Here is a 97,160-nt window from a genome sequence, read left to right as displayed (position 1 = left end):
ACAGGGCTGGCACGCAAACATTTCCAGCCGTTGTTGAATCAGCTGGATAAGCAACTGAAAAAAGTACAGCTACAGATCCGTCAACTGATTCAGGAAGATGAAAAACTCAAACAACTGACCAAAATTGTCACCTCCGTACCTGGTGTGGGAGAAATTGTTTGTTGGAAACTACTGGTTGTGACCAATGAATTCAAGGATCTCCGAGATGGACGGAAGTTCGCCTGCTACAGTGGTGTAGCTCCATTTGCCTATACCTCAGGCATTAGTATCAAAGGAAGAGCAAAAGTATCCAATATGGCTAACAAAGACATGAAAAAGTTATTGCATATGGCTGCAGTAGCAAGTATTGGTAAGGGAAAAGGAGAACTCTATGATTACTTTCACAGAAAAGTAAAACAAGGCAAACACAAGATGTCAATCATTAACGCTGTTAGAAATAAGATTATACACCGAGTATTTGCCTGTGTGAGTGCAAATAGAGAATATGATTATTCTTATATTAATGCACTTGTTTAGATTATAGAAATCGTGATAATCTCTAATGTACTTTATCATTCTAAGTCGATACCACTATGAGCTGGACCATTTCACGCAGACGTTTTTTACTTTCTTCATCAGTCCTGACTGGAGCAATATTTCTCGCTCCTAAAAGCTTGTTTTCACAAAGTAAACAACCTAGTATCCGCTTTGGAGTACTGACGGACAGCCACTATGCCAATCGCCCTGAATCAGGGACAAGATTTTACCGTCAGTCAATAGAAAAGCTGGAAGCTTGTGTTGAAGTTTTGAATAAAGAGAAAGTGGATTTTGCGATTCATTTGGGTGATTTAAAAGATCAGGACGAACAAAAGCAAGAAGTGGATACATTGCGTTACTTGTCTGAAATAGAAGGTGCATTTGCCAAGTTTAACGGACCAAGATATCACTGTATTGGAAACCATGATGTTGATAGCATTTCAAAAAAGCAGTTTCTTGAAGGTGTCGAAAACACAGGTATCCCAAAAGATCAAGGACATTATTCTTTTGACCTGAATGGATTTCATTTTATAGTACTTGACCCTAATTATCATCCTGATGGAAGCCATCATAACCATGGTGATTTTAAATGGTCTGAAGCGATTATTCCGGAAGGTCAGTGGAAATGGTTTGAGCAAGACCTTGAGAAAACAACTTTGCCAACGGTCGTATTCTGCCATTTTACTTTATATAATTTTACTCGAGACAATGACCCATTTTATGTGACAGATTTTGAAAGGGCTCAAAAGCTGATGGAAAAATCAGGAAAGGTATTGGCTGTACTTCAGGGACATGTACACCAAGAAGATTTCCAGACCATCAATGGGATTCATTACATTACACAATTGGGGATGGTAGATCATGATGGGCTTGATAACAACAGTTTTGCCATTGTAGAAATTGATCAAAATGGGTTGGTTATAAATGGCTACAAGAGAAGTACTTCTCACAAGTTTTCGTTAGCCAAAAAGTAACCTGAAAATTATAGCTATAAGTGCTAAAAGCAAAGAGCGTCATCCCAAATCAGGTTGGAATGACGCTCTTTTATTATATCTATATCATATATAGCTTTTAGAATAAAATAGCCTATTGGGTCTTAGCCTCTTTTCTTTAATGACTCCATAATACCTCTAGATGTTTCCCTTACCCTGTCAAGGTTTTCACTCTTTGCAGAAATGGCTATGTGAATTTGTCTGCCATCCACAGCTGTAAAGAAAACCAAGTAGTACTCACCCTGATTGGATGTTTCAAGATAGGCTACAGGCAGTGAGTTGATATCTACTGTTTTGGTATCCAACCAAACTGCATTTGGGTACATTCCCTTAAAATGGTTTTCATAAAACTCCCTTAGGTTATCTACCTCCCCTTCTGAAAGTGGATTCAAGTTATCTGACAGTATCAGGGTTATAGAATCCTGCTCCTGATGCAGCTCCAATACCGGATGAAAAGGTTGGTCATGGTACTTTTCATCTAGTACTTCAGGATCAAGTTGGCTAAACGTTGATGGAACATCAATTGACAATTGCTCAAAGATGGCAACCTGTACATTTTGACTTGGCGAAAATGCCCATAATACTGGTAGTAAGCTGATTGCTAAAAAAATTCTTTTCATTAGATCCTAGTTAAAGCTGTTGCTCTTTGTAAAGTTTAGTTATGAACATCTGTTCTGCTCCCAACAAGGGCTTATGCTGATTACAGGAGTCACTTTTAAAATAGTTTCTTGCTGGTTTTATGCAATTTATGTTTCTCGTTCAATGTTACAGACTGTTCAGTTCCCGTAAATATACAAACTTTCCAAAGCTGAAAAACTATATTTTGAATCAGAAAAGGTAATTGACTGACTGTTCAATAGAAATGATTGAGCTGATATACTTATAAATACCTGTAAGTATGATGACTACGTAAAACAAAAAAAGACCCCTCAGGCAAATCACCTGAGAGGTCAACTTTATATAGGGTACTTGATTGAATTACAACTTCTTCAAACCTTTCTTCTGGCTCTTGTCTGTCACTTCAATCAAGCTGATTGCATAACCACCTGCTGCTACTGAACGCTGTGTCAGTTTAGACTTGCTGTTCACCAACACCTTACGGATATTGTATGCTTGAGGGTTTGTCTTGTAATCAGCATCTTTCGCATCGCTGTAGATAGTTGCTACATACGTTTTGCCTGGCTCCAGGAAGTCGAAAGAGATTTTGGATACATAAGCCTCGTCACCTGCAACGTTACCTACAAACCAGTTGTTAGAACCTTTCTCACGACGAGCGATTGTAATGTATTTGCCTGGTTCTGCTTCCAGGTACTTGCTCTCATCCCAATCTACTGCCACATCCTTGATAAACTGGAACGCATCCATAAAACGCTTGTAGTTTTCAGGAAGGTCAGCTGCCATTTGCAGTGGGCTGTACATTGTCACGTACAGTGCCAACTGGTTAGCGATTGTCGCATTTACATGAGAGTGGTTGTTAGGGTTCAGTTTTGAGATATCCATCTCGAAGATACCCGGCGTATAGTCCATTGGACCACCAATCAGACGCGTGAAAGGCAGGACACTTACGTGGAAAGGCTTGCTACCACCGAATGCCTGATACTCTGTACCTCTTGCTGACTCGTTACCGATCAGGTTAGGGTAAGTACGTGCAATACCTGTAGGACGAACTGCCTCGTGCGCATTGATCATAATCTGGTACTCTGCTGCTTTTTCCAAAGCATACTGGTAGTGGTTCACGATCCACTGGCTGTAGTGGTTTTCACCACGTGGCAGGATATCACCTACATAACCACTCTTCACTGCATCATAACCGTTGTCTTTCATAAACTGGTATGCTGCATCCATATGACGCTCGTAGTTACGAACTGAAGAAGAAGTCTCATGGTGCATGATCATCTTCACATTCTTGCCTTCAGCGTATTCCTGAATACCTTTTACATCAAAGTCAGGGTAAGGAGTCACGAAGTCAAACACATAGTCTTTTGACTTACCGAACCAATCTTCCCAACCTACATTCCAGCCTTCTACCAACACGCCATCAAAGCCGTGCTCAGCTGCAAAATCAATATATTCTTTTACATGTGCTGTATTTGCACCGTGTACACCATTAGGGTTTACTTCAGTAAAGTTAGTCTCACCCAACTGTACTCCACTCAGCTCATTTGTATAAGCCCAAGAGCTTTTACCTGTAATCATTTCCCACCATACACCAATGTATTTCACTGGCTTGATCCATGAAGTATCCTCAATCTTACAAGGCTCATTCAGGTTCAGTGTCATGCGAGAAGCCAAAATCTCACGCGCATCATCACTCACGATTACTGTACGCCAAGGCGTTGTACGAGGTGCTTGCATATAACCTTTGTCACCTACTGCATCTGGTGTCAACCATGACTCGAATACAAAGTTCTTGTCATCCAAGTTAAGGTGCATACATGGGTAGTCGATCAGCGCTGCTTCATGCAGGTTGATGTACAGTCCGTCATCCGATTTCAACATCAGGGAAGTCTGAACACCTGTTGGAGAGAATGAAGTCTGAGAAAGGTTACCACCGATAGCTCCAGCCATCAAGCCTCTGATTTCTGAAAGACGTGATACTGTATAGTCATACTCCTGCGTGTCATAGTCACCCGGAATCCAGTATGCCGTGTGGTCACCTGCCATCGCAAACTGCGTATGCTCCTCCTTGATCACGAAGTAAACAAGGTTTTTCTGCTCAGGGAACTCGTAACGGAAACCTAAACCATCATTGAAAAGACGGAAACGGATGACCATCTTTCTGTCATTAGTCTTCTGGTCCAGTGTTACTGCCAGTTCTTTGTAGTGGTTACGGATTTGGCTTTCCTCACCCCAAACTGGTTTCCATGTCTCATCAAAAGAAGTAGTATCTACTGCAGCCAAAGTGAATCCATCATAAAGAGATGCCTTTGGATCTGCTTTCTTGTTTTTCAGTTCGATCTCCGAACCGAATTGCTGACCTGATTTGTCTGACTTTAGCTCAAAGCCCAACTTACTTGTTTTAACAACCTCTTTCCCCTTATAGGTTAACGAGTAGGTTGGTACGCCGCCTTCAGCCAGATTAAATTCCATTGTCAGTTTACCATCCGGAGACTTCAGTTCCGTCTGGGCTGACACGATACTTGTGACAAGGCACAACAGAATTAAAATAAAGTTCTTTTTCATTTTTATACAATCAATACAACACTAAGCTTGTCCAATTAAATATTGGTCGTTACAGATTTTACAGTGACCATGAGGTAACTATATTTCCACAAAGATATAAGAGTTTATGAGCCAATTCTAATTTCGAATTTCCCGAAACCGGTTACGAAATCAGTAACTGAAAAAAAAAACACCAAATATTTAGAAATATTAACCCCCTATTCTCAGAATCTTATATGCATTAACATCTAATGAGTAATTATCTCCAAGCTCTACAGTTTCTCCTGAAATCATATCTGTCCAAGTCGTATTTTGAAGCGTTGAAGGGAGCGTCAAATTCACCCCATTATTTCTAGTATTGACCATAACCAATAAGGCATCTTGCCCACTATGTCTTTGATAAATCAAAACGTCTTTATGGGTATATGTAGTCAGCTCTTTATCCAAAAGATCTATCACTTCTGACCTGACTTCCATGACTTGTTTGTACTGTGAAAGAATGTCCGGATTTTCACTCCAGTCAATGACATCTTTGGTGAAAAATGAAATCAGTTCAGGTCTTGCTACTTCCTGTCCCGAATAGATCAATGGAATCCCATCCATAAATGCGGTTGCCACAAAAGCCCCTACACTCCCCTGCTTACCAAAAATATCAACAGGTGATTCGTCCCAAGCGTATACGTCATGGTTTGTGATATATCGCAGCTTGGTCTTCCCTGCCGGAACTGCTGACCACTCCTGTTCACTGGTTACAAACAGGCTAGATGCAGATGAATTCTCATGGTATACTTTCTTGATCTGGTTATAGAAGTCCCAAGAGTAATTGAACTCAAAGCCAGCATCAAAATTGTGAGTAGCACCACCCTCAGCGAGCCAAATCAGGTCTTTGCTTGAAGTATTGTTCACTGCCCCAATTGCTTGCGACCAAAAATCTTCAGGTACAAAGTCCACAGCATCACATCTGAAACCGTCGATCCCTGCACTGTCGACCCAATACTTCATCGAAGCTATCATCTCATCACGCATGTCCTGACTGTCATAGTTCAACTCTGCCACATCAGCCCAACCAGTATTTGGGGGTGAAATGATATTGCCACTGCCATCCTGTGCATACCAGCTTTTGTTACTGATCCAAGGGTTGTCCCAAGCGGTATGGTTCGCTACCCAATCCAATATCACAGCCATGTCCCGCTCATGTGCTTCATTCACTAGATCGATCAGGTCATTAAGCGAACCAAATTCTGAATTAACTTCCTTATAATTCCTTACAGCATAAGGCGAACCTACTCCTTTTTCAATACCGATAGGGTATATAGGCATCAGCCATATCACATTAGCACCAAGGCTCTCAATATGGTCAAGGTTGTTTTTTATACCATCCAGTGTACCTGCATTGCTGAACGATTTCAGGTTTACTTCATAAACTACCATCTCATTTAGTGAGGGCACATTATCAAACGGGTTGACCGTATGGTTTTGTTTTTCATCATCTTTACCACTTGGACTGGTCAGGTTGTCTTCAGAGGAACATGAAAACAACATAGCCCAACACAACAGGAGCCAATACATTTTTTTCATTGTCATACACTTCAAAAAGTTAGAAACATCTACAAACAAGTCTTTTTTGTCGGGATATCAATAAAGCCAGAAAGAGCTGGCACCGGGAACAGCCGCCCAAGACAGTGTTCATCACCTCAGACAACTGGTTCCCAGACCAACTCTAGTGTATAAGACGAACAGCCTTATACATCACTTCAACTGTTTATCCTATATTCTTTTATATCAGTTTTTGATAATCTCATAGTTGAACTGGTACGGAGCCTTTTGTGTATTAAAGCTCAAAATCACTGTGTAATTACCTTCTTCTTTTACATCATAAGATGCACCATCAAAGTAGAGTTGACCACGTTTAGAGGTAATATTTCCAACACCATAGTTAATACCCCAATCATTGTTAGCCCTAAATTTCAAGGCACCTACTATCAGGTCAGTTGTAACTCTCCAAGTATCCGTCTCCGCATCGTATGTCATTGGCGTAGAATTTTCCCAACCTCCTGAAGTGGCTGTACCAATCAGACCAAATGACTCCACCAATGCCGACTCATAAGTCATTTCTGCAAGTTTTGGCTGAATTCTATAGAATCCGGCAGCAAATGTAACCTGCTCAGCAGCATCGTCAGTAGACAAAGTACCGTCTGCTATAAAACCATAATTGGTATGGTTGTAATCAGGGTGGCTAGTCAGTTTAAGGTCAGTTTCAGCATTCAGGTAAACGTAACCGTCAAATATATTGTCACCTGTCTGGATCAGTGTAGCCGACTCTTCTGGCTTCCAACCTTGGTAACCTCCTGGAGTCCAAAGCATGGCAGGAGCTGCTATATCCAATGTCGTGATGACACCATTACCAGTCTCTGAAGCCAACTCGTTGGTAGCAGAAGTGGCAACTACTCTAAATGCTACATTTACGGCTGTATTTCCTTCTTGCATCAGGTTACCCATCAGGTAGAAATTCAATGCCTCATTTGTAACTGTCAAAGAAGTTTCTGTCACTTTACCCAATGTAATTGCATTCGCAAAATCGTTACCTTCTACATCCATTTCCACAGTATATACCACATCTGAAGTTGAACCAAAATCTGCGGCATCCCATTCGATTGTATACGCATCTCCAATATTCTCTGCCGTGATCGTTGTAGCCAGTTCTGAAGTAATTACTGGAGGCTCACCTGCTGAAGCATAAGTTCCAACAGAAAGCGTAACCAACTCAGAGTTTAGGTCATTGAACCCTTCTGATTGTGCTACAACTCTCAATTCCACTTTGGCTGTTTCATTAGGGTTTTGACCCAATGTACCGATCACCATATCATTCAGTTCTGAGTAAGAGACTGTAATAGAAGCTTCTTGTGTTGCCGCCAAGATCGCTGGAGTCGCAAACAAGTTATCTACAAAATCAAGCTGCACAATATAAGTAACAGCCAAATCCACCCCATAATCCGCTTCATTCCAAGTAACTGTCAGCTCAGAGCCCAAGTTGTTCTCATCAATGCTGATGGTTGTACCGCCTTCAGGGGTCACCATTGCAGGCGATACCAGTTCCTCATTTACGATGATATTTTCTCTTTCCACACAAGCCTGCAACAGGCAAAACAGGGAGACAATTAAAAGTTTATATGATTTCATGATTGTGTCGTTTAATTAGTTGTCAGATTAGTAGTTTGGATTTTGCTTCAGGTTAGGGTTCAGTCCTAAGTCAAATGCAGGAATCGGGAAAATATCCCTGAATGATGCAGTCGGAATTCCTTCTTGAATACCGCCTTTCCAGTCCCACACAAGCTTACCATCTGTAAACTCACCGAACCTTACCAAGTCTGTTCTTCTGTGACACTCCCAATACAATTCCCTGCCTCTTTCATCCAGAAGAAAGTCCAAAGTCAGCTCTGCATCCGAAATGTTTCCTGAAGCATCCTCATAAGCACGAGACCTGATTTCATTTACATACTGAAGGGCTCTGCCTCTATCTCCTGCACCACCTCTCAATGTTGCCTCTGCATACATCAGGTAAATATCTGCCAACCTGAACATAGGGAAGTCAGTATCCACAAATGTTCCGTTCTTGCCTTTGATCCCTTTTGATGATACATTCTTAAACTTGCCTGTCAGGTACCCTTGGTTAAACATAAATGGATCTGTGATTTCCAGGCTACTCTGTCCACTGGTATGGAAGATCGCTCTCTTATCCGTAGCACCTGTCACATCCTCAAACGACCTTTCTACAAAGCTGGTAGATGGTCTGTTACCTGACCAACCTCCTGACGGAATACCATAATCGTTATCCGCATCCATGGTACCTCCTACTTGCGCATGAATAATGAAGGTCATTCCCCCATAGTTTCTGGTATTGTTACCATCCTCCGCAATCGGGAAGATGATCTCACTTCTGTATTGGTGGTTGTCCGCCAGAAATAGGTTTCTGTAGTTGTCAATCAGGTTATATTGTCCTGAATTGATGATTTCATCGCAATACTTGATACAGTCATTGTACCTGTTCTCTCCTCTATATACTTCCGCATTCAAGTACATTTTTGCCAGTAGTGTCCAAGCAACTGCCTTGTCTGCCCTCGCATACACGTTCTGTCTTGGATCTTTCAGGTTAGGCAACGCTTCCAGAATCTCTGCTTCGATATGATCAAAAAGGGCTTCTCTCTGAATCATCTCTGGTTGAAATGCACCAACTCCGTCTTCAGGTAAAACAAATGGTACGTTCCCCCAAAGATCCATGGCAAAGTAATAGAACATCGCTCTTAGCAACTGAGCCTCTGCTCTGTATACTGTCACCTCCGCCTTGAAGTCTTCATCCATCTCACCAATATTGTTGTCCACTGCTCTCAAAAACTCATTGCAGTAAGCGATATTGATAAAGATTCTCTGATAAAGCAGTTGCAAGTAACCGTTGTTATCTGACCAAGTATGTTCCTGATAGTCTGAAAGCCCTGGATCATTCCATCCTGTTACAGCCTCATCTGTTGACACTTCCTGCGCACTCCAATACATTCGCAGGAAAGAAGTAGTCCCTTCATCTTCAGCAGGAATCTCAGGCTTACCATATTCTCCTTGCTGTCCAGTCAGGGTTAAGCTTCCGTAGAGCTTTGCCAAAAACTGACTGTATCCTTCTTCAGTATCAAATGCATTGGCTGCATTGATGTCCTGTTCATTTAAGGGTTCTGTATTTAAGTCATCTACACATGACGTTGTGACCAGCATAATGCCTAGTCCTAGCGCCAATGTTTTCAATATATTTTTCATGATCATGCTCTATTTACTGATTAAAATGAAGCTCTCAATCCCAATAAGTAAGACCTTGTACGAGGATAGAAGCTATTGTCCAATCCACCACTGATTTCAGGGTCCAGACCGCTGTAGTTGGTGATCACCAATACATTGTTGATACCTCCCGAAACTTGCAGTTTCGCTAGTCCCTGGAATACTTCTCCCAAATTGTAAGCAAGATTGATATTATCAATTCTGAAGAATGAAGCGTCTTCAATAAAGTGATCTGAGAACCTGCTGTTCAGTTCGAAGTCCGTCTTTGGCATGTTTCTCAAAAACTCTTTTGAATCATAAAGAGATGTCAGGTTATTAAGCGCCTGAATGTTGTTATAGACGTAGTTGTTCAAGCTCGCTCTTGTATTCACTGACAATTCAAAATTCTTGTATGTAAGCCATGTGTTGAAACCAAGCGTAACGTCTGGCACAGGCTTTTGGAATACATACTTGTCGTTGTCATTGATGATGCCATCATTGTTTCTGTCTACATAAGCACCTTGAACCGGTGAACCATCTGCATTGTACACTTGCTGATAAGCCAGGAATGAGTATGCCGGATAACCTACCTTGTGCACCTGAATAGTACCATCTGTTGTACTGCCAATGTTACCCACATATACTGAGTAGTCATCGTCATCAGTTAGGTTCAGTTTAGTAATCTCATTCTTGTTGTAGGTCATGTTTGCATTCAGCTTCCAGTTCCAGTCCTCATTGGTAATGGCAATCCAGTTAAGGTTTACTTCTACCCCCTTGTTGTTCATGCTGCTGACATTGGTCAGTAGCTTTGAAGTGAAGTTTGTACCTGCAGGTGGATCTACCTGTCCCAACAGGTTATAGGTTTCCTTGTAATACACATCCACACTACCTGTCAGACGGTTTTCGAACAAGCCAAAATCAACCCCTGCATTGTATGTAGTGGAACTCTCCCATTTGATATTGGCATCGTAACCATTCGGTCTCAATGTATTGATATAGTTAGGTCCAAACGGATACCTTGAAGCATTGTCACTTCGAGTATAGGTTGCCAAATGCGGATAATCATTACCGATGTCCTGCTGCCCTGTTTCACCATATCCCAACCTTAGTTTCAGGTCAGAAACCACATCGCTATTCGTCAGGAATTGTTCGTTTGCAATGTGCCATGCAAATGCTGCTGCTGGGAATGTACCCCATTTGTTGTCCTCACTAAACCTTGAAGTTCCATCCTTTCTGAGGGAGAAAGTCAGCAAATAACGGTCATACAAATTGGCATTTACCCTTCCGAAGAATGAAACCAGATAGTTTTCTGATGCATTAACAACAGGCTGATTCTCTACTTCCTGCTTGTAATCCAATACCTGGCTTGAGCTACCTCTATAGAAATGAGCCCAAGAGTATCCCAACATCGCATCCAGCTTCAGGTTGTTAAACTCCTTGTTATAGTTCAGGTAAAAATCCAGCAACTTGTTCTCTCTCTCCACCTTGTATGGGTTGTATCTACCACCATTTACAACAGGTGTAGAAATCCACTGTGTGCTATCCAACACATTGTTTTGTCCTTCAGACAAGGTATAATCATGCCCCACGTTGATACTGGCATTCAGGTTTTCAAGGATTTTATAATCTGCCTTGAAGTTGGAAATCATGCGTTTTACCTCTGAAGTATTGTTAGTCAATGCCAATTGCGCTACAGGGTTAGCAGTTGCCAAGTTGATCGCTTCCCCATCAATTCCACCTTTCGTCCATGTTGTATAACCTCTCCATCTCGTATTGCCATTTACAACAGGTTGTGTCGGGTCATAGCTGACTGCATTTCCGATGGCACCTTGGTCTGCGAAGTTATTGTTGTTCAACATCCCTTTGGCATTTACCTGAAGCACCAACCTGTCATTGAACAGCTTCTGGTCCAATCCTACTGAAAGGGTCATTCTCTCAAAGTTGTAGGTCTTCAGTACACCATCTGTATTGTTGTAGCCCAAAGAGGCTCTATAATTCGTTTTATTCTTACCGCCAGAAACAGTGATATTGTGATCCTGACCAAAGGCTACCTGATAGATTTCATCCTGCCAGTCAGTATTTGCATCGCCCAGAAGACCTGTTACTTCTGGTGACTCTGGATACCTTTCCTGCACTAAAGCACGGTACTCATCTCCACTGTAAACATCCAACCTGTTAGGAGTTGTATATACAGATCCTGTAAAGCTATAATCCACCTTAAAGCCTTTTGCTCCTCGCTTGGTAGTAATCAGGATTACACCATTGGAAGCTCTTGAACCATAAATCGCTGTAGCTGAAGCATCTTTCAGTACAGTAAATGTTTCAATATCATTCGGGTTAAGCGTAGACAAGATATTTGGCGCTCCTCCTACTGCTGTATTATCCAAAGGAACGTTGTCAATCACTATCAAAGGGTCATTGCTCGCACTCAAGGAAGCACCTCCCCTGATACGAATCGTTGACGAATTACCGGGAGCTCCACTATTGGACGTAACGGCAACACCCGCCACCTTACCAGTGATCAACTGAGCAGGAGAATTAATAGCTCCTTTATTGAACTGCTTGGAGTCGATCACTTCCAACGCACCGGTTGCATCATCCTTTTGGACAGTACCGTAACCAATGACCACCACTTCCTCCAGTTGCTCTGTATCTACTTCCAAGGAAATGTCAAAGTGTGTCGCTGTTCCAATCTGAATTTGCTGTGTCTTGTAGCCGATATAGCTAACAGTCAGCACCTCATCGCTATTTGATATACTAAGCTTAAACTCGCCATTGATATCTGTCGCACTGCCTTTGGTCGTTCCTAGTACCATTACAGTTACTCCGGGAACCGGATAGCCATTTTCGTCTGATACTTTTCCTGATATAATATGGTCTGCCTGTTGTCCGTACAGGTTATTCACCCCACACAATACCAGAAAAAGATAAAGAATAAAGTATATTCTCTTTTTCATGTGTTCTTGGTTTTAGCAAGCTCTCAGTTACCCCACTGGTATCGTGTTTCAACCGAGGCTGAAACATTGAACCTATAGGGTAACAGGTCACTCACTATCATTAAACATTCATTTATACATACTTACTTTTTAGTTGAGCAGCTTGAAACGGATGGCCTGTCCGCCCCCTGCTGCCAGAGATATATTCAATTTTTGATCAGAGGTCACTTCAGTCTCACTGATCTCAATTGCTGTTGGGTTATTCATTAGGTCGGTATCTTCCTGATCGGCATAGACATATGCCTTGTATTTCTTCTCTGGCATCAAAAAGTCCAAAGAAATTTCAAATTCTCTCTCGTGTTCATCTGTCACACTTCCCAAGTACCAGTCATCACTGTCTCGGTCCTTTCTCACCACAGTGATATAGTCCCCAATTTTGGCATTCAGCACTTTTGTATCCTCCCAATTGGTTGGAACATCCCTGATAAACTGAAAGGCTGGTTGTCCTGTATAGTTCTCAGGTAAGTCAGCTGCCATCTGCCAAGGGCTGTAAATGGTTACATACAAAGCCAATTGTTTAGCCAATGTCGTATGGACTTTGTTATCAGATCTGGTTTTGATATTGATATCAAAAATGCCCGGTGTATAATCCAAAGGTCCAGCTAGACATCTGGTAAAAGGCAAAATAACCGTATGCTCAGGAGGATTCCCTTCGCTCCACGCCTCATACTCTGTTCCTCTCGCTCCTTCTCTTGTCATCAGGTTCGGGTAAGTTCGTCTCAAACCTGTTGCTTTCACTGGCTCGTGAATGTCCAGCATAATCTTGTTTTCGGCCGCAAACGCTGTTACATAGTTGTAATGGTTTACTGCAAACTGACTCTGATGAAATTCCTTCTGATTGATCAGGTTGGCTACGTAGCCCGTTTTCACAGCTGGTATCTTGTATTTCTTCAGGAACTCAAAAGCTTCCTTCAGTTGTGTCTCGTAATTGAGGATATTTCCACCTGTTTCATGATGTCCGATAAGGCTTACACCTTTTTCGCTTGCATACTTGCTCAAGAACTCGATATCGAAATCATCATATGGCTCTGCGAACCTGAACCTTCCCAAAGACCAGTCTTTTTCCCAGCCTTTGTTCCAGCCTTCTACCAATACACCTTTCAGGTTATTTTCGGCAGCAAAATCAATTAATTCCTTTACATTCTCCGTCTTGGCTCCGTGGATAGGTCCTTGATTCCAAGTTTGGGTTTTTACGTGCATCCCCCACCAGATACCTGCATACTTACCTGTCGATATCCAAGAAGTATCCTCAATCTTGCTAGGCTCATTCAGGTTTAAGATCAGGTAAGAAGTGATCAAATCACCAGCAGAATTGCCTACCTGAATTGTTCTCCAAGGAGATACAGAAGGCGCTTCTGTCATTACTTTTTCACCTGTCGAGAGAGGTACAAGGTCACACTCCAAACTAAGGGCCCCTTCAACGGGCTTCAAGGTCATGGCAGCATAATCCACCAAAGCTGCTTCGTGAATACTAACAAAAAGACTATCTCCAGACTCCATTGTCACAGGAGTGTGCATTGTCTTTTCCAAAGCAGACAGCTTCGTTTCAGTATATAACTCTTCGTAATCAATTTGATCGCTGTAGGCAGGAATCCACCAAGTATTGAAATCATGTGTAAAATTGAACTGTGTCAACTCATCTGTAATCACAAATTTCTTTAGGTTTTCCTGCTCAGGGAATTCGTATCTGAAGCCTAACCCATCATCAAAAAGTTTGAAGGTAATGTTCAACTGACGCTCCTTCTCATTTGATTTCTGCAATAATGATACAGTCAGTCCATTGTAATACTCTTCAATGTTTTTTACTTCTCCCCACGGTTGAGACCACGTATTTCTGAAAGTAAACTCATCCGTATTCTGAATGATAAAGTTTTCACTAAGGTCTCCCTGATCTTTCAATAAAAGTCCAAGTCTGCTTTCTGAAAGGATCAGTTTTCCTTCTTTTCTCAATTCATAGAAAACTTTACCGTCCCTATTCAATACAGTTAATTCCAATTTACCATTGGGTGATAATACTGTATGCTTTTCCGTACAGGAAGACATTATAAATGATAGGCATATCACTGCCACTATTCCCAATATTCTTCGCATATCCAACCGTTAATTTATACACTACACTATCTGATTGATCTTTTCCTGATCGTGTGGTACAAAACAGTCTGAATTCAAATGCTTTAACAAAAAACATATTCTGAGTATAGAAAATATAGGGCAAAATAAATCACAACACACTGATTACATGCCTATTACATTTACACCTATATAGAGAGTATATAATTGATATAAGGGTATTTTTTACGCTATTTAAGCGCAAAAAAAGCACCTTAAGCGTTACGCTCAAGGTGCTTATGGAAGAATTCCATGTCAAAAGTACACTAGATTTTCATCTAGGTATTTTAGGTCATTAGCTACCTCAGTTTTTTACTACTTGGTAGACCTTTACCCCTTCTGATGTTTCCAACTGAATGAAGTATACTCCTACAGGGTAGTTTGAAAGATCAATTTGAATGCTTGGCATTCCATCCTCCAATTGCTGATGATTCAATTCAATTCCAGTTGATGAGAGTAGCCTAATGCTTCTTACTTCATTGGTATTAAACTGAACAGTCGTTACCCCATTGGTTGGGTTAGGATATATTTGAATTTTATTTTCTTTCTTCCATTCATTTTCAAAGTTGGAAGCCATTCTTGCAGATGAAGAAACAGGTTCAAGAATCCAATGGCTCGAATAAGAACCACTCCAAATATTACTGTACTCAACAGTTCCATTGGTGTTTTCCACATGCAAATAATCACTTGCCTGCCATCTGTTTCGAATTCTTTTATAATCAATGTCAATATCCTCCAGCGACCAATGTGCACTGTAGAATCCACTTTCAACGTTTGTAGATTCTACTTTACCTTGCAGGTTTTCGATATTCATATAATCACCTGTTCCAACATTTTGAATCAATTGATAACCATCCATTTCTATCAGTTTCCATTGGTAAGTAGCATTACTGCTGAAGGTGCCATAATTCACATCATTACCTCCATCATAAAGGTAAGTCTCCTGCCATCTGTTTTTGATATAATAAGTATCTGCTACTGAAGCACTTTCTACTGACAATGTAAAAGTTAAGCTATTGGTACAGCCTGTATCATCTGAAAAAGTGACTGTATAATTGCCCGCATCAGATATTGTGACATCTGCCAAAGTAACTTGGGCTGTACTGGCAGTAAACCCATTTGGTCCTGTCCAGTTCCACGTTCCTGTAGTACTTGCCTGTACATTCAGAACCAAGTCATCTCCTTGGTCAGCAGATACAGCAGTACCAGCAATCCAGTTGCCACCATTCACCTGATGCTGTGCATTGAGTGTTGGAGTGGTACAATCAGGCACCCATACAAACTCAACCTTGTCAAGGTTCAAATCTATGGACTCCATAGCAATCCTAACAATATGCGCTCCTGCACTTAGGTTAAAGTCTGTACTCTGTACTGTACTGAAATTACTCCATCCGCCCGTATTGGATACGGCAATTGTTCCAGTCACATTCGTACCGTCAATCTCCACATGGAAAGCACTGGATGTCGCAGTCGCCACTGTCGAGATGATATGATATTGACCTGTAGTGGTAACATTTACAGAGTATTCTAGCCACTCGCCTGCTTGCGTCCAACCCACGTTATACACACCACTTGTAGGTGACTCTATGTCTACATCCTCATTCGTTCTGAATGCCCCACCATTATTACCGGTGTCATTATCCTGATAGGCGATCCCTTGCCCGCCTTCATCATATGCTTCGGCTTCAATTATCCCAGGGATTGTCGCTGCAATACCTCCATATGGCGACTGAGTTGCTGGAGCAGTATCCACCACAATGGTCACATCATCTGAAGACTGAAGGGTACCATCACTCACCGTAAGACGGAATGTATAGGTGTTTCCTGCCACCATTCCACTGATTGTAGGAGTAGGTGACTGTAAATCAGAAATAGATACCACAGCCCCTGACAACTGACTCCACAGGTAACTGACAGTATCCCCATCAGGGTCTGAACCTGTACCTTCAAGCTGAGTGCTGGTCTGTGTATATCCCAATGTTTGGTTATTTCCTGCAAATACGACTGGAGCATTGTTTGTTGTTCCACCATCCGTTACCGGCACACCATATGCCTCTAATTCATAGATTGAATAGCCATATTCATGTGCTTTTTGGCTACAGTAAATGGCGATATAGCGCCCTGTAAGATTAGAGGTCACTTCATCCGTTCTTCCTTCATTAGGCATTCCTTCCATATAGATTTTCTGCCACGAACTATTATCAGGATCAGGTACAATATTGCTGTTGGAAGCCATGATATAATAGTTTTCAGCATTGGCATTTTCCCAACTAACCACAACCTTGTCCAACTCATATACTGCTCCCAAATCTACCTTAATCCACTCTTCCTGATTAAAGTCTGTACTCCCTGCCGAAGACCACCTGTTCCAGAAATCACCATTGATCCCATCTACTGCCAAAGAAGCAAGGAAATCTGTACCTGAATAAGTTTCTTCGTCCGAAGCCGTTGCAGTTTTATTCAATGCCACATTCGAGGACTCAATCGTATATGCCACTTGCATATCTGCACTTGTTCCTTGTCCGTTTACTGCCTCCACCCAGAAGTGGTAGTCGACAAACCTGCTTAGGTTCTCTACCGCAAAAGTGGTGGTATTGGCCGCTAAGGTCACAACCGGGTTCGTTGGTTTGTTGCCATCTGTAGATTGGTAAATCGCATACCCTGTTTCAATCGCTGAGTTGTCTGTCCAATGAAGGTTAAGAGATGTTTTAGACAATTCGGTTACCTGCAAATCAGTTGGCGCAGCAGGATATCCAATTACATTTACAGTAAAACTCATTGATGTTTGGTCAACACCTCCATCAGCTGTTCCGCCATCATCCTGTAGCGTGACGGTCACAGTGGTAGTTCCTGCTGACACTGGCGTAATTGTCAAGTTTCCAGTACTTCCACAAGTGATACCATTAACAGCCACCTGTGCCACTGACGTGTTTTGAATTGTTGCTGATGCTGAAAGACTTTGTGTACAGAAATTACCATCGCTGATACCTGTCAGTTGAACCTGTGTTGCTCCACTTTCCAGATTGATCGTCTGCGATGCTAACTGATCTACCGATGGTGCATTGTTTGTTAAAGAGCCTGTATTCAGTTTCAGAATGTAAAAGCTGTTTCCTGCAATGGAAGAGAAAGGAACCCAGCCATTGATATCTCCTCCACTTACATTGACATTCACATTCCCTTGCCCCAACAGGTCGGTCATCACATAGTTTTCATCAGGAATTTGAGTTCCTGAAATACTGAAAGACACATTGTCCTGCTGATTGGCTGAAAGGTTGAGCATTACAATGATTACCTCATCATTATACTTTCTCATAAAAGAATAAATACTGTTGCTTGAAGTGTTCACTGTTTGATAGTCTCCACGCTTCAATGCCATCTCTGACTTACGAACCTGAATCAGGTTTCGATATAAGCTTAAGAATGAGTTAGGGTCGTTGGTCTCGTTTGCGACATTGTACTGCTGATAATCACTGCCAATAGAAGTCCATGATCCACAATCAGAAAAGCCTGCATTGTTGCCATTACTCCACTGCATTGGCAAACGGGCATTGCCTCCTGCTGCACCAATTTCCTCTCCATAATAAACAAAAGGAACACCCGGAGCTGTCAATGTCAGTACGCCCGCTACTTTTGCTTTTGCATCCTTATTGTTTGACAATCGGTCCTTGATCCTTTGAGCTGTGTAGCCATTTCCTCTTGGAAACAGGTCATGGTTTGAATTGAAAACCCCAAACTGCAGAAACGGATAATAAGCCATTACATCTTCCATTGGTTGTTGGATATCCGCCTTGTTTTCTGAGTTCAAGGCATCCTCTATTCCCAAGGCAATATCAAACTGAAAGCCAACATCAAACCCTTCATATACATACTTCGCTGCATGCTTCAAGTCCTCCAATGCATAAGGATTATCCCAATAACGTACCCATGTTTCGCCTACCGTAAAATTGTCAGGATTGTCATTTTTCACCAGTTTTCTCCATTCCCTCCAAAAGGCATAGGTTTCCGGCAAGTTGTGCCACTCCTCATCCAATGTGGCATCACCTGTCTGATATAGCATGTAAGGAACATCCAGCCTGAATCCATCAATATGCTGATCCAACCAATATTGTGTAATGTCCATTACCGCATTTCTGACCTCAGGATTATCATAATTCAGGTCAGGTGTAGCCCCATTGGCAAATCTTGACCAGTAAAATGCCATATCTGAGGGATAACCTGAACCGGGGTTACTCCACCAAGACCACCCTGCATCATCTGCACGCCAATGGTAAAAATCATCTCTTGGGTTATTACCTTGTTGCGATTGCAAAAACCAAGGGTGTTCCTTACTTGTATGGTTAAAAACCATATCCAGGATCACTTTCATTCCTCTGTTATGTGCCTCATTCAACAGTTGGGAGAGGTCACTGTAACTGCCATACTCGCTCCAGATACTTTTGTAGTCGGTCACTTCATAACCTCCATAATTTGTATTGGTTACCTCATGAATTGGCATTAGGTATAAAGCATCCACCCCAAGGTCAGAAGTTGTATTGGGGTTGCCGTCATTCAGGTAATCAAGCTTCTCGATAAGTCCTTGAAAATCTCCATTTCCATCACAATCACTGTCCTTGAAAGAAAGTGGGTAAACCTGATAGAAAACCGCATCGTTCCACCAGCCCAATACCTGATCTGTCGCCTTTACCTCAATGTGAGATGATTTGGTTACGGTTGTCTGGCCTGCACTGTTGGTGGCTGTCAGCGTCACACTATAAGTACCTGCTGTGGCATAACTGACAATCGGCTCCTTTTCAGTAGAAGTAGCAGGATATCCGCCTTCAAAAGTCCAGTTCCATGAGGTAGCAGCTCCCCCATCCGAATACTCAAAAAACCGTACAGCCTCTCCAGGGATCGGTGTAGTGGTTGAACAGTAGAAGTCTGCAAAAGGGTATGGTGACTCCACATTGTTAAACCAATCGTACAAGTTGTTTTGCGAAGTCTGAATAAGGTAGGTTCGGGAAGTGTTTTCCGTGTTACTTGCATTCACACGAAAAGCATATGTGATTTCCGTATCAGCAGCTAACGAAGATACAACAGCAGAATAAATATGGTCGCCATCTGTATCGGTCATCGCTAGTGCACCACTCCAGCCACTGCCGGTCACTTCCACTTGGTCTGCAGCAGGGTCAAAAAAGCCTTGCTTAATTTGATAGTCCATATTGACGTTAAACTTAACGTCAGTACATAGTCCTTGGATTACAGGTATGCATAAAAAGAATGCTATACCGAGTAGTATTTTCTTTCTCATAATAGATGATTTGTGAATTATGAGAGGAAAATTCTATCAAGCTATCTTGATCTATTTATTGTATAACAGCAGCATTACAGATTGTTACAATCAACAGAATATTTGAAAGAAGTTTTCCTCCCTTGAAACATTCTGTAAAGCAAACTTTAATGCGTACTAATCACAAAAAACAAAATTCAGATATAGAATAATATAAGTCAAAAAACACACAATCGACTCAATTTCAATTAATTGAAATTGAGTCGATACAGATTAAATATAGAAACCATTTTAGTGTATTAAGAACACTAAAGTAACATTGAAGTATAAAAACAGCCTTTCCTCACCCTGTGCATACATTTCGGTTTCCAATGATTTCCATCACAGTGTATTGAATAAGCCAAAATACTCCAGCCATTATTTTATAGTTTCCAATAAAGTTACAAGTCCCAGCTTTAGATGTTCCGTATTTTGAAAAACCCGACTCATCAACAGGTTCCCCTCAATCAGGTTGAGGGCAAACTGAGCCTGTTTTTGTGCTGTTTCCTCAGGTATACCTTTTTGTAACAAGAATGCCTTAATAAGTTGATTCCAAGCCGTATAAACCTGTTTGCAGGCTACTCGTACTTCCTCGTCAAGTGCCGCACTTTCAGAAGCGACGGTTGCCACCGGACAGGATTTTTTAAAGTTGGAAGCTTCCAGCTGTTGCACAAAAAAATGAAATACCTGTTCAAAGGCTGTTTTTAAATCATTTTCAGGAATAAACGTTTGCCTAAGAACTTCCGATACTTGTTCTCCTGCCAAGGTAATGGCTTCCACCATAAGCTGATTTTTGCCATTTGGAAAATAATAATACAAAGAGCCTTTGGGGGCATTGCTTAAACTTAAAACTTCATTTAAACCTGTTCCAAAATATCCCTTTTCACTTATCAAATCTACAGTAGCCTGCAATAAAGCCTGCTTGGATTGCTTTTTTACCATCACGCATTTATGTTAATCACGATTTTGTAATGTGAATTTTTCGAATCCTTTTCACTTACAATGCTTTTCGTGATATGGTTTATCCTTTACAAAACCTCTAATGGCAGCATTAGGAAATGCTGTCTACCAATTTGTATAATTTGTCCATGTCGGTGAGAGGCGCACCATGCCCAAAAGTAATGAGTTTGGGTTTGAGCTCAGCAATTTTCAAAATAGATTTTCGGTTTTGCTCCGGATCAGGCGTAAATACCTTAGGAGGCTCTGCAAGCTTTGATAAGGTAGTCGCATAGTTCATATTTCGAAGCACATCTCCCAAAATCAAAACGCCATCCTTTTCCCGCCAATACGCCACATGACCTGGGGAATGTCCCGGTACATCAAGCACGGTAAAACCTGCTACCTCATCGCCTTCTTGCAATTGCTTATCTACCGGATGTGCCGGGCCTCTAAATTGCTTGTCCACAAAACTGCTGATATTGTTCTTCGGTATCATGTCGGTATAATCCCCTGTTTCCATTGCCTCTGCATCCTTACCTCCACACCAAAGTGGCACATTGTAAACCTCACATACCTCTTTGCTCGACCCCTGATGATCAGGATGGGCATGTGTCAGTGCATGTGCGGATAGCTTCTTGTTTTTCAGTGCTTTTACAATTTTAGGAAACGATTGCCTTGATCCAGAATCAATCAATACATCTCCTATTAGGTAGGCGTTTATGCCATGTCTGGGGAACAAACTGATTTGGTATACGTCACGAGCTATTTCTCTCATTGTTTTAGGGTTTTATGTAGACCGATTGTTATAATTTTCCATAAATATATAGACCGATCTATATAATTTACAAATAAAAATGCGTAAATATATTTTGGAAGAACAGAAAGGAGTGGAATATTAAAAGTCATATTTCACTCACTATCTGATGATTACCAGCATAAAAAAATCCGTTTCAGCAAGGACACTAAAACGGATTTTTAGGCAAAAAACTTCTTTTGATTACTGCATCAATTGGCATTTATCTCCATTACATGTGCCTCAAATTCATTGTTGGGAATATAGGATTGGTTCTTGATTCTATTCTTGTAGGCATATATCGTGTTTACCGAGTAACCCAATATATTGGCTAACCTGTCACTGTCCTTTATCCCGATTCGGATCAAAGCAAAGAGTCTGATTTCAGTACAAAGTATTTCATCCTTATGAGGTACAAACTGGTGGTCTTCATCAAACAGTTGGTTAAATTGCTCAATGAAATTCGGGAAGATTTTAATAAATGACTTATCGAAGTTCTGCAACAGTTTCTGCTTTTCTTTCACCTGATCAACCTTGCTGAGAATATAGCGAATCTCCTTATACTGTGGACCTGTCAGTTTGGTTTCGATTGAATCCTTGATGTGGTCAAGCTTACCCAAATACTGAAATGGCAACTCCAGATAAAAGCCCAAGTACTCATCCTTGATGGTATTTGCCTCAAAAAGCTGCTCATTGGTTTTTCTCAGCATGCTATTGTTTTCCTTGATCGTTACTTCTCTTTGGCTGATCCTTCTCTTTTGAAAAACCGTAATGATCGCAAAGCACAAAATAATCAAAGTCAGTACACCTACAATGATTGAAAAATGCAGCAAATCCCTACTACGTGCCTCTTCACTGTTCAATTTTGAGGAAGAAATAACAGGAAATATCTTACCCACCTCACTCATACGTTGCTTTGCCCCGTAGTATTTGGCATCCTCCATTGACTCATTGATATACTCGTATGCTTTCTCTATATCACCTGTCTTGTAAAGCAGCTGAGCCAAACTCGTCATCGCAGATGTTTCCTTAATTGCATGCTTGATATCTGAAACGGATGCCTGTTCCAAAAGTGCTATCGCCTTTGCTGTATCATCCATTTTTAGGTAAAGGAAACTCAAGGTAGCAGCCGTAATTGCAAATTTCTGTCCACCCAAATTTGGATTCGATTCCAATAACCTGTTCAGTATCCGAATAGCATCATCGGTACGCCCCTCTCTCAGGTCTCTAAGTCCAGTAAGGTATAGATAATGATAAGAGTCAGGGTCAGCCAGATTGGTCGCAAAATCAACATATACATCTGCCTTTTTGATATACTCAGGTGAGTAATGCTGGTCCTGATTGTAATCAGAAATATCGTAGAGCATACGAGCCATCAAGGCATAATAATCGATCTTGGTCGTATCGGGAAGTGCATTTACCTGCACAGAGTTTAAGGTATCAAAGGCTTCCTTAAACATCCCTGAAGAAAGTAGGGTAAAACCGAGGTTTATTTTTGCGTAACCAATAAGTGACTCATCATTTAATTGGTAACTGATATCAATCAGCCTATTGCTGTACTGGAAAGCTGAATCAAAAACAAAGCTTTTATACTCCTGATACAGCTTGTTGTTCAGGTCAAATTTTGCTCTTAATGACGCTCCTTGATTGACAGAAAGTTGTCTCTTAAGTTTTTTAATTCTTTCCAGTTTTTGCTGCTCGTAAAATTCTTTTTTAGACAAAATTTCATCGAGCTGCTCAATTCCCGATTCAGCTTGTGCAAAACTAAAAAGACACAAAAAGCCGAATATATGCACCAAACCTAATCGCCAAGACATATCCCTCATATCAAAATGCCCTTATACATGGAGTGTATAAGATTAAAAATAAACATGATTAGTTGAAAGTATTTCAGCGTGCTGCCCCATCAGTACCATTTGATATGGAACTTCAATCTTTCCCCACCCTGAAAAAAGAAGTTAAGCAAGTAAATGACCAACCAAAATATTACCGGTAGCCAACAACTTGATAGGTATAATTATTCCGGCGTTAAATTAAATTATTTTAACACAAAATAAAACCAAATAGCCTACTGATAGTATTATTATTTTGGTTTTTAGAGGGAATACATCAAAAAGAGAGTCTTATGTTCCCTTTTGTGTTATGTGCGTGTGTTTTTTAGCTTATGTCTTGAATTTTCACAATCAATCCATCCTTAAAGGTAAATACAGACTGACCTATCATTGTGATCGCATCCCCCTTTTTTGCACCGCTAGGCAGGTCCATTGCCAATATTCCGTGATAATCTATTTGAACTGTCACCTTATCCTCTTCAAACTTCCATGATGTAACAGATTGATGTCTCTCAACAAAATATTGCTTTGAAGCCTCTGCCAATTCCTTAAAAGCTGCTATTCCTTTTGTTGCTGTATCGGTTTCCCCTCCCGATATATTTTCAAACTCAATATCGGTATGCAAGAACTGTATCATTCCATTTATATCAAACTTATTATAAGCTTGTATATACCTTTCAATTATGTTCTTTTGATCTTCCATCTTACTGAGAGATTAAGATTTTATAAAAATAATGTAGCTAATCACAAGCTATTTAATTTTCAAATAAAAAAAGCAGTTTCTAGTTAAGAAACTGCTTTTAATTATTTAAGATCAACATATTTTTAGATATCCGTCAAATCGTTATCCCAATCAAGTTCCATATATCTGATCAACCAATTAAGGCTATAATGTCTTTCATAAACCACATTGGCATTCAGATTGGCTGGCACTGGTTGATTTTTCACTCCAGCATCCACACATGCCCAATGAACTCGGTAATAAAGATCAGCCTGATCCAGAATTTCTTCTTTTGTTCTCAACTTTGCTTGTTGAATAAGCTCCTCTCTCGTCTTTTCAAAAACAATCTTTACGTTAGCAGATACATCGCTCTTTTCTTCAGGGAAAGAAAGTGTATCGATATAACCTAATGTCCAGAGTAATAAATGTAGGCTCTCATATCGCCAGTTGGCATTCTCGACCTGCTGCACGCTTGGGCTTTCACTCTCCACAAACGTCGTCTCCACAGGTGTCAGATACGGCAAGAGGTTATATTTACTTTCGAATGTGGTCAAATAAGAGTCTTCTATACCTTCACTCTTAAGTCCAATATAACATAAAGCCAAAGCTCTATTCACTATTTCCTCTTTCGTTCTAAGTACTACTTGATCTTCTTCTTTTATCTTCTTTAGATGATCAGCTGTAGGAATACCATGCTGTTTGCAATAGTCCAAAGACTTTTGTTTCCTATCTACCTGATTAGCAGTTTCATCTGAAAATTCTTTTTCTTCAATCACACGCTCTTTTTCTGTAGACGTATCTTCATTTTGTGAAAACACTGAAGTACAGGCGATTACCCAAAAAAAGTTAGCAAATAAAAACTTTCTCATACTTGGCTTGCTGTTAAACTAAAAATACCATCACTTCCCATACTTCACTAATCATGCCATCTAGCTTCACAACTCAAAAGTGCATTCCTAAAATTTGTCTACACAATTCTCAAACGCCTGATTATATTCACAAAAAATTATCACTACCTATCTGGTCAGGTTTCAGTTGATTTTATCACCCAATACCCATTTTGATAATATAAGGTTAGATCTAAATCACTAAATTGCCAGACTTATTATTTATATCGACTTTTTAAAAATTTACTTTTTCAATGCCTGTCTCAGGCTAAAAATAAATCGTGACTGACTAAAAAATGAACTTCAAAAAAATCTTTTACTCTCTGATTGGATTATTTGTCCTTATCAATATTCTGGCAATCGCACAATCGTATAAGTTTACCCACTATGCTAGCAGTGATGCCAAACAGGTTACCTCATTTAAAGGATTGACCTTTGCTGAAAAACTTAAAACCATCTTTATTGGTTTTGACAACCCAAGACCTGTAAGTGATGTATTACCCACCCAACCTTTTGAAGAAGTGATCATTTCCAGCAACAAGGATTTGGAATGCTGGCTAATCAAGGCTGAAAACCCTAAAGGTACAGTGGCCATTTTTCATGGGTTTGGAGGAAGCAAATCACAGATGCTTGATAAAGCTACCATCTTCCTGAACCAAGGGTACAGTGTCTTCCTTGTAGATTTTATGGGTTCGGGAGGCTCTGAGGGCAACCAAACTACCATCGGTTACAAGGAAGCCTTTCAGGTGAAATCATGTATGGACTATCTTCAGCTGCAAGGTGAAGAGGACATCTATCTTTTTGGGACTTCCATGGGCGCAGTTGCTATTATGAAAGCGATCCATGACTACGATATTGCTCCTAAAGGTATTATGATAGAATGCCCATTCGGAACAATGTATGAGACAGTGTGTGCAAGGTTCAGAACTGTAAAAATCCCTGAAGTACCTCTTGCAAGCTTTTTGATGTTTTGGGGTGGCGTTCAGAATGGCTTTTGGGCATTTGGACATAACCCTGTAGAATACGCCAACAGTATCAACTGTCCGACTCTGCTGATGTATGGTGAAAAGGATGTAAAGGTGAGCAGACCGGAGATCGATGCTATCTATTCAAACCTCAAGGGCAATAAAGAATTGGTTACATTCCCACTTGCCGGACATGAGAATTACCTCATTCAATACCAAGATGCATGGAGTAATGCAGTGAAAGCATTTTTGAAAGGGTAGTCTGCAAAATAAAAAACATGAGTCATTCTGAATCGTATTTCGGTTGTGACTCATGTTTTTAATTTCAATTTTCTCCTGCCCTCTCTATAAAAGTACTCTTAGGACTACCACATACACTACAGGAATAGTCATCAGGCAACATCATAAATAGCGTTCCTTTCTTGACTTGCTGCTCTGGATCACCAAACTGCTCATCATATACCGTCAGGCAGTTAGGACATTGGTAAATGAGTTTTACCTTTTTCTCATCAGCATTGTCCTTATTAAAAATGGCACCACTGGTATCCATCTGCTCATAGTACATACGGCTTACCTCAATCATCAAGGCGGGAAGTATCTCTTTCCTTACATCCTTGGCGTAGTACAAGTACTCTGCATTATTAGGGTTAAAGTCCTTTGCATACAGGATATTGTAAGTATCATTCATCCAGTTTTCATCCTGCTCGTTTCGCTCGATCACCACTGTTGTAAAGAGAATTTGAGGACCTGACTTCACAGTAAAAGTCAACCCATATGTACTGATATCTTGCTTGTCCAATGCCCTAACAAGGAAGTTTTTCAGCGACAAGGCATCCTCATTCAAGACGGGCAAATGCCAGTTCAGCTCCAGAGATGAGTGACGAACATTCAACCCAAATTTACCAAGCAGTTTTTCCCATGTGATACGTTCACTTCGGTCAATACCTTTGATCAGGAATGACTTCCAAGGTGTAAGGCTAATTTTCCCAATTTTGGTTTCCTGACATAGCAGGCACATGACTTTCAGAAATGAGATATCGTAGCGATTGTTACGCCAGTAAAGCCCCAACCAATATTTTCCATCATTCATCCTGTTCATCCCTTCATAATAAGGAAAAGGATCAGAAGGCATTTTCAAATCATGTGTAATACGAATCGTATTTAACTGAACTGTTGCCTCAATTTTTTCCCAAAGAATGTCCCAGTTGTCAGCGCAATCCAATAATTGCTGTTGCTCAATATAATGCGCCAACTTGACCAAGTCATAACTGTAAATCAGCTTTGGGCATTTCCACAATCCATTGTCCTGATCTGACCTCCTGATATAGCAATACCAGTAATTTTCATTTTCAGATGCCACAAAGTTTACCTGCCCTGTAAAAAGGGGTACCATTGACTGAGCAGGGTCAACAATATTGATTTTGATAGAGGGTTGGTATTCAAAAGTATCCAGAATATAATGGTACATATGGGGTGCCAGCCACGAGGTAGATGCCATCACATCCAGTGCCGTATAGGAGCTAACGACATTCTGAAAGCCTTCTTCCTCACTGTCATATTGGGTTTGAATGGAACGGAATGTGGTTTCCAGTGTATCCCTTTTCTTCTCTGCAACCGGAAATAGGATATCCTGACGGGAGCCGAAATGTACATGACTTGCTCCCAACTCTTCTGCTGTCAGTACGATCTTAAGCAAGTCACCTGGAGAGATGATTCCTCCTTTTACAAATACCCTAATCAGGTCTCTTTTTTGAATTTGATTGCCCATATTTAGCTGTCATTTTTGCTTTTTCATCAAAAAATTATGGTTGTATTGCCACCATAAAGGCATCCAATATATCCTTCACTTCGGGCTTACAACTTCCACAACCCAGTCCTGCACCCGTTTGCTCACACAACTTCTTATAGTCGGTACACCCTCCTTGGATGGCTTCTTCAATATTGCCTTTCCCTACATTTCCACAGCTACACACCAATTCCCCTTTTACAGGTTGCTGCTCTCCAAATGCCCGCAGCAGTTGTTCCCTTTTCTCTGCCAGCTCTGTTCTACCACCAATCAGTTTCTTAAACTCAGCAAATTCCGCCTTGTCTCCCATCAAAACGGCCCCTACCAACCTGTCTTTATAGATAATACATTTCTTGTAATATCGCTTGGACTTATCCAGTAAGATGACCTCATCATAGCCTATAGCCTTGGCTGGTATTTCAGTTATCCCTAATGAACACAAGTCAAATGTAGAGAATTTAAGGATGTTCATCGGAACAGTTCCACTGTACAGGCTCAGACGATCTCCTGCAATAAAACGTGCCATAATATCTGCCATCTCTTCGGCAGCAGCCGTCGTTCCATTCAGCTTCTGTTCAAACTCCGCTACTTCACCTACAGCAAATATATTCGGATCAGAGGTTTGCAAGTAAGGATTTACCACCAGTCCTCTGCCTGTCGTCAACCCTGCCTCTTTTCCTATTTCTACATTGGGTCTTGTACCAATGGCATAAACCACGGCATCACAAGTCAATGACTTACCACTTTTCAGGTGCGCTGTCGCTGTTTTGGAAATATTGTCATAGGCTACTTCCTGTACCTGATCATTGGTATAAACCTGTATGCCCAAGTCTTCCACATGTTCCCTTAGCAGGTTACTTGCCATGGTATCCAGTTGCCGTTCCATCAGTCTGGAAGCCAACTGGATGATAGAAACCTCTACTTCCATTTCCCTCAATGCTGAAGCCAACTCCAATCCCAACAGACCTCCTCCAACAATCACGACATGTCCTTTTCCATTGATATATTTCTTCAGTGCATCCGCATGTGCCTTACTTCGCATGGTGAATACACATGGTAAATGAATAGGTGTATCAGGAGGTAAAAACGCCCGACTTCCTGTAGCAATCACCAGTTTGTCGTAGGCATAGGTCTGTCCCCTGTCATCAGTAACCAATTTCATGCTTCTTTCTATGCGCTCAATAGTCGTACTCACATAAATGGAGGCATTAAGCGCTTCAAACTCCCCTTTCCTAAACTTGAGCAATTCCTCAAATGTCAAAGTTTCATTGACATACTCCGGTAACAATACCCTGTCATAAAAAGGAATTTCTTCTTTAGAGAAAACAAGGATTTCATCCTCCTGATTAAGTGACCGGTACGTCATCAGGAAACGGTGAGCTGCTGCGCCAGCCCCTATCACAATTACACGCTGAGGTTGCTTCTTGTAGCGAACAACCTCAACAGCTGAATACTTGAAATCAGGCTCTTTCGATATGGGATCCAGAAGTCTGTCTGTAAGGTTATTGGTTCTTGCCAGATCATGTTGCAGTATTTTACCCCAATGCATCGGTAAAAAAACCACTCCTTCCTTGATCTTGTCTGTCAACTGGGCATGTACCCTTACCGTTCCTCTTTTGCTACTGATCTCTACCACATCCCCATCCTTGATGTTCCTGACTTCAGCATCTGAAGGATGAATCTCAAGGAAAGGTTTATCAATATGGGTATTGAGTCTGTTGACTTTCCCTGTCCGAGTCATGGTATGCCATTGGTCTCGTATACGTCCGGTCGTTAGTACCAATGGAAAATCAGGTGTCAACTTTTCCAGTTCATTGGTTGCAGCGGCAGGAAAAATATTGGCTTTCCCGTCAGGTGTATAGAAACGCTTATCTGTAAATAACCTTTCCTGCTGCTTACCATTTGTATATGGCCACTGTACCGAACGCTTTTCTTTTAAAGTCTGATAATCCAGTCCTGAGATCTCAATATTGGTTCCTTCTGTAAGCTTAACATGCTCTAAGAAAACCGCCTCTGTATCTTTAAAATCAAAGCCATGATAGCCCATTTTTTGGGCAAACCGAAGGAAAATATCCAAGTCTGGCAATGCTTCTCCGGGAGCATTCAACACTTTAGGTAGGTAACTGATACGACGTTCAGAGTTGGTCATCGTTCCCTCTTTCTCAAGCCATCCGGCTGCTGGCAACACCAAATCCGCTAGAGCTACCGTATCTGACTTGTAAGAAATGTCCTGTACAATCACAAATCGAGCTTTTTTAAGCGCCCTTTCTACCAGATTGGAATCTGGTAAACTGACCATCGGATTGGTACAGACAATCCATACAGCCTTCATATCTCCTCTATCCAATGCCTCAAACATCTCTGTTGCGGTATAACCCGGCTTGGGTGAAATCTGATCTACTCCCCAAAAGTCTGCTACCTCCTGTCGGTGTTCTGGGTTGAGCAAGTCACGGTGTGCAGCCAACAGGTTTGCCATACCACCCACTTCTCTACCGCCCATTGCATTGGGTTGACCTGTCAGGGAAAATGGTCCAGCGCCAGGCTTTCCGATATGTCCTGTAATCAGGTTCAGAGCGATCAAGGAAAGGTTCTTGTCTGTTCCTTTGGCACTTTGATTCAGTCCCATTGTCCACATACTCAAGAAACCCTTGGCATCACCAATCATGCTTGCGGCAGAAAGTATATCCTCCACTGATAGTCCACATGCCTGAGCATAGCTTTCCATCGTTAGGCTAAGCACTTTCTCCTTGTAAGCCTCAAAGCCGTTCAGGTGGTTTTCAATAAATGCAAGGTCAATATTGCCACTCTCAATCAAAGCCCTACCAATGGCGTGATGCAGCATCGTATCTGTTCCAGGATTGATCTGCAGATGAAGGTCAGCAGAAGAACAAGTTTGTGTTTTTCGGGGGTCAACCACAATGATCTTCACATCAGGATTGAGTTCCTTATGTTTTTCAATTCTTCTGAATAGGATTGGGTGGCACCACGCAGGGTTAGCACCTGTAATGAGGAAACAGTCTGCCAATTCAATATCATCATAGCAGATAGGTACGGTATCATCACCAATGGTTTTCTTGTATCCCACAACAGCTGAACTCATGCACAAACGGGAGTTGGTATCGATATTATTGGTACCGAAAAAGCCTTTGGTCAGCTTGTTGGCAATGTAATATTCCTCTGTCAGACACTGACCTGAAACGTACATCCCTACCGAATCAGGTCCGTATTGCTGAATAAGGGAACGAAACACGGCCGAAGCCCTCGTCAAGGCAGTGTCCCAGTCAACCCTCTCCAAAGGGTGACTCTTACTCCACCTCATTTGGGGATAAAGAATCCTGTCATCTGTATTCTGAACTACGTAGTTGAGGTTCATCCCCTTAGAGCAGAGCATACCCTTATTGACAGGATACTGTTCATCTCCCTTGACAGCAATAGCTCCTTTGGCATCTTTTGTTACTTCAATGCCGCAACCTACTCCACAATAGGAACAGGTAGACAGGTGTTTCGAAATAGTTTTATTCATGGTATACAATCGGTTTCCTCCTGATTTATACGCATGAATATATAAAATAAAAACCAAATACGTAAGTAATATTACTTACGTATTTGGTTTTTTTAATCTAAGTACCCAATAAAATGGAAATTTCACTTTATTCAGCCGCCAGTGCATTTGTCAAAGAAGTGTTCTCATTCACTTTTTTCACCAGTTCTACAGCCGATTTCACTTCCAGTTTCTTCATGATATTGAAGCGGTGTGTCTCAACAGTCCGAACCGACTTTCCAATCTTTTCTGCAATCTCCTTACTGCTCAACCCTTCCATGACAAAGCGTAGAATTTCCTTTTCCCGCTTGGTCAGGTCATATACTTTCTCATCCTTGGCTTTTGACACTGGAACACTTCCTGCTCCCATTGTCATCCCTTGTTGACTTAAATACTGATTGACCAGCACATTGGATACCGCTCCACTGAAATATTTCTCTCCTTTATCCACTGTATGGATTGCCCTCAGAAACTCATCATTGCCAGCATCTTTCAACACATACCCCATAGCTCCCTTATGGATTGCGTCCAAGATATACTCCTCATCATCGTGCATAGAAAGGATTAGGATTTTGACAGCAGGGTCTACTTTAAGCAGCTCAGCTGTTGCCTCAATACCATTCATTCTAGGCATACGGATATCCATCACGACTACATCGGGACTCAGTTGCTTGTATTTTTCAATAGATTCCTGCCCGTCAGAAGCTTCATCAACTACCTTGATATCCGTTTCCTGTCCAAGTAGCATCTTTATACCATTCCGAACAATGACATGGTCATCTACCAGTAAAACATTGATTTTTTCCATTGCGATTGATTATCTGATTCTATGTGTGTGTTTTGGTTCTTTGATCAAATTGCTAATTAAGAGCATTAGCCTAAAGGCACTTTCAACATCACGGTTGTTCCCTCTCCTATTTCTGAACTGATTTCGAAGTTGCCATTGATAAAATTGGTTCGCTCTTCCATATTCAGCAATCCCAATCCCTTCTTGTCTTCCTCCATTCCTCTCAGGTCAAACCCCTTTCCGTTATCAGTGACTGTTATCGTCAAGAATTTTGGATCATGCTTTAACTCAATCAGTATCTTCTCTCCCTCCGCATACTTCAATGCATTATTGACCGCTTCCTGTACAATGCGGTAAACATTGACTTCTACTTTTGGATCCAATCGGCTCAAGAAACCTGAAACATTGACAAACTGCACTTCATACTCGGAAAGCCTGTTGGTCTCTTTTGCGAATTTCCCCAATACCGATACAATGCCATAATCGCTTAGTGACGAAGGCGCCAAGTTGAATGAGATTCTTCTGGACTCCGAGATAATGCCCTGTACCAATTCCCGAATTTCCTTTAATTGATTGGATGCATGTTTCTCATGTTTGAGGTTGACAGATTCCAATTTGAATTTCAAACCTGTAAGAAGCTGCCCGACACCATCATGAATATCCTTGGAGATGCGTTTCCGCTCTTCTTCCTGACCTTCCATAATCAGTGCCGAACGAATCTGCTGATCCCTTATTTCCCGTTCAATCTTTTCCTGATTGATTTCCTTAGATACCTCTTCTGCTTCCTTTTGGTCTGTTAGGTCTGCGCCAAGTACCAGTATATAGTTTCTTCCATTGTGATTGACCTTTACCATATTCAAGTCAAGCCAAATAAAATCCCCATCGTAAGAAGTAACCCGCACTTCTCCTGACCAGACTCCTTTGTCCTGAATTATGCTCCACAGCTGATCCACGAAGTCTTGCTGGTATCCCTCACTGACTAACCATTCCTTGATATTTTTGACTGAATAACTTCCCGATGGGTTCTGCATCAACTCCGTGAAAAAGTCTGTCACCACAAAGGTGTTCCCCAGCGTATCAGCTTTGATCAGCAACTGGTGCGATGGTGGTTCTTTTTCTTCCTTGTCAGAAAGTGCCTGATAGGCCAATCCCAAAGACTGGTAAAGTCCTTCTGTTTCTTTGAGCAAGGCTTTTGTCTGTCGCCTTGAGCTTTCCAGCTCCTGCACCGTTTCTATTACCTGTCTTGCAGTAGGTCTGAAGATAAAAAACAGTTCAAAAGCAACTACACTCAAAGAGATCAGCAGGAGCAAAAACTCTGTCTCTTTCAGTAAGTCAACCTTATTGGCCGCTTCCCTGTTGTACTGAAAGACGATATCATCCATCAGTTCCAGATAATCTCCTTCATACTCCAATATGGTCTTGAGCCACTTTTCCTGCCGATCGGCTTTTCTATTGTTAATTACCTGATCTGTTGCAATCAGTAACTTGTTATAGTATGGTTCAAGTTTCTGATATAGCTGGTTGGTTGCATGGCTATTGACCGTTCCGTCTGAAAAATATGCTGAGCCTGAAAGTTCCTGATGTGAGACTACCCATAAGTCCCTTGCTTCTCTTAATTCTGTCAACAATTGACTTTCCTGCCTAAATGCTGTGGGATGATACAGCTGCAAAGTCACTTTCGTAATTTTCTGGCTCAGCATTCTTTGCCGTCCGGCAATATTGATAACGGTAGCATCCTGCTGCTGATCATTGATAAAGTTCTGAATAAGCGCCTGCGTAGCTAGCATAACAATCACAATGATGGATATCGCTACAATATACAATCGCCCCAGTCCTTTGAATTGCAACGCCTTGAGATTGGTATATAACCGTGTGATATAAGTCTGCTGTTCGTTCACGCTTTCAATTATTCCTTACCTTCAATTTTTATTAGTAAATATACGTATTCAGTAATACTCTGCATAAGAAAATTGCAAATCTACCCTCCCATTAGAGCAAAACCCAAGACTAAGAAGGTAATCCTACGTAGACTTTCCCTTCCTCAACTTTAACCGGATAAACCGCAATCGGCTTCTCATCACCATTCAGGTTTTGTCCCGTTTTGAGGGAAAATGTTTTCTTGTGAAAAGGACAGGCTACTTTTGGTTCTTCACCTGCTGAGCCTATCATGCCACGAGACAATGCAGCCTGAAGTTTGTGTGGACATACATTCTGACAAGCATACCACTCACCCCTAGAGGTAAAATTGAATACAGCAATCTGCAATTCCCCAAAACGGAAACATTCGCCCCCATCTTCTGGAAAGTCAGTTACCAATCCTGCCAGTTCCCATTTCTTTACAGCGTCTGGCATTACTGTTTTATACAAAGTATCGATCATGGTTTTCGGTATTTAGATTTGGAAAAAAGCATTAAATGTTACCAGTTAACCGGTTTCTTCTGCTCACGCATTGGTTCAAACTTGATTGTCGGGTCTTTTTCGTCACTGTTAGCAAAATGCCTGAAGCGTTTACGTAACTCCGGATTATTTACAACCTCTTTCCATTCACAGCTGTAGACATTTATCAGCTGTTGCATCTCTTGCTCCAGTTCTTCTCCTATCCCCAAACAATCGTTGACCACGACATCCTTTACATAATCCAAACCACCTTCCAGTTTACTGATCCAAGTGGACGTTCTGTTCAGTGGTTCAGCAGTCTTGATGTAAAACATCAGGAAACGGTCTAAGTACTTGATACAATCTTCGGAGCTGATATCTGCCGCCAGCAACTGTGCATGTTGTGGTTTGGAACCTCCATTACCTGCCACATACAGGTTCCACCCTTTTTCCGTCGCAATAATTCCGAAGTCTTTTCCTCTTGCTTCTGCGCACTCACGAATACAGCCAGACACCCCGCCTTTCAACTTATGTGGCGCTCTCAAACCTTTGTAACGGTTTTCCACCTCTATGGCAAAAGACACGGAATCGTGCAAACCATAACGACACCAAGTAGACCCCACGCAGCTTTTCACTGTTCTGAGTGACTTTCCATATGCATGTCCACTTTCAAAACCTGCATTAATCAACTCTTCCCAGATGTCTGGCAAGTCTCCCACATGTGCCCCAAACATGTCAATGCGCTGACCGCCTGTAATTTTCAGGTACAGGTCATATTTTTTAGCCACTTGTCCGAGTACAATCAGCTTGTCAGGTGTAATCTCACCACCCGGAATACGTGGAACTACTGAATAGCTTCCCCCTTTTTGAATATTGGCAAGAAAACGGTCATTGGTATCCTGTATGGTCGACTGCTTGGCGACCAACTCATTCCAGCAACTTGCTAAAATGGAGGCGACTGCCGGTTTACAGACTTCACAGCCATTCCCTTTTCCATAAGCAGCCAACAGCTCCCTGTAAGTCCGAATGCCCTTTACTTTCACCAGACTGAAAAGCTCCTGACGACTGTAAGCAAAATGCTCACAAATGACATTGCGAACTTCCTTACCCATCTTCTTGTGCAACTCCTTCATCAGGTCCGTTACCATCGGCACACAACCTCCACATCCAGTACCTGCCTTGGTACAGGACTTGATGGCATCCAATGTCAACAGTTCTTCCTTTTCAATGGTATGACATAAAGCTCCTTTGGTCACGTTCTCACAAGAACAAACCTGCGCACCATCAGGTAAATCAGCTACACCATTTCCAACTGGTGCCCCCTCCCTTGCCTCTGCAATAAGGTCTTCCGGATGTGGGGGAAGCGGCATTTCATTCAATACCATCTGGTGCAGGATATTGTACCTTGACGTATCTCCAACCAACACTCCTCCAAGCAATCTTTTACCATCCGCAGACAGGTTGATTCTTTTGTATATTCCCTTGAACTGATCCTCCATGACGATGGAAGTGCCTTCCCTGCTTTCCATCAGTGCATCACCAAAACTGCCCACCTCTGTACCGACCAGCTTGAGTTTGGTTGACATATCTGCTCCTTCAAAAGGGGTATAGTCCACCTCAGCTATTTGGGCTGCCACTATTTCAGCCATCTCATATCCAGGTGCTACCAACCCATAGATCATTCCTTCAAATAGAGCTACTTCACCGATTGCAAAAATATTTGGGTCAGCAGTTTTCAATTCCCCATCTACCACTACGCCGCCTCTTTCTCCAACAGGTAACCCACATTGTCTTGCCAACTCATCCCTTGGTTTGATTCCTGCAGATATGATGACCATATCCGTATGTAAAATCTCTCCATCTTGAAAGGCTAACCCTGTGACAGCATCTGCTCCCACAATACTTTCAGACCTTTTGGACAAGTGGAATTGCAGTCCCATCTTTTCAAGCGTGTTACTAAGCATCTTCGCTCCTCTGTCATCCAGTTGCCTTGGCATTAGTCTTGGAGCCATTTCAACTACATGAGCTGTAAGCCCCATATCTTTGACGGCTTTAGCAGCCTCTAGTCCGAGTAAACCTCCTCCTATCACAGTCGCATTCTGACAATCTTTTCCATAAGCCATAATCGCATCAAGGTCCTCCAAGGTGCGGTACACAAAAACGCCTTGTTTCTCTACTCCCGGAATAGGGGGCACAAAAGCAGAAGATCCCGTAGCAAGCACCAGCATATCATAGTGGAAATGTTTCCCATCGTAGGTACTCACAGCCTTTTCTTCCCTATTAATATGGTTGACCAGTGTTCCGGTAATCAGTTCAATATCATTTTCTGCATACCAGTCTCGGGGCGCCATCAACAGTTGCTCTTTTTCACCTGTTTCAAAATACTCACTGAGATGTACCCTATCATAGGCAGGAAGTACTTCTTCCCCAATGACTGTTACCTTAACCTTTGTACTGTCAGCTTTCGCTCTAAGCTTTTCACAGAACTTGTATCCCACCATGCCGTTCCCCACTACTATTACATGCTTCATACCGTCAAGATTTAGATTTGAACTCCTTTTACGTAGTAATTTTAATAAAATAATTTCATAATTACGTAATTATACTTAATATTACTTACGAATTAATTAGGAAAGCAAGTGGAAACTAAAAATATACGTAGATGAGTGTTCAACAAATCCAACCAAAACTGACGCTTGTAGGAGCAGGACCTGGGGACAAAGACCTTATAAGTATAAAAGGTATGAAGGCATTACAAGCTGCAGATGTCATCCTATATGATGCATTAGTAAATCCTGAATTGCTGGACCATGCTACAAATGCTAAAAAAGTGTTTGTTGGAAAAAGAGCAGGACACCATTACTTACCTCAGGAAGAAATCAACCAACTGATAATAGACTTTGCTTTCTCCCATGGTCATGTGGTTAGACTGAAAGGCGGTGATCCTTTGGTATTTGGTAGAGGTCAGGAGGAAATAAATGCTGCATCGGCTTTTGGTATTCAGGTCGAGATCATACCTGGCATCAGCAGTGTAACCAGTGCACCCGCCTCGATCGGAATTCCTGTAACTTGCCGTGGTGTCAGCGAAAGCTTCTGGGTGATTACAGGCACTACACAATCCAACTCGCTATCAAAAGACTTACCGCTTTCAGCCCAGTCTTCGGCTACCGTACTGATATTGATGGGACTTGGCAAACTTTCATTGATCACTCAATTGTTCAGCATGTACCGCAGCAAGGATGAACCTGTAGCCATCGTACAGAATGCCACATGGGATAATCAGCAATTTGTCACTGGTACACTTTCCGATATTGAGGCAAAGGTAAGAGAGCAGCAGATTGGTACACCGGGCATCATCATCATCGGGGAAGTGGTAAAACACAGAAGTCCTTTAGAAATACTGAAAGCCAACCAATTGAGTCAGCCTGAATAGTACAATATCCACCTCTGAATCTTATTCGCTATGGAATGTCTTAGCTGTTTGAACCATAATTGCCTGATCAAGAAAAGTCTTCCTCTCTCTTCTGAATTGGAAAATGATATCAGTATCAAAGGAATCAAATGCAGAAAAGGACAGACTTTTATCCTTGAAGGAAGCCCTGTATATGGACTGTATTTTATCCGAAGCGGCAAAGTAAAGGTGAGTGTCATGGGGTATCAAGGGAAAGAGCAAATACTCCGTTTTGCCGGAAATGGGGATGTAGTTGGGCACCGTGGTTATGGTGCTGGAGAAGTTTACAAGATCAATGCGACCACCATGGAAGATAGTACCATCTGCCATGTTCCCAATCAGGTTTTGAACCTGTTCTTTGAATCTAACAATACATTGGCCTATAACCTGATGCGCTTTTACTCAGAAGAGCTTGACCGTAGCGAAACCAAAGTGAGGAATTTGGCACAGATGAATGTCAAGGAAAAAGTGATTGACACATTACTTCACATCAATCGAAAGTTTGGTCAACGCCATGGCTTTATTGACTTGGAAATGTCACGCAAAGAGATCGCGGACTATGCCGGCACAACAGATGAACAGGTGATCAGAATTATCTCAGCCCTTAAAAAAGAGGCATTGCTAACTGCTAAAGGGAAAAAAATAGGCATACCCAACGTAGAATTACTTAAAAACGAAATCAATAAACATCACTTTTATTCAGAGCGATAACCAACCAAAACACTGTCTTACAGTACCTTGCTTAAAAAACCTGCTATAACGCAGGTTTTTTTATGTTTAAAAACTTATTGAACCCTGTAAACCCGCATAGTTTTCATTTCTGAGAGGTAATAAATTGTACGTATAAATACTTAATTAATGTATTCACACTAAATAATGAATGATATGCGTACATCCACTCCAAACCTTGAAAAAGCAACCCGCATTAATTTGCTGGATTTCAAATCAGTTCAGATGAGAACATTTCACCTGAGCTGGCTCGCATTCTTCCTATGTTTCTTTGGTTGGTTTGCCCATGCCCCATTGATGAACTCAACCATTGGGCCTGACCTTGACCTCACTAAAGCGCAGAAGATCACTGCCTTTATCGCCTCCGTTGGGGTCACCATCTTTGCCCGCCTTTTTATAGGCAGCATGTGTGACAAGTTTGGCCCTAGAAAAAGTTATGTCTACTTACTGATATTCGGTGCTTTCGCCGTAATATCCTCCTCCTTTGCCACAACTTGGGAAACCTACTTGCTCTCCAGGATGGCCATTGGTGTAATTGGTGCCTCTTTCGTGATTACCCAGTACCATACTTCTGTCATGTTTGCTCCTAATGTAGTGGGTATTGCCAATGCCACTACCGCAGGTTGGGGTAATCTTGGTGGTGGTGTTACACAAGCTTTAATGCCACTGATCGCTTCAGGAATGCTGGCATTGGGTTTTGCAGAGTCTGAACTTTCGAAATGGAGACCTGCCATGTTTGTACCTGCCCTGATCATGCTGGTAGTTGCTTTCCTGTACTGGAAATACACTACTGACACTCCAAAAGGAAATATGGAAGACCAAAAAGCGGATGAGTCAACAAACTCAGAAGAAAAGCCTACCAATACCTTTATCGAAGCCATGAAAGACCGTCGAGTATGGATCCTGTTTGCTATCTATGCGGGTTGTTTCGGGATGGAACTGTTTGTCAATGGCAGAGCCGCAACTTATTACCAAACCAAATTTCTGCTCAATGAAACTACGGCCGGAATGGTCGCGGCACTGTTCGGCCTGATGAACCTGTTCGCAAGATCTATGGGAGGCTGGCTAGGTGACCGATTCTCCAAAACTGGAGGTCTTGCCGGTAGAGTAAAGTGGCTGGTTATAGTGATGGTAATTGAAGGTATTGCCCTAACCATCTTCTCTCAAATGGACATATTGGGTGTTGCCATTGCCACTATGATTGTTTTCTCACTGTTTGTTCAAATGGCTGAAGGCGCTACCTACTCTGTAGTACCATTTATCAATAAAAAAGCACTGGGAGCTGTAGCAGGTATCGTAGGTGCAGGGGGCAATGTTGGTGCTGTCATGTATGCACAATTCCTTTTGAGAAGTGGCTCGCCATTGGAGGATTGCTTCCTCTACTTCGGGGTGGTTGTGGCAGCTATCGGGTTCCTTGGTTTAGGCGTGAAATTCTCAGATGAGGATGAAAAAGCTGCCGTAGCTGAACAGGAAAGACTGGAAGCTTTGGAAGCCGAACTCAAAGCAAAAGAAGCTTCACTTGTTGCATAACCCAATATTATAGATGTGGAGCTGTTGCTTGACCGCTCCACTTTCACTCTTCAAACCATTACAGTAAATAATTGCTATAAACTCATGAACCTATTGAAAAAATTTACCCTGACGATATGTTGCTTATGCTGTACTCTTTATGCCAATGCACAGTTTACATTGGAAGGACAATACCGTCCCAGAGCTGAGGTTAGAAACGGATTCAAAGCACCCATCCTGACTGACACAGAAGTAGCGGCCTTTGTAGAGCATAGAGCGCGTATTACTGCTGGTTATTCCCAAAGTAAATTAGGATTCAAACTGTCAGTACAGGATGTGAGAATCTGGGGAGAAACAGGACAGATCAACAAGGCAGACAACCTATTGAGCATACACGAGGCGTATGGTGAATATAAGCCTTCCAAAAACTCCACCTTCCGTATCGGTAGACAGGAAGTAGCTATCGACGGTCACCGATTCTTCGGAACGCTTGACTGGGCTGCTCAGGCAAGAGCCTTTGATGCAGTAAGGTACCTGTACAAGGATTCAATCGGAAACGAGTTCCAGCTGATGGGTACTTTCAACCAGAATGGCTTGACAGACTCCTCCAGTCCTGAGCCAGCCAAGAATACTGGAAACTTCTACAATTCTGGTGCATATGCTGGCGCCAACACCTACACTGGTTTTGGGTTGCCACTTCCAAAGGCACAAGTGATGGGTTATGTCAAGAAGATGTTCGGAACAGCCAATATCTCGTTTATGGGGTTGGTGGATTTTATGCAACCAACTGAAGGTCATCCTTACCCGTTATATCATTTTGGTATTTCACCAAATTACAAACTGGACAAACTCAACCTTAGTGGTCAGCTATACTATTCTACCGGTACACAAAAACTGTCAGCTACCAATCCTGAACTTGAAGACAACAAGTTGTCTGCCTATATGTTAAGCCTTAGCTTACAGCATACAGGTTTAAAAGGAAAACCGCTTTTGGGAGTGGATTATATCAGTGGTGATGATAAGGGCACAACTGATGTTACGGAAGGCTGGGCACCACTCTATGGTACCAACCACAAGTTTTATGGCTTTATGGATTACTTCTATGTAGGCTCCGGACACAACGGTGGAGGTAACAACAAAAGTGGTGGACTGGTGGATATTTACCTGAAAACCACTTTCAAGGTAGGCGAAAGCAGTAATTTGCTGGCACACCTACACGCCTTTAGCTCCCCAACAGATGTATATGACCTGTCATCTGCTGACCCTGAAGCGACACTTGGCAGTTATCTAGGTACGGAACTGGATTTGGTATTTGTCAAAAAGCTAGCAGAAAACATCACATTCAAAGCGGGTTACTCCCAGATGTTTGGTACAACTTCCATGCAACAGGTAAAAGGACAATTCAATACAGATACAGGAAAGTATGCAAACATCAAAGGCATGCAAAACTGGACTTGGGTCATGATCAATTTTACACCAAAGTTTTTATAAAGGAATCATTCAACCAACTCCTTGAGCTTCTGGAATTCGTTTTCCGGAAGCTTTTTTCAGTTGTGACCTATTAAGAAGAACTGAGTTTTGAGTCACACTTTTTTTGCTACTCTGATGAAAATCACCTTCCATAAAAAAGAATAAACCAAACTGAGTTCTATATTTGTGCCCGAATTGGTATCCGCAAGGATTTAATAGGGAATCCGGTGAAAGACCGGGACTGTCCCCGCAGCTGTAAGCTTCTACAGTGTTTGCGCTTTTTTGCCATTGTTTTCTTCGGAAGATGAGAAGGCCGCAAGCATGAAGTAAGTCAGAAGACCTGCCATTCGACATTCGACAAATGCTTGCCTTCGGGAGTTAAGGTAATGCTACCACAATACTTTTGCAGAATTACATGATAGCTCAGGTATGCATTACCTTACTTGCTATACGTGCATAATTCTCACTTTTTGTGGAGCCTTCAATATCCCCCTTTTGCCAAAGCTTTTGTCTCTTTTTTCACACAAAAATTTATTGTAAATGAAATTATTGAGACAGCACTCAATGCTATGGTTCTCCTGGCTACTTCTGCTAGGTATTACATTTTCAGGATGTGATGACAAGGACGATCCTATTCCTCCATCTTCAGTACAGATTCTATCACCCGAAACCAATGGGGCATTCTTTGTTGGCGAAGAGGTTACCTTTGTTGGCGATGCACAAGATGCACAATCATACACTTGGGAAATTAATGGTGAAGAATTGTCCACAGACATTTCTTTTACCTATTCGTTTACGGCAGAAGGTGAATACAATATCGCATTCAATGCCATCAATGAAAGTGGTTCCATCAGTGATGTTGTAACGCTGCAAGTCAACAGTGGTGTACAGATCAATGGTATGTCAGAAAATGAGTTCTACCTGGTAGGAGATACTATCTCACTATTCGCCAATATTGAGAATCCTGCCCTTACCAGCTTTAAATGGGTAGTCCACGATGAGGTTTTAAGTGACTCACTCACATTCAAGTACGTACTCAGAGATGTTGGATTACAGCAGATCACTTTTACAGCACAGGGTACTGACTACGCTTCCGTACTGACACAACAAGTTGAGGTCGCTCCTCTTCTAGGTGGAGCCCTGATTGTCAATGAAGGTAACATGAGTAATGAAATGGGAAGTGTGTCCTTCCTTCAAAGAGGTGGCAACACGCTTTTCACCAACGCTTATGCATCTCTGAACCCAGGCAAAACCCTTAGCAATGTCACCCAGTCGGCATCCTACTTTGGTGACTATGTGTATTTCATTTCCCAGAATGGTCCCAACTATATCATCGTAGCCGATAAAGAAACCTTGGTGGCTGTTGACTCCATCACCACCAGTGATGTTTCATTGAGCTGGCCAACCCATCTGGCAATGGTCAGTACCACAAAAGGTTATGTCCGCGACAACAACGGCATCTCCATCATTGACTTCAGTGCTAAGTCTGTCACCAATATCAGTGGCGTTGGTGCTGCCAAGGCACAACCGATCGTGATTGGCAACAAGCTTTTCACTTACTCAGGCAGCAACCTGTATGTAGTGGATATCACAACTGATCAACTGATCCATACCGAAACGTTCGGCAGCAGCATTGGCGGATTTGCTGAAGCTACAGACGGTAACCTTTGGGTTGCTCAAAGTGGAACTCCTTCCACCTTGCTAAAAGTTGCCTCCTCAGATTATACAACATTGAAGGAAATTGAGATGCCTGAAGGCGTAAACCTTAATGCCGGATGGACAGGATCATCCAACATTATGCCTAGTCACACGACAGAAAATGTATTCGTAAGACCTAGTGGAAAAAAGCAGATTTACCTAGTTGACCTTAGTACGACTACCCCTACCGTAAGCCTGTTCTCAGACCTTTCAACATGGAGTGATGAAGAAACAGGGATCATCTATGGAGAACCGAATGTAGACCCTGTATCCAATGATATCTATATCATGGGAATCAAAGGGTATGGAATGGACTACCTGATCAATGCACTTTTCATTATTGATGGAAGTACTGGTAATCAGAAGCAAAAACTGACAGGTGTAGGCAGCTTCCCTGCCATGGTACTATTCTCAGAATAATCAAATTCACTTCCAAAAACTGAAATCATGAAGAAATATATATGCTATATACTGGTATTGGTAAGTACAGTATTTATAGGCTGTTCATCAGACGAAGAAATACTGCTTCCCAAAATCATCTCTGAGATTCCTGAAGAAGGGTATTCCATTAAAATTAATGAGGAATTTACCCTCAGCGTTGAGGTGGAAAACGGGGAAAATGCAGATTACCTGTGGTTGGTAGATGGTGAAGAATATAGCCAATCAGCTACCTTTATTTTTACACCTAACCAACTGGTGACCTATCAGGTTACCCTACAGCTGACGACCACAACGGGAAAAGACCAACGTGCATTCAGTCTTACAGTATTACCTGCTGACGACAGACCAGTCACTGACAACAGTTCTGCCTTTATCACGCAGGTATTCGATTACCAATATGCACCAGGCCAACACGCCAATTCCTATGCTTTGGGAGCTGATGGCAGCAACTTTATTGGAGACACAGTAGCATATGCACTTCTAGGCGGATGGGGTGGTTATATCACAGCCGGATTTGACCATACCATCACTAATCAGGAAGGGTATGACTTCGGCGTTTACACACAGCCTGGTGCTGGTTCAGAGCCTGCTGTAGTTTATGTTATGAAAGACCTGAATGGTGATGGCTTACCAAATGACAGTGAGTGGATTGAACTCAAGGGTAGCGAATTTGACCATGAGGAAACGATCAGGGATTATGAAGTAACTTACTACAAGCCAGAGGAAGGTGCCAATGTAACCTGGACAGACAACCAAGGAAACAGTGGAGAGCTGGTGCCAGGTTGGCCAGGAGGTTCTTGGTGGTGGGATGACTCCAAGGAAGAAGTTACTTTCTCTGGTGTCAAATTGCCTGACTCACATTATAATTCAGCAGCACCTGAGGGTCAAATGTGGATTAACTACGAGGATCGTTTTGCTTGGGGATATGCTGAAAACTATGGTGGTACAGATCATGATGCTACTTTAAAGGCAAACCTTTTTGACATTGACAATGCTGTAGATCAGGACGGCAATGCTGTCACATTGGAAGGTATTGACTTTATAAAAGTACAAACAGGTGTCTTTCAGGTAGCCGGATGGCTAAACGAGATTTCAACCGAGGTTCGTGGTGCATTTGACTACCAGATGATACAACCATAATTTTTACATCTCAAACTTACCTTCCAGGTCTGGTGAAGCTCCCCCTGTACTTCACCAGCCGGAAGGTTTTCCTCAAATATGATCATACACAGGAACAGGCTGTTGCCTATCTTTTTCATCATCTTTTTTACTGTCACCATAGTATCTGCTAATGCTCAGGATAAAGATTCTGTACGAATACTTCAGGAGGTGACTGTGATTACAGAAAGGCTACCTGAAAGGGTGAGCTTCAAGAATACCTATCTCGAGAAAGCTATTTTACAAGAGAACCTAACTGCTACTTTAGGTGAATTGCTCACGCTGAAAACACCCATCTTTGTCAAGAATTATGGTGCAGGTGGTACAGCCACTCCTTCTTTCAGAGGGACTGGCGCCAGCCACACACAACTTTACTGGAACGACATCAACCTTAATTCCCCAATGCTGGGGCAAGTGGACTTATCCATGTTTCCGGTTGCTTTCACAGATGAAGTACAAGTAAATTACGGTGCCAGTAGCCTTTCACAAGGAACAGGCGGACTAGGTGGTGCCATTCAATTGAACAGCCGAGTAGCTTGGGAAGAGAAGTACTATGCCATGTTCTCCCAATCAGCCAATAGCCTTCATAACTATATTACCAACGGCAGTATTTCACTTGGTAATTCCAAAATACACAGTACCACCAAGGTCTTCCTGAAAGACGCTGCCAACCGTTTTGACTTTGTCAATCCGCTACAGCCCGACAACCCTGTCTGGAGCAATAAACATTCAAAACAGCGGCAATACGGTTTGCTGGAAGAACTTACAGCCAAGATTTCCTCATCACAGACAGTCGGTGTAAAAGTATGGTATCAGGAAGATGAAAGGGCATTACCCCCTTCCATGGACAAGGAAAATGAATATGCCTCATTGGGCAATAATGTCTTGCGGGTACTTGGGGAGTGGCAGATGAAAGCCCCCAGTAAGGAGCTGAGTTTTCGTACTGCCTATATCAACGACAGCAGAAATTATGAAAAGGAGATCAATAATGATGATCCTCCCAAACTGCTCACCTCAGATAGCGAAGCCCAAACCTTACAATCCGTGGGGAAAGCCAAGTTCAAGTTATCCGAAAAATGGTACTTACAAGGCAGCGGACGGTTCAATTTGGACAAGATCAACAGTGGCAATTATCTGGACTTTGCCACAGGAGAACGAATCATCAGAGCACAAGAAACAGTTGACCTGTCAACCAGTGTGGAGTGGCTTCCTTCCTCAAGGTTATCCATGAGTCTGCTTTTTCGTCAGCAGTGGATTGACGGAGAGACCAAACCATTTTTGCCCTCCTTGGGAGCAGATTACCTTATATGGGAAAAAGAAAACCGCTCACTTTCAGTAAAGGGAAATATATCCCGAAACTTCCATGCACCATCCCTTAACGACCGCTACTGGGGAGCTGCCGGAAACCCTGACTTGCTTCCGGAAGAAGGTTGGATGTCAGAAGCTGGTCTCAGTTATGACAACAACAACCATGAGCATTGGCAATACAAATATGAGATTACGGCATTTGCCTCACTGATTGACAACTGGATTGTTTGGCAACCCAGAGGCAGCTCAGGCAACCTGTGGCAACCCATCAATATGCGACAGGTTTATTCGAGAGGAATTGAGCAGGTACTTTCTGCTACTTACCAAAAGACCAACTGGAAACTAGATGCCTTTGCCTCCTATTCTTTTGTAAAGTCAGAAAACCAGTTACCCTATACCGATCTGGACGAATCCGTTGGCAGACAACTTATCTATACTCCTGTGGGTAGTTTTCAAGGATATTTGCGTTTCCGTTACCAGAAAACCACCATCAGGTTTGAACAATTGGGATATGGCAAGCGGCTTATCCAGACTGATGGCAGTTCATGGCTTCCTCCCTATTACCTATCCAACCTGATTGCCGGTTATACGTTTGACATCCGTCAGCACCGCCTGACAGCTGAAGCTCGGATTGATAACCTATTCGGCTATCATTACCAGTCCATTGCCCGAAAAGCAATGCCGACACGTACCTATCAGCTTACACTTACCTACCATTTAAATCCTTAAAAACATGACTAACAGACTCGTACTTATTTTTTTACTATCCCTTATTTTCCATCTTGGGTGCAATGAAGTAGAAGACTCTCTCCCACTTACAGATTTGGGTGAAGCCTCAGGGGATTACCCTAATGGGATTTATGTAGTCAATGAGGGAAACTTTGATTGGGGTTACGGCACCGTGACCCACTTCAACCCTGAAACAAAACAGGTTTCTGAAAGTGTTTTCAAACAGAAAAATGGCTTTGAGCTGGGCAATGTTGCACAGTCGATGCTACTACATAATGGTAAGGGGTATATCGTGATTAATAACTCAGCAAGAATAGAAGTGGTAAACCCTTATAACATGGAATGGCAAGGGCGCATCAACATTCCCAAAAGCAGTCCGCGTTACCTGTTGCCACTCTCCTCGAAAAAAGGGTATGTTACTGATCTTTATGCTGATCACTTTTATGTCTTGGATTTAGCAGCTGACTCACTGATCAAAACCGTTCCTACCTCAGGCTGGACAGAAAAAATGGTCAGGGTAAACAACCATGTGTATATGACCCAAACCCGTACCGTCTTTGACAGCCGCCGTGAAGGTGGACAACTGCTCTTGAAAATAGATGGCACAACCGATCAGGTAGTGGACAGTCTTGCACTACCTAATGGCCCTATTGATATACAGGTCGATGCCCTGAATCAGGTATGGGTACTTTGTTTTGGGGATTTGATCGGGGCTACACCTGCCCTTGTACAGGTAGATCCTGAAACAATGACCATCAGAAAGAACATGTCATTTTCTAATGAAGCTGCCTCCAACCCATCACGCTTGAGAATTGATGGTAGTGGCACTGTACTCTATTACTTAAATGGTGGGGTATTCAAGCACGAGATTGATACAGACAAACTGGAAGAAAATCCCATTATCCCTGAAAATGGAAGGTTGTTTTATGGATTGGGCTACAACCCACACGACCGCCGTATTTATGTAACGGATGCCATTGACTATGTGCAGAAAGGGTGGGTATTCCGTTATGAAGAAAACGGAGCCAAGGTTGATTCCTTTAAGGTAGGCGTTATTCCAAATGAGTTGTTGTTTTATTAAGGTTATTACGAATTTATGTTTCGTGATAACACTCACTTATCTGATTTTCAGGTTAGTATTAAAAACGGCCTTGAAGAATTGTCGTTAAAATTTTAATCTGTGATAGGTGTTAAGAAAATTCCTTTGTTTGAGCGTAGCGAGTTGTGGAATTTTCAGCTTATACAGATTAAAATTAGGCAAATTCTTCAAAGCCTTGATTTTTTTTGCTTCATTTTTTCATCAAGGAAAAAATGAAGAATTTAATTGTAGTATGAAAAGCAATTTTTTTGAAATAAATAGCTACCCTCTTTTTAAAGCGCTAGGCAAATAGCCAAAATGTTTCTTGAATGCCGCAGTAAAATGCTGAGGATTCTTGAAACCGATCATAAAAGAAGCCTCCGTGATTGAAATGTTTTCATCCACAATCATCTGTTTGGCTTTATGCAGTTTAATGTCAGACCAGTACCCGAAAACGGTATTGCCAAAATGCTCCTTAAACCCCTTTTTCAGCTTATAACTGTTAAGTCCGGATTCACGAACCAAGTCGTCCATTGATAGGTGCTGATCGAGGTGCTGGTTCAGGTAATCCTTTACAAAATGCAACTTATCAATATCCTCGCCTTTCCATATTTTCTTTTCGGCTTCAGGCACTTTGGACTGTTCAATCTGTAAGATCAACAACTCCATCAACTTGGCTTCAATAAATACTTTCTTGCTAACTCCCACCAACGGACAGTGAATAATATCCATAATGTTCTGCATCATGGCAGGTGAAATCGGGCGACTACACTCTCCCAACTTAACTGGCTGATCCTGCTCGACCTTTACCCCAAACTTTTCAATGAGCGACAAATCCTCTCCGAATATTTTCTTTAAGTAACAGACTGCCAATTTCACTTCCAGCGTATAACGATGACCCGAAGGATAGGATAAAGTACCCTTCACCTCCGGAAAGTACATCAGCTGGTGGGTACCAGCAGGTATTAGCGCATCCATACTTCCCTTATTATTCCTGACGAACGAGGACATTCCTTTCATCTCAAAATGCATCTTCAGGAATGGAAAATCATGGGCTACCTTCACCTGATGTGCCTCTTTAAGATTTAAGTCCCTATGCTCGATCTCGATGCCATCCATCTGAATGACACGGGTAAATCCTTCTGCTATATTATATGGTGAAGAGAGCTTTTTCTCACAAAAAAAATCTTTCTGCTTGAAATCCTGTTCATACGATTTCTGCACTATTCCCCCCTGATAAATACTGCTTTTGAATATGCTTTTCATAATCAATCCCTCTGGCGTCATTAAAAAATACCTCTCGCGTTAATGGTCATTTGCTTATATAGCTAATTTTGCGCTGTCAATTTATTTAGACTGATTATAAATAACAATTATCTAATAATATAATTAAGCAATGAGACTAAAACATTTACTGGGAGTACTCTTTATGCTATTTGCATTGCCTGCTTTTACGATTGCCCAAAAAGGAAACCTGAAAGGAAATATCCAAACCGCTGATGGAGTACCTGCTGTGTATATCAATGTAATCCTTGAAGATACACCAATGGGCACTGTCACAGACGCTGACGGACATTTCCAGATCAACAACATTCCGGTGGGTTCTTACTCATTAAAAGTTTCTTTTGTCGGTTTGGAGACACAATACAAGTCTGTACAAATCACAGAAGGAACCACCACTGAAGTTGAACGCATTACACTTCAGGAAAGCAGCCGTGAGCTGGATGAGATCACCATTACAGATCACAGAATCAACAAATTTGAGGATAAACAGTCTGATTATATTGCAAGACTACCTCTTTCTTATCTTGAAAATCCTCAAGCCTATTCTGTGGTCTCAAGCGCATTGATGGAAGAGCAACTAACTACTGATATTCACGGAGCAGTTCAGAATGCACCGGGCATCAACAGTGTAGTAGAAGGTGTCGGTTCAGGAGGTGTTGGACTAAGCGTAAACATGCGTGGTTTCAGTACCGGCATTGCGATGAGAAACGGTATGGCGACCAACTATGTAACCCTATCAGACCCTTCCAATCTTGAACGAATTGAGGTTATCAAAGGTCCATCTGCTACGCTGTTTGGTTCGACATATACTTCATATGGTGGCCTGATCAACAAAGTAACAAAACAGCCTCACCAAAGACTAAGTGGTTCCGTTGGCTACTCTACTGGCAGCTTCGGTCTGTCACGTTTTACCGCTGACTTGAATACACCAATCAATGAAAGCAAGACAGCTTTGCTGCGTGTCAATGTGGCAAAACACAATGAAAACAGCTTTCAGGATCACGGCCGTCAGAAGTCATGGTCTGTTGCCCCTAACTTGGTATACAAAGTCAATGACAAGCTAACCCTGAATATAGAAGCGGAGCTTTTCCATACTAACAGACCGAGTAACTATTTCGGCATCAGTGGTGGTGTAACAGCTACCAACTTCGATGAGCTGGACTACAGCTTTGAGCATTCTTACGGAAGTGACCAACTGCAAAGTGAGGCGAATGTATTCAACGTTTTTGCAAAAGCGACCTACAAAATTTCACCCAAGTGGACTTCTGTTACCAACCTATCAACGGCTAATACGGACAACAACGCCAACTACCTGTTCTTAACGTTCCTAGACAACAGTCAGGTGAGACGTATGCCGATGAACATTGTCAGTAACTTCAACTCTACTCAGGTTCAGCAGAACTTTATCGGGCAGTTCAAGATTGGCAATATGTCCAACAAGTTACTAGCAGGTTTGGACTACCACCAGCTAAATACTTCTGACCGCAGGGTAAGATTTGTATATGATACTGTAAGTCACGACGATCCTGATGTGGATATCAATCAGGAGAAATATGAAGCGACTATTGCAGAAACTGACCCATTCTTGAGATACAAGAGACAGAACAACACATACAGTGCTTATGTCTCAAACGTATTGAATATCACAGATGCACTTTCAGTGATGGCCAGCCTTCGTGTTGACCACTTTGAAAACCTGACGGATGAATTCAAACAGACAGCATTCTCACCAAAGTTGGGGGTTGTATATCAGGTCATTGAGAAAAAGGTATCACTGTTTGCCAACTATATGGATGGCTTCAAGAACGTAGCACCTGAAACGACAGCGGATAACAACACGATCGTATTCAAGCCAGAGCATGCGACTCAACTGGAAGCTGGTGTAAAATCTCAACTTTTCGGCAACAAGCTGAGCACTACGTTAAGCTACTATGATATCACGGTTAGGGACATTGTAAGAAGCATTCCTGACAATGACAATATTGGTGCTTTCAATGCAGTACAGGATGGTACACAAAACAGTAAAGGATTTGAGTTTGAGCTGATCGCCAATCCGGTTGAAGGCTGGAACATTGTGGCGGGATATGGCTACAACGACAGTGAATACACAAAGGCTGCGGAAGACATAGAGGGCAATCGTCCATACTCAACGCCTGAGCACTCGGCTAACTTCTGGACTAGCTACCAGATTCAGGAAGGCAAGGTAAAAGGTCTTGGACTGGGCTTTGGTGGTAACCACGTAAGCGATGCGTTCCTGAATGACGCCAACACTTTTACTATCCCTGCTTACACTGTACTAAACGCATCCTTGTTCTACAGCCAGCCACAATACCGCATCGGTGTTAAGCTGAACAACCTTACAGATGAGGAATATTGGGCTAGCAGCTACTGGGCACAGCCACAGAAGACTAGAAACTTTGTCATCAACTTCACATATAAATTCTGATACTTAAAAAACCCTAGTCTTGCGGTCTGGTGAGGAGCTTTCCTCTCAGACCGCTTATTCATTTTATTACAATGGGAAAGCAAAAATCAAAAGTCAGAAAAGTGATCGATTGGCTGCACTTATGGCCAAGTCTTATCAGTTCAGTTATTGTCATATTTGTATGCCTAACAGGAACTATCATTGTCTATGGTGATGAAATCATGGACTTTACAGCAGGTGATGCCAAATATGTTGAAACGGTAGGAGAAAAACGCATTACCTCTGAAGAAATAGATAAAAACATAAAAGCACTTTATCCGAAGTATATGATCTCGGAATATGTGTTTTTTAATGACCCTAAAAGAAGTATTCGCCTAAGGGCATTCAGCAGAGAAGAGAAAATGTTGTCCATGATCTATATGGATCCCTACACTGGCGAGATTCTGAAAAAGGACAATTCCATTTACTTCTTTTTCGTAACAGCCCATTTGCATGCTTCTTTCCTTGCAGGTGAAGCAGGACATTGGGTAGTAGCGATCTCAACCATCATCTTTGTCATAAGCAGTATCACAGGACTTGTTTTATGGTGGCCAAAGAAATGGACGAAATCAACAAGGCAAGCCAGTTTTGCCATCAAGTGGGACGCCAAGTTCAAACGACTTAATTACGACCTGCATAACGTACTGGGTTTCTACTCGCTTGTACTCTGTCTGGTTTTAAGCGTAACAGGTTTGATCATCTTCTTCCCAGGGTTAACCAACCTAACTGTAAAAGCAACAGGTGGTGATGTAGCGCATCTGGAAGAGGTACTTCCAAAAATGGATTCCACACAAGTATCATTAGATATGGTTCCTTTTGCCTATAAGATTTTGGAAGAAGAGCATCCCGATAAAGCTGAAATCAGCACTTGGAACCCTAGCTTTCAAAAGATTGGTGCCTATGTCTTTACTACAGGAAAAGTAGGACTTAAAAGTGTCGAAAATGCCGACATCAGTATTTTTGATAGGTATTCAGGAGAAAAGATAACGGTAGATGAGAAGTATCTGCATCATGAAAAAACCGAGAATGTCGTTTGGCAATTGCATATGGGACAATGGTGGGGACAATTTGGTAAACTGTCAACTTTCTTAACCGGTCTGATTGCGACTTCTTTACCAATCACAGGATTTATAATTTGGTGGGGACGCAGAAAGAAAAAGAAACCAACCAAAAAGAAAGCTTTAGCATCATAATACCAACTAATCCAGAAGCTCCGCAAACTGCTTGTTTGTGGGGCTTTTTTACTTTAAAAGCCCAACGCACTCAACTTCAAAGTCTTATACAGTAGATTCAATCAGCTGATAAGTTGATAAGTTTTCTTTATTATAAAGCCTGACTTGTATTTACCGTTCACAATATTATTTTTACAATACTATCTATGAACAAATCAACATCTTTGTGAGTGATTTAAACCATGAAATACTACTTTCTACTTACTACTTTTTTCATCAGCTACACTTTCAATTGTCTCGCTACAACACCTGAAAGAACCGCTAACAAACTTCCAGTTGATCAGGTAAACGCATTACCTAACGATGCTCTGCGTCTTCAAGTGTTGGATAGTATATTAAACTCGTTAGCTGTAAGTCAAATAGATAACCGCGAAACGTATTACGACAGTCTCAGAAAAAGTGACATCCATTTTTCAAATGAAGTAAACAAGGGAAACTTTTACATCAAACTGACTTCCTATTACTCCTATTTGGGTAAATACAAGATCGGAAATGAGTTGACCCTTAAAGCTGTTGAAATCTTTGAGAAGTCAAACTCACGTCCCCAACTGGCAAAGGCTTATTATGTCTTGGGACTTATTCATAATAAGCTTAATAACCTGGACCAGTCGCTGGATTACCTGATCGAATCCCTCAAGATACAGGAAGAACTTCCCCCTTCCATTTCACAAGCACATGGTTATAATGCCCTTGGTGGTGTATATGATTTGCTGGAAAGAAATGAAAAAGCCTACGAATATTACCAGAAGGCATTAAGTGGGTTCAAGCAGCACAAAGACCTTCATTCAGAAGGGTTGGTCTACAATAACCTTGGCCTACTGATGCAAAGGCAAAATGAGCATGAACAGGCTTTAAAGTTTATGCTTCAGGCTCAGGAGATCCTTGACAAGGAAGGCGTTATAAGGGTTCAGACCAGTGTAGCTTCCAATATAGCCAGCACCTACATTGACCTTGGGCAATACAAGAAAGCTGAAAAAGTGTATCTGGCAGCCAAAGAAAAGCTCATTCAACATAAGGATCAGAACACTTTGGCAATTGTCAATTCGGGTTTGGGCAGCCTTTATACCAAGACTGGAAAACTGGATAAAGCCGAAGCCTTATTAAGGGAGTCTATTCCACTATTGCAACCTGTCAATGCCATGCGTGTGTACAGTAACCTGGCAAGTATTGATACACTCCAAAAAGACTATGTTGCCTTTGCAAAAGACTATACCCAATATGTTGCCCTTAAAGACAGTATCTACAATGAGGAAAAGATGCTGAAAATCTCCGAACTGGAAAAGAAATACGAAACCCGACTGAAAGACAAGGAAATCGAGTTGCTACAAAAGGATAACGCCCTGAAGGAAAAGCAGCTTTATTTTATGGTTATTGCAGTCATTGCAGTTGTACTACTGTTGCTAGTGCTCTTTTTCAGGTTTAGGGTACTGATGCAGCAGAAAAAACTCAACCTGCTGAAGATAGAAAAGCATGAGATTGAGAAGTTAAGGCTGGAAGAAAGCTACTATGCCGAACAAAAAATACGGGAGCTTCAAAAAGCTAAATACAGAAATGATCTGGATGAGAAAAACAGGGAGTTAGCATCTGCTTCGCTATACCTCTTGAATAAGAATCAGGTTTTACAACAGGTGAAGGAAACCATTCAGGATGTAATCAGAGAAGAAAGACCCAGCTATGAGCTTAAGCCAGTCATAAAGCAAATCAGTGGTAACCTGACAATGGATGAAGATTGGGAACAGTTCAAGATTCAATTTGAGCAAGTTAACCCTGACTTCTTTACCAAACTAAATGAGCACTACGACCAACTTACAGACAACGATATCCGATTCCTGGCCTATATGCGTATTAACCTCTCTACCAAGGAAATTGCCCAAATGCTGAATATCAGTACCAAGTCAGCTAATATGACACGTTACCGAATACGCAAAAAAGTTGGACTAAATAAGGAAGAAGACCTAATGGACTTTGTCAGAAAAATTTAGTTCCTTTTTTCATCAAATTGGTCCCCTACCAAAATATCTAATTACCTACTTCTTGAATAAAGAGGTAGGTTTCTTTTTACAAAAAAATGAAAGGACACCGTCATAAAAACAATCCTTTCATCAAGCCACCTACTAAAAACACAAACCATACATTATTTCAAATAATGACACAAATCAAAACATTCAAACATATCAAAACCACAAAGTCAATCTTTCATTTTAGATATGCATCATAAAACCAACTTTTGCACCTTTATTAATCGCTGATTTTTTCCATGAAAAACATTTGTAGGGGTAATCAAAAACATAGGCATATCACTACATAATTATAACACCTTAAATATCAGCCAATTACAAACCACCTACTACTCCTGCTGTATATACCCTGTAGATATATAATAGGTATGGAAAAATGGCTACTGAAGTAGTTAAACCCCACATTTGTAATATACCAATAACCAAAACATGTGTGACTTCAGGAGATATGTTACTAGAGGAAAAAAAGGGTTGGAAAGTGGTCTTAAGAGGATCACTTCATAAGACAGGGTTCCTATTCTTATGCATGAAAGAAGCAGAAAAATTAGGAATCACTGGACAAGCAAAATTCTTATCTGATACAGTGGTACAACTAAAGCTTTATGGTACAAAAGACAAGATCGAAGCTTTTTTGAAATGGAGTGAAACCTGTCTGGTAACACTCAAGGTAAGTATTAGCTATATAGAACAAATTACTTATAAAGAATATCACTTTTTTGAGATACTCTGATTTTTAGATTTAATCAAACCAATTCAATGAAAAACAAACTTTACACATTAAACAGGAGTTTGTGGTTACTACTTCTCATTGCGATAGGGTTAGTAGCACAAGCACAGACCCCACCGGGTGCACAAACCGTTCCCGGTGTCATCCGGATCAAGCTGAAGGAAAACAGTAATGTCCTTCAGAGAATAGGAAGCGCTAAGATGACCGCATCCGGAACACAACCTTTAAGTATTGGTGTGGAAACTTTTGACGCACTCAACACTAAATACAGTGCTCAAAGTATGAAGAGGGTATTCCCTCATGGCGGTAAATTTGAAGACAAGCAACGTAAACACGGTCTGCACCTTTGGTATGAGGTTACTATTGACAAAAACTCGTCAGTAACTGCTGCTGCCCGTGAATATGGACAGGTAGCAGAGGTATCACTTTCAAAGCCTGTTTACAAAAAGGTATTTGAAGAAGGTGAGCCGAAAAGCATAACGCTTCCTCCAGATGTAGAAGGAATGCCATTCAATGATCCATTCCTGAAGATCCAGTGGCACTACAACAACAGAGGCCAGTCAAACGGTACATTGGGAGCAGATATGAAAGCTTTTGAGGCTTGGGAAATCACAGCTGGTACTCCAAATGTTATCGTAGCGGTAGTGGATGGTGGTATCGACACCGACCACGAAGACCTTGTTGACAACCTTTGGACAAACACAGCTGAGTTGATGGGAGAAGAAGGTGTCGATGATGACGGCAATGGCTTCGTGGATGATATCCACGGTTACAACTTTGTGAATGACCAAGGACGCATTGTGCCTCACTACCATGGTACACACGTGGCAGGTACAGTAGCTGCTACAAACAACAACGGCAGAGGTGTTGCTGGTGTTGCTGGTGGTACAGGTAACGGTGATGGTGCCCGCCTGATGTCTACACAGGTTTTCACAGACTATGACGGAGGTAACTTCGCAGCTGCAATTGCTTATGGTGCTAACAACGGTGCGGTTATCTCGCAAAACTCATGGGGATATACAGTTCCAGACCTATATGAGCCAGAAGTATTGGCTGCCATTAACTACTTTATCGAGGAAGCTGGTCAATATCCTGGTAGCCCGATGAAGGGTGGTGTTGTAATCTTTGCTGCTGGTAATGATGACTCTCCGGCCAACTACTATCCGGGTGCTTACCCAAGTGTGATTACAGTTGCTTCAACACAGCACGACAACGACAAAGCCTACTATTCAAACTACGGTCAGCATATTGATATCAGTGCACCGGGTGGAGACTATGCCAACGACTACTTCGGTGGTATCCTGAGTACTTTCCCTGGACACGGTTATGGTATGTTGCAAGGTACGTCAATGGCTTGTCCGCACGTGTCAGGTGTTGCAGCTCTGATTGTATCAAAATTCGGAGGCGAAGATTTCACCAATGAAATGCTGGAATACAGACTGCTTGGTTCAGCTATTCCTCATACTAATGCACTTCATCCGTACTATCAGGGACAGATGGGATTTGGTACACTGAATGCCATCAATGCACTGAAAGAAGATAAAGGCATTTTGCCTGCTAAAGCAGAAAACCTTACTGTAAAAGAGTTTGACTACCACAACCGTCAGGCTTATGCACTGGTAGAATGGAATGCTTCAGAAGACTTGGGCAACGGCAAACCTTTTGCCTATGAGGTTTACAGAAGCGGTACACCTTTTACAGCTGAGGATTATTTTGATTTGGCTCCTGATTATACATTCCCTAGCAGTGATACTGCAAGTACTGTCAATTATAAGTTGTTCGGTGCATTGGGTTACACAAGGTATATTGCTGTAGTTGCAATAGATATGTTTGGTAAGAAGAGTGAACTCTCTGAAGTTCTGGAAGTCACTTTCCCATCCAAGCCAGCTGCTAACATCCCAACTACTCCTATTACCATGAGCGTTGATGTAACAGCCAATACAACTGGCTCAACTTCATTTGAAATTGGCAATACAGTTGACAGTACTACACTAGTTTGGGATACATTCCTCACGCACCTTTCTGTTAGCAATGCAGCAGCAACAGCACTGAGTTACCCTCAAGCTGCTGATCCGGCAATTCACGGAGAAGGAACATTGGAATACCTGCCTAAAGAGGAATACGGTTTCAGTGAAAGCGAGATCGCTCCAATGGTCGCTTCCCAAAGTGATTTCATTGACGATATCGGTTATGACCTGAAAGGTGCATCCCCTGATGCCATTATGGGTATCAACAATCCTTTTTACTCTTTGGCTACTTCTGTAAGGTATGTGGTTCCTGAGGGTACTCCTTACTTTACTTTCTCTCACCTTGAATTCTACTTCTCAGATAATGGTTACGATGAACCTATTATTCTTGAAGTCAGAAAAGGGGGAAAAACACCTGAAGAAAGTACACTGCTGTTTGCTCAGGAAATCCATGACAACAGAGAGACAGGTACTATCAGAATGGTCTCACTGGAAGAGCACCTTACATTCCAGACAGGTGAAGTATTCTGGGCTACATTGATTTTCCCTAAAGGATTTGATGCGCCTATTGTAATCAACGAAACTTACGAGAACCAGTCAGGTCGTTTCTTCCTGAGCTTTGATGCAGGTCAGTCATTCTCTCCAATGGAAAACGTGATGGGTGTTAGCTACCTGGCACTGAAAACAAGAGCTTACAGTGCAGGTAAAGGTTGGGACATGCCATTTATGACTTTGGATCCTGATCACGGTGAAATTGATAATGCTAATACGCAACTGGTCAATATAGCGCTGGAAGCAAGCAAGCTTCGCAATGGTCTGCATACATCACAGATCAAAATCAAGACAAACGACAATGGCAGAACTTTCACAGTTCCTGTAGAGTTTACAGTAACTGGTCAGGAAGCTAGAGTGGAAGCCAACAAAACGGCACTTGAGTTTGGTAACTGCTTTATTGGAGAAACACCTAAGAAAAGATTCTCTGTACTGAACAGCGGACTGGCAGATGCAACAATTGACAGCATCAGCTTCAGTTCTGAAAAATTCACTACAAAAGAATACGCTGGAACAGTCATTCAGCCGGGTCACTTTACAACGATCAATGTACAGTATACACCTGACTCAGCAGGATTGGATACAGAGCATATGATCGTCTACACAAGTGCTGGAGAACTGGAATTCCCTCTGGCTGGTAGTGCGACTGAAGCACCTGCTTTGAATGTCACTTACGGTCCTGGTGATATTACACTTAACTACGGCGATACAGCCCATGTTGAGCTGACATTCCAGAATGACGGTAACTACCCACTTTCTTTCTCACTTCCACAAACTATCAAGGATGTAAAGGTTGGTATTGAAGGACAGAAAGACCTTGGTTTTGGCTACCACTTCCTGACGGCTAATGACGAGAGAGGACCAATTTCGGGTACTTGGGAAGAGATCGAAGCAACTGGTACTGATATTACAAGTTTGCTTATTTATAACAAGTCAACACCTATTACGCTTGGACATGAGTTTGCTTATTATGGCAATACATTCAGCCAATTGTATATCAATGAGAATGGTGTTGTAGCATTCAACAACCCTGGCTCAGCTGTAAGTGTAACCAGATTTGTTTCCAACTATTCTCCTGTAAATGGTATTGGTGCTTTCTGGCACAACTTAGATGTCAACAAGGGAGGTAAAATCTACTGGCAAACATTTGAGGATAGAACTATCATCGAATGGAAAGACGTACAATCAGGCTACTATGGACAAAACGGTACAGTTACATTCCAGATCGCACTGTTCAAGGATGGTGCTATCCAATTACGTTACAATGACGTATCAGGCGCTTCATTTATAGACTGGGTTTCATCTGTAGGTTTCAACAACGAAGCAAAAGACGACGGTATCCAAATTGCTTATCTGGATGGCACTCTGCTGAAAGATGATATGGTTATCGAGATCATCCCTCCTGTTTCTGAGATTGTAAAAGAAGCAAGTCTACAGGAAGGCGCACTGATGCCAGGTGAATCTCAAACAGTTTCGTTTGTAATTGATCCTACGATCAAGCCTTATTATGGTGGTTCGTATCAGGTAGGTCTGACAATTAACTCTAATGACCCGCTTCTAAATAAATACACACATACCTTCAACATGACGGTATTGGGTGAAGCGATGCCTAAAATCTTACAGGATAGCCTGAACTTCACAACCATGATGGCAGGTGACAACGCTTCAAAATCTATAGAGCTGGTAAATGAAGGTACACAAGCGATGGTACTGGAAGGTATTTCAACATCTAATTCGGTGTTCTCTTCTATCTTCCGTACAGCAATTACGATTGAGCCAAACGAAAGCCATACAGTCGATGTCACTTTCAGACCGACTGTAATGGGTGACTATAGCGACTCCCTGACCTTAACAGTAGATGGTGCAGATATGTCTGTTCCTATGACAGCTCATGTACTGGCATCACCAGCAGCAGCATTCTCTGAAACATTCACCACAATCAACCTCAACCACGGTGATAGTACTGAATGGAATTTCACTGTCAATAATGCCGCAACTGAAGGAGATACTGAACTTCGTTATTCTTTATCTGCTCCTTCTGTGGATGGTTTCTTACGCAACAAAGCACTCCCTGAGTATGCAGGTGAAGACACCAAATTCGGATATATCTATAGGGACAGCCGTACTTCTGCTGACAGTGCTGATGCTTACAACTGGATTGAAATCAAGGAGACTGGTAAACAGATCTACATTGAAGGTCAGTTTGCGTGGAGCATGGTATTGCCATTTGACTTCCCATTCTATGGAGAGAGTTTCAATAAGCTGTATATCGCTGCTGACGGTTTCTTGGGCGTAAAATTCCCTACAGGATACTACCCTACTTATGTAAATTCTCTTCCTAGAGCCAATGATGAAGTAGCAGGTATTATCGCACCATTCTGGGCTGACTTCGATCCAATGTACTCAGAGAATGGTGGTGTTTACTACAAGATGGAAGATGACAGGTTCATTGTTCAGTGGGAGAATGTACTTCAGTACTACAGGTTTGATGGATTGAAGCATTCAACTTTCCAGGTGATCATCCACAAGGACGGACGCATCAAGTTCCAGTACAAAGACATCGATGAGCATAAAGATGTGGCGGCTATTGGTCTTGAAAGCCCGAACGAAAAGATCGGTCTTTCCATCAAGGAAAGCTATTCGCCTGACTATGTAAAAGAGGATGAAACAGCTTATACGATTTATCCGCCATCATATTTTGCACTGCAAAATGGTGAGTCACAGACATCCAACTTTATCGTTGATGCTACTAACCTGAATGAAGGCATTTATACACAAAGAGTCTATGTGCAGAGTAACGATCCAAGACAAAATGAGAAAGTAATCACAGTCAACCTGAATGTTACAGGTACACATGCTGCTGATATCACAGACAGTCTGGCTTATGGCCATACTTTTATCGAAGAGGGTGTTGCCGTTAAGGAATATGTTCAGGACGTTTGGGTACACAATACTGGTACAAGACAGATTCAGGTAAAAGGCTTCCACTTTGTGGACGGTACTTACAAGAACTCTACAAACGGATTGGAAGTATTGAGAAACTCAGGAGCTTCTTTCTTTTACACACTGAATGCTAACAAGGAATTCCCTTATTCATACAAGTGGGTGAAGATCCAACCGGGCGACAGCTATAACTTCCAAGTTCGTTTTGTTCCGACAGAATTGGGAACCATCAGTGATACACTGTATCTGCGTATGGAAGGAACTGAAACCATCGTAAAGGCAATTCCAGTTTCGGCAACAGTTTCAGGACCTTCAACGATTTCAGCCAATATCGAAGGTGTTGAATTGAATGTATTGCCAACTGATACAAATGATGGTTCATTTGGATTCAGCAATACAGGCTCAGGTATGTTAGAATATATGCTGACTCCAGTATGGAGAAGACCAGTAGATGTAACAGCTATGACAGCTTCATCAATGGGTGCTGTTGACCAGACAGAATTTACAGCCGATGCAGCAGCATTTATCAAGGCAGCTCCTATTGCTCCTGCAAATGTGGCTTCATCTATGATGGCTACAACTATGGAAGCTGAGATGATCAACTTCACGGACTCTATCCATTATGATGACGACAGAGGTCCAAATGAAATCGAGTATCGTTCAGGCTTACATGGTACACAGGTATTTGATGCCAACCGATTCAAAGCTGGTGAAGGTGGCTTTGCCCTGACACACTTCAGAAACTTTGTTTACAATGAGAACATGCCTGAAGCAAGTGTCAAAGTAGAAATCCGAGTAGGTGGCTCAACTCCTAGTGAAGCGACACCAGTTTATACTCAGGAATTTGAAATTGGCGGTCAACCTTGGGGGGCATGGCAACAGTATGAATTTGACCAGACAACGTTCATCAATCCAGGTGAGTACTTCTTTATCCTACTGGAATTTGATGAGCAACTGGATTATCCGCAAGGTATTTACAGTTTAGGATACTATGCTCATAACGGTGAGTTCTTCTACTCTGACAATGGCGGTAGATCATACAAAGTAACTGGTTTCGGTATTGAAAGAAGAATCAGAGCTCTTTCTGATGCAACATTCGACTGGCTGACACTTACACCTTCAGAAGGTGAAGTAAGTACAGACAACGAAACCAACATCAGCTGGGCTACTGACGCTAGCAAGGCAAAGCCAGGGCAAAACTCGGCTAGGGTAATGGTTCTAAACAATGACCCAAATGCTGAAGCTGTATACTTTGATATCGATATGTATGTCAACAGAATGCCTTACTTCATGATGCCTGTTGCTGTAGACACTGTGTATGAAAACACGCCTGCGACAATCGAACTGACAGTTGGCGACTATGAAGGCGAAACACTTCAAGTCTCATTGGCAGAGGAAACAGGCTTCACTTCACTGAATTGGAATGCAGAGACTGGTTTGGCTACTGTAAACGTAACAGCAGGTTACGAAGCAGCAGGTGATTATACATTGACAGTAGAAGCTGAAGATGCTAACGGTCTGAAAAATTCACATGAAGTGATGCTTCACGTAGTGGATGTAAACAGATTGCCGGAAATCACGATGGAAAACATCAGCTTCCCATTCTGGAGTGAGTATGTGATCGACCAGTCGCTGTTTACAGATGCAGACGGTGATGCGCTAGACATTGATGCGACTATCAATACTGGTGATACTGTAGCACAGGTTGTCATGAGAGGAAATGAAATGGTGATCATGCCATTTGCACAAGGTACTACTACCCTGACACTGATGGCAACTGACAACCGTGGCGAAATGGTAAGCAAGACAGTAGAGGTAACTGTTTCAGGCAACAATGCTCCTGAAGTAGCAAACCTGATCGATGAGCAAAGCGTGTTCTTGGAAGACAAAACATTTGCTTTTGACTTCTCAGATGTATTCATGGATGCCGATGGTCATGCACTGGCTTACACTGTGAGCGTTTCTGACTCATCAGCGGTAGACTTTGTACAGACTGTGGACAACCGAATCATCTTTACACTGAATGAAGCTACTCAGGTAGAGGTTACAATCACTGCCAATGATGGTTATACTTCAACATCAACTCACTTTATGCTGACTGTCAATCTGCCACTGGCAATTGACGAAGAGCTGGCTGCCCAAATCGGACTGAGCAACTACCCTAACCCAGTAAGCACTTCAACTACCTTCAGCTATAGCCTTGTAAAAGGTGGCAATGTAGCAATTGAAGTAACGAACCTACAGGGAATGGTTGTAAAAACGATCGAAATTGGCGACCAAAGTGTTGGCGAATACAAATCAGAATTCCAAGCAGATGCATTGCCTGCAGGTATGTATATCTACAGCCTGAAACTGAATGGCAAAGTAGTAAGCACTGGAAAAATGATTAAAAGATAATTTTTAAGACTAACACGGACACTTACTTAATGCAAGAGGCTGCCCCGGAAACGGGTGCAGCCTCTTATTTTATAAGTACGGGCTTTACAAATCAATTGAAAATAGTGTCATAGAATAAAAAGTAATTTTCTTTTATTTCAGGGTCTACATTCGGGTCTTCCAACCATTGGCAACAAGCAAGACATAATATGATATCCGTCTGATAGGAGGATTAAACCCATACATATGGGCTCTGATAATATGATAAATTCGTTTTATATTTCATGGATTAACTGAAAGTAGCATTTGAAATAATAAACGGAATCACGCATTTTGGTTACACTTAATCTATTTCTTTATCCTCACGGGCATTCTCAGTATTTGTTTCCTAATGGATTTGTAATCAATTGACCTTATTTCCAAATCATATTTGAAGAGGTGACAATTGAACCATAGGTTTGCTTTTATAAGTATAAAAAAGGTTAATAATATTCAGCACAATACAATTGTTTAGACAATTCAACTATTTTGACTGCTATCAAAGCAATTTAAGTTGTTGATTTTTAAAAAGTTTCACACACTATTTTTTATTCAAATGAAAATTATTCTCCCAATCTTATTCATCCTAACTTTTACTTTTCAAGGCTTTTCCCAACAAGTCAGTAAAAATTTTATTGATGAAAATTACATTGAAGTTACAGGTAAAGCAGAAATGGAAATCACACCCAATCAAATTTATCTAAAGGTCATTATCAGTGAAAAAGATAACAAAGGAAAAGTATCAATTGACATACTTGAGAAGCAAATGATTGAAAAGCTAGAGGGCATCAATATTGATATAGATAAGCAATTAACTGTCAATGACATGGCTAGCAACTTCAAGTTTTATTGGACAGGTAAAACAGACATATTTACAGCCAAGGAATTTCAGGTTTTGGTTAGTGATGCTATGACTGCCGGAAAAGTATTTCAGGAGCTGGAAAGTATTGGAATTTCTAACATCTCTATATCCAAACTTGACCACACAGAGATTGAAAAGTACAGACAGCAAGTGAAGGTTGAAGCTATTAAAGCTGCAAAAGTTAAAGCACAAGCATTGGCTTCTGCCATCGATCAAGAAATTGGAAAAGCGCTTTATATCAAAGAAAGAGAAACTCCTAGCTATCCTAATACGACATCCAATATCATAATTAGGGGAAGCTCTTCGTTCAAAGCATCTGGAGTACAAATGCCTAAGGTAGAGTTTGGTAAAATTAACCTTAGCTATGAGGTATCAGCCTGTTTTAAGTTAAACTAACCTTACTTTATCCAATTCTTTTATAAAGGTCAACATAAACGTCCCATTAAGTATTTTGCTTATGTTTTGCTCCTGTACTATGGATTATTTCTTGTATTGGGGGAGAAAAAATTATACAGACAAATAATAAAAGATTCCAACTCTACTTATCATCAGTATCAGTGGACAAAAAATATAAATGTAATTGGGAATATAGATCTGGACTTGGTGAGTGAATTATTTAACCAGACTGGGGTCAGTATAAACAAGATTGAGACGGAATCTCCTAGTAAAGTGTTTTTAGGTAATCCAGACTACAATTATATTCTAATTATAGCGTCGAAAAAAACACCCTTTACTACTGTAATGGAAGCAGAAAAGATAGAAGAATATGTAGCATTCTAGCAAAAGCAATACGTTTGGTGCTTTTTCTTTTGGATAAAAGTTCAAGATGAAATGATAGGCATTTCTTAGTAATCCTATCAAAAATGTTAAGACAAAAAAAGGGACAAAATGATTACTCATAATGTCCCTCCAAAAGTTTAGATAGGAAAGTTATTCTTATTAGTTAGCAGCATCTACAGCTACAGCAGTAAATGTTCCTACGTTTGCTACTGCTCCCAACTCAACTGTTACAGCTTGTGCTTCAGTAGTCATTTCAAATCCTTCAGCTACCTCAACGCTTACAGTATACTCACCTGGAGCGATACCTTTCAGCAAGAACTGACCATTTTCGTCAGTAAAGGCACTAGCCACTTCTACTGGCATACCATCCTCACCTTCTTCGTAAATGTATGCTACCGCACCTGCGCCAACTGGCTCAACTGTACCCATTACAGCACCCGATGTAGCCTCAGCTACTGCACGGATAACTGGTTTCAGAGAGTATTTTTCGTTACCGCTTGCTACAATTGACTTTGCTACATCAAAGTCAAGCAATACATTGTAAGTAACACCTGCCAGCAGTTCAGTATGCAGGTTCAGTTTAAGACCTGATTGCTGAGCACTTGGAGTTGACAGCGCTACTTCTTCTTCACCCATTACCAAAGTGTTTTTCTCACCAAGGTGAAGTCTGATTTGAGAGATATAACCCGGAGCCAATTCCTGATCTGCAAGCAGTGTATCGATACCGCCAGTAAGTTCTAGCATGTCTACTACACCAATTGCCGAATTATTCATCAACGCCCAGCCATTCTCTCCTTCTGTATCATTTGAAACATTGTAACTAACCCCTTGTACATCGATCATCACTTTGTCATAATCTGCAGGAGCATCTGTAAGTCTTACTACCAGTCTAGCATTTCCTTCAGCATTGTCACCATCACAAGAAGCCAAACCAATAATCGCCATCACTGCGATGCCCAATTGTAAAAGAGTCTTTTTCATAATGTGTGTATTTAAATTTTGTTTAATGCGTATAGTCTTAAGTGTTGATTATTTACAACCTTTATACTGCTTAATTTTGCTCAGCAGCTCTTCCTGCTGCGTCACTTCCAGTATATTTCCATCTGCATCAATCAAGTTGAATGGGTAAACAAAGCTGACAATCCTTTCTTTACTTAAGGCAACAACTGTTTCATAAAGGTCTTGATCATTGCTAATAACGGTTACTGATGAACGTTGAGTCTCAATGTTATACTCCGAAACTTTGATAGGGTACTGGAAGTCGAGGCATGAAATGAAACGACCGCCGTTCTTACAATAGTTTTGGTGCGCAAACAGCTCCTGCTCAACTTTCACGGTATACCGATGAAAGTTTACCTTCCAAATATCCACAGGATATTGGATTTCAACTGATGCAGATGGATGCTCTTCCAGCAGTTTCTCCACTTCCTGATAATCTGCTTCATCTGTAAGCTCGAGATATGTATTCCCAACTTTGACAGTAGCAGGCAGGATAATCAAAGTACAACTGGATTGATCCACAATATCGTCTGCTGAGCCATCCATTGACGCAATACCAAGCAGTAGTTCAGTAAGCTCAGAGCCCGCCTGAACTGACTCATTTTCTGAAGGCTCTTCGATTACCTCGAACTCCTGCTGGCACGCTGTCATTGTGAATAACAGTAATACGATTAATGAAAGTTGTTTAACTAAACTTATCAAAACTCTACTCTTAAAAGATTTGTAAACATTAAACAGGTGAGTCAAAAAAACTCCTACCCCCAAAGCTCAATTTTTTTTATAAATAATGAAAAAATATACTAGCAGGCTCGACTTTTGAGTTAGCTTACTACACTATACTTATACTCGCTAGTGGATAAATATGCTAAAAAGTTCACCTTTGTATTAGCTTTATTGACACATAAATCAAAATCACATATTCAATGAATGATAATGAACATGTATGTGAGGAAAAGGTCTTCAACGAACTCTTTCGAAAATATGCGAAAGAGATTCATGATTTTCTTTATTACAAATACGGGGAATCCAATAACCCTTCTGACCTTGTACAAGAAGCATTTATCAAACTGTGGGACAATTGTCAGAAAGTGATTCCTTCAAAGGCTAGGGCTTTTCTCTATACAGTAGCAAACAATCAGATGCTCAATGAACTTTCTAAAAAAAAGACAGTACTCAAGTATCAGCAGCAAGACCAGAAGCAATACTCCAATGAATCTCCTGAATTCGTTATGCAGGAAAAAGAGTATACCGAAAGACTAAAAGCTGCCATTGAGGATCTAACAGAAGAACAACGAATTGTCTTTATGCTCAACCGCATTGACGGAAAAAAGCATCAAGAAATAGCGGACATGCTCAATATCTCCCGAAAAGCTGTTGAGAAACGCCTTTATAAGGCTATCGATTCTCTGAAAAAGAAAATGGAGATAGCAGAAAAAAACAGTCCTTTTTAGGTAGGAATTACTTTAGCTCAACTGTTATTTATACAACAGAAACAATTTAGCTAAAAGAAGACCAAATATTTACTGACTGACATGGAAGAAATGGATCAGGAAATTTTACATAAATGGCTTGAGGGCACGCTTTCTGAAGAAGAGCGTCAAGCTTTTGAACAGACTGATACTTTCGCTGAACTTACAAAACTTTCAGAGGCTGCGAAGGTGCTTAAAGCACCAGCCTTTGATACAGAAGCGGAATTACAACGTATTAATGCAAGGATCAGAGAAAGAAGGGCTACTTCCAAGACTGTTCCATTCAGAGGCTGGAAAAATATTGTAACAGGTGTAGCTGCTGCCATTGCAATACTGCTGTTAGGCTATGCTTTTATCTTTAACAATGCCTCTAGCACTTTTGAAACTGTTGCCCAACAGAAGCAGGAAATCCAGTTACCTGACAATTCAATAGTTACACTGAATACCCAAAGTAAACTGGCGTTCAACAAGGATACTTGGAATGAACACCGAACTGTTGAACTGGAAGGGGAAGCATTTTTCAAGGTAGAAAAAGGAGCTACTTTTGATGTGGTGACCCCACTAGGAAATGTAACAGTTGTTGGAACACAATTCAATGTAAACCAACGTGAAGGCTACTTCGAAGTCATCTGCTACGAAGGGAAAGTACAGGTAAAATCAGGACAAGAAACGATACTGCTGACTCCTTCACAAAGCTTCAGGTTATTGAATGGCAAAGTAATTTTATCCCAAAATACCACAGACAAATCGCCTGCATGGTTGGAAAATCAAAGTAATTTTCAGAGTATGCCTTTACGTTATGTGCTATCTGAATTAGAAAGGCAATATGACATAGAGGTGCAAGCCAAATCGTTGGATCCTGAGCTGCTATTTACGGGAGCTTTTACACACGATGATTTGAAACTGGCTGTAGCCTCCATAGCAACACCGTTGGGGTTGGATTATAAAGTGACGGACAATCAAGTGGTAATTTTTGCGGATGTATCTCAATAGGTTATTATTAATAACTATTTTTATTCTTATTTCATTTTCTAGAGGGACTTCTCAAACGACGAAAACAGAACAACCTCTTAAACAATATCTCAAGACTATTTCAGATAAATATGAAGTAGTCTTTACCTATTTAGACCAATATGTAAAAGATGTAAAAGTAGCACCAGTCAGTGTAGCGCTTCCATTGTCTGCCATTATCGATTCGCTTGAAAACCAGACAAATCTTGATTTTGAGCAATTGAGTCCACAGTATATCGCCATCAAGCAAAAAGCTGCTTTGACACACAAGGTATGTGGTTATATCAAAGATGCAGAAAACAAGCAATTTCTGGAGAATGCCCTGATTACACTCAACCACCAAAAAGTTTTGAGTGATGATAAGGGCTTTTTTCATTTTGATAAAGCGACATCAGGTGACACGCTACATATCTCATTTCTAGGTTATGCCGATGCATCCATCATTCTGAACCATTTTGACAAGGATTCATGTCATACCTTTACCTTACATCCTCAACCATTGATATTGAGTGAGGTGATGTTTTCCGAATACATAACAGAAGGTATTCAGAAGAAAAAGGATGGTTCACTGACGCTGAATATTGCTCAAACAGGACTGCTACCCGGCATGACCCAAACAGATGTTTTACACTCAATTCAAGCACTTCCAGGCATTCAAAGTATCAATGAATCTGTTTCCAATATCAATGTCAGAGGCGGTACCAACGATCAAAACCTTATTTTGTGGGATGGCGTTCGCATGTTTCAATCAGGACATTTTTTCGGACTGATTTCCGCATTCAATCCAAATGCAACCAAAGAGGTTACACTTATTAAAAACGGTACATCAACGGCATTTGGCGAAGCCGTTTCCAGTACGATTCAGATTACTTCCCACGATGAAAAAGTAGATCAGCCTACTTTGGGAGCAGGTATCAATATGCTTAGCGGAGATATTTATGTCCGTTTTCCCGTGACACCTAAAGCGAGCATTTCATTTGCTGCAAGAAAGTCATTTACGGATTTGTTTCATTCCCCTACCTATCAGCAATACTACAACAGGGCATTCAGAAATACTGACCTTCTGGAGCAGAATGAGGCAAACACGATTACAACCAATGACAGTTTTACCTTCCACGATATCAGTTTAGGAGCCGTATTCACCCCCTCCCAAAGGGATAAAATCAAATTCAGTTTTCTGAAAATCGGCAACAAACTGTCCTATGCTGAAAAGTGGAGCAATACCACCAATGCTGAAGAAAAAGCCAGTGGACTTTCTCAAAGGAGCTTGGCTGGTACCATTAACTTTCAAAGGCTATGGAATAAGAAATGGTCTACAGAAGTATTAGCCAGTTGGTCAACTTACCAGATGGATGCCATCAATCAGGACTTACAAAACAGCCGTTTCCTTAAGCAAGTCAATGAGGTCAACGAAAAGAGCCTTAAGATGCAGGGACGTTACCTTTTCAATAACCAACTAGACTTCCTGATTGGTTATCAAATTACAGAAACAGGTATTAGAAGCTTGGATGAACTGGATAAACCTCCTTACAGCCGAGAACTTAAGAAAGTAAATTATACGCATGCCTTATTTGCGGAAGGTGTTTATACTTCCCAAAATGAGCAGACACAAATACGTGCAGGATTGAGGGGAAATTACTACCCGTTTCTAAATCAGTTAAAACCTGAACCTAGGTTGGTGTTCACGCATCAGCTTCCCTCCCACCTCAGCATTGAGTTAATGGCTGAAACAAAAAGCCAATCTGTCTTACAGGTTATTGATTTCCAAAGTGACTTTTTGGGTATAGAACAAAGGAGGTGGCTACTTGCGGATGGTGAGGACATTCCATTGCTACAAAGCAAGCAGCTATCCGGAGGGGTGAATTACGAACACAATAATTGGCTTATTTCCATAGAAGGATACACCAAGCGGGTACAAGGTATTCTTACCAAAAGTCAGGGGTTCCGCAACCAATTTGAATTCATCAATGAGAAAGGAAATTACCAAGTAAGGGGTATTGATTTCCTATTAAGAAAGTCGATCGATGCTATTCACTTATGGTCAAGTTATTCCTTAAGTAAAAATGAGTATACTTTTGAAAACCTGTCCCCTTCCTCGTTTTCAAGTAACCTGGATATCAGACATGCTATTTCATTAGGAGGCAACTACAAACTGAAGCAACTAGAACTTTCTTCTGGTATCCATTGGCGTACAGGCAAACCTTACACGAAAGCAACTGGCGTTTCAGGTGATGAAATCACTTATATGGAACCAAATGGCAATACGCTAAAAAACTATTTACGTATTGACATCTCTGCTCGATACAGCTTTAAAATCGGTCAAAAACTGAATGCCCAAGCAGGAGCATCAATATGGAATATCTTGAACCGCAACAATACATTTGACCAATACTACCTTCTAACGACCGATCAGAATCTCCATGAGATATCACAGTCGGCTCTTGGGTTTACACCAAACCTTTCTTTCCGAATTAACTTTTGATCGTACTACTTCATCAAAACCTTGTAACACATGATGGAAATTATGTAAGGGAAAAAGGCAATTCCTGATTCAATTTGCGAACTTGAAACAAATTTGACTGGCTTGTACTTTTATAAGAATGATGAATACCGATAACGTAATACATATCAAGAACATGGTTTGTCCACGCTGTATCATGGCTGTGGAGCAGGTGCTTAACCAATTGAAAATTCCTTTCACCCATATCGAACTGGGCGCCATAACCCTTGCACATGCCCCAACGGATACAGACCGGAAACGATTGGGAGAAGCGTTGGAGCCTTTGGGATTTGCCTTGCTGGAATCCACCAAATCGGTTTTGATTTCCCGTATCAAGACACTGATCATTGACTATGTGCACCATGATGATACTGACCCAATGAAGGTTAACCTGTCCACCTATCTGGCGGATAACCTCCATCACGATTACAGTTACCTGAGCCGTCTTTTTTCATCTGTGGAAGGGATTACGATTGAGAAGTACATTACCTCCCAAAAGATTGAAAGGGTAAAGGAACTGCTTTTTTATGATGAGTTGACCCTTTCCGAAATTGCCTTCAAACTGCATTACAGCAGTGTGGCTCACCTTTCATCCCAATTCAAAAAGGAAACGGGTATGACGCCAACCGCTTTCAGGCAAATGAAAAAACCTGACCACAAGCCACTGGACAAGCTATAGTCAAAATGATGTAAACCTTGTCAAGGATTCTGTAACACGATTTTGAGGTGTATCAGCCAATTTTGTCATGTTGAAAGTGATCAAGACTTTAAAAACATGACATATATGGAAACACTGGAAATCAAAAAAACAGCTAGCCAAGACCATCAATTGGTCAAAGGCAACTTTCCTGTAACAGGCATGAGCTGCGCTTCCTGTGCTGGCAGTGTGGAAACCATTCTCCGCAGCACAGAGGGCGTACAACAGGCAGACGTGAATTTTGCCAATGCCACAGTTCAGGTAACTTACTCGTCTGCATTACAGCCAACTGACCTTCAGCAGGTCGTGCACGAAGCGGGTTATGACTTGATTATTGAACAGGAAAACCCTTCCGAAAAGCAGGAGGAACTGGCAGAGATACAGTACAAGGAACTGAAGCGTCGAACACTTTGGTCAGTAATCCTGACCCTACCCGTTTTTATCATTGGCATGTTCCTGATGCATTGGGAAGCTGGTAAATGGATTTCCCTGATCTTGGCAACTGCTGTATTGGGTTGGTTCGGTCGGTCTTTCTTTATCAATGCCTATAAGCAAGCAAGACATAGTGTCGCCAATATGGATACACTGGTGGCGCTCAGTACTGGTATAGCCTATCTCTACAGCCTTTTCAATACCCTTTATCCTGAATACTGGTTGAGCAAGGGCATCACGCCGCATGTCTATTACGAGGCTGCCACTGTGATTATCACTTTTATTACCATTGGCAAACTGATGGAAGAAAGGGCAAAAGCAGGTACTTCCACCGCTATCAAAAAGCTGATGGGGCTACAGCCTAAGACCGTTCTGGTTATTCAGGAAGGACAAGAAGTAAGCATTCCTATACAGGAGGTAGAAAAAGGGATGACCATCGTAGTACGCTCTGGTGAAAAGATACCTGTTGATGGAATCGTGCTTTCGGGTAACTCCTTTGTGGATGAAAGCATGATTACAGGCGAACCGATTCCAGTAGAGAAATCCAATGGAGAAAAAGTCTTTACTGGTACCATCAACCAGCATGGGAGTTTCCGGTTTAAAGCCGAAAAAGTGGGAAAAGCAACCTTGCTCTCACAGATTATCCAGACCGTTCAGCAGGCTCAAGGTAGCAAAGCTCCTGTCCAAAAGCTGGTGGACAAGGTGGCAGCAATTTTTGTTCCTACTGTAATTGGGATTGCCTTGCTGACATTTGCGATCTGGATGATAGCCGGTGGCGAGCATGCCTTTTCTCAGGCATTACTGGCAGCTGTAGCGGTACTGGTCATCGCCTGTCCGTGTGCCTTGGGACTGGCAACGCCTACAGCCCTGATGGTAGGTATCGGTAAAGGAGCCGAAAACCATCTGCTTATTCGGGATGCCATCAGCCTTGAAAAAGCACATCAGGTCAATGCGGTGGTATTGGACAAGACAGGTACAATTACAGAAGGAAAACCTGAAGTAACGGATATCTTTTGGCTTGATCATCCATCCAAACAATATGCAACAATCCTGTATGCCCTGGAAAGTCAGTCAGGTCATCCTTTGGCAGCAGCAGTTACCCATCACCTGAAAAATTCTGGTATGGTAACAGCTAAAATCAGAAATTTCAAGGAACTGGCTGGACAGGGTGTTTTAGCAGAAGCTGATAGCGGAAAACATTTCTATGCAGGAAATGAACAACTGATCAAGTCCCATTATATCGATATAAGTGCTCAATTGGCTGAAAAGGCAAGTCAGCTCAAGCAAAAGGCGCAAACCGTTGTCTTCTTTGCAGATGAACAGCAGGTACTAGCTGTCATCGCCATTGCAGACCAGATCAAGGAAACTTCCCGAGAAGCCATTACCACATTACAGCAGCAAGGCATTGAAGTCCATATGCTGACAGGTGACAATGCAGAAACTGCTGCTGCTGTCGCCAATGAAGTAGGTATCCGTCACTTCGAGGCTAACAGAATGCCTGCGGATAAGTCAACCTATATTCAGGCACTTCAGAAAGAAGGAAAAGTGGTGGCAATGGTTGGTGATGGCATCAATGATGCACAGGCGTTGGCTCAGGCAGATGTCAGTATTGCAATGGGCAAAGGTGCGGACATTGCCATGGATGTGGCAGCCATCACGCTGATTACTTCAGACCTGCAAGCAATTCCAAAAGCCCTGAAACTTTCCAGACAAACGGTCAATGGCATCAGGCAGAACCTGTTCTGGGCGTTCGCCTACAACGTGATCAGTATTCCAATAGCGGCTGGCATTCTATATCCTTTCACTGGATTTATGCTGGACCCGATGCTGGCGGGTGGCGCTATGGCGCTCAGCTCTGTATCTGTGGTAGCCAACAGTTTAAGATTGAAAAGCAGACAACTCTAAATAAATGATCAACCATCAACTTAAAATCAATATGAAATTCAAGACAAACATCAACTGCAACGGATGCCTTTCCAAGGTAACACCTCACCTTGACAAGAAAGTTGGAACAGGTAAATGGTCTGTTGATCTGGACAATTCCGACAAGATTCTGACCATTCAGCAAGCTGATATAAAAGCCGAAGAAATTACGGAAACCTTAAATGGAATTGGCTTTAAGGCAGCTTTGGCAGAGTAAAGTTATTCAGCCCTTATTTCAACTTGGATAAGGGCTGATTCAAAATCCTATAAGCTTTTCACAAAATTATATAAACCAAGCTCCAAGTTAATGACTACATTTGCTCCTGTATGAAACAACTGATTTCCATATTGCTTGTATTTACGGTGTTGCTAGGCAACATTGGCTTGACAATAGGCACTCACTATTGCGGTGGGCAAGCTGTTGAGCATGCCATAGCATTTGGAAATCATGAGCTGGGTTGTGGGATGCAGGACATTGATATCTGTGCTGAACCAACACCTGACGCTGATCATATTCAGGCAGCGGCTTGCTGTCAGGATGCTACCTTATTGGTACAGGCTGAAGATGGTTTTACACCTGCGTTTGCTGACTTTTCATTCCTGCCTGCTTTGGCAGCTGTTACCATACATTTCCTGTTTCAGTTATTCTTTTTCCCTGAAACAGATACACAATCACCTCAAACTTATTCCCCTCCTTTGCTGAAATGGGATATCCAATCCTTGTTTCAGACCTTCCTGTTATAGGTTGCTGATATAAATTGTTAGCTTAAGGTTGAAGACCTGAAGCGCTCTTTTTCATGTAAGTAAAGCGAATGTACCTATTGCTTGATGTTAAAATCTCAGGTCAGTAAGGCATATGCTTTCATCACATTTTTATATCAGCAATTGACATCATACTTCAAGTATTATGCTTAACAGAATTATAAGGTTCTTCCTTGAGAACAGGCTCGTGACGATCCTGTTGCTGATAGGAATGATCATGTGGGGGATTGTAACCGCTCCATTCGGCTGGAAAATGAACTTTCTGCCATCGGACCCAGTCCCAGTGGATGCCATACCGGATATCGGGGAAAACCAACAGATTGTTTTTACCCAATGGACTGGGCGTTCTCCTCAGGATATTGAGGACCAGATTTCCTATCCTTTGACTACTTACCTACTTGGGATACCGGGAGTGAAGTCAATCAGAAGTTCTTCCATCTTCGGGTTTTCCAGCATTTATATCATCTTCAATGAAGACGTAGAGTTTTATTGGTCACGCTCCAGAATCCTTGAGAAGCTGAATTCACTTCCTGCAGGACTGTTGCCTGACGGAGTACAACCTGCCTTGGGACCTGATGCAACAGCATTGGGACAGGTGTACTGGTACACGCTGGAAGGTCGTGACAAGAATGGCAATCCTACTGGTGGTTGGGATTTGCACGAAATCAGAACAGTACAGGATTTCTATGTCAAATACGCCCTGAATGCAGTAGAGGGTGTATCTGAAGTGGCCTCTATCGGTGGTTTTGTACAGGAATATCAGGTGGATGTCAACCCTGATGCCCTGAAGTCCTATAATATCCCGCTCACCAAGGTGATACAGGCTGTCAAGCAATCCAACAGGGATGTGGGAGCCAAGACCATTGAGATCAATCAAGCTGAATACCTTGTGCGTGGACTGGGCTATATCAAGAAGGTAGAGGATTTGGAAAGTGCTGTGGTAGCAGTCCAGAACAATGTCCCCATCAGAATCAAGGACATCGGGGTGGTAACTTTGGGGCCTGCTACACGCCGTGGACTGTTGGACAAGGATGGTGCTGAAGTAGTCGGAGGTGTAGCGGTAGCCCGTTATGGAGCCAATCCATTGCAGGTAATCAACAACTTGAAAGATAAAATCCATGAAATTGCGCCCGGACTTCCCAAGAAAACACTTTCGAATGGCGTGGAAAGCCAACTGACCATTGTTCCGTTCTATGACCGATCTACCCTGATTCATGAAACACTGGGGACACTGGAAGAGGCACTGTCTCTTGAAGTACTGATTTCTGTACTGGTAGTAATTGTGATGGTCTATAACCTGAGGGCATCCTTGCTGATTACCAGTTTGCTTCCGGTAGCGGTTCTGATGGTGTTTATAGCCATGCGTTATTTTGGGGTGGATGCCAATATCGTGGCGCTCTCCGGTATTGCCATTGCCATCGGTACCATGGTGGATTTGGGTATTGTCCTGTCAGAAAACATTATCAAGCACTTGGATGAAAAATCGGAACAGCCCTTACTGGAAACCATTTACAATGCTTCCGCAGAAGTCTCGTCCGCTATCCTGACGGCTGTATCCACCACCATTATCAGCTTTATTCCAGTCTTTACCATGCAGGCGGCTGAAGGCAAGCTTTTTGGTCCATTGGCATTTACCAAGTCTTTTGCCTTGGTGGCGGCACTAATTGTAGCCCTGCTCATCCTACCAACATTGGCATATTGGTTTTTTGGTATTCGATTCAAGAATCCGAAAAGAAGTAACCAAGCCAACCTGTTGCTGCTGATTGCAGGAGCTGTGCTGATGGTGCTCGGGCATATCTGGGCAGGCTGTATGCTACTGCTGTTTAGTGGAATAGCACTAATCAGATATAAGCTGAATACTTCTGAAATAACGCTACCAAAACCTGTTAACTGGCTTGTCCGACACGGAGAATTGATCGTAGCAGTTTTGGGCGTATTATGGTTATTGGCTGAGTATTGGATGCCGTTAGGTGCAGGAAGAAGCTTGATGGCCAATGGCATATTTGTATTGTTGACAGTTGGATCAATCTTATTGTTATTTACCATTCTGGAATATTATTACAAGCCTATTCTGAACTGGTGCCTGTCGCATAAGGTAGCATTCCTATCCATTCCTTTGTTTCTGATATTCTTTGGCGTAACAGGCTGGTTGGGATTCAATACCATGTTTGGTTTTGTTGCCAATGGGTTTGACCGTTTGGGTGTCAATATCAGGACGAATACTGTCTGGTCAGGACTATCCCATAATTTTCCGGGGATTGGAGAAGAATTTATGCCGTCGCTGGATGAAGGTAGTTTCCTATTGATGCCGACTTCCATGCCGCATTCAGGTGTTACCTATAACCGCAAAATAGTGGGACAGCTCGATATGTTGCTGACCAATATTCCGGAAGTGGAACTGACTGTCGGTAAAATGGGACGGGTAGAATCTGCATTGGACCCTGCTCCCATCTCCATGTACGAGAATGTGATCAATTATAAGTCTGAGTATGCGCTGAACAAGAAAGGACACAAGGCAAGATTTAAGGTGAATGAATCAGACCAGTTTATAACATTTAAGGGTGATACCCTTTCCAATGAAGAGGCATTGGCAAATGGAATCTCTTCTAACGACCTGGTTCCGGATGAAGATGGCTTGTACTTCCGTAACTGGCGACCTCAGATCAAATCTCCTGATGATATTTGGAATGAGATTGTCAAAGTCACCAAGCTGCCAGGTGTTACTTCTGCGCCAAAGTTGCAGCCAATCGAGACAAGGCTTGTAATGTTGCAAACGGGCATGCGGGCACCAATGGGTATCAAGGTGTATGGACCTGACCTAAACACCATTGAGGAGTTTGGCTTACAGTTGGAACAGATTCTCAAACAAGTGCCAAGCGTCAAGCAGGAAGCTGTATTCGCTGACCGTATAGTGGGCAAACCTTACCTCCAACTGGATATCAAGAGGGATGAGATTGCCCGATACGGCTTAAGCATCGAGGCAGTTCAGGAAGTGATCGAGACTGCAATTGGTGGAATGAAGATTACCTCAACAGTTGAGGGAAGAAAGCGCTTTCCTGTAAGGGTGCGTTACCCCCGTGAACTACGTGACGACCCTGAGACTTTGGGTAATATTTTGGTTCCAACTCCTACCGGAGCACAGATTCCATTGACGCAACTGGTGAATCTGGAATACGTGAGGGGACCTCAAGCCATCAAAAGTGAAGATACTTTTCTGGTGGGATATGTCCTTTTTGATAAACGTGAAGGGCATGCTGAAGTGGATGTGGTTCATGATGCGCAACAAGCCATACAAGCTCGTATTGCTGATGGAAGTATAAAAGTGCCTTCAGGGGTGAATTACAGGTTTTCGGGTAGCTATGAGAATCAGGTTCGGGCACAGAAAAGGCTTTCCATCATTGTACCGGTGGTGTTGCTGATTGTATTCCTGATCCTTTATTTTCAGTTCAAGTCCGTTACTACATCCCTGATGGTATTCACAGGTATTGCCATGGCTTTCAGTGGCGGATTTATTATGCTTTGGCTTTATGGTGAGCCTTGGTTTGCCAACTTTAGCTTCTTTGGTATCCATATGCGGGAGCTGTTTCAGATTCATACCGTCAACTTGAGTGTAGCAGTCTGGGTGGGCTTTATCGCATTGTTTGGTATTGCAACAGATGATGGTGTACTGATCGCTACTTATCTTGATCAGAGTTTTGCCAGAAACAAGACGGACAATGTTCAGGGAATCCGCCTTGCTGTGGTGGAAGCGGGGCAACGGAGAATCAAGCCAGCAGTAATGACCTCAGCCACAACTATCATTGCCTTGCTACCGATCCTGACTTCAACAGGACGGGGAGCTGACATTATGATTCCGATGGCGATCCCTTCATTTGGGGGAATGGTGGTGGCAGCCATCACCTACTTTATTGTGCCAACGCTTTACTGCTGGAGAGAAGAACTACGACTAAAAAGATCACAGCCATGAGAAGATTAACCATGCTGATAGGACTGCTGTTTCTGATTGGACAGCAGGTATATGCACAGACATTTGAGGATTATTTCAAAGAAGCTGCTGAACACAATCCGGGGCTTCAATCCAAATACAAGGAGTTTGAAGCAGCCATGCAACAGGTGACTCAAGCCAAGGCACTGCCTGATCCAACATTTTCATTCGGGTACTTTATTTCGCCAGTAGAAACAAGGGTAGGTCCACAGCAGGCAAAGTTTTCCCTCAGCCAGATGTTTCCTTGGTTCGGAACCTTGAAAGCAAAAGGAGAAGTAGCCACTGCTTTGGCTGAGTCAAAATATCAGGCTTTTCTCAACACCCGAAACCAGTTGTATGCCAAGGTGGCTACGGCTTATTATCCGCTATATGAACTCAATCAGTGGAGAAAGATTGAGCAGGAGAATATCGAGCTGCTGGAGTCTTTCAAGAATATAGCAACAGCCAAATTCCGAAATGGTAAAGGTGCTATGGTAGATGTGTTGCGGGTAGACCTGATGCTAAAGGAGGCAAACACCAATCTGGGTATTCTAGATAAGAAAGAAGGTTCACTGCAAAGTTGGATGAATAGTCTGTTGAACAGGTCTTATGATGCTCCTATCACAATTGCGGATACTTTGCAGGTCAAGCCATTGCCGATTGGTTATGGCCGTGACTCCTTGCTGACGGCCAATCCGGAAATAGGCATGGCGAACAGCAAGATTGAGGCAAGTACCAAAGCCATCACGCTGGCAGAAAAAGAAGGAATGCCTAAACTGGGAGTTGGGCTTGACTATGTGGCAGTCGGCACTCGGTCAGACATGGCAGTCAGTGACAACGGAAAAGACGTGCTGATGCCTATGGTTTCAGTCAGTATTCCACTTTTCAGGGGCAAGTACAAGGCAGCTGAGACACAGGCGCAATTGCAGCGGGAGCAATATATACTGGAGAAAGAGGAAACTGAAAACAGGCTGGTCGGAAGTTACTACAGAAATATTTTTGAGTTGGAACGTCAGGCTGATCTGATCACACTCTATGAGCAGCAGATCAGCGAGTCTAAACAGGCATTGAACTTACTTTTCACAGCCTATAGCAATTCGGGAGAAGCTTTTGAGGAAGTGCTACGGATGCAGCAGCAATTGTTGTTATATGAAAAAACAAAAGCAGCAGCTGTTGCCAGCTACCATACCTTACTTGCACAACTAGATGCACTGACCGGAAACCTGAACTAACCATTAAGCTTTGAAATTATGAGAACAGACATAAAAACTTCAATCACCATTGGTACCGTCACCTTGTTAATTGGGCTATTGCTTGGCTGGCTGATATTTGGAGGTTCCAATGAAACAAATCACGATCACAGTACGGCTAATAAAGAAAAAGGACAGGTATGGACTTGCTCCATGCATCCGCAGATCAGGCAATCAGAACCGGGCGACTGCCCCATCTGTGGCATGGAACTGATTCCGCTTTCAGAATCGGAAGGACATGAGGATCCGATGGCCATCAATATGTCTCCAACGGCGATGCAGCTGGCGAATGTACAGACTGCCATGGTAGGGAATACGGCACCTGACAAGACCGTACGTCTGAATGGTAAGGTACAGGCCGATGAACGAATGGTCTATTCACAGACCTCTCATATGCCGGGAAGAATCGAGCGACTAATGATCAACTTCACAGGGGAAAAGGTCAATAGAGGAAAACCTATTGCCTATATCTACTCGCCTGAACTGGTGACTGCGCAACAGGAGCTTTTTGAAGCACAGAAAATAAAGGACAGCCAGCCACAGCTTTTCAAGGCAGCCAAGGAAAAGCTGAAGAACTGGAAACTGACTGACCGTCAGATTGACCGAATACTGTCTTTGGGAAAACCGGAAACTTCTTTTCCTGTGTTATCTGATTACTCTGGCTACGTGATGGAGAAAAAAATCAATGCCGGAGATCATATCATGGAAGGGGCTGTACTTTACGAAATCGCTAACCTTTCCAGAGTATGGGTACTGCTGGATGTTTATGAGTCTGATCTTCCTTGGGTCAAGAAAGGGGACAAGGTATCTTTTGTGGTTGCTTCCCTTCCAGGTAAATCTTTTGAAGGAACCATAGATTATATAGATCCCATCATTGATGCCAAAACAAGGGTGGCACAGGCAAGAACCTCAATTCCTAACCCGAATCAGGAACTGAAACCTGAAATGTTTGTCACAGGTACTGTCAGTGCCAAGATCAGACAGGAAAATGAGGCCATTTCCATTCCAAAAACTGCCGTAATGTGGACAGGAAAACGCTCAGTTGTTTATGTCAAAACTACCTCAGACAAAGGGATTGCCTTCCAGATGAGAACGGTCACGCTAGGACCTTCTTTAGGTGAAAACTATCTAGTGAAGGAAGGTTTGAAAAACGGAGAGGAAATTGCCGTAAGCGGTACTTTCAGCATTGATGCGGCAGCCCAGTTGGCAGGTAAACCTAGCATGATGATGCCTGAAGGCGGACAGCCCATGACGGGACATGACCACGGAGGAAAAATGGACCTGAAACCCGAAGATGAGATTGTGCCATTGGCAATCAATGATGGTGCATTGAAAGAACTCGATCAGTTGGCTGTCCAATACTTCGAGATGAAAGATGCCTTGGTAAATGACGATTTCAAAAAGGCAAAAGATGTGGGAATGAAATTCTCTGCTGCTATTGGTAAGGTGGACATGAAACTCTTCAAAGGAGAAGCACATCACCGTTGGATGGCCTACTCAGAAAAGCTGTCCAAATCCTTAGAACATATTGGGCATACTCAGTCTATAGAGGAGGTCAGGAAAATATTCCTGCCTGTATCTGAACAGATGATAGGCTTGGCCCAGTCCCTGATGAGTGGTAGCGGTACGATGTATGTACAGCATTGCCCCATGGCTGACAATAACAAAGGAGCTGACTGGCTCAGTCTGGACAGTACGGTGAAGAATCCCTATTTCGGGGCTTCCATGCTGACTTGTGGTGAGGTAAAAATGACTTTGAATTAAGGTCCTCTCCTACTGTTTATCAATTAATAATCACACTAAATCTAAACTCACATGAAAACTTTATTTCAAACTGTATTGACAGCTGGTATTATGGTTGGAACGATTGCTTGCAACACGCAAACATCTGACAAACAAGATCATTCAGCACATAACCATTCTGAAAGTATGTTACACTCCACTTCAGAAAACACAATAGTATCCGATGATCCGTTAGCTGCCTATTTATCTATCAAGGATGCATTGGTGGAAAGTGATGGAGAGAAGGCAAACACAGCTGCCAAACAACTGGTGAATGCTATTCAGGAAATGGAAGGAGAACTTGCCCAAAAAATACTATTTGATGCTGAGCATATTGCCGAAACCAAGGATGTAAAACACCAGAGAGACCACTTCAATACACTTTCTAACCATATTTATGAAATAGCAAAAGGTGCTTCTTCTAAGGTGACATTATACCAACAGTACTGTCCTATGGCCATGAACAACAAAGGGGCTTATTGGCTCAGCACTTCGAAAGAAATCAAAAATCCTTACTTTGGGGCATCAATGCTAACTTGTGGCACAGTAAAAGAGACAATACAATGAAAAGTTGTTGCCAAAACGACCAACCTTCAGGATGGCAAAAATGGTCTACCCGCATCATTTGGGGAGGGATATTAGTGCTGATTCTAGGTGTAACACTATTCGAGTTACTCAGCTGAAACAGCTGATTTCATATTTACTGACTCCAATGTCCTTTATGGGCTTTGGAGTTTTTTTATTTGGGCTAACCAAAAAAAGCGACACAGTTTCCTGTGCCGCTTAATATCAAGTTATCCAAAAGGATTATTACTTCAAGATAATATCACGATAAACAACTTTTACGTTGCCATCACCGTCCCAGTCTTCCACTTGGGCATCATTATCCCATACTTTGATTTGAAGCTCATACTCACCCGGCTCCAAGTCACTGCCATCTTCCGTTTCAATTGTGAAAATATGGTCAATCGTATAGGTCAATTCACCTTTACATTCCACAATATCATTGGTCAGAACAGCTCCTTCGTGCGCCACACGTCCTGAAGCGTGGTTGTCATGCTTTTTCAGCAGGTCAATATGGATTTCCCAGATTCCTTCTGCATCAGCAGCTTCACCTTTAATCTCAAAGCTGTCCCCCATCTCCAATGCCAAAACCTGTCCTTCCTGAGGAGTACTTACTGTAAGTTCAGGTTGAGAGCTGGTATACACTTCCATCAGCAGTTCAATAAACTCAGCCTCATTGCCTTCCTGATCGATCAAATCCATCTTTACATGGTAAGGACCTGCTGCTGTGTTTGCAGGAATGGTAAAAGAGTAAGTGTTTTCATCTTCAGTACCATTCACTTTTACTACCTCATTCAAGGTAAAAGGAACTGGCGCATCTGCCGATATTCTTGAAGAAGGATGCACATGTCCATCAAATCCATTATGGATATAGAACTTTACTTCAGAAAGTGCCTGATCATCCGTAACGCGGTAGGTAAGGTTTACAGTTTCACCTGCTTCAACCCTTACGTTTTCACGGCTTCCGTTGATTGAAAACGACTTAATTTCAGGACGTACGACATCCACCTCCTCACTTTCACTGCATGCCGCAAAGGCAAACAGCAGTAAGGCAATACTGCTTAGCTTTAAAAATTTCATGTTAGCTGTGTAATTAAATTCTTTAAAAAATGTGTTCCGCATTATTTACACAGCATGAACTCAGGAGGGGGCGTAAATATAAGAGCAAACCCTTTTTTCCAGTTTCCTAGATACAAAGGCACTCGCTCTTTCTTGTTTTCGGTCAGTAGTTGGGTCAGTAACATGGTTTCAGCCTCTCGGCTGATTTCTTTATCTTTTTCTACCTCTTTCTTTTTCTCCTTGTCAGAAGTATCTTTCTGAGCATGTGAGGTATGTGGGTCTTCTTTAAGTTCCTGAATAACGTGGTCATGCCCATGTGAATGGTGGTGAGAATGGTAATGGGCTACCAGCCAGAAAGTATGCGCCAACCAGTCCTCAGCCAAAACAACCAAAGGTCGTATGGAGGAAATGAAGTAAAGACATACAAAACTTATGACTAGTATAATTCTCATCACGCTATGCCTGTTTGTTCAAGCCTATTTTTAAAGACACAGTATAGTTTCTTCCAGGTTCAGGTAAGTTCAAAATACGGTAACGGCTAAGGTGATTCATGTATTCCGTATCCAACATATTATTCACAGCAAACCTCAACTGCAAAGGTATTCCGCCCATCCGCATCGTAGCTTCCGTATTCAAGTCAAGCAAATGGTATCCCTCGGTTGTATACTCATTCCTGTCTACACGTTCTTGAGCAGCAGTCCAGCGATAACGCAAGTTTCCCTTAACTTTCTTCAACCAGTCTGAAGCAATTGACTTTATGTATTCCAACTCTAAAGTGGCTGAAAATGGAGGGGTAAAAGGTATAGGCGTTTTGGTCTGTAAATTCTGATGCCACACATATTCACCTGTTTGCAGCAATGCCCAATTTTGTGTCAGTTGCTGTCTTAAGCTCACCTCAAATCCTGTATGAAGTGTCTCGCTTTCTACATAAGTATATACCTGTCCTGCTCCTGGCAAAGGCTTCGTCACTCCCGGAGCCAAAAAGCTGCCTGAAGGTTTCAGGTATATAAAATTGGTAAAGTAATTAAGAAATGGAGAGGCTGAAAAGCTGAATCCTCTTTTGGTTAACTGCCAAGCCAAGTCCAACTGATACCCTGATTCTGGGCTTAAATTACGATTTCCCCATTCGTGTCGGAAAGTACCGTGATGGATACCATTGATGCCTACCTCGTTGATCTCAGGTGTTCGGAAGATTTTTCCTAAAGTTACTTCCGTGACCATATGATCCCATTTGCGCTGTGTCCCAACTACCCAAGACAAATTATGGAAATAGCTCCGATAGTCTTCTGCCCTACGCTGATAGCCTGTTATTGTACCCTCATCATCACGCTGAGGCATCTCAAATGCATCATACTTCAGGAATGCTACATCGTACCTTAACCCTGCATTTACCTTCCAACTCTCTGTAATATGGTAATCTCCATAGAGGTACAAACCTCCATCATTTTTTCTGTAATCAGGAATCAGAAATTCGTACCCATCACGCTGATGGTCCTTATGACTACCTGATAACCCTACTACCAGTTCCAGTTTTTCCCGCTCATGTACCAACCTTGTATTGAAGGCATAAGTATCCAACTGAAGCCCGTTTTCCAAAAACGGATCAGCTACACTCAGGTCAATATTGTTATGGTGAGGCAAACCTTTCTCCAACCGAATGTTACGCTGCCACCCTGCATCCAATTCCCAAGTAGTATTTTCAGAAACCGTCAGAATACCATGAGCACTCAGCTGCCTATGGGTATTTTCCTGCAATGGCATCTCTGTATTTCGGTAATCGCCATCATCTACAAGCTGTTCCTCTCTAGGGACACCATGTGCGCCAATAAAGATCCCTACTGTTTCCTGATAATTACCCAAGCTTACTTGCCACTGCATTTTATCAAGTCTCAACCCGACGCTTGCCTGCAAGTTATATCGATCTCCTGCCGTATTTTTTAATCGCTGTCCATAAATCGGCAATACATATTCATTGTACTGAAATGATGTTGACGGTACACGGTAATCAGCAAAACTCATCCCCGAAAGGCTCACCTGTCCAAAAACTCGCTGTTTTTTCCACTTAATGGAAGCCGCCGAGGACACCTCCTGATTCACACTTTTATACGAAGTCGAGACACTCCCTTCAAAGGGCTGCTCAGGCATCTGCAACGTTTTCAGGTCTATTACCCCTCCAATACCGTCTGCACCATACTTTAAGACATGAGCTCCTTTGATGATGGATAACTCATCCACAATCTGTGGGTCTACCATCAGGCCATGATCACTCCCCCACTGCTGCATCTCTTTTTTCAGCCCATTCTCCATCACCAAAACACGGTTATTGAACAGTCCTCGAATAACCGGTTTGCTCACTCCCGTACCCATACTGATGATATTTACACCTGGAATATGAGAGATGGTTTGTGCCAAAGTCGATTGCAGGTTACTTTCCAGCTCTTCCTTCAGCACCAGTTTTTCTTGAAGAACCAAGGCTTTAGGTGCAGCCACCTCCACATCCGCCAGCATTCTATCATTGGGAATCAGATAAAATTGATAAGCATGTTGATTCGCATATATGGTATCAGCCAATGGGGTAAATGCCAAATGCTTCAAGCTTAGAATAGCGCTATTTTCAGCTAAATGTAGCGTTGCATTTCCATACTCATCTGTGCTTGCCTGATACTTTCCATCCACCATTATAGCGACACCAGCAACTTCTTTCAAATCCTGTTTTGATAACACCGTAATGCTTACTTCCTGAGCGTACGCAACAGAACAGAGGCAAAGTAATGTCCCTATCAATAAAAGATCTTTCAAAAAATTATGGCAAAGCTGCATCAGCATACCAGATAGCGTAAAAAAAGCTGGCTGAATTTCCAAGTATATCCGATTTAGTATGAAGTGTTTTCCAAATAGCTGATAATGATAAAGGTGCAAAGATAAGGATTAATAAAAATTTTACCCTATAACACCTCCTCAAAGGTGATTATTTAACCTATTAAGTTCACCCTTTACAATTCTGATAATCAGTCAAATAATTATAAATCTAGATATATGAATATGTTTGAGACTTTAAAGAAGTTGAATATATTCGTTATCAAAGTGTCAATACTAATGCAATTCTTATTTTAATAATTCGCCTACTTAACACAGACTATCATGAATTCAACCCAATCAAAATTTCGCATTCACTACTTTGAACCAGATCTTCAAATTTTAACATCTCGGTACCATTTCGACAAAAAATTCATTTCAAAGGCTGATTACCTAAAGGAACTTGACACAATGTGTCACTGTATTGAGCGGTATTTGCCTTCTTATTGGGTTATAGACCTGACTTCATTATCATTAGAAATACCAATTATTGATATTGTCCGAAATGCCTCACTCCTTTTGAAGGTTCTTGATAAATCCAGTATCCGAAAGATTGTATACATTTCGAATAATAATGAGTTGGCTATTGACTATATCCAACACCTTTTTGATGAGTTAAAAGCGCTCAACATATCGTTACGCTTTCAAATCGAGTCTTTCATTACAGAAAATGAAGCAAGGGATTGGCTACTAAAAGATGAGAATACTGTACAAGAGGTCTAACCTTTGATGATTTTGGGAAGTTTTTTTCTATAAACTTCCCTCCTTAAATCGTATTTTTCAATTTGCTTTTACAAAACATTGTCCTACTCAGGTTGGTGTAAAATATGCACAAACCTGCTAAATTTTTGATACTGTGATATTCTCTCCTTTTCCAGAATTAGTTACCGAAAGACTTTTACTCAGACAATTACAAAGCTCAGACCGTGAAGTTGTTTTTTACCTAAGGTCGGACCCAACTGTCAATCAATTTGTTCAAAGGCCAACTCCTAAAAGCCTTGCAGATGCTGATGCATTTATTGAGAGAATTTCTAATGAGGTTTCAAAAGATAGGTCCATTTACTGGTGTATTTCATTAAAAGGCACTACCGAAATGATCGGCTCAATCTGTCTTTGGAATTTTTCAGAAGACAAAAAGACTGCTGAAGTAGGCTATGATCTACACCCTAAATACCAAAAACATGGCTACATGTCTGAAGCATTGAAAAGTATATTGGAGTATGGCTTTAATATATTAAAACTAGACTGTATCGAAGCATGTACAGATTACCGGAACGAGTCCTCCAAGCAGCTATTGGTAAAGCATCATTTTAGCTTAAACAGTAACAAGCATGATAATGAAAATGCTAATAACCTGATATTTGAAATCAGCTCAGAGAGGTATTTCATCTAGCTTCTTTTTAAACTTTCACAGCAAAAAAGTTAGTCATACATTACAAATCACCCCTAATATTGTAAATTGCATTTTACACTTTTACATATAAGTGAAAGATAGAGTTTACAATATGCAAAAACTTAGAAACCAGCTGGTGAATTTACTTCGCCATACAGATACCAGATTTGTCCGATACTTATATCAGGAAGTTGACTGGAGTAGCAGGATGATAGCCATTGTTGGAGCAAGAGGCGTCGGCAAAACAACCATGCTGCTGCAGCGTATCAAGATGGAACACAAGTTGGATGAAGCACTGTATGCCAAAGCAGACGATCTGTATTTTTCAGAGAATGGATTGCTTGAGTTGGCTACAGACTTTGAAGCTAAAGGAGGAAAGTATTTGTATCTGGATGAAATCCACAAGTATGAAAACTGGTCTCAGGAGCTGAAGGATATCTATGATTACCTACCTAACCTAAAAGTTGTATTTACGGGGTCATCCATTTTGGATATCTATAAAGGGTATGCTGACTTAAGTCGCAGGGTTATCCCCTATCATATGTTTGGCTTGTCATTTCGGGAATACCTGACATTGAAAGAGGTGGCTCAATTACCGGTCATTCCCTTACAGGAAGTATTGGAACATCAGTATACTGAAAAAGTCTTGCTGAACACTTCTCTCAAGCCATTGGCACATTTTGAAACCTATCTGAAAGAGGGGTATTATCCATTTTTTTCTGAAGGAAATTATGACATTCGACTAAGAGGTGTGGTAACAACCATGTTAGAGGTCGATATTCCTCAATTTGCCAATTTACCTGCTTCTACTGCTGCAAAACTAAAAAGATTACTGCATGTAATCTCCCGAAGTGTCCCTTTTAAACCAAACCAAACCAAATTGGCTGAAGCCATCGGAGCCAGCAGACCTGCTTTGGCTGATTATATGGCATTCCTTGAAAAAGCGGATTTGACGAAAGGGTTAAGCTATCCTCCGGAAGGTATTGGTGCACTCAGAAAACTGGAAAAGCTTTTTCTGCAAAACACCAACCTGATGTATGCTTTAGCAGATGGGCTACCTGATATTGGAAATATTCGGGAAACTTTCTTTTTCTCCCAACTGAATGTAAAACATCAGGTAGAAGCCTCCAAGGCTGCTGATTTTCTGGTTGACCATCAGCTGACATTTGAAATAGGTGGCAAAAGCAAAAAGACCAAACAGATCTCCGGAATAGACAATGCCTATGTTGTAAAGGATAATATTGAAGCTGGAGAAGGAAATATCTTGCCGCTATGGGCATTTGGTCTTTTATATTAAGACTAACGGTACCCAGTATACCTTACACTACTGGGTACTCTTCTTCAAACTTCTCTTCAGCTAACTCCACCTTTACTACTGCCCTTCTGGCATTTCCTACTGTCGACATGGAACACTGATGGATAGTAGCCAGCTCCCTATTTGTAATGACAAGCTGTCCTTTTGATTGTCTAATCAGGTCTTCACAAAGTTGGGGTCTTGTTTTCCAGTAAAAGTAAGCGGCACTTTCTGTATCCTCTGCTTTGACCTCCTTATATACAGGTTGTCGTTTTGCTGTCGGTAATTCCTGATTATGGTTTGAAAAAGTAAATCCAATGGCATTCCGATTTTCCCGTTCTGTCTCATTGGCAAATGGCTTTGCATCTTGTAGCCTGTATTGAGTCTGAAATGTATCTGGTTGGGTCGTTGCTATATGCTCGACTGGAGTTTCCTCTCCTTCCCTACTCAAACTGATCTTAGCCAAATTCGCATAATAGTAATAAGTGAAATGGTAGCAGTAAATACTCATTAGCTCCAAAATCAGTACCATCAAGGCCATCGCCAATCCTGTATAATAGCTATTATTTTCAGATGATTTTCTGATGGCTGAATACTGTTGGTCAATCTCTTCCTTCTGCTTTTGATATGCGTGGTAAGCAACTTGAAGGGTATTTTCTTTCTGCTCAATCAGTTTTTTTCCAAGTTCATTCAACTCTCCAAAAGCATAATCCTTTGCTTTTACACTCCAATAGCGCTTCCGGTAATCATTCCGGTTACGAATAGACTCAATTTCTGTTTTCAGTTGACTTTCCTTGTTTCGAAAATTACGCTCCAGTTTTGAGATAGATGTCTGGTGCTGTGCACTTATTTCCTCATTTTTATCAGATGACACCATACCAATAAAATACCCACCAAAAGCACTAACTGAAATACTGAAAATCGTCAGGAGCAAGAGTTTTGTCCACCAGCCCGAAACGACTTTACCTCCCCTATGCCACCTTCTAAACAAATCAGTTGAGACTTCTTTCTTGGTTATTTCGGCGTATAATACCACCATCACAGCCAACAAAGCACATCCCGAAGCGATTCCCACTTCATATGCAGAATTATCCAGGCCAATACCTGACTGATAAAATGAAATAAAGGCGATAAATGCGCAAGCTGTTAGAAAAGAAATAGAATGGTAGAAGTATGTAAAAGCCTTGGATAGTTGAAAGCGAAGTCGGTAACGTTCCAAGAAAGAAGGCTCCTTCATAGCCTGTTCCGCAGCTTCCAAAGCATCCTGTTCTCTGATGGCTGCCATTTGCTCCTCTTCGCTATTTGAGAACAACTGAGAGGTTCTGAATGGCTTCAGGCTTCTTTTGTCAAGGTATTTGTTTACATTTGTCATAGATTATAAAATTTTATAGTCTCTGTAAATACCTTTACCTCGTATGTTTGGCGACGGAGAGGTAAAGGTATTTTTTTGTTTTGCGATACAAGTATATACTTTAAGGAGAATTACCGCAAATTTTCTCGATGATTTATCGTGAATTTTATCGGTAAACATCAGGAGTAAACGGGAATTTAGATGGAGAAAAAATATATAAAGGTTAGTGAATTAGCGAAACTGGTGGGGAGAACGGATTCAGCTATTAGAAAGTGGATCAGTAAGTTAAAAGAGGAAGGGAACACCAATAATACCATCATAGAGGAACCATACGGTAAGGGAAAAGTTCGCTATATGGTTGATAAGGAATTTGCGCTAAAAGAATTCAGGATTGATGCCAGTAATAAGCAGGAAAGTACCGGTAATACTACTTCTGCAAAGGAAAAGGATGAACTCGTAAGTCAACTTAGGGAAGAGATTAAATACTTGAGACACTTACTTGACAAGAAAGATACAGAGCTGGAGCGTGAACGTAACAGACTTGATTACCTGGTTAAAGTCCTTGGTGAGATGGTCAATGAAGACCTGAAGACCAAGAAACTGAACTAGTCCCTATTAGCCGGTTACTCCCCCACTAATAGCCTGCTAATAGGGTATTAATACCCTGTTAACCACAATAACACCATATTTTCGCCTCAAAATAGTAGCAACACTTTTTCACTTTCCAGACCTTTCATTCTACTAAAAAGCGGAATTGTACGTCATCTCCATTTCAGTTAGTACAATTTCGCATTATTTCCATTGTCACTTCCAATATACGTAATAGTACGATCGCCATTCCTGCTTTATTTGTATTCCTTCCTTTTGATCATTCGTACATTTCCGCATTATCTGATAAATCCCCCCTATTAATACCTTATTAGTAGCTCTTATAGTTATCAACCAATCGCCAAAGCTGTATTATTCTCTTCAAAAATGCTGAATTGTACGAATGCCTATAACTGTCGATTCGTACAACTCCGAATTTTTTGTCAATATATTAATACCTAATATGAATTTGGACAGGAATAATACACGATTGTACGATCAACCCTGAACTTCAGCTACCAGTTCGTACATTTCCGCATTTTGGGAAATCCCATTTCTCTTATGTAGAAATGGGGATATGAAACAGAATTCTAGAAGGAATTAAGAAAAAATCTAGTCTTAATTAATAAGCCTTATTATATATTATAGCTATTTATATCTTTTATAGGGATGTAACCAATTGATTTACAAATGATTAAACCCTATAAAAATGCGGATATGTACGAAAATAATACGAGAATGTACTAAGATGATACGGATATGTACGAACATGATGCGGAATTGTACGAAGCTACTATACGGAATTGTACGAAGGGCATTTCTAATATTCGTACATCTTCGCATTTTAGTTCTCACATGATGTGCTTATTGAGCAATTAGGGTTATTGATCTGTTTACCTAAATGCAAAAAAGCAGACTTAAAGCCTGCTTTTCTGATTGAGTCGTACAATTCCGTTTTTTTCTAAAGCCTACTTTAGTACAATCCCGTATTCTTCTTTCAGGATTCGGCTTAGATATGCCTTTTTGCTCTTGATTTCTTCTTTTTCCAATACCTTTTCGACCACCTTTGTAAATTCCTCAATTTTTTGTCTGCTTTTTAAGTTGGCGACAATCTTGTCTGCAGTATCAAAAGCGTAATTGATACTGCCACCCCTTAAAATGCGGAATAGTACGTTGGCTTTATCCGGCTGTCGAGCTTTCTTGTTTTTAGGAGCGGATTTAGCTGTTTCCTCACCAGCAAACTTGATATTGTTGGATGGATATTTCCCTTTCAAGATTTCAAAAGCTTCTTTTTCACTGATGCCTTTTGCCGTCAGTTCATTGAAAGCTTTCAAAATGACACTGGCACTTACGGGAGGTGCCGGTAGTATATCGTCCCCACTGTCTTCAATCTCTACTACATTAGGTTGTGCTTGCTTGGGCATTACACTTTCTTCCTTGTATGGAAGCTGAAGTTGCTTGTCATACATTTCATAGTTGGCTTCAAGTGTCTTGTCAAACTCTTCCTTGTATGACATGATAAACCTGATTCGGGTTACCTTCTTTCCGATTTTCTTGATTTCCTGAAACTCCACCAACATGTCCAATGACTTGTCATTGATCTCACTGATGGCTTTCATGATCACATCCCTTTTCAAGGCACCATATGCACTGTAGCGCTTGATGTTCTCAACCCCCATCTTGACTCTGAATTGATCTACATCAAAGTCACGGTGTGGGTATTTGCCATGACCTCTTTTCAGCAATTCATATAAAGAAATGGAAAACTCACTTCTAAAATTCTGAATACTTTGATAGAGGTATGAGGTATAATTTCCTTTCAGGTAAATGATATAGGGTTTTATACTGTCCGTAAATACGAACTTTACCGTATTGGTTGCATCCTGTTCGATCTCATCTTTCTGGGCTTCCTTGAGTTGTACCGATATGTCAACACGCTCAAAGACGTTTATACCTTTTAGGTTCTTACGAGTACCCTTATCAAGGTCTTCTTCCATGATAATGTTGGTACCGAGCAAACGTTCATGCGCATTGCGGATATCACGGTAATTTGCTCCTGAAAGCTTGGAGGTACCAAAGAATTGCTGAAAAGAGAATCGTGCATAGCATTTGCCATTTTCGTCAATGTCAGCCTCAGAAATTCCAAATAGCAGTAGCTTTTTGTCCAGCGATGTGAGTTTATTTTTTTCCTGCCCCTCAATCCACGAATTGGCCCTTTTCACGATACGGTAATCTGCGAAGTCACTCATTTTTCAGGTTGATTAGGTATTCTCTAAAAAATAGTTTTTAGACTGGTTAAATAAATTCACTACTCAAGCTCTTTTAGTTTTTCCGAAAGTAACTGAGCCTGATGCTGGTAATATTCTTTCAGCGCTTTCATCCCATCAGTATCCTTTTTCTTGATTAGTGAAGCTACTTGTTTGTCTGAAGACTTAAAGTACTTTTCGAACCTTGGAACATCCGTATTATTGGGCGTCACTACCTTCTTGGGTTGTTCAGTTTTTTGCTCAACTTTAGAGGCTTCAGCAGCGATTTGGTCAAGGAATTCTTCTACACTGATATCTGAGTGTTGTCCGAGGTATTCCACTTGTTCACGGGCAAGTGGTTTGTTTCCTGCCAATACTTCCAGTTGCAACTCCTTTGGCAGCCTGTCTACACCTGCCGCAAAATTACCGTTACGTTTAATTGTACGGGTAGTCAGCTTAAATTTATCAGCAAGTTGTTCAGCAATGTTTTCACCTTTTTCCTGTTTGCCTCCACGTTGACCTTTTTTACGGTTATACTGTCTGCCTCTGTGGTAGTATACCTCTTCCATTGAGATATTTCGACGTCCCAGTTGCTCAGCATCCATCCAATCCTTTACCTCTTCCTTTGAGGTAAACTCCATTTCCTGAACTTCAAAATACAAGAATTCTTCAGGAGCTCTTCCTTCTGTACAGGCACGTAGTCTGTGGTGACCATCCACTAGTGTGTATGAGCCATCTTCCTGCAGCCAGACTGTCAACCTTTTGTGACAACCACCATCACGCTCAATATTGCTCTTTAACTGCTGGAACTCTTCCTCTCGTAACGGACGAATGTACTCTTGCAGTTCTGGATCTATTTTGATCTTGTTCGCCAATTGTTCCAATGGGTTTGCTGTCCATTTTTTTTCAGCAATCTCATAAGAAACATTGGTGCTTTTCTGTGTATGTTTTTTTGCGGTGAAACTCTTAGCCATTGATCAGTTCTTTTGAAAGGTTAGTATAATCTTTAGCACCTGCCGATGAGGAGTCATAGGCAAGCACATCCTTTTCCTCATAGCTAGCCTCAGAAATAGAGATGTTGTGACGAATTCTGGTTTGATAGACTTTGATGTTCGGGTAAATGTCCTGAAGTGAGTCCATCATGCCTTCGTGCAATTTTGTGTTGGTTTTTACCAAAGTGAAGAAGAACCCGTCAACCTTAAGTATAGGATTTACCATCGCGACCTTATTGATCATTTTCATGATATTGGCAATACCGTCTATAGAGTGCGGCTCTGGTTGAACTGGAACTAGTACACCATTGCTTGCAATCAGACTGTTGATTGTAAAAAGGTTCAGTGAAGGCGGGCAGTCAATAAAGATATAATCAAACTTTCCAGCGATAGGCATCAGTGCTTTTTTCAACCTCATATTACCTTCCACTTCGTCAGATTGCATCTCTGAAAGAAGTCCTTCTAGGTTCAGGTTGGATGGACAGATCCATAGGTTCTCCTTTACTTCTACCATGATCTGTTCAATAGGAAGAGGAGCATTTTCCCTTAAAGAATCTGAAAGTTGAACTTCAAGTTCGTATTGACCAAAGTGACGGCTGGCTGAACCCTGTGGGTCCATATCTATGATCAAGGTCTTTAATCCTTGTTTGGCGATTGCTGCTGCAATGTTTACTGTTGATGCCGTTTTGGCAACCCCTCCTTTGTTATTGGCAATGCTGATGATTTTGGCTCCTGAATCAAATTGGAATCCATAACGGGTAAGAACGGGCATTAGCTTTTCAGCATTATGCTGGCTCAGTTTCTGAAATCCACCTAGGGCTTTTTGCAAGGTTCCTTTTGGAACACCCGCTTGTATTTCAATACCACTGACATTCAGTACAGGGTTCTCTTCAATAAACTTAGCAATGGCTTTTATCAATGTTTCCATTTGGGAAGTTTGTTTGTGGTTATCGTAATTTTTGGCAAAGTGACATGCATGTCACTTCGTAAGTGATGCTAATATAGAATAAATATATTCTAAAAAATGAATAATTAGAATAAAGTTATTCTAAAAAATCAAAGTGACATGTATGTCACTTTGGAGAGGAGCTTATATTTTACTAATAATGAGGAGGATTGGAATGGATGTGTAAATATAGAAATAATGTTAAACGAAACTGATAAATAATAAATCTTTAATCGGTGAAATAGAAGTCAAATAAATACCTATGCCTACCTTTATATGACGTTAAGAAAAACCTGAGAAATTCGAAGTGACATGCATGTCACTTTGATAAATGAAACTTAAAAATGCTTCCTTGAAGCTTTTGACTACATAGTGATGTTTGAGAAGTTTATAAAGCTAGTGAGTTATTATCTGGATATAAATAATGACGAAACCCTGTTTTTGAAAAACCATGTTCCAATTGTTACATACAGAAAAAATGAGACATTTTTTTCGGAGGGAAATATTTCAAAAACGATCTATTTTGTTTTGAATGGATGTGTCAGACTCTATTACAATGTAGACGGGGTTGATAAAACAGCTTTTTTCTATACAGAAGGAAAGTTCATTTGTGCTGGAGAAAGTTATACGTTTAATGTGCCAGCCAAAGAGAACTTTGAAGCAGTAGAGGATACCGTACTGATGCATTTTGATAAAAGCATGCTTGAGACATTACTGTCGATATATCCAAGGTTTGAGGTATTGGCAAGGATTGCCGTTGAGGACGAACTATTAACTTGTCAGCAAATGATAGCCTCATTTGTGACTAAATCACCCGAAGAAAGGTATATGGAATTACTTTCGACGAATGGACAGCTTTTTCAGCGGGTACCTCAACAGTATATAGCCTCCTTTTTAGGGGTTTCACAGGAAACATTAAGCAGGATAAAGAAAAGAGTAAAGGAGAAGGAAGCGAAAATGCTTTCTTGACGATCGTCAAGACAATTGTTTGAACCAATACCCAATTTTATCACCTCATCAATTAGAAAACAATTATGAAAAAAGAGAAGATTCTATTGGCAGGTGCTACGGGATATTTGGGTGGCTATATCGCTAAAAGACTAAAGGAAGAAGGCTACTCAGTACGTCTGATAGTTCGAAATAAGAAAAAAGTGAATTTCAATGATCAGGAGTTTGAAGTTTATGAAGGGCAGGTAACCGAACCTGCGTCTATCAGTAAGGCTTTTGAAGGAGTTGATGTGGTGATCAGTACGGTAGGAATCACACGGCAAAAAGATGGACTTACCTATATGGATGTGGATTATCAGGCAAATGTAAACTTGGTTGATGCTGCAAAGGTAAATGGTGTCCGGAAATTCATCTATGTTTCAGTTTTTCGTGGAGATCAAATGAGGCATCTGCAAATTTGTGCAGCAAAAGAGCGGATGGTGGATTATCTAAAAGCTTCAGATTTGAAATATTGCATAATCCGTCCCAATGGCTTCTTCTCAGATATGGGTGATTTTCTGGATATGGCAAAAGGTGGTAGGGTGTACCTATTTGGAGATGGTAAATTGAAATTAAATCCTATTCATGGGGCAGACTTAGCAAAAGAATGTGTAAGAATGGTTGCAACAACTGACCAAGAATTGAACATTGGAGGTCCAGAAGTTTTATCTCAAAATGAGATTGCAAGGTTTGCTTTAAAAGCATTGGCAAAACAACCAAAGATAACGCATTTACCTGACTGGGTCCGAAAAATGGTTTTGTGGTTTGTAAGA

The 97,160-nt window shown here is 41.6% G+C and carries 63 protein-coding genes and 1 riboswitch (1 of these 64 cut by a window edge); of the genes, 34 read left to right on the top strand and 29 right to left on the bottom strand.

The features are described 5' to 3' along the window. A partial coding sequence (locus tag V6R21_RS05550) for a transposase (protein ID WP_334241614.1) occupies positions 1–516 on the top strand: 516 nt, incomplete at its 5' end. Between the two features lie 56 nt (positions 517–572). After that, positions 573–1,490 carry a metallophosphoesterase family protein gene (locus V6R21_RS05545; RefSeq protein ID WP_334241409.1) on the top strand — a complete coding sequence of 306 codons (918 nt, stop codon included), beginning with the start codon at positions 573–575 and terminating at the stop codon, positions 1,488–1,490. Positions 1,491–1,612: 122 nt separating this feature from the next. Here V6R21_RS05545 and V6R21_RS05540 read toward each other — a convergent pair whose 3' ends face one another. The 13 genes from V6R21_RS05540 to V6R21_RS05480 all read right to left on the bottom strand — a co-directional run bounded on the left by V6R21_RS05540 (position 1,613) and on the right by V6R21_RS05480 (position 25,034). Further along, the gene (locus tag V6R21_RS05540) at positions 1,613–2,128 is read right to left on the bottom strand and encodes a hypothetical protein (protein ID WP_334241407.1); all 516 of its coding nucleotides are present in this window, start codon (positions 2,126–2,128) and stop codon (positions 1,613–1,615) included. Between the two features lie 358 nt (positions 2,129–2,486). Next, positions 2,487–4,691 carry a glycoside hydrolase family 97 protein gene (locus V6R21_RS05535; RefSeq protein WP_334241405.1) on the bottom strand — a complete coding sequence of 735 codons (2,205 nt, stop codon included), beginning with the start codon at positions 4,689–4,691 and terminating at the stop codon, positions 2,487–2,489. A 189-nt stretch (positions 4,692–4,880) separates the two neighbouring features. Next, on the bottom strand, positions 4,881–6,254 hold the full coding sequence (locus V6R21_RS05530; protein ID WP_334241403.1) for an alpha-amylase family glycosyl hydrolase: 1,374 nt from the start codon (positions 6,252–6,254) through the stop codon (positions 4,881–4,883). 198 nt (positions 6,255–6,452) lie between these two features. Continuing rightward, a complete protein-coding gene (locus V6R21_RS05525; RefSeq protein WP_334241402.1) occupies positions 6,453–7,850 on the bottom strand; it encodes a SusE domain-containing protein in 1,398 nt (465 codons plus the stop codon). 27 nt (positions 7,851–7,877) lie between these two features. Next, positions 7,878–9,473 (bottom strand): RagB/SusD family nutrient uptake outer membrane protein, encoded by a 1,596-nt coding sequence (locus V6R21_RS05520; protein ID WP_334241400.1) that lies wholly within the window; start codon positions 9,471–9,473, stop codon positions 7,878–7,880. 20 nt (positions 9,474–9,493) lie between these two features. Continuing rightward, the gene (locus V6R21_RS05515) at positions 9,494–12,427 is read right to left on the bottom strand and encodes a SusC/RagA family TonB-linked outer membrane protein (RefSeq protein ID WP_334241397.1); all 2,934 of its coding nucleotides are present in this window, start codon (positions 12,425–12,427) and stop codon (positions 9,494–9,496) included. Between the two features lie 129 nt (positions 12,428–12,556). Then, complete coding sequence (locus V6R21_RS05510; RefSeq protein WP_334241395.1) at positions 12,557–14,557, bottom strand: glycoside hydrolase family 97 protein; 2,001 nt, start codon at positions 14,555–14,557, stop codon at positions 12,557–12,559. A 322-nt stretch (positions 14,558–14,879) separates the two neighbouring features. Further along, positions 14,880–19,862 carry an alpha-amylase family glycosyl hydrolase gene (locus tag V6R21_RS05505; protein WP_334241393.1) on the bottom strand — a complete coding sequence of 1,661 codons (4,983 nt, stop codon included), beginning with the start codon at positions 19,860–19,862 and terminating at the stop codon, positions 14,880–14,882. A gap of 396 nt (positions 19,863–20,258) precedes the next feature. Then, positions 20,259–20,822 (bottom strand): TetR/AcrR family transcriptional regulator, encoded by a 564-nt coding sequence (locus V6R21_RS05500; RefSeq protein WP_334241392.1) that lies wholly within the window; start codon positions 20,820–20,822, stop codon positions 20,259–20,261. Positions 20,823–20,931: 109 nt separating this feature from the next. After that, positions 20,932–21,594: an MBL fold metallo-hydrolase gene (locus tag V6R21_RS05495; protein WP_334241389.1), complete on the bottom strand. Its 663-nt coding sequence runs from the start codon at positions 21,592–21,594 to the stop codon at positions 20,932–20,934. Positions 21,595–21,824: 230 nt separating this feature from the next. Next, the gene (locus tag V6R21_RS05490; RefSeq protein ID WP_334241387.1) at positions 21,825–23,429 is read right to left on the bottom strand and encodes a DUF6377 domain-containing protein; all 1,605 of its coding nucleotides are present in this window, start codon (positions 23,427–23,429) and stop codon (positions 21,825–21,827) included. 340 nt (positions 23,430–23,769) lie between these two features. Next, a complete protein-coding gene (locus V6R21_RS05485) occupies positions 23,770–24,147 on the bottom strand; it encodes a nuclear transport factor 2 family protein (protein WP_334241386.1) in 378 nt (125 codons plus the stop codon). Positions 24,148–24,269: 122 nt separating this feature from the next. Beyond that, the gene (locus V6R21_RS05480; protein ID WP_334241384.1) at positions 24,270–25,034 is read right to left on the bottom strand and encodes a DUF4272 domain-containing protein; all 765 of its coding nucleotides are present in this window, start codon (positions 25,032–25,034) and stop codon (positions 24,270–24,272) included. 314 nt (positions 25,035–25,348) lie between these two features. Between V6R21_RS05480 and V6R21_RS05475 the strand changes: the two genes are divergently transcribed. Next, positions 25,349–26,278 (top strand): alpha/beta hydrolase, encoded by a 930-nt coding sequence (locus tag V6R21_RS05475; protein ID WP_334241381.1) that lies wholly within the window; start codon positions 25,349–25,351, stop codon positions 26,276–26,278. 64 nt (positions 26,279–26,342) lie between these two features. Here the strand turns inward: V6R21_RS05475 and V6R21_RS05470 are convergent, their stop codons facing one another. The 6 genes from V6R21_RS05470 to nirB all read right to left on the bottom strand — a co-directional run bounded on the left by V6R21_RS05470 (position 26,343) and on the right by nirB (position 37,038). Continuing rightward, a complete protein-coding gene (locus tag V6R21_RS05470) occupies positions 26,343–27,785 on the bottom strand; it encodes a rubredoxin domain-containing protein (RefSeq protein WP_334241379.1) in 1,443 nt (480 codons plus the stop codon). A gap of 34 nt (positions 27,786–27,819) precedes the next feature. Beyond that, complete coding sequence (locus V6R21_RS05465; protein WP_334241612.1) at positions 27,820–31,326, bottom strand: molybdopterin-dependent oxidoreductase; 3,507 nt, start codon at positions 31,324–31,326, stop codon at positions 27,820–27,822. A 127-nt stretch (positions 31,327–31,453) separates the two neighbouring features. After that, a complete protein-coding gene (locus V6R21_RS05460; RefSeq protein ID WP_334241609.1) occupies positions 31,454–32,152 on the bottom strand; it encodes a response regulator transcription factor in 699 nt (232 codons plus the stop codon). Positions 32,153–32,217: 65 nt separating this feature from the next. After that, a complete protein-coding gene (locus V6R21_RS05455) occupies positions 32,218–34,029 on the bottom strand; it encodes a sensor histidine kinase (protein ID WP_334241608.1) in 1,812 nt (603 codons plus the stop codon). A 109-nt stretch (positions 34,030–34,138) separates the two neighbouring features. Then, the gene (gene nirD, locus V6R21_RS05450) at positions 34,139–34,510 is read right to left on the bottom strand and encodes a nitrite reductase small subunit NirD (RefSeq protein WP_334241605.1); all 372 of its coding nucleotides are present in this window, start codon (positions 34,508–34,510) and stop codon (positions 34,139–34,141) included. A gap of 38 nt (positions 34,511–34,548) precedes the next feature. After that, complete coding sequence (gene nirB, locus V6R21_RS05445) at positions 34,549–37,038, bottom strand: nitrite reductase large subunit NirB (protein ID WP_334241604.1); 2,490 nt, start codon at positions 37,036–37,038, stop codon at positions 34,549–34,551. Between the two features lie 131 nt (positions 37,039–37,169). Here nirB and cobA point away from each other — a divergent pair, with 131 nt between their 5' ends. The 8 genes from cobA to V6R21_RS05405 all read left to right on the top strand — a co-directional run bounded on the left by cobA (position 37,170) and on the right by V6R21_RS05405 (position 48,081). Further along, positions 37,170–37,940, top strand: coding sequence for a uroporphyrinogen-III C-methyltransferase (gene cobA / locus V6R21_RS05440; protein WP_334241602.1), 771 nt, complete (start codon positions 37,170–37,172; stop codon positions 37,938–37,940). Positions 37,941–37,970: 30 nt separating this feature from the next. Further along, on the top strand, positions 37,971–38,669 hold the full coding sequence (locus V6R21_RS05435) for a Crp/Fnr family transcriptional regulator (protein WP_334241599.1): 699 nt from the start codon (positions 37,971–37,973) through the stop codon (positions 38,667–38,669). A gap of 174 nt (positions 38,670–38,843) precedes the next feature. Next, entirely contained in the window at positions 38,844–40,217 is a 1,374-nt protein-coding gene (locus tag V6R21_RS05430) for an MFS transporter (RefSeq protein ID WP_334241597.1), read from the top strand. A 93-nt stretch (positions 40,218–40,310) separates the two neighbouring features. Continuing rightward, positions 40,311–41,687 carry an alginate export family protein gene (locus V6R21_RS05425; RefSeq protein WP_334241595.1) on the top strand — a complete coding sequence of 459 codons (1,377 nt, stop codon included), beginning with the start codon at positions 40,311–40,313 and terminating at the stop codon, positions 41,685–41,687. Between the two features lie 157 nt (positions 41,688–41,844). Further along, positions 41,845–42,028, top strand: a riboswitch (cobalamin riboswitch). A gap of 178 nt (positions 42,029–42,206) precedes the next feature. Continuing rightward, positions 42,207–43,784, top strand: a complete 1,578-nt coding sequence (locus tag V6R21_RS05420; RefSeq protein WP_334241593.1) for a DUF5074 domain-containing protein — start codon at positions 42,207–42,209, stop codon at positions 43,782–43,784. 27 nt (positions 43,785–43,811) lie between these two features. Next, a complete protein-coding gene (locus tag V6R21_RS05415; protein WP_334241591.1) occupies positions 43,812–44,945 on the top strand; it encodes a PKD-like domain-containing protein in 1,134 nt (377 codons plus the stop codon). A 78-nt stretch (positions 44,946–45,023) separates the two neighbouring features. Continuing rightward, on the top strand, positions 45,024–47,000 hold the full coding sequence (locus V6R21_RS05410) for a TonB-dependent receptor (RefSeq protein ID WP_334241589.1): 1,977 nt from the start codon (positions 45,024–45,026) through the stop codon (positions 46,998–47,000). A gap of 4 nt (positions 47,001–47,004) precedes the next feature. Beyond that, entirely contained in the window at positions 47,005–48,081 is a 1,077-nt protein-coding gene (locus V6R21_RS05405) for a DUF5074 domain-containing protein (RefSeq protein WP_334241587.1), read from the top strand. A 279-nt stretch (positions 48,082–48,360) separates the two neighbouring features. Here V6R21_RS05405 and V6R21_RS05400 read toward each other — a convergent pair whose 3' ends face one another. After that, complete coding sequence (locus V6R21_RS05400) at positions 48,361–49,344, bottom strand: helix-turn-helix domain-containing protein (RefSeq protein ID WP_334241584.1); 984 nt, start codon at positions 49,342–49,344, stop codon at positions 48,361–48,363. Between the two features lie 130 nt (positions 49,345–49,474). Between V6R21_RS05400 and V6R21_RS05395 the strand changes: the two genes are divergently transcribed. From V6R21_RS05395 to V6R21_RS05370, 6 genes are all read left to right on the top strand, one after another. Continuing rightward, a complete protein-coding gene (locus V6R21_RS05395; RefSeq protein WP_334241582.1) occupies positions 49,475–51,808 on the top strand; it encodes a TonB-dependent receptor in 2,334 nt (777 codons plus the stop codon). Positions 51,809–51,879: 71 nt separating this feature from the next. Further along, positions 51,880–53,019, top strand: coding sequence for a PepSY-associated TM helix domain-containing protein (locus V6R21_RS05390; RefSeq protein ID WP_334241581.1), 1,140 nt, complete (start codon positions 51,880–51,882; stop codon positions 53,017–53,019). 221 nt (positions 53,020–53,240) lie between these two features. After that, positions 53,241–55,040, top strand: a complete 1,800-nt coding sequence (locus tag V6R21_RS05385; protein WP_334241578.1) for a tetratricopeptide repeat protein — start codon at positions 53,241–53,243, stop codon at positions 55,038–55,040. A gap of 412 nt (positions 55,041–55,452) precedes the next feature. Further along, positions 55,453–55,806 (top strand): acylphosphatase, encoded by a 354-nt coding sequence (locus V6R21_RS05380; protein WP_334241576.1) that lies wholly within the window; start codon positions 55,453–55,455, stop codon positions 55,804–55,806. Between the two features lie 26 nt (positions 55,807–55,832). Then, positions 55,833–63,662: a S8 family serine peptidase gene (locus V6R21_RS05375; protein ID WP_334241574.1), complete on the top strand. Its 7,830-nt coding sequence runs from the start codon at positions 55,833–55,835 to the stop codon at positions 63,660–63,662. 574 nt (positions 63,663–64,236) lie between these two features. Then, positions 64,237–64,938, top strand: a complete 702-nt coding sequence (locus tag V6R21_RS05370) for an SIMPL domain-containing protein (protein WP_334241572.1) — start codon at positions 64,237–64,239, stop codon at positions 64,936–64,938. Between the two features lie 543 nt (positions 64,939–65,481). Here the strand turns inward: V6R21_RS05370 and V6R21_RS05365 are convergent. Further along, on the bottom strand, positions 65,482–66,303 hold the full coding sequence (locus tag V6R21_RS05365; RefSeq protein ID WP_334241570.1) for a DUF4382 domain-containing protein: 822 nt from the start codon (positions 66,301–66,303) through the stop codon (positions 65,482–65,484). Positions 66,304–66,351: 48 nt separating this feature from the next. Continuing rightward, positions 66,352–66,972 carry a hypothetical protein gene (locus V6R21_RS05360; RefSeq protein WP_334241567.1) on the bottom strand — a complete coding sequence of 207 codons (621 nt, stop codon included), beginning with the start codon at positions 66,970–66,972 and terminating at the stop codon, positions 66,352–66,354. Positions 66,973–67,244: 272 nt separating this feature from the next. On the opposite strand from V6R21_RS05360, the gene V6R21_RS05355 reads away from it, so the two are divergent. The 11 genes from V6R21_RS05355 to V6R21_RS05305 all read left to right on the top strand — a co-directional run bounded on the left by V6R21_RS05355 (position 67,245) and on the right by V6R21_RS05305 (position 82,678). Then, a complete protein-coding gene (locus V6R21_RS05355; protein WP_334241566.1) occupies positions 67,245–67,772 on the top strand; it encodes an RNA polymerase sigma factor in 528 nt (175 codons plus the stop codon). 81 nt (positions 67,773–67,853) lie between these two features. Beyond that, positions 67,854–68,783 carry a FecR family protein gene (locus V6R21_RS05350; RefSeq protein ID WP_334241564.1) on the top strand — a complete coding sequence of 310 codons (930 nt, stop codon included), beginning with the start codon at positions 67,854–67,856 and terminating at the stop codon, positions 68,781–68,783. Further along, entirely contained in the window at positions 68,770–71,283 is a 2,514-nt protein-coding gene (locus tag V6R21_RS05345) for a TonB-dependent receptor (RefSeq protein WP_334241563.1), read from the top strand. The genes V6R21_RS05350 and V6R21_RS05345 overlap by 14 nt, the downstream gene beginning before the upstream one ends. Before the next feature lie 118 nt (positions 71,284–71,401). Further along, complete coding sequence (locus V6R21_RS05340; protein WP_334241561.1) at positions 71,402–71,980, top strand: AraC family transcriptional regulator; 579 nt, start codon at positions 71,402–71,404, stop codon at positions 71,978–71,980. Positions 71,981–72,085: 105 nt separating this feature from the next. Next, positions 72,086–74,335 carry a heavy metal translocating P-type ATPase gene (locus V6R21_RS05335; RefSeq protein ID WP_334241558.1) on the top strand — a complete coding sequence of 750 codons (2,250 nt, stop codon included), beginning with the start codon at positions 72,086–72,088 and terminating at the stop codon, positions 74,333–74,335. Between the two features lie 31 nt (positions 74,336–74,366). Continuing rightward, entirely contained in the window at positions 74,367–74,570 is a 204-nt protein-coding gene (locus tag V6R21_RS05330) for a heavy-metal-associated domain-containing protein (RefSeq protein ID WP_334241556.1), read from the top strand. A gap of 110 nt (positions 74,571–74,680) precedes the next feature. Continuing rightward, entirely contained in the window at positions 74,681–75,097 is a 417-nt protein-coding gene (locus V6R21_RS05325; RefSeq protein ID WP_334241554.1) for an HYC_CC_PP family protein, read from the top strand. Between the two features lie 163 nt (positions 75,098–75,260). Beyond that, positions 75,261–79,082 carry an efflux RND transporter permease subunit gene (locus V6R21_RS05320; RefSeq protein WP_334241552.1) on the top strand — a complete coding sequence of 1,274 codons (3,822 nt, stop codon included), beginning with the start codon at positions 75,261–75,263 and terminating at the stop codon, positions 79,080–79,082. Continuing rightward, on the top strand, positions 79,079–80,311 hold the full coding sequence (locus tag V6R21_RS05315; protein ID WP_334241550.1) for a TolC family protein: 1,233 nt from the start codon (positions 79,079–79,081) through the stop codon (positions 80,309–80,311). Before V6R21_RS05320 ends, V6R21_RS05315 begins: the two co-directional genes overlap by 4 nt. Positions 80,312–80,329: 18 nt before the next feature. Then, entirely contained in the window at positions 80,330–82,093 is a 1,764-nt protein-coding gene (locus V6R21_RS05310; protein ID WP_334241548.1) for an efflux RND transporter periplasmic adaptor subunit, read from the top strand. A gap of 51 nt (positions 82,094–82,144) precedes the next feature. After that, positions 82,145–82,678: a DUF3347 domain-containing protein gene (locus V6R21_RS05305; protein WP_334241546.1), complete on the top strand. Its 534-nt coding sequence runs from the start codon at positions 82,145–82,147 to the stop codon at positions 82,676–82,678. A 243-nt stretch (positions 82,679–82,921) separates the two neighbouring features. Here V6R21_RS05305 and V6R21_RS05300 read toward each other — a convergent pair whose 3' ends face one another. From V6R21_RS05300 to V6R21_RS05290, 3 genes are read right to left on the bottom strand one after another with little or no spacing between them, the layout of a single operon-like run. Then, a complete protein-coding gene (locus V6R21_RS05300) occupies positions 82,922–83,755 on the bottom strand; it encodes a DUF4625 domain-containing protein (protein ID WP_334241544.1) in 834 nt (277 codons plus the stop codon). A 41-nt stretch (positions 83,756–83,796) separates the two neighbouring features. Then, the gene (locus tag V6R21_RS05295; RefSeq protein ID WP_334241542.1) at positions 83,797–84,186 is read right to left on the bottom strand and encodes a hypothetical protein; all 390 of its coding nucleotides are present in this window, start codon (positions 84,184–84,186) and stop codon (positions 83,797–83,799) included. Positions 84,187–84,190: 4 nt separating this feature from the next. After that, positions 84,191–86,596, bottom strand: a complete 2,406-nt coding sequence (locus V6R21_RS05290; protein ID WP_334241540.1) for a TonB-dependent receptor — start codon at positions 86,594–86,596, stop codon at positions 84,191–84,193. Between the two features lie 405 nt (positions 86,597–87,001). Between V6R21_RS05290 and V6R21_RS05285 the strand changes: the two genes are divergently transcribed. The 3 genes from V6R21_RS05285 (at position 87,002) to V6R21_RS05275 (ending at position 89,280) form a co-directional block, all read left to right on the top strand. Continuing rightward, a complete protein-coding gene (locus V6R21_RS05285; protein ID WP_334241537.1) occupies positions 87,002–87,313 on the top strand; it encodes a hypothetical protein in 312 nt (103 codons plus the stop codon). A 133-nt stretch (positions 87,314–87,446) separates the two neighbouring features. Continuing rightward, complete coding sequence (locus tag V6R21_RS05280; protein WP_334241536.1) at positions 87,447–87,983, top strand: GNAT family N-acetyltransferase; 537 nt, start codon at positions 87,447–87,449, stop codon at positions 87,981–87,983. 112 nt (positions 87,984–88,095) lie between these two features. Further along, positions 88,096–89,280, top strand: coding sequence for an ATP-binding protein (locus tag V6R21_RS05275; protein WP_334241534.1), 1,185 nt, complete (start codon positions 88,096–88,098; stop codon positions 89,278–89,280). A 22-nt stretch (positions 89,281–89,302) separates the two neighbouring features. Here V6R21_RS05275 and V6R21_RS05270 read toward each other — a convergent pair whose 3' ends face one another. Beyond that, the gene (locus V6R21_RS05270) at positions 89,303–90,649 is read right to left on the bottom strand and encodes a hypothetical protein (RefSeq protein ID WP_334241533.1); all 1,347 of its coding nucleotides are present in this window, start codon (positions 90,647–90,649) and stop codon (positions 89,303–89,305) included. A 180-nt stretch (positions 90,650–90,829) separates the two neighbouring features. On the opposite strand from V6R21_RS05270, the gene V6R21_RS05265 reads away from it, so the two are divergent. Continuing rightward, positions 90,830–91,237 carry a hypothetical protein gene (locus V6R21_RS05265; RefSeq protein ID WP_334241531.1) on the top strand — a complete coding sequence of 136 codons (408 nt, stop codon included), beginning with the start codon at positions 90,830–90,832 and terminating at the stop codon, positions 91,235–91,237. A 947-nt stretch (positions 91,238–92,184) separates the two neighbouring features. Here the strand turns inward: V6R21_RS05265 and V6R21_RS05260 are convergent. The 3 genes from V6R21_RS05260 to V6R21_RS05250 are packed head-to-tail and all read right to left on the bottom strand — an operon-like array spanning position 92,185 to position 95,382. After that, positions 92,185–93,465 carry a replication initiation protein gene (locus V6R21_RS05260; protein WP_334241529.1) on the bottom strand — a complete coding sequence of 427 codons (1,281 nt, stop codon included), beginning with the start codon at positions 93,463–93,465 and terminating at the stop codon, positions 92,185–92,187. A gap of 59 nt (positions 93,466–93,524) precedes the next feature. Next, positions 93,525–94,436, bottom strand: coding sequence for a ParB/Srx family N-terminal domain-containing protein (locus tag V6R21_RS05255; protein WP_334241527.1), 912 nt, complete (start codon positions 94,434–94,436; stop codon positions 93,525–93,527). Then, positions 94,429–95,382: a ParA family protein gene (locus V6R21_RS05250; protein WP_334241525.1), complete on the bottom strand. Its 954-nt coding sequence runs from the start codon at positions 95,380–95,382 to the stop codon at positions 94,429–94,431. Before V6R21_RS05250 ends, V6R21_RS05255 begins: the two co-directional genes overlap by 8 nt. Before the next feature lie 393 nt (positions 95,383–95,775). On the opposite strand from V6R21_RS05250, the gene V6R21_RS05245 reads away from it, so the two are divergent. Together V6R21_RS05245 and V6R21_RS05240 are read left to right on the top strand one after the other, a co-directional pair. Then, a complete protein-coding gene (locus V6R21_RS05245) occupies positions 95,776–96,369 on the top strand; it encodes a Crp/Fnr family transcriptional regulator (protein WP_334241523.1) in 594 nt (197 codons plus the stop codon). A 65-nt stretch (positions 96,370–96,434) separates the two neighbouring features. Beyond that, on the top strand, positions 96,435–97,160 hold the 5' portion of the coding sequence (locus V6R21_RS05240) for an SDR family oxidoreductase (RefSeq protein ID WP_334241521.1). Its footprint extends 132 nt past the window's final position; 726 of the gene's 858 nt are visible here — the first part of the coding sequence; its start codon is at positions 96,435–96,437; the stop codon falls past the right edge of the window.

Origin of the sequence: Limibacter armeniacum (genome assembly GCF_036880985.1) — a bacterium.
GTDB lineage: Bacteria > Bacteroidota > Bacteroidia > Cytophagales > Flammeovirgaceae > Limibacter > Limibacter armeniacum.
Note: the sequence above shows the minus strand (reverse complement) of the source record. Positions and strands in the feature narration are given on the sequence as shown.

Coding starts and splice junctions, on each gene's coding strand:
- V6R21_RS05545 (WP_334241409.1), top strand. CDS start 573: ATGAGCTGGACCATTTCACGCAGACGTTTTTTACTTTCTTCATCAGTC.
- V6R21_RS05540 (WP_334241407.1), bottom strand. CDS start 2,128: ATGAAAAGAATTTTTTTAGCAATCAGCTTACTACCAGTATTATGGGCA.
- V6R21_RS05535 (WP_334241405.1), bottom strand. CDS start 4,691: ATGAAAAAGAACTTTATTTTAATTCTGTTGTGCCTTGTCACAAGTATC.
- V6R21_RS05530 (WP_334241403.1), bottom strand. CDS start 6,254: ATGACAATGAAAAAAATGTATTGGCTCCTGTTGTGTTGGGCTATGTTG.
- V6R21_RS05525 (WP_334241402.1), bottom strand. CDS start 7,850: ATGAAATCATATAAACTTTTAATTGTCTCCCTGTTTTGCCTGTTGCAG.
- V6R21_RS05520 (WP_334241400.1), bottom strand. CDS start 9,473: ATGAAAAATATATTGAAAACATTGGCGCTAGGACTAGGCATTATGCTG.
- V6R21_RS05515 (WP_334241397.1), bottom strand. CDS start 12,427: ATGAAAAAGAGAATATACTTTATTCTTTATCTTTTTCTGGTATTGTGT.
- V6R21_RS05510 (WP_334241395.1), bottom strand. CDS start 14,557: ATGCGAAGAATATTGGGAATAGTGGCAGTGATATGCCTATCATTTATA.
- V6R21_RS05505 (WP_334241393.1), bottom strand. CDS start 19,862: ATGAGAAAGAAAATACTACTCGGTATAGCATTCTTTTTATGCATACCT.
- V6R21_RS05500 (WP_334241392.1), bottom strand. CDS start 20,822: ATGGTAAAAAAGCAATCCAAGCAGGCTTTATTGCAGGCTACTGTAGAT.
- V6R21_RS05495 (WP_334241389.1), bottom strand. CDS start 21,594: ATGAGAGAAATAGCTCGTGACGTATACCAAATCAGTTTGTTCCCCAGA.
- V6R21_RS05490 (WP_334241387.1), bottom strand. CDS start 23,429: ATGTCTTGGCGATTAGGTTTGGTGCATATATTCGGCTTTTTGTGTCTT.
- V6R21_RS05485 (WP_334241386.1), bottom strand. CDS start 24,147: ATGGAAGATCAAAAGAACATAATTGAAAGGTATATACAAGCTTATAAT.
- V6R21_RS05480 (WP_334241384.1), bottom strand. CDS start 25,034: ATGAGAAAGTTTTTATTTGCTAACTTTTTTTGGGTAATCGCCTGTACT.
- V6R21_RS05475 (WP_334241381.1), top strand. CDS start 25,349: ATGAACTTCAAAAAAATCTTTTACTCTCTGATTGGATTATTTGTCCTT.
- V6R21_RS05470 (WP_334241379.1), bottom strand. CDS start 27,785: ATGGGCAATCAAATTCAAAAAAGAGACCTGATTAGGGTATTTGTAAAA.
- V6R21_RS05465 (WP_334241612.1), bottom strand. CDS start 31,326: ATGAATAAAACTATTTCGAAACACCTGTCTACCTGTTCCTATTGTGGA.
- V6R21_RS05460 (WP_334241609.1), bottom strand. CDS start 32,152: ATGGAAAAAATCAATGTTTTACTGGTAGATGACCATGTCATTGTTCGG.
- nirD (WP_334241605.1), bottom strand. CDS start 34,510: ATGATCGATACTTTGTATAAAACAGTAATGCCAGACGCTGTAAAGAAA.
- nirB (WP_334241604.1), bottom strand. CDS start 37,038: ATGAAGCATGTAATAGTAGTGGGGAACGGCATGGTGGGATACAAGTTC.
- cobA (WP_334241602.1), top strand. CDS start 37,170: ATGAGTGTTCAACAAATCCAACCAAAACTGACGCTTGTAGGAGCAGGA.
- V6R21_RS05435 (WP_334241599.1), top strand. CDS start 37,971: ATGGAATGTCTTAGCTGTTTGAACCATAATTGCCTGATCAAGAAAAGT.
- V6R21_RS05430 (WP_334241597.1), top strand. CDS start 38,844: ATGCGTACATCCACTCCAAACCTTGAAAAAGCAACCCGCATTAATTTG.
- V6R21_RS05420 (WP_334241593.1), top strand. CDS start 42,207: ATGAAATTATTGAGACAGCACTCAATGCTATGGTTCTCCTGGCTACTT.
- V6R21_RS05415 (WP_334241591.1), top strand. CDS start 43,812: ATGAAGAAATATATATGCTATATACTGGTATTGGTAAGTACAGTATTT.
- V6R21_RS05410 (WP_334241589.1), top strand. CDS start 45,024: ATGATCATACACAGGAACAGGCTGTTGCCTATCTTTTTCATCATCTTT.
- V6R21_RS05405 (WP_334241587.1), top strand. CDS start 47,005: ATGACTAACAGACTCGTACTTATTTTTTTACTATCCCTTATTTTCCAT.
- V6R21_RS05400 (WP_334241584.1), bottom strand. CDS start 49,344: ATGAAAAGCATATTCAAAAGCAGTATTTATCAGGGGGGAATAGTGCAG.
- V6R21_RS05395 (WP_334241582.1), top strand. CDS start 49,475: ATGAGACTAAAACATTTACTGGGAGTACTCTTTATGCTATTTGCATTG.
- V6R21_RS05390 (WP_334241581.1), top strand. CDS start 51,880: ATGGGAAAGCAAAAATCAAAAGTCAGAAAAGTGATCGATTGGCTGCAC.
- V6R21_RS05385 (WP_334241578.1), top strand. CDS start 53,241: ATGAAATACTACTTTCTACTTACTACTTTTTTCATCAGCTACACTTTC.
- V6R21_RS05380 (WP_334241576.1), top strand. CDS start 55,453: ATGGCTACTGAAGTAGTTAAACCCCACATTTGTAATATACCAATAACC.
- V6R21_RS05375 (WP_334241574.1), top strand. CDS start 55,833: ATGAAAAACAAACTTTACACATTAAACAGGAGTTTGTGGTTACTACTT.
- V6R21_RS05370 (WP_334241572.1), top strand. CDS start 64,237: ATGAAAATTATTCTCCCAATCTTATTCATCCTAACTTTTACTTTTCAA.
- V6R21_RS05365 (WP_334241570.1), bottom strand. CDS start 66,303: ATGAAAAAGACTCTTTTACAATTGGGCATCGCAGTGATGGCGATTATT.
- V6R21_RS05360 (WP_334241567.1), bottom strand. CDS start 66,972: ATGACAGCGTGCCAGCAGGAGTTCGAGGTAATCGAAGAGCCTTCAGAA.
- V6R21_RS05355 (WP_334241566.1), top strand. CDS start 67,245: ATGAATGATAATGAACATGTATGTGAGGAAAAGGTCTTCAACGAACTC.
- V6R21_RS05350 (WP_334241564.1), top strand. CDS start 67,854: ATGGAAGAAATGGATCAGGAAATTTTACATAAATGGCTTGAGGGCACG.
- V6R21_RS05345 (WP_334241563.1), top strand. CDS start 68,770: ATGTATCTCAATAGGTTATTATTAATAACTATTTTTATTCTTATTTCA.
- V6R21_RS05340 (WP_334241561.1), top strand. CDS start 71,402: ATGATGAATACCGATAACGTAATACATATCAAGAACATGGTTTGTCCA.
- V6R21_RS05335 (WP_334241558.1), top strand. CDS start 72,086: ATGGAAACACTGGAAATCAAAAAAACAGCTAGCCAAGACCATCAATTG.
- V6R21_RS05330 (WP_334241556.1), top strand. CDS start 74,367: ATGAAATTCAAGACAAACATCAACTGCAACGGATGCCTTTCCAAGGTA.
- V6R21_RS05325 (WP_334241554.1), top strand. CDS start 74,681: ATGAAACAACTGATTTCCATATTGCTTGTATTTACGGTGTTGCTAGGC.
- V6R21_RS05320 (WP_334241552.1), top strand. CDS start 75,261: ATGCTTAACAGAATTATAAGGTTCTTCCTTGAGAACAGGCTCGTGACG.
- V6R21_RS05315 (WP_334241550.1), top strand. CDS start 79,079: ATGAGAAGATTAACCATGCTGATAGGACTGCTGTTTCTGATTGGACAG.
- V6R21_RS05310 (WP_334241548.1), top strand. CDS start 80,330: ATGAGAACAGACATAAAAACTTCAATCACCATTGGTACCGTCACCTTG.
- V6R21_RS05305 (WP_334241546.1), top strand. CDS start 82,145: ATGAAAACTTTATTTCAAACTGTATTGACAGCTGGTATTATGGTTGGA.
- V6R21_RS05300 (WP_334241544.1), bottom strand. CDS start 83,755: ATGAAATTTTTAAAGCTAAGCAGTATTGCCTTACTGCTGTTTGCCTTT.
- V6R21_RS05295 (WP_334241542.1), bottom strand. CDS start 84,186: ATGAGAATTATACTAGTCATAAGTTTTGTATGTCTTTACTTCATTTCC.
- V6R21_RS05285 (WP_334241537.1), top strand. CDS start 87,002: ATGTGTCACTGTATTGAGCGGTATTTGCCTTCTTATTGGGTTATAGAC.
- V6R21_RS05275 (WP_334241534.1), top strand. CDS start 88,096: ATGCAAAAACTTAGAAACCAGCTGGTGAATTTACTTCGCCATACAGAT.
- V6R21_RS05270 (WP_334241533.1), bottom strand. CDS start 90,649: ATGACAAATGTAAACAAATACCTTGACAAAAGAAGCCTGAAGCCATTC.
- V6R21_RS05265 (WP_334241531.1), top strand. CDS start 90,830: ATGGAGAAAAAATATATAAAGGTTAGTGAATTAGCGAAACTGGTGGGG.
- V6R21_RS05260 (WP_334241529.1), bottom strand. CDS start 93,465: ATGAGTGACTTCGCAGATTACCGTATCGTGAAAAGGGCCAATTCGTGG.
- V6R21_RS05255 (WP_334241527.1), bottom strand. CDS start 94,436: ATGGCTAAGAGTTTCACCGCAAAAAAACATACACAGAAAAGCACCAAT.
- V6R21_RS05250 (WP_334241525.1), bottom strand. CDS start 95,382: ATGGAAACATTGATAAAAGCCATTGCTAAGTTTATTGAAGAGAACCCT.
- V6R21_RS05245 (WP_334241523.1), top strand. CDS start 95,776: ATGTTTGAGAAGTTTATAAAGCTAGTGAGTTATTATCTGGATATAAAT.